The 111,890-nt window shown below is 55.3% G+C and carries 123 protein-coding genes, 1 pseudogene and 1 riboswitch (1 of these 125 running past the window's edge); of the genes and pseudogenes, 78 read left to right on the forward strand and 46 right to left on the reverse strand.

All coding sequences use genetic code 11. From position 1 onward, the window contains the following. The 34 genes from CU041_RS17940 to CU041_RS18105 form a co-directional block, all read left to right on the forward strand. On the forward strand, nt 1–304 hold a 304-nt coding region (locus CU041_RS17940), incomplete at its 5' end, for an elongation factor Tu (RefSeq protein ID WP_456154839.1). 120 nt (nt 305–424) lie between these two features. Beyond that, the gene (gene rpsJ / locus CU041_RS17945) at nt 425–733 is read left to right on the forward strand and encodes a 30S ribosomal protein S10 (protein ID WP_007091508.1); all 309 of its coding nucleotides are present in this window, start codon (nt 425–427) and stop codon (nt 731–733) included. Between the two features lie 16 nt (nt 734–749). Beyond that, on the forward strand, nt 750–1,466 hold the full coding sequence (gene rplC, locus CU041_RS17950) for a 50S ribosomal protein L3 (protein WP_101247949.1): 717 nt from the start codon (nt 750–752) through the stop codon (nt 1,464–1,466). Between the two features lie 5 nt (nt 1,467–1,471). Next, a complete protein-coding gene (gene rplD / locus CU041_RS17955; protein ID WP_068518271.1) occupies nt 1,472–2,092 on the forward strand; it encodes a 50S ribosomal protein L4 in 621 nt (206 codons plus the stop codon). Continuing rightward, the gene (locus CU041_RS17960; RefSeq protein ID WP_068518270.1) at nt 2,089–2,391 is read left to right on the forward strand and encodes a 50S ribosomal protein L23; all 303 of its coding nucleotides are present in this window, start codon (nt 2,089–2,091) and stop codon (nt 2,389–2,391) included. Before rplD ends, CU041_RS17960 begins: the two co-directional genes overlap by 4 nt. Nucleotides 2,392–2,395: 4 nt before the next feature. Then, the gene (gene rplB / locus CU041_RS17965) at nt 2,396–3,223 is read left to right on the forward strand and encodes a 50S ribosomal protein L2 (protein WP_068518269.1); all 828 of its coding nucleotides are present in this window, start codon (nt 2,396–2,398) and stop codon (nt 3,221–3,223) included. A gap of 16 nt (nt 3,224–3,239) precedes the next feature. Further along, on the forward strand, nt 3,240–3,518 hold the full coding sequence (rpsS, locus tag CU041_RS17970) for a 30S ribosomal protein S19 (protein WP_008892178.1): 279 nt from the start codon (nt 3,240–3,242) through the stop codon (nt 3,516–3,518). A 2-nt stretch (nt 3,519–3,520) separates the two neighbouring features. Further along, nucleotides 3,521–3,901 carry a 50S ribosomal protein L22 gene (rplV, locus tag CU041_RS17975; RefSeq protein ID WP_068518268.1) on the forward strand — a complete coding sequence of 127 codons (381 nt, stop codon included), beginning with the start codon at nt 3,521–3,523 and terminating at the stop codon, nt 3,899–3,901. Further along, the gene (gene rpsC / locus CU041_RS17980) at nt 3,901–4,587 is read left to right on the forward strand and encodes a 30S ribosomal protein S3 (RefSeq protein WP_068518267.1); all 687 of its coding nucleotides are present in this window, start codon (nt 3,901–3,903) and stop codon (nt 4,585–4,587) included. Before rplV ends, rpsC begins: the two co-directional genes overlap by 1 nt. Nucleotides 4,588–4,599: 12 nt before the next feature. Then, nucleotides 4,600–5,019 carry a 50S ribosomal protein L16 gene (gene rplP / locus CU041_RS17985; RefSeq protein ID WP_068518266.1) on the forward strand — a complete coding sequence of 140 codons (420 nt, stop codon included), beginning with the start codon at nt 4,600–4,602 and terminating at the stop codon, nt 5,017–5,019. 6 nt (nt 5,020–5,025) lie between these two features. Further along, complete coding sequence (gene rpmC, locus CU041_RS17990) at nt 5,026–5,226, forward strand: 50S ribosomal protein L29 (protein WP_008892182.1); 201 nt, start codon at nt 5,026–5,028, stop codon at nt 5,224–5,226. Nucleotides 5,227–5,253: 27 nt separating this feature from the next. Continuing rightward, nucleotides 5,254–5,487, forward strand: a complete 234-nt coding sequence (gene rpsQ, locus CU041_RS17995; RefSeq protein WP_008892183.1) for a 30S ribosomal protein S17 — start codon at nt 5,254–5,256, stop codon at nt 5,485–5,487. A gap of 34 nt (nt 5,488–5,521) precedes the next feature. Further along, nucleotides 5,522–5,890, forward strand: a complete 369-nt coding sequence (rplN, locus tag CU041_RS18000; RefSeq protein ID WP_033067181.1) for a 50S ribosomal protein L14 — start codon at nt 5,522–5,524, stop codon at nt 5,888–5,890. Continuing rightward, entirely contained in the window at nt 5,890–6,207 is a 318-nt protein-coding gene (gene rplX, locus CU041_RS18005; protein WP_068518265.1) for a 50S ribosomal protein L24, read from the forward strand. The genes rplN and rplX overlap by 1 nt, the downstream gene beginning before the upstream one ends. A gap of 11 nt (nt 6,208–6,218) precedes the next feature. Beyond that, entirely contained in the window at nt 6,219–6,758 is a 540-nt protein-coding gene (rplE, locus tag CU041_RS18010; protein WP_068518264.1) for a 50S ribosomal protein L5, read from the forward strand. Between the two features lie 13 nt (nt 6,759–6,771). Continuing rightward, nucleotides 6,772–7,077: a 30S ribosomal protein S14 gene (gene rpsN / locus CU041_RS18015; protein WP_068518263.1), complete on the forward strand. Its 306-nt coding sequence runs from the start codon at nt 6,772–6,774 to the stop codon at nt 7,075–7,077. Nucleotides 7,078–7,089: 12 nt separating this feature from the next. Further along, nucleotides 7,090–7,488: a 30S ribosomal protein S8 gene (rpsH, locus tag CU041_RS18020; protein ID WP_068518262.1), complete on the forward strand. Its 399-nt coding sequence runs from the start codon at nt 7,090–7,092 to the stop codon at nt 7,486–7,488. Nucleotides 7,489–7,500: 12 nt separating this feature from the next. Next, nucleotides 7,501–8,034 (forward strand): 50S ribosomal protein L6, encoded by a 534-nt coding sequence (rplF, locus tag CU041_RS18025; protein WP_068518261.1) that lies wholly within the window; start codon nt 7,501–7,503, stop codon nt 8,032–8,034. Between the two features lie 11 nt (nt 8,035–8,045). Then, entirely contained in the window at nt 8,046–8,399 is a 354-nt protein-coding gene (gene rplR / locus CU041_RS18030) for a 50S ribosomal protein L18 (RefSeq protein ID WP_068518260.1), read from the forward strand. An 11-nt stretch (nt 8,400–8,410) separates the two neighbouring features. Beyond that, on the forward strand, nt 8,411–8,986 hold the full coding sequence (gene rpsE, locus CU041_RS18035; RefSeq protein ID WP_008892191.1) for a 30S ribosomal protein S5: 576 nt from the start codon (nt 8,411–8,413) through the stop codon (nt 8,984–8,986). A gap of 6 nt (nt 8,987–8,992) precedes the next feature. Further along, the gene (gene rpmD / locus CU041_RS18040) at nt 8,993–9,187 is read left to right on the forward strand and encodes a 50S ribosomal protein L30 (protein ID WP_007091489.1); all 195 of its coding nucleotides are present in this window, start codon (nt 8,993–8,995) and stop codon (nt 9,185–9,187) included. A 29-nt stretch (nt 9,188–9,216) separates the two neighbouring features. Then, nucleotides 9,217–9,699 carry a 50S ribosomal protein L15 gene (rplO, locus tag CU041_RS18045; protein ID WP_101247950.1) on the forward strand — a complete coding sequence of 161 codons (483 nt, stop codon included), beginning with the start codon at nt 9,217–9,219 and terminating at the stop codon, nt 9,697–9,699. Between the two features lie 82 nt (nt 9,700–9,781). Further along, nucleotides 9,782–11,128: a preprotein translocase subunit SecY gene (gene secY / locus CU041_RS18050; protein ID WP_068518258.1), complete on the forward strand. Its 1,347-nt coding sequence runs from the start codon at nt 9,782–9,784 to the stop codon at nt 11,126–11,128. Between the two features lie 29 nt (nt 11,129–11,157). Then, the gene (locus tag CU041_RS18055) at nt 11,158–11,802 is read left to right on the forward strand and encodes an adenylate kinase (protein ID WP_068518257.1); all 645 of its coding nucleotides are present in this window, start codon (nt 11,158–11,160) and stop codon (nt 11,800–11,802) included. A 119-nt stretch (nt 11,803–11,921) separates the two neighbouring features. Further along, entirely contained in the window at nt 11,922–12,290 is a 369-nt protein-coding gene (rpsM, locus tag CU041_RS18060) for a 30S ribosomal protein S13 (protein ID WP_068518256.1), read from the forward strand. Nucleotides 12,291–12,305: 15 nt separating this feature from the next. Beyond that, a complete protein-coding gene (gene rpsK, locus CU041_RS18065; RefSeq protein WP_044828432.1) occupies nt 12,306–12,698 on the forward strand; it encodes a 30S ribosomal protein S11 in 393 nt (130 codons plus the stop codon). Nucleotides 12,699–12,820: 122 nt separating this feature from the next. Next, on the forward strand, nt 12,821–13,837 hold the full coding sequence (locus tag CU041_RS18070) for a DNA-directed RNA polymerase subunit alpha (RefSeq protein WP_068518255.1): 1,017 nt from the start codon (nt 12,821–12,823) through the stop codon (nt 13,835–13,837). Between the two features lie 196 nt (nt 13,838–14,033). Then, the gene (gene rplQ / locus CU041_RS18075; RefSeq protein ID WP_101247951.1) at nt 14,034–14,465 is read left to right on the forward strand and encodes a 50S ribosomal protein L17; all 432 of its coding nucleotides are present in this window, start codon (nt 14,034–14,036) and stop codon (nt 14,463–14,465) included. A 235-nt stretch (nt 14,466–14,700) separates the two neighbouring features. After that, nucleotides 14,701–16,158 (forward strand): DegQ family serine endoprotease, encoded by a 1,458-nt coding sequence (locus CU041_RS18080; protein WP_101247952.1) that lies wholly within the window; start codon nt 14,701–14,703, stop codon nt 16,156–16,158. Nucleotides 16,159–16,185: 27 nt separating this feature from the next. Then, the gene (locus CU041_RS18085; RefSeq protein ID WP_101247953.1) at nt 16,186–17,505 is read left to right on the forward strand and encodes a replication-associated recombination protein A; all 1,320 of its coding nucleotides are present in this window, start codon (nt 16,186–16,188) and stop codon (nt 17,503–17,505) included. A 112-nt stretch (nt 17,506–17,617) separates the two neighbouring features. Further along, entirely contained in the window at nt 17,618–18,223 is a 606-nt protein-coding gene (locus CU041_RS18090; RefSeq protein ID WP_101247954.1) for an FMN-dependent NADH-azoreductase, read from the forward strand. A gap of 225 nt (nt 18,224–18,448) precedes the next feature. Continuing rightward, on the forward strand, nt 18,449–18,958 hold the full coding sequence (locus CU041_RS18095; RefSeq protein ID WP_101247955.1) for a DUF1499 domain-containing protein: 510 nt from the start codon (nt 18,449–18,451) through the stop codon (nt 18,956–18,958). 167 nt (nt 18,959–19,125) lie between these two features. Then, nucleotides 19,126–19,518, forward strand: coding sequence for a fluoride efflux transporter CrcB (gene crcB, locus CU041_RS18100; protein ID WP_068518249.1), 393 nt, complete (start codon nt 19,126–19,128; stop codon nt 19,516–19,518). Beyond that, nucleotides 19,515–20,615, forward strand: coding sequence for an RluA family pseudouridine synthase (locus tag CU041_RS18105; protein ID WP_101247956.1), 1,101 nt, complete (start codon nt 19,515–19,517; stop codon nt 20,613–20,615). The genes crcB and CU041_RS18105 overlap by 4 nt, the downstream gene beginning before the upstream one ends. A gap of 121 nt (nt 20,616–20,736) precedes the next feature. Here CU041_RS18105 and CU041_RS18110 read toward each other — a convergent pair whose 3' ends face one another. After that, complete coding sequence (locus tag CU041_RS18110; RefSeq protein ID WP_101247957.1) at nt 20,737–20,997, reverse strand: hypothetical protein; 261 nt, start codon at nt 20,995–20,997, stop codon at nt 20,737–20,739. Between the two features lie 203 nt (nt 20,998–21,200). Here CU041_RS18110 and CU041_RS18115 point away from each other — a divergent pair, with 203 nt between their 5' ends. Beyond that, on the forward strand, nt 21,201–21,899 hold the full coding sequence (locus tag CU041_RS18115; RefSeq protein WP_101247958.1) for an HAD-IA family hydrolase: 699 nt from the start codon (nt 21,201–21,203) through the stop codon (nt 21,897–21,899). After that, nucleotides 21,886–22,362 (forward strand): SRPBCC family protein, encoded by a 477-nt coding sequence (locus CU041_RS18120; RefSeq protein WP_068518245.1) that lies wholly within the window; start codon nt 21,886–21,888, stop codon nt 22,360–22,362. The genes CU041_RS18115 and CU041_RS18120 overlap by 14 nt, the downstream gene beginning before the upstream one ends. Nucleotides 22,363–22,463: 101 nt before the next feature. Here the strand turns inward: CU041_RS18120 and CU041_RS18125 are convergent, their stop codons facing one another. Then, nucleotides 22,464–23,078: an HAD family hydrolase gene (locus CU041_RS18125; RefSeq protein WP_068518244.1), complete on the reverse strand. Its 615-nt coding sequence runs from the start codon at nt 23,076–23,078 to the stop codon at nt 22,464–22,466. A gap of 286 nt (nt 23,079–23,364) precedes the next feature. Between CU041_RS18125 and CU041_RS18130 the strand changes: the two genes are divergently transcribed. Further along, entirely contained in the window at nt 23,365–24,189 is an 825-nt protein-coding gene (locus tag CU041_RS18130) for a dienelactone hydrolase family protein (RefSeq protein WP_101247959.1), read from the forward strand. A 71-nt stretch (nt 24,190–24,260) separates the two neighbouring features. On the opposite strand, the gene CU041_RS18135 is transcribed toward CU041_RS18130, so the two are convergent. The 3 genes from CU041_RS18135 to CU041_RS18145 all read right to left on the reverse strand — a co-directional run bounded on the left by CU041_RS18135 (nt 24,261) and on the right by CU041_RS18145 (nt 26,960). Next, nucleotides 24,261–25,031 (reverse strand): ABC transporter permease, encoded by a 771-nt coding sequence (locus CU041_RS18135; RefSeq protein ID WP_068518242.1) that lies wholly within the window; start codon nt 25,029–25,031, stop codon nt 24,261–24,263. An 18-nt stretch (nt 25,032–25,049) separates the two neighbouring features. Next, the gene (locus tag CU041_RS18140; protein ID WP_101248061.1) at nt 25,050–25,835 is read right to left on the reverse strand and encodes an ABC transporter ATP-binding protein; all 786 of its coding nucleotides are present in this window, start codon (nt 25,833–25,835) and stop codon (nt 25,050–25,052) included. Nucleotides 25,836–25,937: 102 nt separating this feature from the next. Then, entirely contained in the window at nt 25,938–26,960 is a 1,023-nt protein-coding gene (locus tag CU041_RS18145; protein WP_101247960.1) for an ABC transporter substrate-binding protein, read from the reverse strand. 282 nt (nt 26,961–27,242) lie between these two features. On the opposite strand from CU041_RS18145, the gene CU041_RS18150 reads away from it, so the two are divergent. Continuing rightward, a complete protein-coding gene (locus CU041_RS18150; protein ID WP_233433169.1) occupies nt 27,243–27,962 on the forward strand; it encodes an ATP12 family chaperone protein in 720 nt (239 codons plus the stop codon). 160 nt (nt 27,963–28,122) lie between these two features. Here the strand turns inward: CU041_RS18150 and CU041_RS18155 are convergent, their stop codons facing one another. After that, complete coding sequence (locus CU041_RS18155; protein WP_101248062.1) at nt 28,123–29,094, reverse strand: ABC transporter ATP-binding protein; 972 nt, start codon at nt 29,092–29,094, stop codon at nt 28,123–28,125. 316 nt (nt 29,095–29,410) lie between these two features. On the opposite strand from CU041_RS18155, the gene CU041_RS18160 reads away from it, so the two are divergent. The 6 genes from CU041_RS18160 to CU041_RS18185 all read left to right on the forward strand — a co-directional run bounded on the left by CU041_RS18160 (nt 29,411) and on the right by CU041_RS18185 (nt 35,691). Continuing rightward, nucleotides 29,411–30,943 carry an acyl-CoA carboxylase subunit beta gene (locus CU041_RS18160; protein ID WP_068518238.1) on the forward strand — a complete coding sequence of 511 codons (1,533 nt, stop codon included), beginning with the start codon at nt 29,411–29,413 and terminating at the stop codon, nt 30,941–30,943. 30 nt (nt 30,944–30,973) lie between these two features. Continuing rightward, on the forward strand, nt 30,974–32,974 hold the full coding sequence (gene accC, locus CU041_RS18165; RefSeq protein WP_101247962.1) for an acetyl-CoA carboxylase biotin carboxylase subunit: 2,001 nt from the start codon (nt 30,974–30,976) through the stop codon (nt 32,972–32,974). A 236-nt stretch (nt 32,975–33,210) separates the two neighbouring features. Then, complete coding sequence (locus tag CU041_RS18170) at nt 33,211–33,945, forward strand: HAD family hydrolase (protein WP_068518236.1); 735 nt, start codon at nt 33,211–33,213, stop codon at nt 33,943–33,945. Beyond that, complete coding sequence (locus CU041_RS18175) at nt 33,938–34,321, forward strand: DUF1244 domain-containing protein (protein ID WP_197460795.1); 384 nt, start codon at nt 33,938–33,940, stop codon at nt 34,319–34,321. Before CU041_RS18170 ends, CU041_RS18175 begins: the two co-directional genes overlap by 8 nt. A gap of 27 nt (nt 34,322–34,348) precedes the next feature. Continuing rightward, complete coding sequence (locus CU041_RS18180; RefSeq protein WP_101247963.1) at nt 34,349–34,663, forward strand: acylphosphatase; 315 nt, start codon at nt 34,349–34,351, stop codon at nt 34,661–34,663. Between the two features lie 173 nt (nt 34,664–34,836). After that, the gene (locus tag CU041_RS18185) at nt 34,837–35,691 is read left to right on the forward strand and encodes a 5'-nucleotidase, lipoprotein e(P4) family (RefSeq protein ID WP_068518234.1); all 855 of its coding nucleotides are present in this window, start codon (nt 34,837–34,839) and stop codon (nt 35,689–35,691) included. 97 nt (nt 35,692–35,788) lie between these two features. Here CU041_RS18185 and CU041_RS18190 read toward each other — a convergent pair whose 3' ends face one another. The 5 genes from CU041_RS18190 to amrB form a co-directional block, all read right to left on the reverse strand. Continuing rightward, a complete protein-coding gene (locus tag CU041_RS18190; protein ID WP_101247964.1) occupies nt 35,789–37,201 on the reverse strand; it encodes an FAD-binding oxidoreductase in 1,413 nt (470 codons plus the stop codon). 20 nt (nt 37,202–37,221) lie between these two features. Beyond that, complete coding sequence (locus CU041_RS18195; RefSeq protein WP_101247965.1) at nt 37,222–38,217, reverse strand: L-threonylcarbamoyladenylate synthase; 996 nt, start codon at nt 38,215–38,217, stop codon at nt 37,222–37,224. A 438-nt stretch (nt 38,218–38,655) separates the two neighbouring features. After that, nucleotides 38,656–39,471 (reverse strand): 3'(2'),5'-bisphosphate nucleotidase CysQ, encoded by an 816-nt coding sequence (cysQ, locus tag CU041_RS18200; RefSeq protein ID WP_101247966.1) that lies wholly within the window; start codon nt 39,469–39,471, stop codon nt 38,656–38,658. A 97-nt stretch (nt 39,472–39,568) separates the two neighbouring features. Beyond that, nucleotides 39,569–39,946 (reverse strand): DUF2750 domain-containing protein, encoded by a 378-nt coding sequence (locus tag CU041_RS18205; protein WP_170310299.1) that lies wholly within the window; start codon nt 39,944–39,946, stop codon nt 39,569–39,571. A gap of 1 nt (nt 39,947) precedes the next feature. Continuing rightward, the gene (amrB, locus tag CU041_RS18210) at nt 39,948–41,417 is read right to left on the reverse strand and encodes an AmmeMemoRadiSam system protein B (RefSeq protein ID WP_101247968.1); all 1,470 of its coding nucleotides are present in this window, start codon (nt 41,415–41,417) and stop codon (nt 39,948–39,950) included. A gap of 96 nt (nt 41,418–41,513) precedes the next feature. Between amrB and CU041_RS18215 the strand changes: the two genes are divergently transcribed. The 4 genes from CU041_RS18215 to CU041_RS18230 all read left to right on the forward strand — a co-directional run bounded on the left by CU041_RS18215 (nt 41,514) and on the right by CU041_RS18230 (nt 44,250). Further along, on the forward strand, nt 41,514–42,173 hold the full coding sequence (locus CU041_RS18215) for a hypothetical protein (RefSeq protein ID WP_101247969.1): 660 nt from the start codon (nt 41,514–41,516) through the stop codon (nt 42,171–42,173). Between the two features lie 21 nt (nt 42,174–42,194). Further along, nucleotides 42,195–43,274, forward strand: a complete 1,080-nt coding sequence (gene amrS / locus CU041_RS18220) for an AmmeMemoRadiSam system radical SAM enzyme (protein WP_233433170.1) — start codon at nt 42,195–42,197, stop codon at nt 43,272–43,274. A 22-nt stretch (nt 43,275–43,296) separates the two neighbouring features. After that, nucleotides 43,297–43,701 (forward strand): (R)-mandelonitrile lyase, encoded by a 405-nt coding sequence (locus CU041_RS18225; protein WP_101247971.1) that lies wholly within the window; start codon nt 43,297–43,299, stop codon nt 43,699–43,701. 78 nt (nt 43,702–43,779) lie between these two features. Next, a complete protein-coding gene (locus CU041_RS18230) occupies nt 43,780–44,250 on the forward strand; it encodes a GNAT family N-acetyltransferase (protein WP_101247972.1) in 471 nt (156 codons plus the stop codon). A gap of 11 nt (nt 44,251–44,261) precedes the next feature. Here CU041_RS18230 and CU041_RS18235 read toward each other — a convergent pair whose 3' ends face one another. After that, nucleotides 44,262–45,494: an NnrS family protein gene (locus tag CU041_RS18235; RefSeq protein ID WP_101247973.1), complete on the reverse strand. Its 1,233-nt coding sequence runs from the start codon at nt 45,492–45,494 to the stop codon at nt 44,262–44,264. A 243-nt stretch (nt 45,495–45,737) separates the two neighbouring features. Here CU041_RS18235 and CU041_RS18240 point away from each other — a divergent pair, with 243 nt between their 5' ends. Further along, on the forward strand, nt 45,738–47,207 hold the full coding sequence (locus tag CU041_RS18240) for a leucyl aminopeptidase (RefSeq protein WP_068518304.1): 1,470 nt from the start codon (nt 45,738–45,740) through the stop codon (nt 47,205–47,207). 82 nt (nt 47,208–47,289) lie between these two features. Further along, a complete protein-coding gene (locus tag CU041_RS18245; protein ID WP_101247974.1) occupies nt 47,290–47,745 on the forward strand; it encodes a DNA polymerase III subunit chi in 456 nt (151 codons plus the stop codon). Between the two features lie 41 nt (nt 47,746–47,786). Here CU041_RS18245 and CU041_RS18250 read toward each other — a convergent pair whose 3' ends face one another. Genes CU041_RS18250 through CU041_RS20845 form a run of 3 tightly spaced genes read right to left on the reverse strand, consistent with a single transcriptional unit; the run spans nt 47,787 to nt 51,887 of the window. Further along, nucleotides 47,787–48,407 carry a hypothetical protein gene (locus CU041_RS18250; RefSeq protein WP_101247975.1) on the reverse strand — a complete coding sequence of 207 codons (621 nt, stop codon included), beginning with the start codon at nt 48,405–48,407 and terminating at the stop codon, nt 47,787–47,789. Nucleotides 48,408–48,446: 39 nt separating this feature from the next. Continuing rightward, a complete protein-coding gene (locus CU041_RS18255) occupies nt 48,447–50,960 on the reverse strand; it encodes a protein-arginine deiminase family protein (RefSeq protein WP_101247976.1) in 2,514 nt (837 codons plus the stop codon). A gap of 45 nt (nt 50,961–51,005) precedes the next feature. Continuing rightward, complete coding sequence (locus CU041_RS20845) at nt 51,006–51,887, reverse strand: hypothetical protein (protein WP_101247977.1); 882 nt, start codon at nt 51,885–51,887, stop codon at nt 51,006–51,008. Between the two features lie 180 nt (nt 51,888–52,067). After that, nucleotides 52,068–52,145, forward strand: a riboswitch (SAM riboswitch). Nucleotides 52,146–52,210: 65 nt separating this feature from the next. Between CU041_RS20845 and CU041_RS18265 the strand changes: the two are divergent. The 3 genes and pseudogenes from CU041_RS18265 to CU041_RS18275 all read left to right on the forward strand — a co-directional run. Further along, nucleotides 52,211–52,939: pseudogene (locus CU041_RS18265) on the forward strand (methionine ABC transporter ATP-binding protein); the annotation flags it as partial. 80 nt (nt 52,940–53,019) lie between these two features. Next, complete coding sequence (locus CU041_RS18270) at nt 53,020–53,679, forward strand: methionine ABC transporter permease (protein WP_068518220.1); 660 nt, start codon at nt 53,020–53,022, stop codon at nt 53,677–53,679. A 57-nt stretch (nt 53,680–53,736) separates the two neighbouring features. Continuing rightward, complete coding sequence (locus tag CU041_RS18275; protein WP_101247979.1) at nt 53,737–54,537, forward strand: MetQ/NlpA family ABC transporter substrate-binding protein; 801 nt, start codon at nt 53,737–53,739, stop codon at nt 54,535–54,537. Nucleotides 54,538–55,008: 471 nt separating this feature from the next. Here CU041_RS18275 and CU041_RS18280 read toward each other — a convergent pair whose 3' ends face one another. Beyond that, nucleotides 55,009–55,665 carry a LysE family translocator gene (locus CU041_RS18280; RefSeq protein WP_233433171.1) on the reverse strand — a complete coding sequence of 219 codons (657 nt, stop codon included), beginning with the start codon at nt 55,663–55,665 and terminating at the stop codon, nt 55,009–55,011. A gap of 288 nt (nt 55,666–55,953) precedes the next feature. On the opposite strand from CU041_RS18280, the gene CU041_RS18285 reads away from it, so the two are divergent. After that, nucleotides 55,954–57,915 (forward strand): diguanylate cyclase domain-containing protein, encoded by a 1,962-nt coding sequence (locus CU041_RS18285; RefSeq protein WP_068518218.1) that lies wholly within the window; start codon nt 55,954–55,956, stop codon nt 57,913–57,915. Between the two features lie 95 nt (nt 57,916–58,010). Here the strand turns inward: CU041_RS18285 and CU041_RS18290 are convergent, their stop codons facing one another. Beyond that, entirely contained in the window at nt 58,011–59,912 is a 1,902-nt protein-coding gene (locus CU041_RS18290) for an ABC-F family ATP-binding cassette domain-containing protein (protein ID WP_101247981.1), read from the reverse strand. 425 nt (nt 59,913–60,337) lie between these two features. On the opposite strand from CU041_RS18290, the gene ndk reads away from it, so the two are divergent. Both ndk and CU041_RS18300 read left to right on the forward strand, forming a co-directional pair. Further along, entirely contained in the window at nt 60,338–60,760 is a 423-nt protein-coding gene (gene ndk, locus CU041_RS18295; RefSeq protein WP_068518216.1) for a nucleoside-diphosphate kinase, read from the forward strand. 672 nt (nt 60,761–61,432) lie between these two features. Further along, on the forward strand, nt 61,433–61,906 hold the full coding sequence (locus tag CU041_RS18300) for an AAA family ATPase (protein ID WP_233433172.1): 474 nt from the start codon (nt 61,433–61,435) through the stop codon (nt 61,904–61,906). A 72-nt stretch (nt 61,907–61,978) separates the two neighbouring features. Here CU041_RS18300 and CU041_RS18305 read toward each other — a convergent pair whose 3' ends face one another. From CU041_RS18305 to purM, 4 genes are all read right to left on the reverse strand, one after another. Continuing rightward, nucleotides 61,979–62,107: an aa3-type cytochrome c oxidase subunit IV gene (locus tag CU041_RS18305; RefSeq protein WP_101247983.1), complete on the reverse strand. Its 129-nt coding sequence runs from the start codon at nt 62,105–62,107 to the stop codon at nt 61,979–61,981. Between the two features lie 132 nt (nt 62,108–62,239). Beyond that, the gene (locus tag CU041_RS18310; RefSeq protein WP_101247984.1) at nt 62,240–62,596 is read right to left on the reverse strand and encodes a hypothetical protein; all 357 of its coding nucleotides are present in this window, start codon (nt 62,594–62,596) and stop codon (nt 62,240–62,242) included. Nucleotides 62,597–62,741: 145 nt separating this feature from the next. Beyond that, nucleotides 62,742–63,416 carry a phosphoribosylglycinamide formyltransferase gene (gene purN, locus CU041_RS18315; protein ID WP_101247985.1) on the reverse strand — a complete coding sequence of 225 codons (675 nt, stop codon included), beginning with the start codon at nt 63,414–63,416 and terminating at the stop codon, nt 62,742–62,744. Beyond that, nucleotides 63,404–64,477 carry a phosphoribosylformylglycinamidine cyclo-ligase gene (gene purM, locus CU041_RS18320; protein ID WP_101247986.1) on the reverse strand — a complete coding sequence of 358 codons (1,074 nt, stop codon included), beginning with the start codon at nt 64,475–64,477 and terminating at the stop codon, nt 63,404–63,406. The genes purN and purM overlap by 13 nt, the downstream gene beginning before the upstream one ends. 363 nt (nt 64,478–64,840) lie before the next feature. Between purM and CU041_RS18325 the strand changes: the two genes are divergently transcribed. The 7 genes from CU041_RS18325 to rnd all read left to right on the forward strand — a co-directional run bounded on the left by CU041_RS18325 (nt 64,841) and on the right by rnd (nt 71,978). Beyond that, nucleotides 64,841–65,965: a DUF2066 domain-containing protein gene (locus tag CU041_RS18325; protein WP_228195827.1), complete on the forward strand. Its 1,125-nt coding sequence runs from the start codon at nt 64,841–64,843 to the stop codon at nt 65,963–65,965. 138 nt (nt 65,966–66,103) lie between these two features. After that, the gene (locus CU041_RS18330) at nt 66,104–67,201 is read left to right on the forward strand and encodes an AI-2E family transporter (protein ID WP_068518211.1); all 1,098 of its coding nucleotides are present in this window, start codon (nt 66,104–66,106) and stop codon (nt 67,199–67,201) included. A gap of 7 nt (nt 67,202–67,208) precedes the next feature. Beyond that, a complete protein-coding gene (locus CU041_RS18335; RefSeq protein ID WP_318271641.1) occupies nt 67,209–67,997 on the forward strand; it encodes an HdaA/DnaA family protein in 789 nt (262 codons plus the stop codon). A gap of 83 nt (nt 67,998–68,080) precedes the next feature. Then, a complete protein-coding gene (locus CU041_RS18340; protein ID WP_101247987.1) occupies nt 68,081–68,581 on the forward strand; it encodes an ATP-dependent zinc protease family protein in 501 nt (166 codons plus the stop codon). A gap of 136 nt (nt 68,582–68,717) precedes the next feature. Beyond that, complete coding sequence (gene rimK / locus CU041_RS18345) at nt 68,718–69,623, forward strand: 30S ribosomal protein S6--L-glutamate ligase (RefSeq protein WP_068518209.1); 906 nt, start codon at nt 68,718–68,720, stop codon at nt 69,621–69,623. A 4-nt stretch (nt 69,624–69,627) separates the two neighbouring features. Beyond that, entirely contained in the window at nt 69,628–70,716 is a 1,089-nt protein-coding gene (locus CU041_RS18350; RefSeq protein WP_170310300.1) for a succinylglutamate desuccinylase/aspartoacylase family protein, read from the forward strand. Between the two features lie 98 nt (nt 70,717–70,814). Then, complete coding sequence (gene rnd, locus CU041_RS18355; RefSeq protein ID WP_068518208.1) at nt 70,815–71,978, forward strand: ribonuclease D; 1,164 nt, start codon at nt 70,815–70,817, stop codon at nt 71,976–71,978. Between the two features lie 94 nt (nt 71,979–72,072). Here the strand turns inward: rnd and CU041_RS18360 are convergent, their stop codons facing one another. Then, a complete protein-coding gene (locus tag CU041_RS18360) occupies nt 72,073–72,651 on the reverse strand; it encodes a TetR/AcrR family transcriptional regulator (RefSeq protein ID WP_101247988.1) in 579 nt (192 codons plus the stop codon). A gap of 173 nt (nt 72,652–72,824) precedes the next feature. Between CU041_RS18360 and CU041_RS18365 the strand changes: the two genes are divergently transcribed. Together CU041_RS18365 and CU041_RS18370 are read left to right on the forward strand one after the other, a co-directional pair. Continuing rightward, nucleotides 72,825–73,373, forward strand: coding sequence for a carboxymuconolactone decarboxylase family protein (locus CU041_RS18365; protein ID WP_101247989.1), 549 nt, complete (start codon nt 72,825–72,827; stop codon nt 73,371–73,373). 106 nt (nt 73,374–73,479) lie between these two features. Beyond that, the gene (locus CU041_RS18370) at nt 73,480–73,944 is read left to right on the forward strand and encodes a nuclear transport factor 2 family protein (RefSeq protein ID WP_101247990.1); all 465 of its coding nucleotides are present in this window, start codon (nt 73,480–73,482) and stop codon (nt 73,942–73,944) included. A gap of 383 nt (nt 73,945–74,327) precedes the next feature. Here CU041_RS18370 and CU041_RS18380 read toward each other — a convergent pair whose 3' ends face one another. Continuing rightward, nucleotides 74,328–75,194, reverse strand: a complete 867-nt coding sequence (locus CU041_RS18380; RefSeq protein WP_101247992.1) for an SDR family oxidoreductase — start codon at nt 75,192–75,194, stop codon at nt 74,328–74,330. A gap of 100 nt (nt 75,195–75,294) precedes the next feature. Between CU041_RS18380 and CU041_RS18385 the strand changes: the two genes are divergently transcribed. Continuing rightward, nucleotides 75,295–76,209, forward strand: a complete 915-nt coding sequence (locus CU041_RS18385) for a LysR family transcriptional regulator (protein WP_101247993.1) — start codon at nt 75,295–75,297, stop codon at nt 76,207–76,209. Between the two features lie 30 nt (nt 76,210–76,239). Here the strand turns inward: CU041_RS18385 and CU041_RS18390 are convergent, their stop codons facing one another. The 10 genes from CU041_RS18390 to CU041_RS18435 all read right to left on the reverse strand — a co-directional run bounded on the left by CU041_RS18390 (nt 76,240) and on the right by CU041_RS18435 (nt 87,513). Next, nucleotides 76,240–76,821: a CatB-related O-acetyltransferase gene (locus tag CU041_RS18390; RefSeq protein WP_101247994.1), complete on the reverse strand. Its 582-nt coding sequence runs from the start codon at nt 76,819–76,821 to the stop codon at nt 76,240–76,242. Then, nucleotides 76,811–77,704 (reverse strand): NAD-dependent epimerase/dehydratase family protein, encoded by an 894-nt coding sequence (locus CU041_RS18395; RefSeq protein ID WP_101247995.1) that lies wholly within the window; start codon nt 77,702–77,704, stop codon nt 76,811–76,813. Before CU041_RS18395 ends, CU041_RS18390 begins: the two co-directional genes overlap by 11 nt. Beyond that, on the reverse strand, nt 77,701–78,237 hold the full coding sequence (rfbC, locus tag CU041_RS18400; protein ID WP_101247996.1) for a dTDP-4-dehydrorhamnose 3,5-epimerase: 537 nt from the start codon (nt 78,235–78,237) through the stop codon (nt 77,701–77,703). The genes CU041_RS18395 and rfbC overlap by 4 nt, the downstream gene beginning before the upstream one ends. After that, nucleotides 78,234–79,466 carry a class I SAM-dependent methyltransferase gene (locus CU041_RS18405; RefSeq protein WP_101247997.1) on the reverse strand — a complete coding sequence of 411 codons (1,233 nt, stop codon included), beginning with the start codon at nt 79,464–79,466 and terminating at the stop codon, nt 78,234–78,236. The genes rfbC and CU041_RS18405 overlap by 4 nt, the downstream gene beginning before the upstream one ends. Beyond that, a complete protein-coding gene (gene rfbG, locus CU041_RS18410; protein WP_101247998.1) occupies nt 79,463–80,548 on the reverse strand; it encodes a CDP-glucose 4,6-dehydratase in 1,086 nt (361 codons plus the stop codon). The genes CU041_RS18405 and rfbG overlap by 4 nt, the downstream gene beginning before the upstream one ends. 5 nt (nt 80,549–80,553) lie before the next feature. Further along, on the reverse strand, nt 80,554–81,324 hold the full coding sequence (gene rfbF, locus CU041_RS18415) for a glucose-1-phosphate cytidylyltransferase (RefSeq protein WP_101247999.1): 771 nt from the start codon (nt 81,322–81,324) through the stop codon (nt 80,554–80,556). 55 nt (nt 81,325–81,379) lie between these two features. After that, nucleotides 81,380–82,261, reverse strand: a complete 882-nt coding sequence (locus CU041_RS18420) for a glycosyltransferase family 2 protein (RefSeq protein ID WP_170310301.1) — start codon at nt 82,259–82,261, stop codon at nt 81,380–81,382. 116 nt (nt 82,262–82,377) lie between these two features. Continuing rightward, on the reverse strand, nt 82,378–83,685 hold the full coding sequence (locus CU041_RS18425) for a DUF1835 domain-containing protein (RefSeq protein ID WP_101248001.1): 1,308 nt from the start codon (nt 83,683–83,685) through the stop codon (nt 82,378–82,380). Nucleotides 83,686–83,841: 156 nt separating this feature from the next. After that, on the reverse strand, nt 83,842–85,320 hold the full coding sequence (locus CU041_RS18430; RefSeq protein ID WP_101248002.1) for a Ppx/GppA family phosphatase: 1,479 nt from the start codon (nt 85,318–85,320) through the stop codon (nt 83,842–83,844). A gap of 45 nt (nt 85,321–85,365) precedes the next feature. Continuing rightward, the gene (locus tag CU041_RS18435; RefSeq protein WP_068518200.1) at nt 85,366–87,513 is read right to left on the reverse strand and encodes an RNA degradosome polyphosphate kinase; all 2,148 of its coding nucleotides are present in this window, start codon (nt 87,511–87,513) and stop codon (nt 85,366–85,368) included. Nucleotides 87,514–87,691: 178 nt separating this feature from the next. Here CU041_RS18435 and CU041_RS18440 point away from each other — a divergent pair, with 178 nt between their 5' ends. The 4 genes from CU041_RS18440 to CU041_RS18455 all read left to right on the forward strand — a co-directional run bounded on the left by CU041_RS18440 (nt 87,692) and on the right by CU041_RS18455 (nt 92,291). Further along, on the forward strand, nt 87,692–88,249 hold the full coding sequence (locus CU041_RS18440; protein ID WP_233433173.1) for a SixA phosphatase family protein: 558 nt from the start codon (nt 87,692–87,694) through the stop codon (nt 88,247–88,249). 226 nt (nt 88,250–88,475) lie between these two features. Beyond that, the gene (gene aspS, locus CU041_RS18445; protein ID WP_101248067.1) at nt 88,476–90,263 is read left to right on the forward strand and encodes an aspartate--tRNA ligase; all 1,788 of its coding nucleotides are present in this window, start codon (nt 88,476–88,478) and stop codon (nt 90,261–90,263) included. 181 nt (nt 90,264–90,444) lie between these two features. Continuing rightward, nucleotides 90,445–91,443, forward strand: a complete 999-nt coding sequence (locus CU041_RS18450; RefSeq protein ID WP_101248003.1) for an SPOR domain-containing protein — start codon at nt 90,445–90,447, stop codon at nt 91,441–91,443. Then, a complete protein-coding gene (locus CU041_RS18455) occupies nt 91,440–92,291 on the forward strand; it encodes an EipB family protein (protein ID WP_233433174.1) in 852 nt (283 codons plus the stop codon). Before CU041_RS18450 ends, CU041_RS18455 begins: the two co-directional genes overlap by 4 nt. 94 nt (nt 92,292–92,385) lie before the next feature. Here the strand turns inward: CU041_RS18455 and CU041_RS18460 are convergent, their stop codons facing one another. Beyond that, entirely contained in the window at nt 92,386–92,703 is a 318-nt protein-coding gene (locus CU041_RS18460) for an ArsR/SmtB family transcription factor (RefSeq protein WP_068518198.1), read from the reverse strand. 680 nt (nt 92,704–93,383) lie between these two features. On the opposite strand from CU041_RS18460, the gene CU041_RS18465 reads away from it, so the two are divergent. The 5 genes from CU041_RS18465 (at nt 93,384) to dxs (ending at nt 98,611) form a co-directional block, all read left to right on the forward strand. Further along, nucleotides 93,384–94,313: a histone deacetylase family protein gene (locus CU041_RS18465; RefSeq protein ID WP_068518197.1), complete on the forward strand. Its 930-nt coding sequence runs from the start codon at nt 93,384–93,386 to the stop codon at nt 94,311–94,313. Nucleotides 94,314–94,425: 112 nt separating this feature from the next. Continuing rightward, complete coding sequence (locus CU041_RS18470; protein ID WP_068518196.1) at nt 94,426–94,689, forward strand: exodeoxyribonuclease VII small subunit; 264 nt, start codon at nt 94,426–94,428, stop codon at nt 94,687–94,689. A 9-nt stretch (nt 94,690–94,698) separates the two neighbouring features. Further along, nucleotides 94,699–95,595, forward strand: a complete 897-nt coding sequence (locus tag CU041_RS18475; protein WP_068518195.1) for a polyprenyl synthetase family protein — start codon at nt 94,699–94,701, stop codon at nt 95,593–95,595. Nucleotides 95,596–95,621: 26 nt separating this feature from the next. After that, entirely contained in the window at nt 95,622–96,590 is a 969-nt protein-coding gene (locus CU041_RS18480; RefSeq protein WP_101248004.1) for an alpha/beta hydrolase family protein, read from the forward strand. 101 nt (nt 96,591–96,691) lie between these two features. Next, nucleotides 96,692–98,611 (forward strand): 1-deoxy-D-xylulose-5-phosphate synthase, encoded by a 1,920-nt coding sequence (dxs, locus tag CU041_RS18485; protein ID WP_101248005.1) that lies wholly within the window; start codon nt 96,692–96,694, stop codon nt 98,609–98,611. 91 nt (nt 98,612–98,702) lie between these two features. Here dxs and CU041_RS18490 read toward each other — a convergent pair whose 3' ends face one another. From CU041_RS18490 to dctP, 7 genes are all read right to left on the reverse strand, one after another. Then, on the reverse strand, nt 98,703–99,485 hold the full coding sequence (locus tag CU041_RS18490; protein WP_101248006.1) for an SDR family oxidoreductase: 783 nt from the start codon (nt 99,483–99,485) through the stop codon (nt 98,703–98,705). Between the two features lie 123 nt (nt 99,486–99,608). After that, on the reverse strand, nt 99,609–100,310 hold the full coding sequence (locus tag CU041_RS18495) for a YkgJ family cysteine cluster protein (protein WP_101248007.1): 702 nt from the start codon (nt 100,308–100,310) through the stop codon (nt 99,609–99,611). A gap of 282 nt (nt 100,311–100,592) precedes the next feature. After that, nucleotides 100,593–102,119, reverse strand: coding sequence for a malonate--CoA ligase (locus tag CU041_RS18500; RefSeq protein ID WP_170310302.1), 1,527 nt, complete (start codon nt 102,117–102,119; stop codon nt 100,593–100,595). Between the two features lie 12 nt (nt 102,120–102,131). After that, nucleotides 102,132–103,448, reverse strand: coding sequence for a malonyl-CoA decarboxylase (locus CU041_RS18505; protein ID WP_101248009.1), 1,317 nt, complete (start codon nt 103,446–103,448; stop codon nt 102,132–102,134). Next, the gene (locus CU041_RS18510; RefSeq protein WP_101248010.1) at nt 103,448–104,764 is read right to left on the reverse strand and encodes a TRAP transporter large permease; all 1,317 of its coding nucleotides are present in this window, start codon (nt 104,762–104,764) and stop codon (nt 103,448–103,450) included. The genes CU041_RS18505 and CU041_RS18510 overlap by 1 nt, the downstream gene beginning before the upstream one ends. A gap of 12 nt (nt 104,765–104,776) precedes the next feature. Further along, entirely contained in the window at nt 104,777–105,466 is a 690-nt protein-coding gene (locus tag CU041_RS18515; protein ID WP_101248011.1) for a TRAP transporter small permease, read from the reverse strand. A gap of 103 nt (nt 105,467–105,569) precedes the next feature. Next, nucleotides 105,570–106,577 carry a TRAP transporter substrate-binding protein DctP gene (dctP, locus tag CU041_RS18520; RefSeq protein ID WP_068518292.1) on the reverse strand — a complete coding sequence of 336 codons (1,008 nt, stop codon included), beginning with the start codon at nt 106,575–106,577 and terminating at the stop codon, nt 105,570–105,572. Between the two features lie 39 nt (nt 106,578–106,616). On the opposite strand from dctP, the gene CU041_RS20750 reads away from it, so the two are divergent. The 3 genes from CU041_RS20750 (at nt 106,617) to CU041_RS18530 (ending at nt 108,410) form a co-directional block, all read left to right on the forward strand. Next, a complete protein-coding gene (locus CU041_RS20750; RefSeq protein WP_170310303.1) occupies nt 106,617–106,841 on the forward strand; it encodes a hypothetical protein in 225 nt (74 codons plus the stop codon). 54 nt (nt 106,842–106,895) lie between these two features. Then, complete coding sequence (locus CU041_RS18525) at nt 106,896–107,573, forward strand: GntR family transcriptional regulator (protein WP_068518189.1); 678 nt, start codon at nt 106,896–106,898, stop codon at nt 107,571–107,573. A 96-nt stretch (nt 107,574–107,669) separates the two neighbouring features. Further along, on the forward strand, nt 107,670–108,410 hold the full coding sequence (locus tag CU041_RS18530; RefSeq protein ID WP_101248012.1) for a TlyA family RNA methyltransferase: 741 nt from the start codon (nt 107,670–107,672) through the stop codon (nt 108,408–108,410). Between the two features lie 33 nt (nt 108,411–108,443). Here CU041_RS18530 and CU041_RS18535 read toward each other — a convergent pair whose 3' ends face one another. From CU041_RS18535 to CU041_RS18555, 5 genes are all read right to left on the reverse strand, one after another. Beyond that, nucleotides 108,444–108,872 carry a GlcG/HbpS family heme-binding protein gene (locus CU041_RS18535; RefSeq protein ID WP_008891292.1) on the reverse strand — a complete coding sequence of 143 codons (429 nt, stop codon included), beginning with the start codon at nt 108,870–108,872 and terminating at the stop codon, nt 108,444–108,446. Nucleotides 108,873–108,976: 104 nt separating this feature from the next. Further along, nucleotides 108,977–109,258 (reverse strand): hypothetical protein, encoded by a 282-nt coding sequence (locus CU041_RS18540; protein WP_101248013.1) that lies wholly within the window; start codon nt 109,256–109,258, stop codon nt 108,977–108,979. A 21-nt stretch (nt 109,259–109,279) separates the two neighbouring features. After that, the gene (locus CU041_RS18545; protein ID WP_101248014.1) at nt 109,280–109,747 is read right to left on the reverse strand and encodes a DUF2269 family protein; all 468 of its coding nucleotides are present in this window, start codon (nt 109,745–109,747) and stop codon (nt 109,280–109,282) included. Between the two features lie 38 nt (nt 109,748–109,785). Then, nucleotides 109,786–110,391 carry a TetR/AcrR family transcriptional regulator gene (locus CU041_RS18550; RefSeq protein WP_101248015.1) on the reverse strand — a complete coding sequence of 202 codons (606 nt, stop codon included), beginning with the start codon at nt 110,389–110,391 and terminating at the stop codon, nt 109,786–109,788. A gap of 191 nt (nt 110,392–110,582) precedes the next feature. After that, a protein-coding gene (locus tag CU041_RS18555) for a hypothetical protein (RefSeq protein ID WP_101248016.1) crosses the window boundary here: on the reverse strand, nt 110,583–111,890 show its 3' portion. It continues 9 nt past the right edge of the window; 1,308 of the gene's 1,317 nt are visible here — the last part of the coding sequence; the start codon falls outside the window, past its right edge; its stop codon occupies nt 110,583–110,585.

The raw sequence follows: 111,890 nt of genomic DNA on the forward strand, positions 1-111,890 counted from the left end.
CCATGTTGGCTCGATCACCCCGCACACCAAGTTTGAAGCAGAAGCTTACATCCTGACCAAGGATGAAGGTGGCCGTCACACGCCGTTCTTCTCGAACTACCGTCCGCAGTTCTACTTCCGTACGACTGACGTTACCGGTTCGATCGAGCTGCCGGCTGGCACCGAAATGGTTATGCCGGGCGACAACGTCCAGATGACCGCGACCCTCATTGCACCGATCGCAATGGACGAAGGTCTGCGTTTCGCAATCCGTGAAGGCGGTCGTACCGTCGGCGCGGGCGTTGTTGCCAAGATCATCGAGTAATTTTTTCTCTTGATCTTTGTGAAGCGGGCGGCTATGTAAGCCGCCCGCAACACTTTTGCGGCAATCGTCAACTCCAGTTGAGGGGCCGGTGTCCTTTTGAGGGCTCCGGTACATAATTACATGGATAGTCAGAACATTCGCATTCGCCTGAAGGCGTTTGACCATCGCGTGCTGGATCAGTCCACGCGCGAGATCGTCAATACGGCGAAGCGCACTGGCGCAGAGGTCCGCGGCCCGATTCCGCTGCCGACCCGCATTGAAAAATACACTGTTCTGCGGTCTCCGCACATCGATAAGAAATCGCGTGAACAGTTCGAAATCCGTACGCACAAGCGTCTTCTCGACATTGTCGACCCGACCCCGCAGACCGTCGATGCTTTGATGAAGCTCGATCTGGCTGCCGGCGTCGACGTCGAGATCAAACTTTAATCGGGAGTAAGCCGCAATGCGTAGTGGACTTATTACCCAGAAGGTTGGCATGACCCGCGTCTTCAAAGACGATGGTTCCCACCTTCCTGTAACCGTTCTGAAGGTCGAAGATCTTCAGGTTGTCGCCAACCGTACCAACGACACCGACGGCTACGTCGCTGTTCAGCTTGGTTATGGCAAAGCGAAAGTGAAAAACGTATCCAAGCCGATGCGTGGCCACTTCGCCAAAGCCAAGGTTGAGCCGAAAGCCAAACTTGCTGAATTCCGCGTTAGCGAAGATGGCCTGATTGAAGTTGGTGCAGAACTTTCTGCCGCTCACTTCGTTGAAGGCCAGTACGTTGACGTAATCGGCACTTCCATCGGTAAAGGTTTTGCCGGTGCGATGAAGCGTCATAACTTCGGTGGTCTGCGTGCGTCGCACGGTGTGTCGATTTCGCACCGTTCGCATGGTTCCACCGGTCAGTGCCAGGATCCGGGCCGCGTCTTCAAAGGTAAGAAGATGGCTGGTCACCTCGGTGCCGCACGTGTGACTGTTCAGTCCCTTAAGGTTGTCGCTTCTGACGCCGACAAAGGCCTGATCCTGATCCATGGTGCAGTCCCGGGTCACAAGGGCGCCTACGTCCTTGTCAAGGATGCCGTGAAGCGTGCTGCACCGGAAGGTCTTCCGTTCCCGGCCGCGCTCAAGGGTGCTGCCCCGGCTGCTGAAGAAGCTGTCGCCGAGGATAAGGAATAAGCATCATGAAGCTCGACATTCTCAAACTTGACGCTTCCAAGGCAGGCAACATCGATCTCGCAGAAGAGATCTTTGGTCTGGAAGTACGTCGTGACGTCCTGCATCGCATGGTGAACTGGCAGCTGGCAAAACGCCGCGCCGGTACCCACAAGGTGAAGGAAAAGTCGGAAGTTTCCGCAACCACGAAAAAATTCGTGCGTCAGAAGGGTAGTGGCGGTGCGCGTCACGGTTCCCGTAAGGCTGCACAGTTCCGTGGTGGTGGTACCGTGCACGGTCCGCGCGTTCGCGACCACGCACACGATCTGACCAAGAAGTTCCGTAAACTCGCGCTTAAAACCGCTCTGTCGGCTAAAGCAAAGGACGGCAAGCTTATCGTTCTTGATAACGCGGAATTCTCGGACGCCAAAACCAAGAATCTGGTCGCAGCTTTTGGTAAGCTCGGCTGGAAATCTGCACTGATCATCGATGGTGCGCAGGTCAACGAAGGTTTTGCACGCGCAGCGCGCAACATCCCGCAGATTGACGTGCTCCCGGAGATCGGTGCTAACGTCTATGACATCCTGCGCCGTGACACCCTGGTGCTGACCAAGGGTGCGGTCGAAGCGTTGGAGGCACGTCTCAAATGACGATCATCAGCAAAGAGCGGATGTACGAAGTCATCCGCGCCCCGCATATCACTGAAAAGTCGACGCTGATTTCTGAACACAACGCAGTTGCGTTCAAAGTTGCGATCGACGCCACCAAGCCGGAGATCAAGGCTGCTGTGGAAGGTCTGTTCGGGGTGAAGGTCAAGGCGGTCAATACCTCTGTGGTAAAAGGAAAGACCAAGCGTTTTCGCGGTGTTTCCGGTCGTCGGAGTGATTTCAAGAAAGCGATGGTAACCCTCGAAGAGGGTCAGTCCATCGACGTGACTACGGGAATCTAAGACAATGGCTTTGAAGAAGTTTAAACCAACCTCTCCTGGTCGCCGTCAGCTGGTTCTCGTGGATCGTTCCGATCTCCACAAGGGCAAGCCGATCAAAGCGTTGACCGAAGGTCTTCGCAAGAAAGGTGGCCGTAACAACACTGGTCGTATCACCGCCCGCCGTATTGGTGGTGGTCACAAACGTCGTTACCGTCTCATCGACTTCAAACGTACCAAGTTTGACGTCGTCGGTACCGTCGAGCGTTTGGAATATGATCCGAACCGTACTGCGTTTATCGCACTGGTTCGTTATTCCGACGACGAGCTGGCCTACATCCTCGCACCGCAGCGTCTCGCTGTCGGCGACAACGTTGTTGCCGCTGAACGCGTAGACATTAAGCCGGGTAACGCCGCACCGCTGAAGAACATTCCGGTCGGTACCATTGTCCATAACGTCGAACTGAAAGCCGGTAAAGGTGGTCAGATCGCACGTTCAGCAGGTGCATACGTGCAGCTCGTTGGTAAGGACCAGGGTTACGCCCAGCTTAAGCTGTCCTCCGGTGAGGTACGTTTGGTACGTGGTGAATGCATGGCAACCATCGGTGCCGTGTCCAACCCGGACCATCAGAACACTAACCTTGGTAAAGCCGGCCGTAATCGCTGGCTCGGCAAGCGTCCTTCGGTTCGTGGTGTTGCCATGAACCCGATCGATCACCCGCATGGTGGTGGTGAAGGTCGTACTTCGGGTGGTCGTCACCCGGTTACGCCGTGGGGCAAGCCTACCAAGGGCAAACGTACCCGCTCGAACAAGAAGACCGACGCGCTCATCATGCGCCGTCGTCACAAGAGCTAACGGAGGAGGCTAGACTATGGCGCGTTCCGTTTGGAAGGGTCCGTTTGTTGACGGATACCTTCTTAAGAAAGCCGATACTGTCCGTGCCTCAGGCCGGAATGAGGTAATTAAGACCTGGTCGCGGCGTTCGACGATTCTGCCGCAATTCGTAGGCCTCACCTTTGGGGTTTACAATGGCCAGAAATTCTTGCCGGTGCTGGTGACCGAAGACATGATTGGTCACAAGTTCGGTGAATTCTCGCCGACCCGTACCTACTATGGTCACGCGGCCGACAAAAAGGCGAAGAGGAAGTAACGATGGGTAAGAAAGCTGACATCCGTCGGCTGGCGGATAACGAGGCTGCGGCTTCGCTCCGGGCAGTACGCATTTCCCCGCGTAAGCTCAACCTCGTCGCCGAGTCGATCCGTGGTTTGAAGGCAGAAGCTGCTTTGGCAGAACTGACCTTCTCCAACAAACGTATTTCGCAGGACGTCAAAAAGCTGCTGGAATCGGCAATTGCTAACGCCGAAAACAACCATCAGCTCGATGTCGACCGTCTCTATGTTAAAGAGGCATCTGTTGGTAAGGCCTTCGTGATGAAACGTTGGCGCGCCCGTGCACGCGGTCGTGTTGGCAAGATCCTGAAGCCGTTCTCCAACATGCGCATCGTCGTTTGCGAACGTGAGGAGGCCGAGTAATGGGTCAGAAAGTAAATCCGATCGGTCTGCGCGTTGGCATTAACCGTACCTGGGATTCCCGCTGGTACGCCAACAAGTCCGATTTCGCTGGTCTTCTTCATGAAGATCTTGCGATCCGTAAATTCATCTTCGACCGCCTCAAGCAGGCTGGTGTTTCGAAGGTGATTATCGAACGTCCGGCGAAGAAAGCCCGCATTTCGATCCACACCGCTCGTCCGGGCGTTGTGATCGGGAAAAAAGGCCAGGACATCGAGAAGCTCAAGAACGATCTGCAGAAGCTGGCAAATGCCGAAGTGCAGGTTAACATCATCGAAATCCGCAAGCCGGAAATCGATGCCAAGCTGGTCGCTGACAACATCGCCCAGCAGCTTGAGCGCCGTGTTTCGTTCCGTCGCGCTATGAAGCGCTCGGTTCAGAACGCAATGCGTCTCGGTGCCGGTGGCATTCGTATTAATGCTGCTGGTCGTCTTGGTGGCGCAGAAATCGCCCGTACCGAATGGTATCGTGAAGGTCGCGTTCCGCTGCACACGCTGCGTGCGGACGTGGATTACGGAACTTCGGAAGCACACACCACCTATGGTGTTTGCGGTCTGAAGGTCTGGATCTTCAAGGGCGAAATCATGGCACATGATCCGCTGGCATCGGAGCGTAAAGCTCTCGAGTCGGCTGGTTCCAGCCGTAAGTAAGGAGATCCAGATATGCTTTCTCCGAAACGTACAAAGTTCCGTAAAGCCCACAAAGGCCGCCTTAAAGGTGAAGCCAAGGGTGGTACGGATCTTAATTTCGGCGCTTATGGCTTGAAAGCCTTGGAGCCTGAGCGTATAACGGCGCGTCAGATCGAAGCGGCTCGCCGCGCGATCACCCGCCACATCCGCCGTCAGGGTCGTGTGTGGATTCGCGTTTTCCCGGATCTCCCGGTCTCGCAGAAGCCTGCCGAAGTCCGTCAGGGTAAAGGTAAAGGCTCGCCTGAATATTGGGCGGCACGCGTTAAACCGGGTCGGATCATGTTTGAACTCGACGGTGTTCCGTTGGATCTTGCACGCCGCGCTTTCGAGCTGGCATCGGCAAAACTGCCGATCAAGACCAAGTTTGTCACCCGTCTTGGTGAAGGGGAGTAATTAGTGATGAAAATTGCTGATCTCCGCGCTAAAAGCGCTGACGAACTGAAACAGCTGCTGCTGGACCTGCGTAAAGAATCGTTCAACATGCGATTCCAGCAGGCTTCCGGTCAGTTTGAGAACACTGCGCGGGTCCGCCAGGTCCGTCGTGATATCGCCCGCATCAAAACCCTTCTCGGTAACGAGAAGGGTGCGACCGCGGCCTAAACTGGACACGCAGAGGAGTAAACACACATGCCGAGGCGTGTATTGCAGGGGACAGTCGTTTCGACCAAAAACGACAAGACCGTGGTGGTCCGTGTGGAACGCCAGGTCATGCACCCGCTGTATAAAAAGTACGTGCGTAAGTCGAAGAAATTCCACGCGCACGATGAAGAGAACCGCTTCAAAACGGGTGACGTAGTTCGCATTCGCGAATGCAAGCCGATCTCGAAGTTGAAGTCTTGGGAAGTAGTGGTCGAGGAGTGAGTCCTCAGCCCAATCATAGTCAAGGGGTAAACCCATGATCCAGATGCAGTCCAATCTGGACGTCGCCGACAACAGCGGCGCTCGCCGCGTCCAGTGCATCAAGGTGCTGGGCGGCTCGAAGCGCAAAACCGCTCACGTTGGTGATGTTATCGTGGTTTCCGTCAAGGAAGCCATCCCGCGCGGTCGCGTAAAGAAGGGTGCAGTTCACAAAGCTGTCATCGTTCGCACCGCAAAGGAAATCCGTCGTGCCGATGGCTCGGCGATCCGCTTTGACCGCAACGCTGCCGTTCTCATTAATGCGAACGGCGAGCCGATCGGCACGCGTATTTTTGGCCCGGTAACCCGCGAACTTCGTTCCAAAGGTTACATGAAGATCATTTCGCTCGCTCCGGAGGTGCTGTAATGGCTGCCAAGATTAAAAAGGGCGACCGCGTCATTGTTCTGACGGGTAAAGACAAAGGGAAGACCGGCGAGGTTCTCGCCGCTTTCCCGGCCGAGAACAAGGTTCTGGTATCGGGCATCAATCTGGTGAAACGTCACCAGCGCCCGACCGGTGCTGATGCCGGTGGCATCGTCGAGAAGGAAGCAAAAATTGCTGTTTCCAACATCGCGATTGTCGACCCGAAAGAAAACAAGCCGACCCGCGTCGGTTTCAAGACCCTCGATGACGGTCGCAAGGTTCGCTTCGCGAAGCTCAGCGGCGAAGTCATCGACAACTGAGGGACGGAAAAATGACGCGCCTGCGCGAACATTACAAAGAAGTGGTGCGTGACGCACTCCAGAAGGAGTTCTCCTACGAGAACACCATGGAGATTCCGCGCCTCGAAAAGATCGTGATCAACATGGGTGTCGGCGACGCCACCCAGGATCGCAAAAAGCTGGAAGGTGCTGCTGCGGATCTCGCTGCCATCACCGGTCAGAAGCCTGTCTTCACCAAAGCGAAAAAGTCGGTTGCGGCTTTCAAGCTGCGTGAAGGTATGAACATCGGTTGTAAAGTGACCCTGCGTCGCGACCGTATGTTTGAGTTCTTGGACCGCCTGGTCACCATCGCGCTTCCGCGCGTTCGTGACTTCCGCGGCCTGAACAAAAAATCCTTTGATGGCCGTGGCAACTTTGCCATGGGCTTGAAGGAACAGTTCGTCTTTCCTGAAGTAGAGTATGACAAAGTCGACTCTGTCCGCGGGATGGACATTATCATTTGTACCACGGCTAAGTCCGACGCCGAAGCTCTTGCCCTTCTTAAGGGTTTTGATCTTCCGTTCGGAAACTAACGGAGGTTGGCCCATGGCCAAGAAAAGCTCAGTAGAGCGTGAACTCAAACGTGAACGCCTGGCAAAGCGCTATGCTGCCAAGCGTGCCGCCCTCAAAGCGGTTATCGCAAATCGCGAGACGTCCCCTGAGGATCGTATCGTGGCTGTGATGAAACTCGCCCAGCTGCCGCGTAACTCGGCTCGTATCCGTCAGCGTATTCGCTGCCAGGTATCCGGTCGTCCGCGCGGTGTCTATCGCAAATTCCGCCTGTCCCGTATCGCCCTTCGTGAACTTGCTTCGCGTGGTCAGATTCCGGGCATGGTGAAGTCGAGCTGGTAAGGAGGACATCACATGTCGATGACTGATCCAGTCGGTGATATGCTCACGCGTATCCGTAACGGTCAGCGCGTTGGTAAATCCAGCGTTGTCTCGCCGGCTTCGAAACTGCGTACCGGTGTGCTGGATGTTCTCCAGCGCGAAGGTTACATCCGCGGTTATAACGTTAATGAAATTCGCAAGGGCGTCAGCGAAATCACCATCGAACTCAAATATTTTGAGGGCGATGCAGTGATCAAGCAGATCGACCGCGTCTCGACCCCGGGCCGTCGCGTATACTCGAAGATCAAAGATCTTCCGAAAGTATACAACGGTCTCGGCATCGCAGTCCTGTCCACTCCGAAAGGGGTTCTCTCGGATCAGGAAGCTCGCGAGCAGAATGTCGGCGGCGAAATCCTCTGCAAAGTATTCTAAGGGGAGCCAACGATGTCGCGAGTAGGAAAAAATCCGGTGGTCGTGCCTAGCGGCGTTACCATCACCTTGACCGAAGAGCAGATCAGTGCAAAGGGCAAGCTCGGTGAGCTTAACCTGCCTCTGACCTCGGACGTATCCGTCACCCAGGAAGATAACCAGATCTTCGTGAAACCGAACAACGATAGCAAGCGCGCCCGTGCCCTTTGGGGTACCACCCGTGCGAACATCGCCAACCTCGTCACCGGGGTTTCGGAAGGGTTCACCAAGAAACTGGAAATCACCGGTGTTGGTTACCGTGCGCAGGTACAGGGCAAGAACCTGGTTCTGCAGCTTGGCTTCTCACACGACGTTGAAATGGAGATCCCTGCGGGTCTGAACGTCGTTGCTGAAAAGCCGACCCTTATCGCCATCTCTGGCGCAGATAAACAGCTTGTCGGTCAGTTCGCTGCAAATGCACGCGGCTGGCGCGGTCCGGAGCCTTACAAAGGCAAAGGTGTCCGCTACGAAGGCGAGTATATCTTGCGCAAAGAAGGCAAGAAGAAGTAAGGACTGGCACGATGAAAAACGTGAGAAGCCTTTTCGAACGCCGCAAGCGTCGCGTTCGTTTTGCGATCCGCCAGAAAGCGGCCGGTCGCCCGCGCCTCAGCGTGCACCGTTCGAACGCTCACATCTATGCACAGATCATCGACGACGTCGCTGGTACCACCCTGGTAGCAGCTTCGACCGCCGAAAAAGATCTGAAGGCGAAAGGCAGCAATGCCGAAGCCGCTGCTCTGGTTGGCAAAGCCATTGCCGAGCGCGCAGTGAAAGCTGGTGTGAAAACGGTCGTTTTCGATCGTGGCGGGTATCTGTTCCATGGCCGGGTGAAAGCTCTGGCCGATGCCGCCCGTGAGGGCGGTCTGGACTTCTAAGGAGCACGACCATGGCACGTAACCAGAATCAACAGCAGCAGGCACCGAAAGCCCGTGAAGAAAACGAACTCGTCGACAAGCTGGTTGGTATCAACCGCGTCGCGAAAGTCGTTAAGGGCGGTCGTCGCTTTGCTTTCTCCGCAATGGTAGTTGTCGGTGACCAGCGCGGTCGCGTCGGATACGGCACGGGTAAAGCCCGTGAAGTTCCGGAAGCGATCCGCAAGGCTACCGAAGCTGCTAAACGCAACATGATCCGCGTTCCGCTTCGTGAAGGTCGTACCCTTCACCATGATACGCAGGGCCATTTCGGTGCAGGCAAGGTTATCCTTCGCTCGGCTCCGGCTGGTACCGGTATCATCGCCGGCGGTGCGATGCGTGCGGTCTTCGAAACCATGGGCGTTCAGGACGTTGTGTCCAAATGTACCGGTTCGAACAACCCGCATAACGTGATCCGCGCAACCCTTGACGCTCTGGTCAACGGTGCATCCCCGCGTCAGGTCGCTGCAAAGCGTGGCCTGAAAGTCGGTGACGTCGTTGCCCGTCGCGATAGCGGTTCGGCTGCTGCCGCCGTTCTCGAAAAGGAGTAATTCGATATGGCTGCTAAGAAAAAAGCGACCGTTCGCGTTACCCAGACGGGTTCGCCGATCGGACGTCCGGCTGATCAGCGCCAGACCCTTGTTGGTCTTGGCCTGAACAAACTGCACCGGACTCGTGAGCTGGAAGATACCCCAGCTGTTCGCGGTATGATCGCAAAGGTCAAGCACCTCGTCCGTGTGGACGAGGCTTGATTGACCCCAGATCGAAAAGGTGTTGAACGATGAAACTCAACGAACTTGCCGATAACCCGGGTGCCCGCAAGGCGCGCACCCGTGTCGGTCGCGGCATCGGTTCGGGCAAAGGCAAAACTTCTGGCGCAGGTCAGAAGGGTCAGAAGTCCCGTTCAGGTGTAGCCATCAATGGCTTCGAAGGCGGGCAGATGCCGGTCTATCGCCGTCTTCCGAAACGCGGCTTCAAAAACCCGTTCAAGAAACAGTTCGGTGTTGTGAACCTTGGTACCCTTCAGACTGCCGTTGATAACGGTGTTCTTGAAGAAGGTGCAAATGTCACCATCGCTGTTCTTGCGGAAAAAGGTCTTGCCCGTCCGCAGAAAGACGGTCTGCGCCTTCTGGCTAAAGGCGAACTGAAAGCGAAACTGAACATCGAGATCTCCGGTGCTTCCAAAGCAGCTGTCGAAGCTGTTGAGAAAGTCGGTGGCTCGGTCAAGGTTCTTGCTCCGGTCGCTGCAGATAACGCAGAATAAGCTAGAATGACTTCGTGAGGGTCCGGTTCCATTAATTTACGGGACCGGACCCTCCAGTTTATGTGTATTGGGAGATGAGTGCATGGCATCCGCCGCCGAGCAGCTTGCCGCGAACCTGAATTGGTCTGCTTTTTCAAAGTCGACCGAGCTTAAAAAGCGTATCTGGTTCACTTTGGGCGCGCTTATTGTTTACCGTCTTGGAACCTATATTCCGGTTCCTGGTGTTGACCCGTCCATTCTTGCTGACATTTTCCGTCAGAATGCGGGCGGCGTTCTGGGCATGTTTGACATGTTCGCCGGTGGTGCGCTGGGTCGTATGACGATCTTTGCGCTGAATATCATGCCGTATATCTCGGCCTCCATTATCATTCAGTTGATGACGACTGTTTCGCCGTCTCTTGAGCAGCTCAAGAAAGAAGGCGAGCAGGGTCGTAAAAAGATTAATCAATATACCCGCTATCTGACGGTGCTGATCGCAACGGTTCAGGCATGGGGCATTGCTGTTGGTCTTGAAAGCATGACCGGTTCGACCGGTGCTGCTGTTCATGATCCGGGCATGTTCTTCCGCTTTACCGCTGTTGTGACGCTGGTCGGTGGCACCATGTTCCTGATGTGGCTCGGTGAACAGATCACCCAGCGCGGCATCGGTAACGGCATTTCGCTGATCATCTTTACCGGTATTGTCGCCGGTCTGCCCAGCGCGATTGCCGGCACCCTGGAACTGGGCCGTACCGGCGCGATTTCCGCTCTGGTGATTGTTGCAATCATCATTCTGGCGGTTGCTGTTATTGCCTTCATCGTCTTTGTTGAACGTGCGCAGCGCCGTGTTCTGATCCAGTACCCGAAACGCCAGGTCGGCATGAAGGTCATGGAAGGTCAGAGCTCGCACCTGCCGCTCAAGATCAACACCGCCGGTGTTATCCCGCCGATCTTTGCAAGCTCGCTTCTGCTGATGCCGCTGTCGGTTGCACAGTTCACCGCCGGTGGCAACGCGCCGGAATGGCTGACGACCGCGACCGCATTGCTTGGCCGTGGCCAGCCGCTCTATATCGCGCTTTATATCGGTCTGATCGTCTTCTTTGCCTTCTTCTACACCGCGGTTGTGTTCAATCCGGAAGATACGGCAGACAACCTGAAGAAACACGGTGGCTTTATTCCGGGCATCCGTCCGGGTAAAAATACCGCGAACTATCTTGATTTCATCCTGACCCGCCTGACGGTGATCGGTGCAGCGTATCTCGCATTCGTCTGTATCCTGCCGGAACTGCTGATCGCGGAATGGTCTGTACCCTTCTACTTTGGTGGGACTAGCCTCCTGATCGTAGTCACGGTAACCATGGATACCGTTGCTCAGATCCAGTCTCATATGCTGGCGCATCAGTATGAAGGCCTGATCAAGAAATCCAAACTGCGTGGTCGCCGCCGATAAGAGCGGCCACGGAATTCAGGGGGACGACAATGAACATTATCCTTCTTGGCCCTCCCGGTGCAGGGAAAGGCACCCAGGCCAAGCGTCTCGAAACGGGACGCGGCATGATCCAGCTTTCGACTGGTGACATGCTCCGCGCGGCAGTTTCTGCCGGAACGGAACTGGGATTGAAGGCAAAGGAAGTCATGGATGCGGGGCAGCTCGTATCCGACGATCTGATGATCGGTCTGATTTCCGAACGACTTGACCAGGATGATACCAAAGGCGGTTTCATTCTGGACGGTTTCCCGCGCACGACTGCCCAGGCAGAAGCCCTGGACATCATGCTGGAAGCCAAAGGTCTGGCACTTGACTATGTGATTGAACTGCGCGTCGATGACGCAGCACTGGTGGCCCGCATTGTCGGCCGCTATACCTGTGCAAAATGCGGGCAGGGCTATCACGACGAGTTCCAGAAACCCGCTGAAGAAGGTGTCTGCGACGTATGTGGCGGCACTGAATTCAAACGCCGTGCGGATGACAACGCCGAGACGGTCACATCGCGACTGGAAGCTTATCACAAGCAGACAGCACCGATCATTCCTTACTATGAAAAGGTCGGTAAGCTGAAAACAGTTGACGGGATGGCCGAAATCGACGAAGTTACGCGCGAGATTGAAGCCATCCTGGGGTAATTTCCCGGGCAGGGCGCTTTTTGCTTGCGGGTTGGCAGTGATGCTGGCCCGCTTTTGCAACGCTCTACCCTACCGGATCTGCCCTTGGGTTTGTTAACAGGAAACAGGAGTCTCACACAGTGGCTCGTATTGCTGGCGTAAATATCCCGACCGCGAAGCGCGTCGTGATTGCGCTTACCTACATCACCGGCATTGGCCCGGCGAAAGCTAAAGAAATTTGCGAAAAGGTCGGAATCGAAGCAGCAACCCGCGTTCATCAGCTTTCTGATGACCAGGTTCTCAAGGTTCGTGAAGTCATCGACGCTGATTACACCGTTGAAGGCGACCTTCGTCGTGAAACCGCAATGAACATTAAACGTCTGATGGATCTGGGCTGCTACCGCGGTCTCCGTCATCGTCGCGGTCTCCCGGTACGCGGTCAGCGTACCCACACCAACGCTCGCACCCGTAAGGGCCCGGCTAAGCCGATTGCTGGCAAGAAGAAGTAAGGTAGGGGAACGACAATGGCGAAAGCTCCTCAGACTCGCGTCCGTCGCCGCGAGCGCAAGAACATTACGAATGGTATCGCGCACGTAAACGCGACCTTCAACAACACCATGATCACCATCACCGACGTTCAGGGTAACACCATTTCCTGGTCGACCGCTGGTGGTATGGGTTTCCGCGGTTCGCGTAAATCGACTCCGTATGCTGCACAGATGGCTGCCGAGGACGCAGGTAAAAAAGCTGCTGAACACGGCATGAAAACCCTCGAAGTACAGGTTAAAGGCCCGGGTTCGGGACGTGAATCTGCACTGCGTGCGCTTCAGGCTGTCGGTTTCACCATTACGTCGATCAAAGACGTAACGCCGATTCCGCACAACGGTTGCCGTCCGCGTAAACGTCGTCGCGTCTAATCGCGTCGATCTTTGCGGACGACCCCGCGTTTGGGCCCGGATACGCCGGGCCCCTTCGCGTTTCTCGCGAGGGCAGATTTTTGTCCTCCTTACCATAGGCTCCAGTTGCGAAGGTGGGTCTCGTGATTCAAAAGAACTGGCAGGAACTGATTAAGCCGACGAAGCTTGATGTTACTCCGGGTACAGATGCCAGCCGCATCGGTACGATCGTGGCGGAACCGCTGGAGCGCGGTTTTGGTCAGACTCTGGGTAACGCGCTGCGTCGCATTCTGCTGTCGTCGCTCCAGGGTTCGGCGGTGACTGCGATCCAGATCGACGGTGTATTGCACGAATTTTCGTCGATTCCGGGTGTGCGTGAAGATGTTACCGACATCATCCTGAACATCAAGACCATGGGCGTGCGTATGCATGCAGAAGGTCCGAAGAAAATGACCTTGAAGGCGACCGGCCCGGGTGCCGTCACCGCAGGTCAGATCGAAACCGGCGCTGATATCGAAATCCTTAACCCGGATCTCGAACTTTGCCATCTTGACGATGGTGCTACGCTCAACATCGAATTTACCGTTGATAACGGTAAAGGCTATGTCGCAGCCAGCGCACACAGCTCTTCGGATGCGCCGATCGGTCTTATTCCGATCGATGCGATCTTCAGCCCGATCCGTAAAGTGGCCTACAAGGTGGAAAACACCCGTGTTGGTCAGGATACCGATTTTGACAAGCTGTCGCTGACCGTTGAAACCAACGGCGCACTGACCCCGGAAGATTCGGTTGCACTTGCTGCCCGTATCCTTCAGGACCAGCTGTCTCTGTTCGTCAACTTCGAAGAGCCGGAAGCGGTTGTCGAAGAGAAGAAAGAAGACGAACTGCCGTTCAACCGTAACCTTCTTCGTAAGGTTGACGAGCTTGAACTGTCGGTACGTTCGGCAAACTGCCTGAAGAACGACAATATCATCTATATCGGTGATCTTGTTCAGAAGACCGAAGCAGAAATGCTGCGTACGCCGAACTTCGGCCGTAAGTCGCTGAACGAAATCAAAGACGTGCTGGCTCAGATGGGCCTGCATCTCGGTATGGAAGTCGGCGGTTGGCCGCCGGAAAACATCGAAGAACTTGCTCGCAAGTTCGAAGATCCGTTCTAAGAACGGGTCTTCGGCCTTCGGGCCGTTATCGGAACATCCCTGTTCCAAACCGGATAACCCAGTTGTTTGGGCATCCGGCGGGCGAGTTGCCCACACCGCACGTGCATGACCTGGCCTTTGCATAAAGTGATCAGGGTGGCGGCGCGGTTTTACAATCGGTTTCGTGAGCGAAGCCAGGCTATTTAGGAGAGTTACCATGCGTCACGGTATGCAAGGCCGTAAGCTTAATCGTACTTCGTCCCATCGTAAGGCGATGTTTGCCAACATGGCAGTTTCGCTGCTCACCCACGAGCAGATCAAAACCACTCTTCCGAAGGCCAAGGATCTTCGCCCGTATGTCGAAAAACTGATTACGCTGGGCAAGCGGGGCGACCTGCATGCACGCCGTCAGGCTATTTCGATCCTGCGTGACGATAAAGTCGTTGCCAAGCTGTTCGGCGAAATCGCTGACCGCTACAAAGAGCGTTCCGGTGGTTACACCCGCGTTCTCAAGGCTGGCTTCCGTTACGGCGATGCGGCTCCGGTGGCTGTGATCGAACTTGTCGATCGCAACGTCGAAGCAAAAGGCGCGGCTGACCGCGCTCGCCTCGAAGCAGAGGGCGAAGGCGAAGAAGCAGCTGCTGAATAAGCAACGCTTCGGCCTTTAAGAAACAGAAACGGGCGATGCCATACGGTGTCGCCCGTTTTCTTTTGGCGCTTTGCAATCCCTCGATGGCCCGGTCACTGGGCAATCTCGCAAGGCTGTGACATTGTTCATATTTCTGCCAAGGTTGCGCGGCAGTCCTTGTTTTCCTAATTGAGCATTTGCTACGCGGAATGCGGTCGCATCCCCGAACTGTTTGACGAAAAAGAGAGAGTGTGTCGTGCAGGCAAGATGGATTCCCACCATTTTCACAATCGCCGTTCTGGCCCTTGGTTCGGTTGCCGGTTCCCTGAACCCGGCACATGCCCAGAACAACATCCAGAATGACGACAGGCGCCTGCCCACCAGCCAGGCCGAGATCAAGATGTCTTTCTCGCCACTGGTCAAACAGACGGCCCCGGCAGTGGTCAATATCTATACCAAAAAGGTGGTCGAGCAGCGCCAGCGCACCCCGTTCTTCAATGATCCGTTCTTCAAGCAGTTCTTTGGCGAACGGTTTGGCGGTGCTTTCGGGGCACCGCGCCAGCGGGTTGAACGTTCGCTCGGATCCGGGGTGATTGTTTCCGGTGACGGGACGATTGTGACCAACCATCATGTGATTGATGGTGCCAGCGAAATTCGTGTTGTGTTGCATGACAACCGCGAATTTGATGCCGATCTTGTCGGGTCGGATGAACGTACCGATCTGGCGGTTCTGAAATTGCGCGGGGTTGAAACCGCACTGCCAGCGATCAGTTTCGGGGATTCCGATGCGGTCGAAGTCGGTGATCTTGTTCTTGCCATCGGTAACCCGTTCGGGGTTGGCCAGACGGTGACCAGCGGGATTGTCTCGGCCCTTGCACGCGCCGGTGTGACCGGACAGGATTATCAGTCCTTTATCCAGACCGATGCCGCGATCAACCCGGGCAACTCGGGCGGGGCGCTGATTGATATTGATGGCAAGCTGATCGGGGTCAATTCGGCGATCTTTACCAAATCGGGCGGATCAAACGGCATCGGGTTTGCCGTGCCGGTCAATATGGTCAAGGTCGTGATGCGTGGCCTGATCAGTGGCGATTTGCGCCGTCCGTGGATCGGGGCCACCGGTCAGGCAGTGACGGCCGATCTTGCAACTTCGCTTGAACTTGATCGTCCGCATGGTGTTTTGATCAGTGCGATCCGTGATGGCAGCCCGGCCCAGCGTGGCGGTCTGCTGGCCGGGGATGTGGTTGTGGCGGTCAATGGACTTCCGGTCGACAATCCCAATGAACTCAAATTCCGGATCGCGACACTGGAACTTGATGGCAGTGCCAAGCTGACGGTGCTGCGCCGTGGCAAGGAAACCATCCTGTCGATGCCGCTTGAAGTCGCCCCGGAAGAACCGGCGCGCGATGAAAGCGTGATCGAAGGCACCAATCCGTTCAGCGGCGCAAAGGTTGCCAATATGAACCCGGCACTGGCCGATGAGCTTGGCGTTGATACGCTGAGCGAAGGGGTAGTGATCCTTGGCATTGCCCGTGACAGTCTGGCGCGGCGTGCACGGCTTCAGGCCGGGGATTATATTGTTGAAATCAATGGTCAGAAGATTGACTCGGTCGCCCGCCTGAAGGAAGTTGTCAAAGCAGGCCAGCGCGGTCGGGACTGGAAAATCGCGGTCAAACGCGATGGCAAGGTTTTGACAGGCGAGTTTACCCTGTAACCGCCACCCGTAACGAGAAGACCGTTCATGCCATCCCTGTTTGAAAGTCAGGTAACCCGGCCCTTGGCCGACAGACTGCGCCCCGCCAAGCTTGACGAGGTGGTCGGGCAGGGGCATCTGTTTGGCGATGACGGTCCGATCACGCGCATGATCAAAACCGGGCGGGTGCCCTCGGTCATTCTGTGGGGGCCGCCCGGCTGCGGCAAAACGACATTGGCGCGTCTGATGGCCGATGTTGCCGACATGGCGTTTGAACCGCTTTCGGCGATCTTTTCGGGGGTGTCGGACCTGCGCAAGGTGTTCGAACGCGCCCGCGGCCGCCGGTCAACCGGTGGTGCAACCCTGTTGTTCATTGATGAAATCCATCGTTTCAACAAGGCCCAGCAGGACAGTTTCCTGCCCTATGTCGAAGATGGCACCATCACCCTGATCGGTGCGACGACCGAAAATCCGTCATTCGAGCTGAATGCCGCCCTGTTGTCGCGCTGTCAGGTGCTTGTCCTTAAGCGTCTGGATGATCAGGGGCTTGAAGAACTTCTGGTGCGGTCCGAAAAGGAAATGGGTTTTGATCTTCCGGTAACGCCCGAGGCCCGCGAAACCTTGCGCGCCATGGCCGACGGGGACGGGCGCTATTTGCTGAACCTTGCCGAAGAACTGTTTTCCATGCCGCCCAGTGACACCAGCGATGATGGCCCGCTGGGTGTGGCCGAACTGGCCCGCACCGTGCAAAAGCGCATGCCGATCTATGACAAGGGCGATGACAGTCATTACAACCTGATCAGTGCATTGCATAAATCCATTCGCGGTTCGGACCCGGATGCGGCCCTTTACTGGTTCAATCGCATGCTGGCCGGGGGTGAAGACCCGAAATTCGTTGCCCGTCGTCTGACCCGCATGGCGGTCGAGGATATCGGCCTTGCCGACCCGCAGGCCCAGCAATTCTGCATCGGTGCCTGGGAATCCTATGAACGGCTCGGCAGCCCGGAAGGCGAGCTAGCCCTGGCGCAGGCGGTGATTTATCTGGCACTGGCGCCGAAATCGAATGCCGGATATTCGGCCTATAAGAAATCGCTCAAGATTGCGCGTGAAACAGGGTCTCTGATGCCGCCGGCCCATATCTTGAATGCGCCGACCAAACTGATGAAAGATATCGGTTACGGGACCGGATATGCCTATGACCATGATCAGGAAGACGGCTTTTCCGGGCAGAACTATTTCCCCGAAGGCATGCGCCGGCAGAATTTCTATGAGCCGGTCGAACGCGGTTTTGAACGCGATCTGAAAAAACGGGTCGAGTATTTCGATCGATTGCGTCAGGAACGGCAACAAAAGCGGGACAAGAACTGATGCTGCATGGCGTCATTTTGGAAACAATCTGGTGACCAGTATCGGGATAAACACCGAACAGGGAACAGGTTAGGTTCAGGTCAACAAATGAACACGCTTTTGGAGACCTCAAATGACCAATATTCTGCACGTGAATGCATCTGTGAATGGTGAGAATTCCAACTCCCGCCAGATCGCATCCAAACTGATCGCGCGCATTGTCGCTGCTGATCCGTCCGCCAAAGTCGTTGAGCGTGATGCCAATGACACGGAAATCACTGCACTGACCGGTGAAACCGTTGGCGCTTTCTACACCCCCGAAGAGTCCCGTTCCGACGCACAGAAGGACGTGATTGCCGTTTCCGACAAAATGGTTGCCGAAGTTCAGGCCGCCGACGTTATCGTCATCGGCGCGCCGATGTATAACTTCAGCGTGCCTTCGACCCTTAAGGCCTGGGTTGACCTGATTGCACGTGTTGGCGTGACCTTCCAATACACCGAAAACGGCCCGGTTGGCCTGCTGAGCGGCAAGAAAGCCTATCTGGTGGTTGCCACCGGCGGCGTGCCGGTCAACAGCCCGGCTGACTTCGCAACCCCGTATCTCAAGCAGGTTCTTGCTTTTGTCGGTATCTCCGATGTTGAAGTGATCGACGCGTCGGGCTTTGCAGTAAATGCCGAAGAAGCCATGGAACGTGCGATTGCCAATGTCGAAGCAGTGGCCTTGCCTTCAGTTGCCTGATGTCAACGCACTGATCTGACGATCCATGCCAACCCGGTGATCGGCGAAAGCAACTTCCCCCCCCGTTCGCTGATTGCCGTGTTTGCATCCTGTGATGCCCGACTGTTCCCCAGTCGGGCATTTTGATTCCGGATCAATCCGTATTATTGTGGTGCCGTGTCCGCGTGTGTTGTCTGCCGCCAACAGCACGTTAACAGACAGGTGGTGCCATTGAGACGACTGGTTATGTTTGCTGTTTGGGGTTTGATCGTCCTTGCCGGGATATTTGTGGTTATCCGCTTTACCGGCCTGATTGACCATATGTTGCCGGCTGGTGATCCGCCCAACTTCACCTTTGCACCGGAAACACCGGTGCCACAGGCCCGCAATTTCTTTATTGCCTGTCCGCCCGGACGATCCCCGCGCACCGACCGCGCGATGCCAAGCCCGTCATTTGATGCGACGGCTGCCACATTGGCCGATGTGATGATCGAAACCGCACCGGCACATGGCATGCAATTGATGAGCGGCGTTCCCGGGGGCAAACCGGGCCGGCTTTACTTCCTTGCCAGAACACCGGTCTTTCATTTCCCGGACTGGGTCGAAGTCGAATTCATCCTGCCCGAACAGGGCGGCGATATCACATTCTGTCTGTTCGCCCAGTCGGTGTACGGACTTGATGATATCCAGCAAAACGAAAAACGCACCCGCGCCTGGTTGGCGGATATTGTCGGAAGGATGGGGCCGTCCGGGTGATGCCTGATTTGTTCTGATTCTGAAAGATTGAAAATACGCGCGCTCTGGGGTCTGATGACCTTTCAGGGCGTGCTTCGTTACGGTGTGAAAAAGGGTTCAGATATTGCCATGGCCCCATGCCGTTTTCACACGTGACTTTTGATGTTTGAAAGAATAGGTTCCGCGCCATGCAATTTTCACCGTTGTTAATCGCTTCCATTGCCTTTGGGGGTGCTGTTGGTGCGGTCGCACGTCACAGTGTGTCTGTCATGATGGGCTCGATGCTGGGCAATGGATTTCCCTGGGGGACGCTTACGGTCAATATCGTGGGGTCTTTCCTGATGGGGGCGCTGATCGAACTTTCGGCCCTGAAACTTTCGATGGGACCGGAAATGCGCGCGCTTCTTGTGACCGGTTTTCTGGGGGCGTTTACAACCTTTTCGACTTTTTCGCTGGATGTCGCGACCCTATATGAACGAAACAATCTTGGCCTGTCGGCCTTGTATGTCATTGTTTCGGTTGTGGTCGGTATTTCGGCATTGTTCGGCGCGATGGCGCTGGTAAGGGGTATTCTGCAATGAGTGGTGTCACTCTGCGCAAGGTCAAAGCTGACGAAGCCGATATCCGGCTTGATCGTTGGTTCAAGCGCAACTGCCCGGAATTCACATTCGGGCAGGTTCAAAAGTTTCTGCGTGGTGGCCAGATCCGTGTGGATGGCAAACGTGCCAAGGCCAACCAGCGGGTTGAGCCGGGACAGGAAATCCGCATCCCGCCGGTGCCGGTAATGTCAGGTGGCGGTTCGGAACCATGGGCCCAAGAAGGTGCCTATAACCCCGCCGAAGTCCAGCAGCGCAAACAGGCCGGTCCGTCAAAATCCGATGCCAGCGAGGCAGAGCTTCAGGCCCTGCGCGATTCCGTCATTTTCTATGACGAAATGGTGCTGGCGATCAATAAACCCGCAGGTCTGGCGGTGCAGGGCGGGACCAATACCAGTCTGCATGTTGACGGGATGCTCGATGCCCTGAAACTCGATAGCAAGGAACGCCCGAAACTGGTGCATCGTCTTGACAAGGACACCAGCGGTGTTTTGCTGCTGGCCCGTTCGGCGTCTGCGGCCCATGCCCTGACCAAGGCGTTCAAGGACAAATCCACCCGCAAACTTTACTGGGCGATTGTCACCGGCGCACCGGCGGAACGCGAAGGCCTGATTGACGCACCGCTTGCCAAGCTGGCCGGCAAGGGCGGGGAAAAGATGGTCATTGACGAAAAGCTCGGCAAATCGGCGCAAAGCGTGTTCCGGCAGCTTCATCGCGCCGGGCGCAAGGCCGCCTGGCTTGCGCTGTCGCCGCTGACCGGTCGTACCCATCAGCTGCGCGTTCATTGCGAGGCAATCGAATGCCCGATCCTGGGGGATGGCAAATATGGCGGGGCCAAAGCATTCATCGATAGTCTGTCCAACCAGATGCATCTGCATGCGCGCGCGATTGATTTCCCGCATCCTGTGACCGGTCATCGCGTGGTGATCGAGGCACCGGTGCCGCCGCATTTTGCCGAAACGCTGAAAAAGCTGAATTTTGATCCGAAAACGCCGACCAAATTCCTGACTCCGGAAATTCACCGTGAAAAGGAAGAAAAGCCGAAACCCAAGGCCAAACCGTCGCGTTCGCGCAAGAAATAACGCCCGATCAAATGACCCGATAACGCGAAAAGCCGACGCAATGCGTCGGCTTTTTCGTCCCTGTCTGAAGTCAAAACCAAAAGGCGTTGAATGACATTCGAGCTTATTATCAAGCGGTATGTTAGTTTTTGCCGAAACGTTTTATGAAGGCATCATACACCCGGTTCAGATGCTGGGCATGAACCGTATTTCCCATGCATTCGCACATTTCAGCCTGACCTTTGATCATGAACGCAATGCGCTTGCGGCCTTGCGTCGTGTGAACCATGCTCTCGCCTTCCTCGAGTGCGGTCACAATCGGGATTTGCTCACACTCGGCAATCGCGAGAATTTCTTCCTCCTTAAGGTCGCTGAAATCTATACAGTCCCGTAGCGTGAGCATCGCCTGCCTCCGCTGTCATAAAGGTCAGAACCACAGTATAGCGCGCCTTTTGGGTGATCAGAAGAAGTTCAAATTTCACCATTGGTTTCCGGTGCTTCGGGCAAAGCAAAAAATGGTTCTTGGTTGCAGATGTCAGGGACTCGATCTTTGATCGGCTTTGGATTAGGTTCTGCCTTTCCGTTAGACAGGATGAAAGACCCCACATGACCACAGATCCGCTCAGACTTGTCGTATTTGATTGTGACGGCACGCTAGTCGACAGCCAGCATGCGATCGCCCATTGCATGGACCATGCCTTTGCGCAAAACGGGCTGGATTGCCCGGGGCTTGAAAATACCCGCACGATCATCGGTCTGAGTCTGCCCGAAGCCATCACCAAGCTGGCCGCCCCCAACCGTATTGACGATGCCCTGATTGATGCGATCACCGTGGCCTACAAGACGGCATTCTTTACCCTGCGCCAGACCCCTGATTTCCACGAACCGCTGTTTCCCGGTGTGCGCGAAGTTCTGGCCGAGCTTGACCGTCGCCAATGGCTGAGCGGTGTTGCCACCGGCAAGGCCCGCCGTGGTCTCGATGCCGTACTGGCCCGGAATGAACTTGAAGGCCGGTTCGTAACGCTTCAGACCTGTGACAATCACCCGTCAAAGCCCAATCCGGCGATGCTGATGGCTGCCCTTGAGGAAACCGGTGTGGATGCGCCCAATGCGGTCATTGTTGGCGATACCAGCTATGATATCGAAATGGGCCGTGCCGCGGGCATGATCGCCATTGGTGTCGACTGGGGCTATCATGATGTCGATACGCTTCATAAATCCGGCGCACATGCCGTGATCAGCCATTTTGATGATTTGCCTGTGGTTCTTGACAGAATATGGGAAAGTGACCGTGACGCCGCTTAAAAACCCGGATCTGGCACCGATCCGTTTTGAATTGACGATGGCAATCGATCCCGAGGATGCCTTTGATGCCTTTACCAAAGGCTTCGGGGACTGGTGGCCGACCGACAGCCATTCCATTTCCAAAAAGGATTGCCTGGCGATTGTCCTTGATCCGGCGGCCGGGGGTGAAATTGTCGAACATGTCAAAGGCAAGGACGACATTCCGTGGGGCCGGATCGATATCTGGCAGCCGGGTGAACGGATTGCCTTTACCTGGCACCCGGGATGGGATGCTGGCGATTTTACCCGGATTGATGTGCGGTTTGGCCTGAATGATTTCGGGCGTTGCGTCATTCGTCTTGAGCACGGGGCATGGGAAAATGTCGGTGATATCGCACCGGCATTGCGGGACGGATATTTGTCGGGCTGGGAATTCGTGTTTGGCGAATGTTTCGCCAATTACCTGCGAACAGCGCGCCGCTAAGCCCGAACTCAGACCATAAATCTCGGGTCTTTGGACTGAAATGCAAAAGGGCACCCTGTGGTGCCCTTTGTCATGTCGATTTGATGTGGGGTGATGTGGGGTTAAAAGACCCGGTCTTCGATCAGTTCACGGTGCAGTTTGACCGGATCGCGGAACCAGTGGGTCATGAAGCCCATTTCGCGGGCCTGCTGGATGTTCTTTTCGCTGTCATCGATAAACAGGGTTTCGCGCGGGTTAAGTTTGAAACGCGCACAGACCAGTTCGAAAATTTGCGGGTCGGGTTTGGCAAGCTTTTCCTGCCCCGATACCAGAATGCCTTCAAAGTGATTTAGGAAATCAAACCGTGCCAGCGCATGTGGCCATGTTTCTGCCGACCAGTTGGTCAGGGCAAACAGGCGGACTTTCTTGCGCGCTTTGAGGTCTTCCAGAATGCCGACTGTGCGTTCGATCGGGCCTTTCATCATTTCGGGCCAGCGTTCGTTCCATGCCGCAATTTCGTCATGATAATGCGGATAGCGATGCTGAAGATCGGGGATCGAATTGGCAAAGCTCAGCGCGCCCTTGTCATGCAAAAAGTTCCAGTGCGGATGGCAGACTTCGGTCAGGAATTTTTCCATTTCCGCGGGGTCGTTGAAAATCTTGCGATACAGGTGACGCGGATCCCAGTCGACAAGAACCCCACCAAGATCAAACAGGACAGTTTCGATATCGCGCATGATGTTTCCCTATGTCTCCCCGGGGCAATGGATTGCGTGTTACGGGTTGGTTAAACCAGTTGGCACGCGCAATCGCAAGCTGCAGTTTCTTGAAAGATTGCAGATGCGCTATGATCTTGCCGGGGAACGGGAACGTAATAAGGGGCATTCCAGATGACCGGTGTGCCAACATGCCCCGCCAGGCGGTTGGTCTTGCCGGTCGATGACATGATTGTCATTTGCCAAAACCCGGTGTGGTTGCAAATGATAAACGTTCTGCAAAACAAGAATCAGAGGAGGCCTGAACATGTGTACGCTTGATGGATGTGGTTCTCACGAACATCTTGGTCCGCCGCCCAAGGCGACCGACGAAGACCGTCGACTGTTTCTCAAAGGTGCTGTTGCCCTGCCGCTTGCTGTAATTCTTGCCGATCCGATGCTTGCCCATGCGGCTGGGTCGACGCTTGAAAAAGTCACGATTACGACCCCCGAAGGCGACGCCATGATGGCCGAAATCGCCATGCCGGCAACGCTTCCGGCACCGACGGTCATTCTGATCCACGAATGGTGGGGGCTGAATGACCAGATCCGCGCGGTTGCCGCGGAATATGCCAAACAGGGCTATATCGCGCTTGCGGTTGATCTGTATGGCGAGCCACCTGCAACCACGCCTGACGGGGCCAAGGCACTGATGGCCGGGCTTGATCCAGTTGCCGCAACCCGCAAGTTGCAGTCATCGGTCGCGTTCCTTCGAAATCACAAGGACTCAACGGGCAAGGTCGGCTCGGTCGGCTGGTGCTTTGGCGGCGGATGGTCGCTTAATACTGCCCTTGCCACTGATATCGATGCTGCTGTGGTCTATTACGGCAATGTCAAAAAGACCCCGGAACAGGTCGCAACCCTCAATGCGCCGTTGATGGGGCATTTCGGCACCCTTGATAAAAGCATCAACAAGGAAATGGTCGAAGGTTTCGAGGAATCCCTGCGCATTGCCGGCAAGTCGGACTATCAGTTCTACTGGTATGATGCCGATCACGCCTTTGCCAATCCAAGTGGCGGTCGCTATGACAGCGAAGACGCCATGCTGGCCTGGGAACGCACCATGGCGTTCTTTGATCAGCATCTGGGATAGTCCCCGGACGCAATTGTATGATGGAAAAAAGGCCGGGATGACCCGGCCTTTTTATTGGTCTGATGATTGGATCAGGTGGTCTGGTTGCCGCGGTTCGCCCATTTGGTCGAGCGGCGTTCAATGACGTTGAAGATCTCATACATCGCAATGCCCATCACCGCGATCACCAGCAGTCCGGCAAAGACCAGCGGCATGTTGAATTTCGACGATGCTGACAGCATCAGATATCCGACACCGACATTCGATGCCACGGTCTCGGAAATCACCGATCCGACAAAGGCCAGCGTGATCGCAACCTTGAGCGATGCAAAGAAATAGGGCATGGCACGCGGGAAGCCGACCTTGACCAGAATGTCGGTGCGCGTAGCACCAAGAGAGCGCAACACATCGCGCAATTCCGGTTCCAGTGTGGCAAGCCCGGTGGCGACATTGACCACGATCGGAAAGAACGAAATCAGAAACGCGGTGATGATGGCCGGCACGGTGCCGATGCCAAACCACATGACCAGTACCGGTACAAGGGCCACTTTCGGGACCGAGTTGAACCCGACCAGAAGCGGGTTGGCCGCATCATAAATCGCCCGGCTGGACCCCACCAGCGCGCCCAGGATCACCCCGAACACCACGGCAATGGCAAAGCCCGCAAGGGTCGTATAAAGCGTGTGAACCGCATGCATCCAGATCGCTTCATGGAATTGCCAGCCGACAATGATGCTTTCGGACGGGGTTGGCAGGACATAGGGCGGAATATTGAAGATCCGCACGATCAGTTCCCACAGAACAAAAAGACCGATCGCACTAAGCCACGGGGCTGCTTTGGAAAGATTGGGTTTCTTTTTCATGATAATTGCCCGCCCTTCTTAGGATTCTCGCACGTCACGGATGTGACTGCGCAGTTCATGGACAAGGTCGGTGAATGGCTGGGTAAAGGTGGCTTCCTGATCGCGCGGGCGGGGTAGGGGATTTTCACGCTCTACCAGAATTTTGCCAGGCCGCTTGGACATCACATAAATGGTGTCGGCCAAATAAGCCGCTTCGCGCAGGTCATGGGTAACCAGAATGACCGTAAAGGGACGCACCATCCAAAGGTTTTGCAAGATGTCCCAAAGCTCTTCACGGGTAAAGGCATCAAGTGCGCCAAACGGTTCATCAAGCATCAGAAGATCCGGTTCATGGATCAGGGACCGGCACAGTGATGCGCGCTGCTGCATGCCGCCGGACAATTCCCAGGGATATTTGTCTTCGTGGCCCTCAAGGCCGACACTGGCCAGAAGCTTGCGCGCGCGTTCTTCGTATTCGGCCCGGTTTTTGCGCAACCGGTTGCGATGCGGTTTGACGATTTCCATGGGCAGCAACACGTTATCAAGTGTCGTCCGCCATGGCAGAAGGGTCGGGTTCTGGAATGCCATGCCGACAATCTTAAGCGGTCCGGCGACTTCCTTGTTATCGACAATGACGGTCCCCTCGGACGGGGGCATCAGGCCGGATACAAGTTTCAGCAACGAAGATTTGCCGCAGCCCGACGGTCCGACAACAGCAATGAACTCGCCCTTGCCGATCTTCATATTGGTGGTTTCAAGTGCCAGATCATCGCCTTCGCTATAGCGCAGCCTGACGTTGTTGAGTTCGACAAAGCTCTTCGACACTGCAGTTAGTCCCCCTGCCTGGTCTTGGTCGTTCTTTTTTGTGAAATCGGATGTGGTCAAAAGGAAACCGGGGCGGAAAACCGCCCCGGAATGCATTGTGACTTATTTGATTTTGCGGTCTTCGGCACCGGGCATGAAGATATCGGTAAAGACATCGCCAACTGTCGGCTTGTTTTCAAAGCCAAAAGCAAGTGCGACCTGATCAATCGCCTTTGCCATACGGTCGGTTTTGACCAGACCCATGCCGTTTTCAAGCGTATCGGGGGTGACGACGTTTTCATCAATCGCCATCTGAAGACGCTGCAATTCCAAGGCCGGGTCAATCAGCGGATCGACTTCCTTAAGGGCTTCGATCGCCGATGCCGGATCGGCGATTGCCGCACGCCAGCCTTTGACAACACCGCGCAGGAAGCCGCGCAGTTCTTCTGCATGGTTTTCCATCATGTCAGGCGACGCCAAAAGGCCGTTGCCATAAAAGTCCATGCCGAAATCCTTGTACTGGAAAACGGTCAGATCATCCTTGGTCACACCCTGTGCCTGAAGATTGAGGATCGAGGTGAAGTAATGGCCGGAAATGGCATCAACATCACCGCGCACCAGCATCGGTTCACGCAGCGGCGGATCCATGCTTTCCCAGGTCACATCATCAAGTTTAAGCCCGGTTGCCGATGCAAATGCCGGATAAAGCTTGCGCGACGCGTCAAAGACCGGGGCGCCAAGGGTTTTGCCGACCAGGTCTTCGGGTTTGGTGATGCCCGATTTCTTGAGCATGAACAGCGAAAATGGAGGGCGGTCATAGACCATGAAGATCGATTTCATGGCGCGATCGGGGTTCGATGCGTTGAATTCGACCAGCGAGTTGATATCGGCAAGTGATACGTCATAGGCGCCGCTGGCAACGCGGGTAATCGCGCCAACCGAACCGTTGCCGGAGTCAATCGTGACATCCAGGCCTTCTTCGTCAAAATAGCCGTTCTTCTTGGCCAGAAGGTACGGGGCTGCCGGACCTTCGAATTTCCAGTCGAGCGAAAACTTGATCGCCATTTGCGCCATTGCCGAATGCGCGCCCAAAGCAACCGCCGCCCCAAGTGCTGCACCCAAAAGTCGGTTTGTAAAAGTCGTCATTTGTTAAGAAGCCTCCTGTTTCGGGCCGATAATGCCGACCCTGCAACCGAATAATCCCCTGATGACACAGCAATTCACATGCCATGTCGCGAATGCACCCGCTTTGCCGCGGATTTGTAATCTTCACGAAACAGAGTAGAGTTGTTTATTATTTGGTCAATGGGGCAAATTGATCAAAAATTATACAGAATTTCTTGATAATCGCCCAATCAGCGTTCTGTTCACGGCCAATCGCGATTAAAAGGCCTTGCGCAGCGCGCTGCTTTTAGGCATATGGCGATCATGCTTACAAAAACGATCAATCGCTTCTACAAAAAAGCCGAAGCTGTCGCAGATGACAGCGGTTCGGGTTGGCGCGTGCATCTTGACGGCCGCGCAGTGAAATCGCCGGCAAAGGCAGAATTCCTGCTGCCGTCAGAAGTTCTGGCGCGCGAAATTGCCGCGGAATGGGATGCGCAGGGGGAAAAAGTTCAACCCGCGACCATGCCGATCATGCAGCGCGCGGCAACCGCCATCGATCGGGTGGCGCCAAACCGTGCTGCTGTGATTGCCGAACTGACCGGATACGGGCGGTCTGACCTGTTATGTTATCGTGCAACCTTCCCCGAAGATCTGATCGAACGTCAGGCCAAGGCATGGCAGCCGTTGCTTGACTGGGCAAAGGACGGCCTTGGTGTCGCGCTTGCCGTGACCGAAGGCGTGATGCCGATCGGCCAGGATGATGCATCGCTTCTGCGGTTGCAGGATCATGTCGAAAGCTTTGATGACTATCACCTGACCGCATTGCACAGCCTGACCACGGTGTCGGGGTCAGTGATTATCGGTCTTGCCGTGATGAACCGTCAGATCGACGCCCAGCGGGCCTTTGAATGCGCCATGGTTGACGAAGAATACGCGATCGAACAATGGGGCGAAGACGCCGAAGCTGTCGCACGCCGCGACCGTCATCAGGCGGAATTGCTGGCAACCGGTCGTTATCTTGATCTTCTTGCCGGTCGCTAGGCACCGGGCAGTGTCGCCAGCCATCTGATGGCTGGTTTGATATCCCTTGATCTGTAAATGTCGGGTTTCACAGGGTCCGGGTTTCTGTCGGCGGGCCGTGTGTTGGGTGCGTCGTTGTCTGGGTACGCCGTGGTTTGAGTGCCTGAATGTGTGTGGTGTCTTAGTGCATCCAGCGGGCAATCAGCTTGTGCTGAACGGCGGCCTGTGCCGCCACTCGGTAATAGGACAGCAATTCGCGCATTGGCGATGACATCCGGTCAAACCCGGATATGAATGCAACGATAATGCCGACCGACGTCGCGCCTTCAAGCACCAGATAACCCCCGACAAACAGCACGCAAATCGGTGCCAGCGCATTCAGAAAATTGATCAGCGCCTTCATGCCGAATTTCAGAAAGAACAGCCGCATCCGATTGTCAAATATGTCATCAATCCCGCGATTGATGGTTGTCAGCCGGTCACGGTTTTCCGCACCGGGTGACAGTTCGGACAATTCGTCACTGACAGATCGCATCTTGTTGACCCGATCTTCGATCAGGGCGTTGATGCGTTTCTGAATAACCGGCACCAGCGCGACTTGCGGGATCAGGGCGACCAGCCCGATCACGCCAATCACCGGCTCGACACTGATCATATAGCCTAGCCCGAATATCAGCATCCCGCTATTGACGACGGGTTGTGACAGCCCGTCACCGACAAAGCCGCCCAGCTTTTCGATTTCCGATCCGATGATCGAGACTGCGCGTCCGTTACCTTCATCTTCGTCACCGGTCTGATTGTCGGCATGAAGCCGCGACAGATGTTGTCTGTTGTAACGGATGGCACTTTCACTCAGCCAGCCTTCATACATGCGCAGCGCCAGCTTGATCAGGCCATGCACGATGATGATCGCCAGATAGATTGACGCCAGTATGGTCAGAAGTTGGTAATTCTCCTGCGTGATCGCATCATCGACAATCCGCCGTTGCAGCTCGATCGGTGCGATGCCAAGCGCAGCAACACTGACCGCCATCAGGCAAGCCGCCACCTGGTGCCAGCCGCTCATGCGCCAGACATAACGCCACAATGACGGGGCAGGGCGGTCATCGCCGGTACGTTCGGGCGCGCGCGGAGAAAAATGAAATCTGGGCATACAGCTTAACTCATATGTTTGGGCAGAATTTCCGGTGGGCGGCTTGGCTGCAAGAAGCATGTCGCCGCCAACGCCCAAGGGCAAGAACTGTCTGTAATGCCGGGCATATCCGGCCAGTTGCCTAGACTTTAGTCCAGCCCATCCTGATATATCGCAATGACGTTAGGGAAATCAGGCATTTGCGGCTATTTTTGTTGTCGTTCGATCGTGTGAAAAATAATTGGCATTCCAGTACCGAATAATGCTATTTCATTTCACAGGACGCGCACATTGGGCGAAATGTGCAAAACGCCTGATCACAGCAAGGAAAACACAAATGCAAGATATCGTCGCCAAGCTCGAAGCGAAACGCGCCGAAGCCGCCATGGGCGGTGGCCAGCGCCGCATTGATAATCAGCACGCCAAAGGCAAGCTCACCGCGCGTGAACGTCTTGATGTGCTGCTTGACGAAGGTTCCTTCGAAGAATGGGATATGTTTGTCGAACATGATTGTGTGGATTTCGGCATGACCGAAAACCGCATCCCGGGCGATGGTGTTGTGACCGGGCATGGCACGATCAATGGTCGTCTTGTGTTTGTGTTTTCACAGGATTTCACCGTGTTTGGCGGGGCGCTTTCGGGCGCGCATGCACGCAAGATCGGCAAGATCATGGATCAGGCAATGAAGGTCGGTGCACCGGTCATCGGCCTGAATGATTCGGGCGGTGCCCGTATTCAGGAAGGGGTCGAAAGTCTTGCCGGTTATGCCGATGTGTTTCAGCGCAATGTCGAGGCATCGGGCGTCATCCCGCAGATTTCGCTGATCATGGGGCCATGCGCCGGTGGGGCGGTTTACAGCCCGGCCATGACCGACTTTATCTTCATGGTCAAGGACAGCTCCTATATGTTCGTGACCGGGCCTGACGTGGTCAAAACCGTGACCCACGAAGAAGTCACCCATGAACAGCTGGGTGGGGCATCGACCCATACCCAGATTTCCGGTGTTGCCGATCTGGCCTTTGACAACGATGTGGACCTGCTGTTGCAGACCCGTCGTTTCATGGATTTCCTGCCGCTTTGTAACAAGGAAGACCCGCCCGCCCATCTGTGCGAGGACCCGATCACGCGTGATGATTTCTCGCTTGATACGCTTGTGCCTGAAAACCCCAACATGCCCTATGACATGAAGGAGCTGATTACAAAGATCGTCGATGAAGGCGACTTCTTTGAAATTCAGCCTGACTACGCCAAAAACATCATCATCGGCATGGCGCGCATGGATGGCCGCACAGTTGGCGTGGTCGCCAACCAGCCGATGGTTCTGGCCGGGTGCCTTGATATCGATAGTTCGAAAAAGGCCGCGCGCTTTGTCCGGTTCTGCGATGCCTATAACATTCCGATTGTCACCCTTGTTGATGTTCCGGGCTTCATGCCGGGCACCGCACAGGAATATGGCGGGATCATCAAACATGGCGCCAAACTTCTTTATGCCTATGCCGAGGCAACGGTGCCCAAAGTCACCGTGATCACGCGCAAGGCCTATGGCGGGGCTTATGACGTTATGGCGTCCAAGCATCTGCGCGGTGATGTCAACTATGCCTGGCCAACCGCCGAAATCGCGGTGATGGGGCCAAAGGGTGCTGTGGAAATCATTTTCCGGTCCGACATGAACGACCCGGCCAAGATCGAAGCCCGCACCGAAGAATATCGCGAAAAATTTGCCAACCCGTTTGTCGCTGGTCGCAAGGGGTTCATTGACGATGTCATCATGCCGCACGGGACCCGTCGCCGTGTGTGCAAGGCGCTTGGCATGTTGCGCAACAAGGACATCAAGAACCCGGAAAAGAAACACGGCAACATTCCGTTGTAAGCCGCCAAGACAAATTGGGAGACAGAAAGAATGTTTAGCAAAATCCTGATTGCCAACCGCGGTGAAATTGCCTGCCGTGTGATCAAATCAGCCCGCAAAATGGGCATCAAAACCGTTGCGGTTTATTCCGATGCGGATAAAGCCGCCCTGCATGTGCAGATGGCCGACGAGGCCGTGCATATCGGCCCGGCACCGAGCAACCAGTCCTATCTGATCATTGATAAGATCATCGAGGCCTGCAAATCCACCGGGGCCGAGGCCGTTCATCCGGGCTATGGCTTCCTGTCGGAAAACCAGGCCTTTGCCAAGGCGCTTGATGCCGCCGATATCGCCTTTATCGGCCCGCCGAACGGCGCGATTGCCGCCATGGGTGACAAGATTACCTCCAAGAAAATCGCTGCGGACGCCGGGGTTTCGACCGTTCCGGGCTATATGGGTGTCATCAAGGACACTGATGAAGCGATCAAAATCGCCAATGAAATCGGCTATCCGGTGATGCTGAAAGCATCGGCGGGCGGTGGCGGAAAGGGCATGCGCATTGCGCGCAATGACGCCGAATGCCGCGAAGGGTTCGAACGTGCAACGTCGGAAGCCGCAAGCTCGTTTGGCGATGACCGCGTTTTCGTTGAAAAATTCGTCGAAGAACCGCGCCATATCGAAATTCAGGTGCTGGCCGACAAGCACGGCAATGCGATCTATCTTGGCGAACGTGAATGTTCCATTCAGCGCCGCCATCAGAAAGTCGTCGAAGAAGCGCCGTCACCCTTTATCGATCCGGCAACCCGCAAGGCCATGGGCGAACAGGCCGTGGCTCTGGCGCGCGCGGTGGATTATTGCTCGGCCGGGACGGTGGAATTCATTGTCGATAAGGACAAGAATTTCTACTTCCTTGAAATGAACACCCGTCTTCAGGTCGAACATCCGGTGACCGAACTTGTCACCGGGCAGGATCTTGTCGAATGGATGATCAGGATCGCCGATGGTCAGGAACTCACCCTTAAACAGGATGACGTAACATTGACCGGCTGGGCGATGGAAACCCGCGTCTATGCTGAAGACCCGTTCCGTGAATTCCTGCCCTCTACCGGGCGTCTGGTGAAATATCAGCCGCCCGCCGAAAGTGCGACGGTGCGTGTTGATACCGGCGTCTATGAAGGCGGCGAAATTTCGATGTATTACGACCCGATGGTCGCCAAGCTGATCACCTATGGCGAAACCCGTGATCAGGCGATTGGGGAAATGCGCGCCGCCCTTGATGCCTATTACATTCGCGGCATTTCGCACAATATCCCGTTCCTGGCTGCTGTGATGGCCAACAAACGCTTCCAGGATGGCAATATCACCACCAACTTCATTGCCGAAGAATATCCGGACGGCTTTTCGGCCGATGATCTTCCCAATGAAGACCCGGCAATGCTTGTTGTTGTCGCGGCATACCTTAATCAGCGTTATGCCGAACGCAATTCCGGCATTACCGGACAGGTCAGCGACCATCCGATCAAGGTCGCCGAAAGCTGGGTCGCGGTAAGTGGCGATGAACACACCCCGTTTGATATCGAGTTTGATGGTGTTAACGGCGATTACATCGTCGCCATCGGCGATCGCAGCTATGGCGTGGTGTCGGACTGGAAAATCGGTGATCCGATGTTTGTCGGTGAAATCGACGGCGCGCCGGTTTGTGTGCAGATCGATATCGAAGGTGTTGGCTTCCGACTGTCATCAAACGGGGTGCAGCGCAGCTTCAAGGTTCTTCTGCCCCGGGTGGCAGAACTTCAGAAACTGATGCCGTTCAAAGCCCCGCCAGACATGTCGAACTTCCTGCAATCACCGATGCCGGGACTTCTGGTCAAGGTCTCCGTAACCGAAGGCCAAACCGTTCAGCCGGGCGAGGAACTTTGCATCCTTGAAGCCATGAAAATGGAAAACGTGCTGAAAGCCGAAAGCAAAGGTGTGGTCAAAAAAATCCATGCCGAACAGGGCGCAAACCTGTCGGTCGATGCCATCATCATCGAGTTCGAAAAAGACGAATAGATCGCCCGATCCCTCAAGGGTGATATCCGCACAAGGCGCTGGCGATCAAATCGCTGGCGCCTTTTCTTTTAACCTGTACAACCGCTTGCTTTTTCAACCCCTTTCGCAAGGCGATCACGCATATTAAATACAGACAACGGGGCTTTACGCCGGGTTTGCACTGCCATATGGTCGCAAATCGAGGCTGTACTTCCCGATGAATACGGCCATCCAATAACAAGAAACGAGGCGTGAATATGTACAAACTGATTGCTTTTGATGGCGACGATACCCTGTGGCACAACGAGCCACTTTTCCGCGAAGCCCATGTGCAGCTGCGCGAAATGCTAAGCCATTATGTCCCGGCCGATCAGGTTGATGACCGGCTCTATCAGGCCGAGTTGGCCAATCTTTCAATCTATGGCTATGGCGTTACCGGCTTTACCCTGTCGATGATCGAAACCGCGATCGAACTTTCCGACCGCAAGATCAGTGCCGAAGACATCCACAAGCTGGCCGAAATCGGCAAATCCATGCTGCGTGCACCGACCCGCATCATTGATGGCGCTGAAGATGTGCTTAAACGCTATGCCCATGATCCGAAATACAAGGTGGTCCTGATCACCAAGGGGGATCTGATCGCCCAGCAGCTCAAGATCGACCGGTCCGGGTTCGAAGACCTGTTTGACGGGATCGAGATTGTCTCGGAAAAGGACCCGCTGACCTATCGCAATATCTTTGGCCGCTATGGCGTGGAGCCCGAAGACGCGATCATGATCGGCAATTCGATGAAATCCGATATCCTGCCGGTGCTTGCGTGTGGCGGGTCTGCGATCCACATTCCCTATGAAATCACCTGGGTTCATGAAATGGTCGATCAGACCGAAATTGAAAACCAGAATGTCGTGACCGCCGAAAGCATTGCTGATGTTCCGGCCATGATTGAACAACTTGAACAACACCGCACTGCTGGGAGCATGGAACATGTCTGATTGCGCCGGTTCTGAAATGTCGACGGCGGCCGTTCTGGCCAATGGCCCGGCAGCCGATCTTGATCCGCAAACCAAACTGGAACTCGAAGCCGCGGCCTTTCGCGGGCTTGTGAAGCATCTTCAGGACCGCAAGGACGTTCAGAATATCGATCTGATGAACCTTGCCGGGTTCTGCCGCAACTGCCTGTCGAAATGGTATCTTGCCGCGGCCCGTGAACGCGGTGTGGCGATGGATTATGACGGTGCGCGCGAAGTCGTCTATGGCATGACCTATGACGAATGGAAAGATAACCATCAGGCCCCGGCAACCGACGAACAGAAACAGAAATTCGTCGATACCGCCCATCTGCATGCCAAAATCCCCGGTGCAAAGTAACCTGCGTCCGGGGGAAGGAGTGCGACCATGACCGACACACGCCCCGATCCAGCCACCGGCAAAGGCAACATATCCGTTCACGCCCGGATCGAAGGCCGGGTGCAGGGGGTATGGTATCGGGCCTGGACCGTTGAAGAAGCCCGCAAGCGCGACCTGACCGGCTGGGTGCGCAATCGCACCGATGGCACGGTCGAGGCGGTCTTTTGCGGGCCGGTGGACCGCGTGCAATCGATGATTGGGGCCTGTCACGAAGGGCCGCTTCATGCCCGTGTTGACCGCATTCACGAAGAACCCGCCCTGGAAGACGGTTTCACCGGTTTTGAAAAACGCCCAACCGCCTGACACCGCATCGCCACGCGGTCATGTGGCGCTATTGTCAAAATAACTTAATCAGCCTTTTTCGGTGCAATCGCCGAAAAAGGCTTTTTCTTTGATGCAGTGCGATGGCATTCTAGCGGCATCCTGTCTGTATGGTCAGCATCCATTTGGTCGGGAAATCAACAGGGAGAATACAAATGACCTTTATCGCGAAATCATTCGGTGTGGCTGCCATTGTTGCGACCACCGCCTTTTGCGCGGTTGGCGCGCAGGCGCAGGAACCGGCACAGAATGACGGTTTGAACGGAACGCTTTGGCTTCAGACCTCGGTCGAATACAAAACGACCGCCATGTCGGTCTATGCCGGTGCGACCCGTCTGCTGGACGCTGCTATTGGCGATCACAGCTGGACCGCCGCCCTTGAGCAGGACGGCAACTATATGGCCAAACCGCCGGCCGTGATCCTTGACGTTGATGAAACGGTTCTGGACAACTCGAAATATCAGGCATGGGTTGTAACGGAAAACACCTATTACAGCTCCAAGACCTGGGCGAAATTCGTTCATGACATGGTTTCAACCCCGACCCCGGGAGCACTGGAATTCACCAAGGCGGCTGCTGCCAAGGGTGTTGAAGTCTTCTATGTGTCAAACCGCAAGGCACCGGAAGAAGCCCCGACCATCGAAAACCTCAAGAAATACGGTTTCCCCTATGCCGATGAAAAACACGTGATGCTGCGCGGCGAGATCGAAACCTGGGGTTCGGCCAAGGCACCGCGCCGTCAGGCAGTTGCCGATGATTACCGTGTCATCATGATGTTTGGCGACAACTTTGGTGATTTCACCGACGATATCGATGGCACCATTGATGAACGTCTTGCCGTCATGGACAAATACGCGACCTATTGGGGGGAACGCTGGTTCATGCTGCCAAATCCGAGCTACGGTTCGTGGGAATCGGCGGCCTTTGGTGGTGACTGGGGTAAATCCGGTGGCGAACGCCGTCAGGACAAGCTCAATGCCATGGATCCGTGGGCAGGCCCGGGCGAATAAGCCCATATCAGCTTGACTAAAATGAAAGGGCGCCTGATCGGGCGCCCTTTTTGCATGGCCGGCCATGGGGCCGGTTGGATGGGGGGAAGAAGACCGCTCAGACGATCTTGCCGGGGTTCAGGCGATGATCCGGATCGATCGCATCCTTGATCGCATGCAGCAGTTTCATTTTCTCGGCACTGGCATAGCGCGCAAGCTCGTCACGTTTAAGTTGTCCGATGCCGTGTTCGGCGCTGATCGATCCGCCAAGATCGGCAACGATGTCATGAATGACGCTGTTGAGGCTTTCCCACCTGGCCAGATAGTCGGATTTCTCCATCTGGACGGGCTGGCTGAAATTGAAATGGATATTGCCATCGCCGACATGCCCGAACGGGCAGGGGCGAATGCCCGGGATCAATGCCGATGCGGCTGTGATACCGCGATCGAGAAGATCAGGCACCTTTGACACCGGAACCGACACATCATGCTTGATCGATCCGCCTTCAAACCCCTGTGCCTCGGGGATGCCTTCGCGGATGGCCCACAAATTGGCCCGCTGCTTTTCCGACTGGGCGATGGTGGCGTCTGTTGCCAGACCGATTTCAACCGCATTGCTTAAAAGATCAACCAGAAGCGTCTGCAAATCATCATTGGGGCGCGATGACGTCAGTTCAATCAGAACATGCCAGTCGGTTTGCGTGGCAAGCGGACGTGTCAGCCCCTTAAGGTAAGTGACCGACATATCATGGGCAAAGCCGCTGATCAGCTCGAACGCGGCAATGCCGTCGCCAGTATGGCGGCGTGCCAGTGCCAAAAGATCAATCGCGCAGGCCGGTGACGGTACGGCAAGCCAGGCGGTGGCAACATGTTGCGGCTGCGCAAACAGCTTTAATGTTGCCTTGGTAATGATCCCAAGCGTGCCTTCCGCCCCGATAAACAGATCACGCAGGTCATACCCGGTATTGTCCTTGCGCAATTTGGAAAGCCCGTTCCAGATGCTGCCATCGGGCAGAACAACCTCAAGCCCAAGACACAATTCGCGCGCATTGCCATACCGGATGACATTCAAACCACCGGCATTGGTCGCAAGGTTGCCGCCAATCTGGCAGGTGCCCTCCGCCCCAAGAGACAGCGGGAAAAGAAGATCATGTTTGGCACAGGCGTCCTGAATGGTTTGCAGGATCGCACCGGCTTCGACCGTCGCGGTGAAATCGCGATCATCAATTTCAATGATCCGGTTCATGCGTTTGAGATTAAGCAAAACCTGTCGCGGGCCGGCAACTGCCCCGCCACAGCGCCCGGTATTGCCGCCTTGCGGCACAATGGCGATATCATGTGCCGCACAGATCGCAACGGATTTTGCGACTTCTTCGGTGCTGGCCGGAAACAGGATGATTTCGGCCTTGCCTTCAAATTTGCCCCGGGCCTCGGCATTGTGGGATGCTAGAATGTCGGCGTCCGTGCTGATCCCCTTGGGACCCAGCAGGGTTTGCAATTCATCAATCACGCCGTCTGGCAGATGGGACATGGCAGCTTTCAGCTTTCCGGTCAGGGGGATGGATGGGGGGTGCGCGGGGCCGCTGCGCGTTTCATCCGGTCATTGATCGCAAGTCCAAGCCCGGTTTCGGGGATCGGCGCAATCGCAATGCCGTCAAAACGCGGCTGATCGGCTTCATGCAGCTTGGCAAACAGATTGGCCGCAGCTTCGCGGTCATCCCCGCTTTTCGAAAGCCACAAAACCGCATCAAATCCTTTGGTGTTGCAATCACCATATGCCAGCAGGATTTCATTGCCATATTTGGCGGGATTGGCGGTGGTGGCATCCAGACGCACCGGAAGGCCCGGCGCATAATGGCTGGTCAGCATGCCGGGGCTTTTGGGTGCTGTATCATCGGTTTCGGCCATCACGACGTCACAGCCAAGAATTTCCGCAACCTGTTCCCTGGTAATTCCGCCGGGACGCAACATCACCACCCGGTCCGTGGTCAGATCAATGACCGTGCTTTCAAGTCCGACCCCGCATGGCCCGCCATCAAGGATCATACCAATCGCGTTCCCCAGCGAATGGGCAACATGACCGGCCGTGGTCGGGCTGATGCGCCCGGACCGGTTGGCAGACGGGGCGGCAATCGGGCGGCCGACCGCGCGCAACAACTGACGTGCCATCGGGTGGGCGGGAACGCGCACCGCAATGCTGGGCAGGCCCGCCGTTACCAGCTCGCACACATCACTATCAGTCTGGCGCGGCAAAACAAGTGTCAGCGCGCCGGGCCAGAATGTTTCGGCCAGCTTGTCGGCACGGTCATCAAAGACGGCATGTTTGGCGGCGGCATCCCGGTCGGGGAAATGACTGATCAGGGGATTGAAGCTTGGCCGTTGCTTGGCGGCATAGATACCGGCAACCGCATCGGCATTTGTGGCATCGGCACCCAGCCCATAGACCGTCTCGGTCGGAAAGGCCACCAGTTCGCCCGCGCGCAGTTTCGCGGCAGCCTGGCTAAGGGCACCTTCGGAATAGGGTCGAATGGTCAATGCGGGTGACATGCAAGTATCCGTGAAAAGACAATCTACTCAGATACCTAGCTACGATCATGGCCAATGACAAGGAAGAACGCCCCGTTACCGTGCGATGACAGCCAAAAAAGAACTGCATATCAAGGATGAATTTGGCCCTAAACTTGGCCCCAAACAGCGCAGAGCCGCCATGAAATGGCGGCTCCAATTTACGCTCTAGCCCAATTTCGCCCCGCGGTGGTGAAACTGGACCGCGTCGCCGTGATTCCGGCGGCTATTTACGTCACCTACACTCTGTGTGGCGATAAATTCTGTATACTGCGAAATGGCGCAAAAGTCAACAAAACTGCGGGACAGGGGTGGTTTTGAACTGTTCAAAATCAAAGCGGCCTGTCACGGGTGCAATGCACAAATGACAAGCCGCTGATCATACGAATGAATTCGCAAATATCTGTGCTGCGCAGTAAATCAGTCCTGGTATTTTACCGGTACTGACGGGCTGCGGGCGATGAAGAACGGGTTGCGAAATTCGCCTTTTCCGTAAAGGAATCGGGAACCGTCCATATTTTCAACAACCCCGCCGGCCGCCGCCAGAACTGCATGACCGGCACCGATATCCCATTCCATGGTCGGGCCCAGGCGCGGATAAAGATCGGCTTCGCCCGCCGCAACCAGACAAAGTTTAAGCGAACTACCCGCCGGGCGCAGTTCCTTGACCGGAAGATCACCCAAAAATGCCTTCATGGCTTCGGGATCGCCATGCGAACGCGACCCGACGACAACCACGCCGTCCTCGGGCATGTCGCGCACGGTGATATTGGTCGTGACCGGGGCGGCATCGCCTTCGATCAGTTTCGCGCCATCCGGGCCACCGTAATACAGCTTTTCAATCGCCGGGGCATAGACCACGCCCAGAACCGGCTGGCCCTTGGCGATCAGCGCGACATTGACCGTAAACTCGCCATTACGCTTGATGAATTCCTTGGTGCCATCAAGCGGATCAACCAGCCAGAAAAAATCGGTCTCGCCATTCACATCGGGAACATCGCCCTTGGCCGCAGATTCTTCGGACACGATTTTGACATCCGGGGTAAGGGCGCGCAGCCCCGGCAGGATCACGGCCTCGGCGGCTTCGTCGGCTTCGGTGACCGGGGATGCATCATCCTTGGAACGGACTTCGAAATCGGTTTTATAGATTTCCATCATCGCCGCACCGGCTTTGCGCGCGATCTCGATCAATCCGTTTTCAAGCGCATCTGCGCTGGCAGGCAGGGCAATGGTCATTGCTGTCTCGTTCGTTGGCGTGAAAATGATGTTTGATGGGGATAGGGAATTTTACGCCCAAGGTCCAGCCCGCGTTTGGCATGCCTGGCAATTTAACCTATGTCCGGCCAAACTGTTTGGTCATCGCTGTCTTGAGCGCGCCGAGCAAATCCGCGCTCAGATCACCCGGCGCGACCAAAACCGGCGCAAGGGCGGGCGTGGGCGAAACACCGGCCATAATTCCGTTTTCTCGCCAATCGGGTACGATATGTTCAATGGCATCAATCAGGGTGATGGGCACGGGAATATGATTTGTCTGGATGCTGGCCCCCCAGCTTTGTGCATCCTCGCGGTTGGCAAAGACCGGGCAGAATGTTTGCCCATCACTGGTATGAAGCAACCAGCCATGATGATAAAGGCCCCAGAAGCCTTCCCATTTCGCCGCAAGTTCCAGAAAGTCGTCATATCTTGGATCGGGTGCCTGGTTGCTCGACATATCAGGCATCGCGCCAGAAACCGCTTGGTGTCACGTCACGGCCTGCGATGCCGCGCGTGATAAACCGCTGGGCTTGCATGGTGTTTGACCAGTAATCCATCGGCAATCCGGCCTTGCGTTTAAGATGGGCGACAAAGTCCCCGGGATCGGGCAACTGATCCCAAACCTGTGGCAGGAACAGGCCACGCCGATTGCCATCCGACAGGATGATGCCGTCTTCAAACGGGGTCAGTCTGGCAATCAGATCATCCTGGCTTTTGAACGGGAACGGGTGGGGCGGCGACAGGACCGAGATCGAAAGCTCAAGATCATCATTGATCTCGTCCTGTGTCAGACCGGCAAAGCGCGGATCACGAAACGCTGCCTTGAACGCGTTCTCACACAGATCGGTGGCAAGATCGGTGTGTGCAATGATCGACCCGATGCAGCCACGCAATTGCCCGGATTTCTTCAGCGTCACAAAACATACCCCCGGTGCGGCAAGGGCCGGTGCGACTTCGCCCGGCGATACATGCAATGGTGCGCCGGTTTCAAGCCCGTGCAGGATCGATTTGCGGCACAGATCAAGCATGGCCGGGCCATGGGCCTTGATCAGATCCTCGGTCGCCTTGGCGAAATTGTCTTCGGTGTTGTCTGGTGTGATCATCGGCTGGCTGCTTTCTTCATAAAGTGCCCAGGCGCCATAGCCGACGACGCGGGATTTATCCCCCGTGACATCACCGGAATTGCGCATGCCCAATGTTTCGATCCGCATTTTGCGCATTCGTGCCGACAGCAACATCCCCGCCACCGGAAGCGCGCCACAGGCATCATCGCTTCCGATATTTTCCGCATCGAAATTCTCGATCATGTTGCGCGTATTGCCATCCATGCGCCGGGCGGTGTCATAATCATGGAAATGTGACAGGTCCGATGAAATGACAATCAGGGTTTCCGGTCCACCCCACAGCTTTTCAATCACTTCATTGACCTGGCGCGGGCTGCACCGGCTGACCAGAAGCGGCACAATCCCGATATCTGTATTTTCGCCAAACAGGCGCTGGATAAACGGCAACTCGATCTCAAGCCCGTGTTCAAGCTTGTGCGCGTCATCTAGCATCTGAACTTGTGGCAGCGACAGGGCGGTTTGCAGGGCTAAAAGATCACAACGCATGGTGCCAAGCGGGGTGGCAAAACCATCGGCCTTGGCCAGTGCAATGCCCTGAAACGCCATGCGATGCGCCGGACCAATGATCAGAATGCGCTTTATCTGCCCCTTAAGGGCACGCACCGTGGCAAAGCCAAGGGCGGCAAGACTTCCTGAAAACATCAAACCGGCATGCGGAACAATGATCGCCTTGGGAATGGCCGTATTCTGCGCGGCATCGGCATGCAAGGCCGCACCCATCAGCCCGTCAATCTCGCTGCGCAAGAGATCGGCATCGGCCGGATAAAACGTCCCGGCAACAGCAGGCGGGCGGATGATGGTCATGGAGAATCTCGACTATGTTTCGGTTGTTCTCTCAATAATAAGAATATATAATATAGCGATATTTTTCCAGTTTATTGATTGTTTTGTCGAGGTTTTATGGAGAAGAAGCAAAAGGATCTGTCGTTTGATTTGGATGGCGCCGTTTTATTTTTCGACGATATAGATAAAATCTACAAAATATTTCAAACAGTTTCTGGTGATGTAGGTATAGAGACTGACGACTACAAATTTAAAAGTATTGAAGACCTGTATATAAACTTTAAGGGTCTGTCGGGCATGGACGCATTGGTCATAAGGTGCGGGTCGATTGATGATTTCTGTAGGATTCGAATATCAAAATACGGTGTTAGTTTTACTTGTGATCAGAAAAAAGGTGACCAATATTTAAAGGTAACAAATATTTTACGTCATAGTGTGCCGAAGTTAGATTTTCTCCGTAGATGGTATTTTTTTCAACCGGCTAATTTTATTTTTGTATTGTTCGCTCTGTTTCTTGAGCAGATAATTGATATTTTCGGTGTGACCAATGAAAAATACAGAGAGGTTTTGTTTTTTTCTGGTGTTTTTCTGGTTGCTATTTTTTGGATTCTGGCTTGCTACTGTTTTCTGTTTAGAAAGCCTGTGAAGATTAATCCTACTTGGCGATCAAAGAGGGAAAGTTTCTTTACTAGAAACAAGGATCAAATAGTTGTTCAAACTTTGACTGCTATTGTTGCTGCTTCATTAGGTTCGGTTTTTACTTACTTCTTGAAATGATTTAGTGGGAGAACGTGTGTGTTGACCGACACCGTCCCCGGCCGCTACTGGCATCTTCTTGAGGATGGCCGTATTCAGTGCGATGTCTGTCCGCGCTTTTGCAAGCTAAACGACGGGCAGCGGGGCTTGTGTTTTGTCCGGGCCCGCCTTGACGATCAGATGGTGCTGACGACGTGGGGCCGATCCTCGGGCTTTTGCATTGATCCGATCGAGAAGAAGCCGCTCAATCATTTCATGCCCGGCACCCCGATCCTGTCATTCGGCACGGCGGGCTGTAACCTGACCTGCAAGTTCTGCCAGAATTACGAAATCTCCAAGGCGCGCGAGATGGATAAGCTTTCCTCGCTCGCGACCCCGGAAATGATCGCCAAAACCGCCAAGGCCCATGGCTGCTCATCCGTCGCCTTTACCTATAATGATCCGGTGATCTTTCTTGAATATGCCGTCGATGTCGCCATTGCCTGCCGTGAAATGGGCTTGCGCACCGTGGCGGTGACGGCGGGCTATATTGGCGATGAGGCGCGTGTGGAATTCTTCCGACACATGGATGCCGCCAATGTCGATTTGAAGGGTTTTACGGATCGCTTTTATCATCAGCTGTGCTCGGCGCATCTGGATGACGTGCTGGAAACCCTTAAATATCTCCGCCATGAAACCGGTGTGTGGGTAGAGCTGACCAATCTTGTGATCCCGGGCGAGAATGATGGCGACGCCGAATTCCATGAAATGACGTCATGGGTCCATGATGAACTGGGTCCTGATGTGCCGATGCATTTTTCGGCCTTTCATCCCGACTGGAAAATGATGGATACCCCACGCACCCCGGCCGAAACACTGGTGCGTGCGCGCAGGATCGCCATGCAAAACGGCATCCGCTACGCCTATGTCGGCAACGTCCATGACAAAACCCATAGCAGCACCTTTTGCCATGGCTGTGGCGATATCCTGATCGGGCGGGACTGGTATCAGTTATCAGACTGGAACCTTGATACCCACGGGGCCTGCAAGACTTGCGGCACCCATTGCGCCGGCGTGTTTCAGGCCAACCCGGGAACCTGGGGGCCAAAGCGCCAGCCGGTGAAACTTCTTTCAAAAACGTGATAGGCAAAAAGGCAGGAACGTCATGGATATCAAGCGCGCAGGATCGCAAGCCTCGACCACCGGATCGCCGGAATATTTCACCGGCCGGGTGCGGATCGAACCGATCATAAGTGCTGCCGATCCGGCACGGGTGGCAGCGGCCAATGTGACGTTTGAACCCGGCGCACGCACCACATGGCACACCCATCCGCTCGGCCAGACCATCATTGTTACGGCCGGGGTTGGCCGGGCACAGCGCGAAGGCGGCCCGGTCGAGGAAATTCGCCCCGGTGATATCGTCTGGTTCGAGCCCGGCGAAAAGCATTGGCATGGTGCCGGGCCCGAAACGGCCATGACCCATATTGCCATTCAGGAAAAACTGAACGGATCGCCGGTTGACTGGCTGGAGCCGGTCAGTGACGAAGATTACCTTGGCACCGGCGCCTGACAATCATGACGTTTTTAGTAGCGTAATTCGTCGGCTTGGCTAAAGTGCGCGCGGTTTTAACGCATCTGGAAGCGCTGCATGGCTGGCATCAAAATTCGAAAAGCACGGTTGGGTGATGTCGGCGCCATTTTTGCCATTCGAAGCCGTGTACGCGAAAACCATCTTTCCGCGACCGAGCTTGCCGAACGCGGCGTCACCAAGGCGGCTTTTGGCAAATGGCTTGCCGACGGGTATGGCATCTGGATTGCCGATCTGGATGGATCAGCAGCCGGTTTTGCCATCGCCATCCCAAGCGAGGCGACGCTTTGGGCGCTGTTTGTTGATCCCGATTTCGAAGGGCGCGGTGTTGGTGCGGCCTTGCTGCGCACGGCCGAGGAATGGCTGTTTGCAAAGGGATGCAATGACATTTCACTGACCACCGGGGCAGACCCGAAAAACCGTGCGCACGGTTTTTATGAAATGCATGGCTGGCACAGCACGGGTGATATCGATAACGGCGATGTGGAATATATCAAATCCAACCCGTCGTTATCGCTGTTTGATTTTTAGGCGGCGATTGTTTAGCGCACCGGAATGCCGCCTGTTTTCTTTTGCGACGGTCCCAGCAGAACCGGACCATAGCCGATCAGGAAAGCCAGCCATCCGCCAACCCACATCAGGGTCGCAATGGCAAGAATGGTGACATAATGCGCATTGCTTTGCCCGGCCACTATCCGAAACACGGTAGAAAACCAGATCAGGCCAAAGGCGGCATTAAGCATCATGCTGGCGCGTAATTCGCGGCCCGTATGGCCAAGGGCGGCCCGCCCGGCAATCGCAATGATCATGCAGGCCATCGCCCCGCCGGTAAGTCCGTGCAAGGCATCGCGCGATCCGATGGCATCGGGCCAAATCATCGATGCCCCCAAAAGTCCCAATCCGACCGGCACCCAGAAATAGCCAAGATGCAGCATGGCAACAATCGGTTCGCGCCAAGTGTGAACCCCGCGCCAGCGCATCAGGCGCGCGCCATGAAGCACGCCTGCCATCAGCAACACATAACCGGGCAGGGCCGGATCGGGCGTGATGATCACGGTGATGATGGCAAGTGCGATACTTGCCAGACACACCATGTCAAACCGGCCAAACAGGACGGGCAGGGGCGCCGGAATCTGTTCGCGTTGCATCCAGTTGCGCGTAAAGGCCGGGATCACCCGCCCGCCAATCAGCGCGATCAGCAAAATGATCGTCAGGATCGCCGTTTGATAAAGCATCACCGGATCAAGGGCGATGACATCAAGGCAGGATGCAACAAACAGCCCGTCAAACAGCGCGATGATGCCAATCACCGCCAGAACCCGCATGTTCTTAAGGTTACGCGCCGCCATCAGCTCACGCGCCCCCAACGTAATCAGAAACACGAAATAGGCCAATGCTCCGACAATCACGGCAAGCGGCGGCAGGTTTTCGGCAAAGCCAATAGCAAAACGCCCCAAAATCCATGTTGATGTAAGGGCCATTAACATCGACCCGGCAACGGGTGGTCGTCCCGTCCAGTTGGCAATCGCGGTCAATAAAAAACCGCCAATTGCCGCCCCGCCAAATCCGAATATCATTTCATGGGCATGCCAGAAGGATGGCGTGCCAAGGCTTGGCACCGTAATTCCGTGGACATAGCCCGCCACCCACCAGGCGACGGCAACAAGCGCGAGGATCCCGGCCAACAGAAAAAGCGGGCGAAACGCCCCGCTCCAGAACGGATGGGAACGGGCGGCCGGTTCGGTGATCGAAATCGGGGCGGGCTTGGCGGGCATGATCGGCCTCCTGCAAGTTATGAGGCGATCATAGCGGTGTTTGAAATGCTGTCTTTGACGTTGCGCAATTTTGACGCATGCCAAATCACGGGGGCAACAGGTTGCTCTTACGTGAAAACCCTGTGTTTTTCGATGATAAGGCTTTTCAAGCGCGTTATTCACGCTAGATTAGGGGCAGAATTTCAACGCGGCTGCTTTTGAAAGGGCCGCGCGCCCCGAAACATGACAGGAGTCCTGTTCACCATGAAGATCACGTTTTCCGATCTCGCCATTCCGTCCAGCGGTGCCGTTATTGCCTTTGCGACTGAGGGGGCTGATCTGATGCCAAGTGCGGTTGCGCTTGATGAAGCAACCGGTGGATCGATCACCAAGGCGATCAAGTCGTCGACCTTCAAGGGCAAGTCGGGGCAAAGCCTCCAGATCCTTGCTCCGGCAAATGTCGATCTGTCGCGCGTGATCATTTTCGGGATTGGCAAGGAAGCCGAATTTGACGTGATCGCCGCTCAGAAGCTTGGCGGCTCAGTCACGGCGCGCGCCCTGGCGACCGGGGAAAAGGAACTTACCGTTCTGTTCGATATGGAAAACCTGGCTTGTGATTTTGCAACCGGTGCCATGCTGCGTGATTATCGCTTCGATAAATACCGCACCACCGAAACCAAGGAAGACAAGCCGGTTCTTAAGGCGTTCGATATCGCCACCCGCGACCACAAGGACGCCAAGAAACAGTTCGACAGCGCCAAAAAGGTCGTCGAAGGCGTGTTCTTCACCCGTGATCTTGTGTCTGAGCCGGCCAACGTTCTTTATCCGGAGACCTTTGCCAAGGAAGTCTCCGCACTGGAAAAGCTCGGTGTCGAAATTGACGTCCTTGATGAAAAGGAAATGAAAAAGCTCGGCATGGGCGCGCTTCTGGGCGTTGCCATGGGATCGGCCAAAAAACCGGCGATGGTTGTCATGCGCTGGAACGGTGGCAAGAAAAAAGACGCTCCGATTGCCTTTGTCGGCAAGGGCGTGACCTTTGATACCGGCGGTATTTCGCTTAAACCGGCGGCGGGCATGGAAGACATGAAATGGGACATGGGCGGTGCCGGTGTCGTTTCCGGTCTGATGAAGGCCCTGGCTGGTCGCAAGGCGAAATGCAACGTGGTTGCGGTTCTGGGTCTGGTTGAAAATATGCCGTCTTCGACCGCGCAGCGTCCGGGTGATGTTGTGACCTCGATGTCGGGTCAGACGATTGAAGTCATCAATACCGATGCCGAAGGCCGTCTGGTTCTGTGTGATGCGCTGACCTATGTTCAGGAAAAATACGATCCGCGTCTGATCGTTGATCTGGCGACCCTGACCGGGGCGGTGATCATTGCCCTTGGTCATGAAAATGCCGGTCTGTTTTCCAATAATGACGATCTGGCTGCCCAGATCACAACGGCCGGTCTTGCCGTTGATGAAGGTGTGTGGCGTCTGCCGCTGTCACCGGCCTATGACAAGCAGCTTAAATCCGACATTGCCGATATGAAAAACGTTGGCGGTCGCCCGGCCGGGTCGATCACCGCGGCCCAGTTCCTCAAACGCTTTATCACCAAGGACCGCCCGTGGGCGCATCTTGATATCGCGGCAATGGCATGGTCGACCGCTGACAAGGAAGTCGTACCCAAAGGCGGTACCGGCTTTGGCGTGCGTCTGCTGGATCGCTTTGTTGCCGATAATTACGAAAACTGATTTCGGTTTCGATAAGCCGTAATTTGCGGGGCAGGGTGTGGATCACCTTGCCCCGTTTTCATGTTCGGGCTAAAACCGCTTTATGGCTGATATCTGGTTTTATCATCTCACCAGCATGCCGCTGGAACGTGCATTGCCGACCCTGCTGTCCAAAACATTGGAGCGGGAAAAACGTGCTGTGGTGATGACGGGGAATGAACAGCGGATTGAGGCAATCAATACATTGCTTTGGACTTATGATCCGGCAAGCTGGTTGCCACACGGGTCCAAATCCGATGGCGATCCGGAAATGCAGCCGGTCTGGCTGACATCCGAGGATGAAAATCCCAACAGTGCCCAGTTCCTGTTTCTGACCGACCGGGCGATGAGTGACAAGGTCGCCGATTACGAACGCGTCATCATGCTGTTTGATGACCGTGACCACGACGCGGTGGCCGAGGCCCGTACCCGCTGGAAAGACTGGAAAGACGCCGGGCACAAGCTTTCCTACTGGCAGCAATCCCCGCAAGGCGCGTGGGAGAAGAAGGCTGAAAGCTGATATTCCTGTGCGTTTGACCTGATCTGTAGCCGAGATACCAGTTACGGTGTGGTTCCCGGAGGGGTTAGAAATTCTGCAAACAGAATTTCGATCAATGCCTTGGTGACATCATCTTCGCTTAATTTTCCCAACGCCAGTTCATTAATGGCCGGAAAGCTGTCTGCGGACAGCTTGAACAGGTCCGACTGGATGGCGGATGCGCGAACCGGCCAATCGGGATCAAGTTGCGCAAGGGCCAAAAGCATTGCACGCGCCATTTTGTCCGTGTCGCCAGAAGAAATGGCATCTGAAACGGATTTCAGTTTGCGGGCCTCGGAAACAGCAACATCAAGTGTCGCCAGCAAATCGGCCAGTTCCTTTGCCTGTTGCTTGATCTGATCGACTGGATAGTCCTTTTCGATGTCGCGTAACGGACTGACGGCCGCCGATGTGCCATAGGTCGACAGATATTGAAGCATGCCGTTCAGTTGCCAGCTCTCAAGCTTCTTCCAGCTTCCCGATTTGAGGTCATCAATCATCGGGGCGGCAATGCTTCCCTTATACTGCCGAAATATCTGGTTCGTATCGTTGGGGGAGGGACGGCCTGTAATCCGGCGAGATTCCCATTGGGCAAGCTTTCCGACTTCCTGCAAGGCTGTCTGATAGTCTGATTGTGCGGTCATGACATCGCTCCAAGCTTTTGTCTGGTGGGTCTTGCTGTTCTAAGCATTGACTGCAGTCCACCAGTTCGCATATCGGGCATTTCCAAAGGCGGCCTGTCCGTTGAATTGCGCGCGCAACTCGTTTGTACCGCAATGAATTTCGCCGCTGACAACATGATAATCGTACCAGTCATCAATAAAGATGCATCTCAGATTGATACCGGCCTGCTGAAGTTTGGTGACCAGATCACGTTCGAACAGGTCATACCCGTTATTGTCCTCGTTGGTTTTGTTCGGGTCATTGTCATGTCCGGGGGCTTCAACCCAGGGGCCGAATGGCTTTGGAATAATCAAACGGTCATTGCCAACAAACATATTGGGCATGTCTGCTGTAAGGGCCCCACATTGGAAACCACCCTGTTTACCCGGGAAGACGTTAAAGCCTTCGTTGCGTCCAGGCGTCCAGGGGGAAATTTTATCGCCAAATGTGAAATTGCCGCGCAGGAAACCATCAGGATAAAAAATTACGGGAACGCGGATGATATCCTGCTCCGACAGATCAAACGCGTTTTTCAGCTTGGTGATATTGCGTTCAATGACGGTTTCAACACCATTGAGATTCCAGTTTCGAAGATCCTGATACGTGTAACGGATGACCTGCTGTTTATCGCGGCGCGGATTGTGCAACGGGGCCTGACCATTACCCAGGAAATCGGCAATGGTTGCGTTGACTGCAACGCCGACCTCTTCGCGTTGTCCGGCAATTGCATTCCATTGCGAGTTTGCGAGATTGAGATTGGTATAGTTGAAGGTATTTCCAACAACATTCCAGGCTGGTCTTTGCAGCATTCTTGCATTGCCATGGGCCTGATTGTTTGCGGTTAGAATGTCATAGGCAGCTTTGGGACTTGCAACCAGAAGCTTCCATTTCTTGAATTGGTCGGCCTGACCTTCATCAGGGACGAAGGTCATCATCTCGTCGACATGTCCGACCACAAGCCAGTCCGTATCAAGGTGAATTGGCGCCTGAATGTTCTGAGCGGACAGGAACTCCCGGCTGCTTGGGTCCACTTGATGCGAGTTCTGGTGTGCGGTGCTATGGCCATAGTAAATCCGGCCATACAGATAATTGGTGGTGGCACCATTGACCGTTTTTTGTACCGGTGGCGTCACACCGAAATTGCCGCCGGAATTGGCCGAAACCGGATCGTCCGGATCACTGGCAGCCGGGTAATAGACACCAACTTTCGGGTGGGGCGGGTTGCCCGGATTCACAAGAGCAGGTAGGTCAAGTAACGTCCGATACACCCAGTTTTGCAGTGGCCTGCAACGATGTGTCTTCATAAACACATTTTGAAGTTCAGCCGCACCTGCCGCGCCAGGCCATTTGCTGAATCCGGAAATCATTGTATCGCGGAGCCATCGATCATCATACCGGTCTTCCGGGGCATAGTTGACCCAGTTATTCCCCTGAAGGAAATAGTTGCGGGTCGCGGCAGTATGGACGGGATCGGCGGTATTGACCTGGATGACGGGATTGTCCGCAGCCGCCGCATTTCCGAGTGCAGTTCTAAAAGCGTTATTGGTCGCATTGGCTCCCAAATTGGTCCAGAAATTTGCAATATTCGGATCCGGGTCCGGGTTGTCCGGGTTTGCAGGATCGGGTGTAACATTCGGAGCATCAGCAACGTAAAGCCATGACACGGCCTGACGGTGATGGCTGCCGATCCAGCGGGCAACGGCAAGTCGTTCGCTATAGAAATAAGTCGGGTTACCTGCGCCGGTTACTTCTGGCTGAATAGTGAAAAGTGTTAGCACAGCTTGGCCAGAGGGAAAGTTGTGGCCGGCAAACCGGATGGCCTCAATGCCCAGTGTACGTGCATTTCCGACACTGTTGGTCGTGACGGCGACTTCCTGAACGGTTTGCGGTCCGATGAGTTCGGCACTGTTATGCGCAACGCCGTCAAAAATCCGGAAATGTCGAACCGCGTCGTCGTCGTCATCCGTGGCCTTGTCGAGTTTCAGTCTCAGACCCCAGTTTCCGGGAACACCGGCCGGCGGACCAACAATGTTCCTTCGAATTTCGATCTGGGCCACATCATGCGCAAGATCAATATTTCCGTTGATATTCTGGTCCTGATTGTCGGTGTAGCCAATACCGGCATTGTTACCCTGACGGTTGCAGTTAACGGGAATTATCGCCCCGCGCCCCTGTGTGCCAAAGCTTATTGCATTGGGGGTTTTCTGGTTGAGTTGTCCCGGCCCGTCAAGATTTCCATCGCGATCCCTGTCGGTATGCAAGGTGTAGTATAGCACCGTCAGGTTTTGCGCGTTCACTGCATTGGCGTTCACATTGATGTTTTGCTGATCAATCGGAACAAAACCCCGGCCAGATACGCGCAGCCGCCAAATGCCGTTTGCAATATTGAAAACATGCTGCTGCACAAGGGCGTTGGGTTGAAACCGCAAGTCGCAGTTTTGCTGTGGCTGGCCTGCGCAAAACAGGGAAACAGTTACCAAGCTGAACGGATAGTTGCCTGCCGGTGCAGTGAGCTGGACTGTGTATTGTGGCATGGCGACCTCAATCGTTTTTAAGATTCTGACAAAAGACAGGGACGGCTAGATCGAAAGAACCAGGTCCATTTCTTTGCGCACTTCGGCGGCATTGCGCAGGATCGCAGCCTGGTCATCAACCGTACCAAGTGTGCTGTCTTTGAGAATGGCCTCGGCCCAATCCTGCTTTTGCAAGTCGCCCTTGCTGAGAGCCGATGCGACGATGAAATCCATAACACCGTCGCTCGTCTTCACGCCCAGTTTGATCGCTTGCTTCCCTGTGGCAGAGCACCAGTCGGCAAGCTGGTCAGTATCGTAACCGCTTACGGTGTCCGGATAGTTCGCCTGCAAGTAACCGGGCATTGCGCCAATCACGTCGTTCAGGGACGGTACGGGTACGGGCTCCGGCTGTGGAGAAGGTGAGGGGCCGGGTGTCGGTGTTGGCGTCGGTTCCGGCTTTGGTGCCGGCGTCGGCTCTGGGGTTGGCTGGGGTTTTGGATCGGGCTGCGGTGTAGGAGCTGGCTTGGTGCCACTTTCCAATTTCGCGACCGCCTGTGCTTCCTGTGTCAGCAGGCTGTTGACTTCATCGGCAAAGCGTTTCTCTGCCTGATAGCGTGACGTGGCGCTGGCATCGAATTTCTGTTTGCTGAAGATGCTCATGGATTTCAGGCGTTCTGCATCCTGTGCGCCAAAGGCAGACAGGGTGGCGGTGATTTGACCGGCGCCGGATTGCAGGCGCGATGACAGGTTGGCGGCATCCGGGCATTTGCCACTGGCAAGGGCAGCGTCCCCTTCGGCGGCGAGCTTTTGCAGCGACGCTGTTTCCGAGGACAGAGTTGAAAGCTGCGCCTTGGTGCGTACATCAACCTTGTTGCCCGTTACCGTTACCACGGTCGGGTATTGCGCCAGGGTTCTGGCAAGGTCACTGATCCGGTCGGCATAGGCCATCTGTCCAATCCCGCATTGATGTTGACCAAAACTAGACGGGGGAAGCAGCCATTTGTGACGCTGTGGCGGCGAGGTGGTTTAAACAAAATTTTAGTGTTGTATATTTGCCGATCATAAAAGCCATGCGTAAAATGCATGATCATTGCCATTGATGAACTGCGTTCAGTGGGGTACACAGGTTACATCGAACGCGCCGATTTGCTCCTCAGCTTGCGGGCGCGATAAAAATGCGGCTAAAGCGAGAGGGCGTATATGCTCCGTATGTACGACCGCCTCGGTGAAGCCGCGGCGGTTTTTTTGTATCTACGGAAAGGTTGAGGTCCATGATCAGGCTCTCGAACGTCCAGAAGACTTATCCTGCACGACGTGGCAGTGACGAACATACGGCGCTGCGCGGTATCGATCTTGATATCGCAGCCGGCGAGATTGTTGGTGTCATTGGCCGTTCCGGTGCCGGGAAATCCACCCTGATCCGTTGCATCAACCTGCTTGAAACGCCGACTTCGGGTTCGGTGATTGTTGATGGCACCGACGTTACCAAGCTTTCCAACCGTGACCTGCCGCTGTTTCGGCGTCAGCTGGGCATGGTGTTTCAGCACTTCAATCTTCTGTCGTCGCGCACGGTCTATGACAATATCGCATTGCCGCTTGAACTGGCCGGTGCCAGCAAGGCCGAGATTGCCGCAGCCGTCGATCCGTTGTTGCCGCTGGTCGGGCTTGAGGAAAAGCGTGACCGCTACCCGGCCGAACTGTCCGGTGGCCAGAAACAGCGCGTCGGCATTGCACGTGCGCTGTCATCAAGCCCGAAGGTTTTGCTGTGTGACGAGGTCACCTCGGCCCTTGATCCGGAAACCACCCGTCAGATCCTTAATCTGCTTAAAGACATCAACAAACGCCTTGGTCTGACCATGGTGGTGATCACCCATGAAATGGCGGTGGTCAAGGCGCTCTGTGATCGTGTGGCGGTGATGGATGGCGGGGTGATTGTCGAAGAAGGGCTGGTTGACGGCATCTTTGCCAACCCGGTCCATGACACCACCAAATCGCTTCTGGCCGATGAATTCGTCGAATTTCGCGCCGGTCAGGATAGTGCGCAATCCCGGGACCAATCCAGCGGGCAGGAGGGTTAATCATGTTTTCAACACTCGCACCGATCTTGCTTCAGGCAACCGGAGAAACCCTTTATATGGTGGCGGCTGCCTTGGCGCTTGGCACCTCGATGGGGTTGCCGCTTGGCGTGCTTCTGGCGACGTCGGGCCGGGGGGAGCTGTTTGAAGCCCTTTGGTTCCAGCGCATCTTTGGTCCGATCGTCAATGCGACCCGTTCCGTACCCTTCATCATTCTGGCCGTTGCGATCATTCCGTTCACCCGGTTTGTCGTCGGTACCTCGATCGGCACATCTGCGGCAATTGTCCCGCTGACCGTCGCGGCGATCCCGTTCATCGCACGCATCATCGAAGGCGCCATTCGCGAAGTCGATAGCGGCCTGATCGAAGCTGCCCAGGCCATGGGCGCCCGGCCGGTTCAGGTCGTGACCAAGGTGCTTCTGCCCGAAGCCTTGCCCGGCATTATTCATGGTCTGACCCTGACCGCCGTCACGCTGATCGGCTATTCGGCGATGGTCGGTGCGGTTGGTGCCGGCGGTCTTGGTGATCTTGGCATTCGGTACGGCTATCAGCGGTTCCGCCCCGATGTGATGGCGGCTGTGGTGATTACCCTGATTGTGGTTGTGCAGGCGGTTCAGAGCTCCGGCGACTGGATGGCGCGCAAAGCCGACAAACGGAATATATGAGCAACCCTCATATTTTGAAATTCCCGCAAAAAACAGCGAAAACAAGGAGTTTTTACAATGCGGTTTCTGCTTAAACTGACGGCTGCGGCCGTTCTGGCATCGGCCCTGACCGGTCAGGCACTTGCCAACGAAAAAATCAAAATCGGCGTTACCCCGGGTGCGCATGAAGAAGTCATGGAAGAAGTCGTCAAGGTTGCGGCGACCAAGGGCCTTGATATCGAAATCGTCAGCTTCTCGGATTATGTCATTCCGAACCAGGCGCTTGATGATGGTGACCTTCAAGCCAACAGCTTCCAGCACAAGCCGTATCTGGACAACCAGATCAAGGATCGTGGCTATGACCTGGCGGTTGTCGGTTACAACATCCTGACCCCGATGGGCATTTATTCCGACAAGATCAAAAGCCTGGACGAGCTTGAAGACGGTGCCGAAATCGGTATCCCGAACGACCCGACCAATGGCGGTCGTGCGCTTCTGGTGCTTCAGGCACAGGGCCTGATCAAGGTTGATCCGTCTGTCGGTCTGGTTGTCAGCCCGCTTGACGTGATTGAAAACCCGAAAAACATTCGTTTTGTCGAACTGGACGCTGCACAGCTGCCGCGTTCGCTGGCGGATCTCGATGCCTCGGCGATCAACACCAACTACGCGCTTGAAGCCGGTCTGAACCCGATCAAGGATTCGATCGCGATCGAAGGCAATGACAGCCCGTATGCCAACGTGATCGTCACCCGCACCCAGGACAAGGACGCACCGTGGGTCAAAACCCTGGTTGAATCCTATCACGATGATGCGATCCGTCAGTTCATCGAAACCAAATACGAAGGTTCGGTGCTTCCGGTCTTTAAAATTTCCGAATAATCGGCCTGATTATTAAATCTGGCTGAATAGTCAAAACACCCGCGAGCCAATCCGGTTCGCGGGTGTTTTACGTTCAAGCCATCCGCGTGATCCGGACCGGATCGCGTCGTCCGGTCTGCATGTCATTTGACATCATCCTGTCTTATCTCTGATCAGGATGACTTAAGACAGATCACGGCTGGATCGGCCGGGGAAGGGCAGGGACGGTGATTTGGAGTGCGGCGTCAGGCGTTCGGCCAGTTTGGGGTGTTTATATCCATTTCTGCCCATTTAAGCGTGCTTCAGCTCTCTTCAGTCCGATCCCAGCCTGACCCGCACTCGGACACGGACTCGGATCGGCCCGATGCCCTTCAGTTCAGCCTGCAAGCTGGGATGTCCGGACCGGCACGGCTTGGTTCAGTCCAGTCCAGTCCAGTCCAGCCCAGTCCAGCCCAGCCCAGTTCAGTTCAGTTCAGTTCAGTTCAGTTCAGTTCAGTTCAGGGTCCTTGCGCCCTGCCAGGCGGTCAGAAGGGCGACGCCGATGAATAATGCCCCGGCGGCACGGCCAATAAAGATGGTTGCGGTCGGGTTGCCGGTGATCAGGGTGCGGCTTGTGCCCGCCGCAAGTGCGAGTGCGCCATAGACCGCAAGCTGGACCGCCGCCGTCATGATCCCCATCACCAGTGCCTGTGACCAAAGTGGTCCATATTGCGGCCGGATGAATTGCGGGTAGACGGCGAAAATAAACAAATAGGCCTTGGGATTGAGCATGCAGGTAATCATGCCTTGGCGAAAGGCGATCCAGAGTGAGGACGGTCTGGCTGCCCGGATGGCCCCGACCGTGATTGCACTTTTGATCAAAGTCACGCCAATCCAGATCATATAGGCCGCACCGGCAAACAGCATGACATTCAAAAGCCATGGCGCAATTGCCAGAAGGGCGCTGATGCCAATCGCGCCAAGCAGGGTATGATAAACACCGCCCAGCATGATGCCGGCGGTGGCCGAAAGCCCGGCACGCCGCCCGCCGGTCAGCGCATTGGCAATGACAAAAAACATGTCCATGCCAGGCACGATAATGATGCCCGACAGCAGAACGAAAAAGAGCCAGAGGTTTTCAACATAAGTCATGGGTGTCATGAGTGTCATGAGGGGACCTTGCCAGATGAATAACGGTTGTGATGGGCGCAAGGTAGCAGGGGGCTGCTGACAGGATCATGTCAGGATGATTTGCCAATGCGCGGCATCGTCATTGCGCGATTGTGGCATCTGGTTGCCGGGGCATGGAGACAATATCGCGTGATCAGCCCGACAAGCGGTATGCGAATGCCGGTTGATGCGTTATGATTTGTTGAAATCATTGTTATGAATAGGGTTTCCATAACGGTGCCAGCCAGAAACGGCTTGGAACATGGTTCATCAAACAGCGGGAAAGCGATGATCAGATTCGGTCATGTGAAGTCATTTCTGGTGTGTTTCGCACCGCTGAGTGCCGTGTTCCTGGCTGTGGTCGGGTTGCTGTCATGGGAAGGCAGTGCCGTGCGCGAAAAGGTCATTTCCGATGACCAGCGTTATGCACTGGAAAAATCGATATCGGTATTGCGCGAACGCATCGATATCGTGGTTTCCGATCTTTTGATCCTGTCAGAAAGCCAGCAGATCGACGCGGTAATCGCCGGGACGGCCAGTCTTGATCAGGTGGCGGACGAGTTTGCGGTCTTTTCGCTGCGGCGGGGGATTTATGACCAGATCAGGCTGCTTGACAATGATGGCATGGAAATCGTGCGCGTCAATTACGGCAGCGGCATTCCGTTTTCCGTGCCCAGACGCGAACTTCAGAACAAAAGCGAGCGACCCTATTTCCAGCTGGCCCGCAATGCGCCGCGCGGGACGATCTATATATCGGGTGTCGATCTGAACGAGGAATTTGGCCAGATCGAAAAGCCGATCAAGCCGGTTATCCGGCTGTCGGCGCCGGTCTTTGACCGGTTCGGGGAACGCCATGGCGTTGTGGTCTTGAACCTTCGGGCGGCATCGACACTTGAAGAAGTGGTCAAGTCGCTGAAACTTGACGGGGCAGAGCCGTTTGTTCTGGATGGTGATGGCGGCTGGATGCTGGGCGGCAAGCCGGGCGAAAACTGGTCCGAGGAACTGACAGGAATGCCCGCGGTGATCGGTGACCGTTACCCGAAGGCCTGGGAAAGCATGCAACTGGGATTGCAAAGTTTCCGGGTTGATAGCGGTTTCTATTCGGTCCAGCGGCTTGATGTTTCCGATCTTCTTCTGGCGCGCAATTCCAACCGGTCCCTGTCGGTGATCTTTGGCAGTGATCAGGAAAAAAGCAGCCGGCTGAACCTGTATGTCGGGGCGCGGTTGCCCAATGATGTGCTTGAACAGTTGCTGTCGCCCGAACGTGACACGCTGACGATTGTTTCGACCGCGTTCATTTTCCTGATTGCGATCGGCAGTGCGGCCTATGCCTGGACCCGTCAGAACCAGATCGTTGCAAGCTTTGACGCGCGCTTATCCGAACAGGTTCTGCGGGCATCAAAAAACAGTGTGGTTGTCGCCGATGACACGGGTACGATCCTTAAGGTCAATCCGGGCTTTACCGCGATGACCGGATATTTGCCAAACGAGGCAATTGGAAAGCCGTTATCATTCCTGCGTGCCCAGCGCGAAAATGCCGAGGCACTCGACGAGATCCTGATGGCGGCGCGTGCCAATGGCACCTGGGAAGGCGAAGTGCGCAACCGCCGCAAAAGCGGGGATTTCTTTTATTCCAATGTCGTGGTCAGCGCGATTACCGATCCGACAACATCGGATGTCAATTTCGTCGAGATGGGTTTTGACATTTCACGCCACATGGAAAACGCACAGGAATTGTGGCGTCAGGCCAATCATGATGCCCTGACCGGGTTGCCCAACCGGTTGCTGTTTGAAGACCGGCTTGAAGTTGCCTGTGGTCATGCGGAAAACGAAGGCCATTCGATCGGGCTTCTTTATATTGATCTGGACGGTTTCAAACCGGTCAATGACCGTTATGGTCACGAAATCGGCGATCAGGTCCTGCGCAAGGTCGGTGAACGCATCAAGAATACCGTGCGTCAGGGCGATACGGTTGCCCGACTGGGCGGGGATGAGTTTGCCGTGATTGCCGATGCGGTGAACGGACGCGATGAAGCCGAATGGGTGGCCCAGAAAATCGCGGCATCGATCCAGCGCCCGATTGAGATTGATGCCCTTAGCATCACGGTCGGGGCCAGCATCGGGATTGCTGTCTATCCCGGGGATTGCAACGAAACGATCGCGCTGATCGGATTTGCCGATGAAAAAATGTATCAGCAAAAGCGCGTGCGCAAGGCAAAGGGCAGTGACGCAGCAAGGGCACTGCATTAAACCACCAGCGGACAATGCCGGGATTAAAAAAAAGACAGGCTGAACGAGCCTGCCTTTTTTGATTTGGTCTGGGATGTGAGGGTGACCGGCAAAGGTTACGCAACAAGCGTTTCGTATTCTTCCTGCTTTTCCAACCACTGCATTTCGATGTCGCCAAGCTGGCTTTCGATCTTGCCCAGTTCCATTTGAAGGTCGCCGAGTTTCTGGCCATTGGCGGCCTCATAAAGTTTGGGATCGGCCATTTCGGTTTCGATTGCGGCCTTGCGCGCGGACAATTTTTCCATCTGGGATTCGAGCTTTTCAATTGCGCGTTTGACCGGGGCGGCGGCCTTGCGTTTTTCGGCAGCCTGCTGACGTTCGGCTTTGCGGTCGCGTTTGGCGTCCTTGCCATTGGCATCGTCCTCGCCGGCCTTGTTGGCCCGGCGTTCGGCACGCGCACGATCGAGAAGATACTGTCGATATTCCGATACGTCGCCGTCAAAGGCGGTTACCGTGCCATCGGCCACCAGAACCAGACGATCGGCACAGGCTTCGATCAGATAGGGATCGTGGCTGATGATGATTACGGCACCTTCATAGGCGTTAAGCGCATGGTTCAGCGCATCGCGGCTGTCGATATCAAGATGGTTGGTCGGTTCATCAAGGATCAGCATATGCGGTGCATCAAGGGTCATCAGCGCAAACAGCAAACGCGCCTTTTCGCCCCCCGAAAGGTCTTTGACCTTGGTGTCGCCCTTGTCCCCTTCGAAGGCAAAGCGGCCAAGTTGCGCGCGCACCTTGCTTTCGATCGCATCGGACATCAGGGCCGCCATATGCTGATAGGGGGTCTGTTCACCGATCAGTTCGTCGGTCTGATGCTGGGCAAAATAGCCGATACGCAGTTTGCTTGAGGCGGTCTTTTCACCGGCCATCAGTTCAAGCCGGTCCGAGAGCAATTTCGCCAGGGTCGATTTACCGTTGCCGTTGGCGCCCAGAAGGGCAATGCGGTCATCCATATCAATGCGCAGGCTGATATTGCGCAATACCGGTTTGCCCGGTTCATAGCCGACTTCGCCATTATGGATATTGATCAGGGGCGGTGGCAGTTCCTTGGGACTTGGGAAGTCAAAGGTAATGCCGCGGTCTTCGACCACCGGGATCGCAGGCCCCATTTTTTCAAGCATCTTGACACGGCTTTGCGCCTGTTTGGCCTTGCTGGCCTTCGCACGGAAGCGGTCGATGAAGGATTGCAGATGCTTTTGCTGGGCGATCTGCTTTTCATATTGCTTGGAAGCGAGTTCCATCTGTTCGCGCCGGGTCTTGGCAAACTTGTCATAGTTGCCGCCATACAGCGTGACGGTGCCGTCATGTAGATGGGCAATCGATTTGACCGCGCGGTTCAAAAGATCACGATCATGGCTGATCAGGATGATCGTGCCGGGATAGTTGATCAGATAGTTTTCAAGCCAGATGGTGGCTTCGAGATCAAGGTGGTTGGTCGGTTCATCAAGCAGCAGCAGATCCGGGCGCAGGAACAGGGTCGCGGCAAGTGCGACACGCATCCGCCAGCCGCCGGAAAAATCATCGCACGGGCGTTGCTGGGCATCGGCATCAAAGCCCAGACCCGAAAGGATCGATGCCGCGCGCGCCTCGGCGGTGTGGGCATCAATATCGGCAAGGCGGGTGTGGACTTCGGCGATGCGATGGGGGTCGGTGGTTGTTTCGGCTTCTTCAAGCAGGCTGGCGCGTTCGGTATCCGCAGCCAGAACAGTTTCAATCAGCGAACGGCTGCCTGCCGGGGCTTCCTGGGAGACAACCCCCATGCGCGCCCGCTTGGACAGGCGAATGTCGCCGCCATCGGTGGCCAGTTCACCGGAAATCAGTTTCAAAAGAGTGGATTTACCCGCCCCGTTGCGACCAATCAGGCCGACCTTGTGGCCATCGGGAATGGTCAGGGAAACCTGGTCAAGAATGACACGGCCACCAATACGATAGGTGAGATCGGTAATTTGCAGCATTTTATCGGTCGTTCTCTTGATCTTGGGTATCGGGTTTCCCGGTCTTTCCCGCCTTGATCCGGGGGAATCGCAAGGATTTCTGTGCTTTCAATAGGGCAGAGTGCGATTTGAAGCAAGGTTTCTTGAAACTGTAACCGGCGGGAATTGGCGGCCGGGGGGGACAAAGTAACCGTCGGGAAAATCGCAGTTTTATGCGTTTTTGCGCATTTTCGTGATGGTTTTGAGGTCAATGCAGCTACTGCAAGTCTGTATTGCGCGGGCAGAACTATCTGTTGCGTTGCGCTTCAACCCCGTTTATATAGCGCCAACCTTTGGGTCTGTGGATGATAAGGGAGTGCTTATGTATGGCTCCTTTATGTTCCGCAGGCCCTTTTGGAAGCCCTCTTGGGGGGTAACGAAATTTTTAAAGTAGCTAGGTGAAACCAATGGCTGTCGAACGCACTCTTTCGATCATCAAGCCGGACGCAACGCGCCGCAACCTGACCGGCAAAATCAACGCCGTCATCGAAGAAGCTGGCCTGCGCATTGTCGCACAGAAGCGCGTCGCTCTGACCCGCGCTCAGGCTGAAGGTTTCTATGCAGTTCACAAAGAACGTTCGTTCTTCGGTGAACTGGTAGACTTCATGGTCTCCGGCCCGGTCGTCGTCCAGGTTCTGGAAGGCGAAAACGCTGTCGCGACCTACCGCGAAGTTATGGGTGCAACCAACCCGGCAAACGCCGAGGAAGGCACCATCCGTAAGCAGTTTGCAGAATCCATCGAAGCGAACTCGGTCCATGGTTCGGACTCGCTCGAAAACGCTGCAATCGAAATTGCTTACTTCTTCGCTCAGACCGAAATCGTCGGCTAAGCTTAGAATACAGAATTCCGGTTCATCCGGCATCAAAACGCCCCGCAGATTGCGGGGCGTTTTTTTGTGTCTGTGTGACAGAACGGCGCGGTTAATCGATCAGGAAAGCTGCCATTAATAGCAGCAAAACAGAGATGGAGATAATGCTCCACAAAACGAACTTGGTCCAATGGTGCCAGCCTGCTTCGTGGATTTTGACCAGTTCGACGTCGTAGTCGCTTCCTTGCATTGTTTCCTCCCCAATTGCGGGTCCGATTGTTTCGGATTTCAGGGTTGTGGTGCTGTGGGCGTTCGGATCGCCCTTTGCATCCGGTGCGGTCCGGATCCATATCAGGACAACAGATTGATCTTACCGATATTTAACCTATGGGTGAATAGGTTTTATCTTTGTATCCTTTTGTGCGACGCAGTGTGCTGGACAGCATTGCGCGACCATGCCATGATCAGGCCATGGAAAATGTCGTAACCAGTTCTGCACGAATTTTTACCGCCATTCACAGGATGGCGGGGTTGTGACATTTTGACCAAATGAAACCACCCGCCGCGTGAGGCGGGTTTTTTTTGTGTCTGTCTCCCGGCATTTCCGACAGGGAGATCGCAATGTCATTATCCACATCAGATCAAGATCGAAGGTCACCGGCCCATGCATTGGTGGGGCAACCGGTGCTGCATATGTTATGCGGTAAAATTGCATCGGGGAAATCGACTCTTGCCGCCGAACTGGCGCGCAAACCGGGAATGGTTCTGATTGCCGAAGATGAATGGTTATCCGTTCTGTTTGGCGATCAGATGCACACAGTGTCGGATTATGTCCATGCGTCGCGAAAACTGCGTGACGTCATGGGGCCGCATGTCAGCATGTTGCTGATGTCTGGTGTTTCTGTGGTGCTGGATTTCCCGGCCAACACGCGCGTGTTACGTGGCTGGATGCGCGACATTTATGAAGAGGTCGGGGCAGGGCACAAATTGCACTTCCTTGATCTGGAAGAAGACATCTGCAAACAGCGCCTGCATGCCCGCAATCAGGCGGGCGAACATCAATTTTCTGCCAGTGACGCTCAGTTCCATCAAATCTGTGCGGCGTTTCAGCCACCAATTGCGGCAGAGGGATTTGACGTCATCACCTATGACACCGATACGATTTAAGCGCCTTAACAAACAAAAAAAGCTGCCGGTCAACGGCAGCTTTTTACATTTCCGGTTCTGCCATTTGGCAGATCACAGCAGGAAGATCGCCATCAGGATCAGAATGGCAATAACCGAAATGGTCGACCATTTGACAAAGCTGGTGAAGCCTTCATAGATGGCAACATGGGTTTCGGTCAGTTCGTAATCGTTACCCTGCAAATCTACCTCCTGGGTTTTGGGATTTTTCCAATGTATATCCGCAAGGTAGAGCGCGGGCAAGGGTAAGATTAACCGGGGATATCATCCCTTTGGCCAAGGGTGTGGACAGGATCACATTGTCCTATCTGCGTCCTATCTGCCGGTTTCCTTGCAGGCAAAGGGCAGAAACGATCCGGTGGCCCCTTCGTTCATCATCACGACAGACATCAGATTGGCATATTCGAGTTCGGCCCGGTTTTGCGGGCAGACATAGGCGCGTGCCGTGCAGCCCGATGCGACAAAGGCGTCTTCCTGATCGTCAAAGGCAGTGCTGGTGGCGTTTGCGGGCATTTGTGCCCGGATATCATCCCGATGGGTTTGATAAAGTGCGCATTTGGTTGCACGCCAGTTTGCGTTCTGGGCGTGGCTTTCAGTGATCGCCAGACCGATTGGCGCGATAAAGGTTGTAAGCATGACGCCAAGGACGATGTTGCGGATGGTTTTGTTCATGATGGGCCTTTGGACCAGGGGAAACGGATGGAAAACCGTTTGCGTAATCTGGTCTGAAACCGGTCGGGCGCAAGATGCCGCCATGAAAAAAGGGCGGATCAAACCGCCCTTAAATCAGCCTGCGCAATCTGCGCCAAAGGTTCTTTCAAGCCGGTTCAATCGCCGGATTGATTTCCGCAAACTCGGCAGGTTTGGCATCGGCAACCGTTACGATGCCCTTGTCATCAACCGAAACGCGGCCTTCGGCGATCCAACGGATGACCTGCGGATAGATGCGGTGTTCCTGTTTGAGGATACGCTGGGCCAGCTTACCTGCATCATCCCCCGGAAGCACCGGGACAACGGCCTGGGCAATGATCGGGCCGCTATCGACTTCGGGGACGACATAATGCACGGTGCAACCGGCAAATTTGACCCCGGCATCCAGGGCTGCCTGATGCACATGCAGGCCCTTGAAGCTTGGCAGAAGCGACGGGTGAATATTTATCAGCTTGTCTTTCCAGCGGGTGACAAAGCTTTCACTGACCAGTCGCAAGTAGCCGGCCAGCACCACAAGATCCGCACCGCTTTCTTCGATCAGGGCACTGACGGCGGTGTCATAGGCTTCGCGTCCGCCCGGATAGCCTTTGTGCGAGATGGCCTCGGACCGGATACCGGCCTTACGCCCGCGTTCCAGCCCGCCTGCATCAAGCTGGTTTGAGAAAACCAGAACGATTTCGGCCGGGTAGTCGGGCGTATTGCAGGCATCAATGATGGCTTGCAGGTTGGACCCGCCGCCTGAGACCAGAACGGCGAGTTTCAATTTGCTTACTTTTCCCATGCAGGGCCCATGTTCTTGATGACGACCTGCGGGCCATCACCGGCGCGCGGGCCGATAACACCGATCTGGCTGACGGTTTCACCATGTTCACGCAGCAATGCTTCGGCCGCATCCGCCTTGTCAGCCGGAACCACGACGCACATGCCGATGCCACAGTTAAAGGTCCGCGCCATTTCGACGGCCGGAATGCCGCCCTCGGCTGCGAGCCATTTGAAGATCGGCAGGAATTCCCAGGTGCTGGCATCAAAGACAGCGGTCAGGTTTTCGGGAAGAACACGCGGAACGTTTTCGGTCAGGCCGCCACCGGTAATGTGGGCAAGGGCCTTGACCATCCCGGCCTTGTGCGCCGCCAGACAGCTTTTGACATAAACCTTGGTCGGTTCAAGCAGGGCCTCGCCAACGGTTTTGCCCGGTGCGAACGGGGCTTCGTCGGAATAGCCAAGGCCTGCCTTGTCGACAACCTTGCGGACCAGCGAATAGCCGTTGGAATGAACACCGCTTGATGCCAGACCAAGGATCACGTCGCCTTCGGCAACGTTGCTGCCATCAAGAAGTTCACCACGTTCGGCCGCACCGACGGCAAAACCGGCAAGGTCATATTCGCCATCCGAATACATGCCCGGCATTTCGGCGGTTTCCCCGCCAATCAGCGCACAGCCAGCCTGTTTGCAGCCCTCGGCAATGCCGGCAACCACATCGGCGGCATTGTCGACCGACAGTTTGCCGGTTGCAAAGTAATCGAGGAACAGAAGCGGCTCGGCACCCTGAACGACCAGGTCATTGACGCTCATGGCGACCAGATCGATGCCAACCGTGTCATGTTTGTCGGCGAGGAAGGCGACTTTGAGCTTGGTGCCGACACCATCGGTGCAGGAAACCAGAACCGGATCGTTGTAGCCGGCCGCTTTGAGGTCAAAAAGGGCACCAAAACCGCCAAGCCCGCCGGAAACACCGGACCGCGAGGTTGCTTTTGCAAGCGGTTTGATTCGATCGACAAGGGCATTTCCGGCATCAATATCGACACCGGAGTCCTTATAGGTAAGGCCTTTGGAGGCGGTCATTTTGGTGATCCTTGGCTTCGCGCATGCATGAAAAAACAGCGGGGCAACCCGCGTTTTTCATCAATACGTACCGACTTCCAAGCGACGTTCACTGGGCATTTGCGGGCCGGGCCGCAGCAAATATGCTGCTGTTTGACCAATCCGCCTTACTGACGCCTTTAATCAGTTGCAGGAATGTCCGCCAGTCCTACTGATAAAAAACGCGGGCTTGATAATTTCCGCTGGGGCGAAAATACTCAAACGCGGACAATATGCAATGATCACCTGCGCATGACAGAGTTTTCTTTCCAGAATGCGTGCAACATGCCACAAGGGCGATTGCAAAATAATTCGACAAGACACGATTAGGGCAACGAGGCATACGTGCTTACTTCATTGAAAAACATCAAGATGTTGGCTGGCGCTGTTACGGTTTCTGCGCTGATGGCTTTTCCGGCTTTTGCGCAGGACATTTTCACCGTGACCGGTGTTCACGTTGATGAAAGTGCGGAAACAGCCGCCGCCGCCCGTGAAAAGGCACTCGAGATCGGCCAGCGCAAGGCATTCGAAGAAGTGATTGCGCGTTTGACCCTGCCGGAAGATCGCGCCGGATTGCAGATGCCGGCGGGCTCGGAAATTACCAATATGGTGCGTGATTTCGGGGTGTCGAATGAAAAGACGTCATCGGTTCGCTATATCGCGGACATGACCGTGCGGTTCAAGGATGACGAGTTGCGGCGCTTTTTGCGGTTCCGCGACATTTCCTTTGCCGAACTGCAATCCAAGCCGGTGATGATTGTGCCGGTTTACCGGACATCGGGCTATGTCACCTTGTGGGATGATCCCAACCCGTGGCGCGATGTCTGGGCACGCAATGTTGCCACATCCGGTCTGGTGCCGATCAAGGCACCGATTGGTGATCTGACCGATATCGGGACCGTGTCCGCCGAACAGGCCGAAAACGGATCGATGGAACGTCTGGCGGCATTGGCAAAACGCTATGGTGCGGATGTTGCCGTTGTCGCCAGTGCCGATGTCAGTGGGGCGACGGGGGCGGAAACCGTTGATGTGACGGTCACCCGCTATGATCCCAATAGCGGCCCGCAGGTATTTGGTGTTCAGGAAAACACGCTGCCTGACGAGACGCTTAATGAAACGCTGGTCCGTGCGGCCAAGGCGGTTCAGGATCAGCTTGCCGATGGCTGGAAACGCGCCAACCTGATCAATTACAGCACGGGCGGCAGCCTGATGGTGTTTATTCCGATTACCGGGCTTCAGGACTGGGCCAAGATCGAAGACAAGCTGATCGGTCTTCCGGTGGTGCGCAATTCGCGCGTTGTCGCGATGTCGCGCCGTGAAGTGCAACTGTCACTCGACTTTGTCGGGTCAACCAGTCAGCTTCAGACTGCACTTAACCAGCAGAACCTGAACCTGACGCGGATGGGTGAATTGTGGTTCATCCAGCCGACCGGATCGGACCGCTTGCAGGGCTTGTCGATCGGCGGCTAGTCATAAACCCGTGACACCGGCCAGTCCGCGATATCGACTGTCCGCGAATTGGCGGTCCGCGATATTGATCGTCAGTGGCCGGTTTCGGGCGTCTTATCGGCGTCCTTCGGGAGTCTGGCAACAAAGGGGAACCCGGACATGACATTACGGCAACAGGCACGTTTCTGGCTTATTTTCATTGTCGGATTCTTCTTTCTGGTGTGGCTGTTTTCAAGCATCCTTCTGCCGTTTGTTGCCGGGATGGCGATTGCCTATTTCCTGGATCCGCTGGCAGACAAGCTTGAGGCGCGCGGTGCCAGCCGCACGGTCGCGACCAGCATCATCACGGTGCTGTTTTTCCTGGTTTTCATTCTGGTGCTGTTGCTGATTGTTCCGATGATCGGAAGCCAGCTTGCCGGGTTCCTTGAACGGTTGCCGGGATATGTCGATGCGTTGCGCACCAATGTTGCGCCCTATCTTCAGCATGTGCTGGACCGGGTGGCCCCCGAGACCCTGCAAAGTGTGTCTGATGCGGTCAAGGGACAAAGCGCCAATGCGCTGAAATGGATCGGCAATGTGCTGACCAATGTGCTGTCGGGCGGGCTGGCGCTTTTGAACTTTATCAGTTTGCTGTTCATCACACCGGTTGTGTCGTTCTATTTGCTGCGGGACTGGGACAAGATTGTTGCCAAGGTCGACAGTTATCTGCCCCGGCATTCCGCCACCGATATCCGCCAGTGCGCGCGTGAAATTGATGACACCCTGGCGGGCTTTGTGCGCGGGCAGGCATCGGTTTGTGTGTTGCTGGGCCTGTTTTACGGGCTTGGCCTGACGCTGGTCGGGCTTGAATTCGGTTTTGTCATCGGGTTGATGACCGGTCTTGTTTCCTTTGTGCCCTATTTCGGGATGTTCGCCGGGTTTGCGGTAGGCATGGGGGTCGCGATTGCCCAGTTCGGGTTCGGTCTTGATCTTGGTCTGGTGGCGCTGGTCTTCGGGATCGGCCAGATTCTTGAAGGCAATTTCCTGACGCCGAAGCTTGTTGGTGACAAGGTCGGGCTGCATGCGGTGTGGGTGATGTTTGCCTTACTGGCCGGTGGTGCGGTGTTCGGGTTGCTTGGTGTGATGCTGGCCGTTCCGGTGGCTGCGGTGATCGGCGTACTTGTGCGTTACGGTTTAAGGCAGTATCTCAGTAGTCGTTTATATGATCATGGACCGGATCACCCGCGCGGTGATGCGATCGAAGACGGCGAGAATTGAGACCACAGTGACCCCGGCGAAACACAATCCGGCCCATCACACGGACAAACCGGTGCCCGAGGCAGAACTTGCAGCCGAGCGCGACAGTGTCGCGCCCGATGTCGGCCCGCAGCAATTGCCCCTTGCACTTGAATTGCGTCCGGCTTTGGGGCGCGATGATTTCATGGTCGCGCAATGCAATCGTGATGCGGTGGCCTGGATTGATCTGTGGCCGAAATGGCCGGTGCCGGCCTTGTGTCTTTATGGGCCCAGGGGCTGTGGCAAAAGTCATCTGGCAGAGGTCTGGCGCGCCCGGTCTGCTGCACTGAGTGTTGCCGCAATCGATCTTGCCGGTTGTGATCCCGACGCGCTGCTGGGCGATGCCAGGGGGCTTGTGATCGAAGATGCCGATGGCGGCATTGATGAAACCGCCTGTTTCCATCTTTATAACATGCTCAAGGAACGGGACGGGCATTTGTTGCTTACCGCGACACAGCCGCCGGCGCGCTGGAATGTCGGGCTGCCGGATCTCAAATCCCGTCTTGGTGCGGCCCTGGTCTGCGAGATTTCCCCGCCCGATGACGATTTGATGGTCGGTCTTCTTCTTAAACTGTTTGCTGATCGGCAAATTCAGGCCGGGCCGCAAACCGTGAGCTATATTTTGCCCCGGATCGAGCGATCCTTTGTCGCACTGACCGATCTGGTCGCAGCGATTGATCGCCGTGCCCTTGCCGAAAAGCGGGCGGTGACCTTGCCGCTTGTACGCAGTGTGATGGAAGAAATGCAGGTGGCATCGGGAACCGATCGCGCCGACTAATTTCGCCCGCACTGTTAAAATCATAGGCCGATCAGCCTTTTGCAGGCTATATTCAAGGCACTTTCAATTACCGGATTGTGCATGTGAGCCCACAACGACTTAAAGTAAAACCGTCATTCAAATCCCATACCGATGCCCTGGTGGCGGGGGGGCATGTTCTTGGCTGGCGTGAATGGATCGGACTTCCTGATCTTGACGTTCCGCTGATCAAGGCCAAGGTTGATACAGGGGCGCGGACATCGTCGCTTCATGCACTTAATCCCAAACAGGTAACCCGGGACGGACAGGATTACGTCCAGTTCGTGTTGCCCCATTATCGCGGAGATGGGCATGGACGCATTCAATGCCTGGCCCCGCTGGTCGAGCTTCGCGAGATTCGGTCTTCGAACGGAAATGCCGAAGAACGGTTCATTATATCGACCCATATCGTTGTCGGGCATCACAGATTGAAAGTTGAAGTGTCGCTCGCCAACCGGTCAATCATGGGGTTTCCCATGCTTTTGGGGCGTACAGCGATGAAGGCAGGAAGATTTTTGGTGCAACCATCGAAATCTTATCTTGCAGGGAAGCCCGAACAGAGTTAGATGCGCAGAAGAACGATCATGTGGCGGAACAAATTCCCGACAGGATCGTTTTTTCTTTCTGACAATATTCCAAGACCGGGCATGCGACATCTGATCGTCTGCACGGCCATTGTGACCGACCACGGGAGTTCATTTTATGAAAATCGCGATGCTTGCGCGTAACCCAAATCTTTACTCCCACAAACGGTTGGTCGAGGCTGCCGAAGCGCGTGGGCACGAGATCGAAATCATCAACACCTTGCGGGTGACGATGAACATTACCTCGCTCAAGCCGGAAATCTATTACGGAGGCAAGAAACTTCTGGGCTATGACGCAGTCATTCCGCGTATCGGTGTGTCGGTGACGTCATTCGGACTAGCGGTATTGCGCCAGTTCGAAATGATGGGGGTTTATCCGCTTAATGAGTCGGTTGCGATCGGTCGTTCGCGTGACAAGTTGCGGTCGCTTCAGATTCTGTCGCGTCGCGGTGTCGGCCTTCCGGTGACGGCCTTTGCCCATGATCCCAAGAAAACCGACGAGGTTTTGCAGATCGTGGGTGGCGCGCCTGTGGTGATCAAGCTTCTGGAAGGAACCCAGGGCATTGGTGTGGTTCTGGGTGAAACCGAGAAATCCGCCAAATCGGTTATCGAGGCATTCCGTGGCGCCAGCGTCGACATCATGGTTCAGGAATTCATCAAGGAAGCCGGCAATACCGACATCCGCTGTTTCGTGATCGGCGGCAAGGTCATCGCCAGCATGGAACGCAAAGGTGCCGAAGGCGATTTCCGGTCAAACATCCATCGCGGTGGATCGGCCCGTTCGGTCCGCATTACCCCCCAGGAACGTGCAACGGCAGTTGAAGCCGCCAAGGCAATGGGGCTAAATGTTTGTGGTGTTGATATTTTGCGCTCGAACCACGGGCCGGTTGTGATGGAAGTCAATTCATCGCCGGGCCTTGAAGGCATCGAAGGCGCAACCGGCAAGGATATCGCCGGGATGATTATCGAATTCCTTGAAAAAGATTACCGTCCGGGAAAAGTCCGGACCAAAGGCAAAGGATAACGGCATGAGCGAAACCGGATCGACCAAGGGAAAAGAAAAAACTCCCAAGGCCCCCAAAACACCTGATTTTGAAATTGGCGGGAAAAAGGTTGCTCCGGGGACGCGCAAGATTGTCGATATTCCGATCTCGCTTCTGTCCAACCACACGCCGGTCAATCTGACCGTCAATGTCGTGCATGGCAAACGGCCGGGGCCGGTTCTGTTTGTCAGCGGGGCTGTGCATGGTGACGAGATTGTCGGGGTCGAAGTGATCCGCCGTGTCTTGAAATCCCCGGCATTGAAGGGGATGCGTGGTACATTGCTTGCCGTGCCGCTGGTCAATGCATTCGGCTTTTTGAACCACACCCGATATCTGCCCGACCGTCGCGATCTTAACCGCAGTTTCCCGGGCCATGCGCGCGGATCGCTTGCCGCGCAGCTTGCGCATCTTTTCCTGCATGAAATTGTCGAACGGTCCGATTTCGGGATTGATTTGCATTCGGCCGCGGTTAACCGCGTTAACTTGCCCCAGATCAGGGTCAATGAAGACGACCCGCAAATCATGGAATATGCCGAGGCCTTTGGCGCGCCGATCATTCTGACCAGTCCGCTGCGCGAAGGGTCACTGCGCCAGGCCGCGCGCGAAATCGGGGTGCCGATCCTGCTGTATGAAGCAGGCGAGGGGCTTCGTTTTGATGAAATGTCGATCCGGGCTGGTGTGTCAGGTGTGCTGCGTGTGATGCGCAAACTGGGTATGACGTCGGAACGCACCGTGCGGACACCGCGCGTGCCATCGTTCAAATCGTCCAACAGTCACTGGCTGCGTGCGCCGGTTGGCGGGATTTTGCGGACCTTCAAGCTGGCAGGTGAATTCGTGCATGCCGGTGATGTTGTCGCAGCGGTGGCCGATCCGTTCGGGCAAACCGACGAAGAAGTCCTGGCGCGCGAGGATGGCCTGATTATCGGGCGGACCAATTTGCCGATCGTCAATCAGGGCGATGCGCTGTTTCATGTCGCATCAATCAAACGCCCGGCAGAAGTCCAGGAACGCATGGACGCCATCGAAACCCACCTGCAATCCGATCCGCTGCTTGATGAGGATGAAATCATCTAGGGCGGGGCTTTTGGCGATCAGCCATTCCGTCCATGCGGTGGTCTGACCTGCGTCTAAGCCACTGGCGAATTGTTCCGGGCAATGTTATAGCAATCGACATGGAACCTATTACAACTACAGAAGAACTGCGAAGCTTGTGCGATAGCTTGCGCAAGTTCGATTACGTTACAGTCGATACCGAATTCATGCGGGACTCGACATATTGGCCGCAACTGTGTCTTGTGCAGCTTGCGAGTCCGGAACATTCGGACAACGGTGCGGCGGTTGACCCGCTTGCCGAAGGCATTGACCTGTCGCCGCTGTTTGAGCTGATGCAGGATGAAAGCGTGATCAAGGTGTTTCACGCGGCCCGTCAGGATATCGAAATTTTCGTACATTTGTCGGGCAAGGTGCCCCATCCGGTGTTTGATACCCAGGTGGCGGCCATGGTGCTTGGCTATGGTGACCAGGTCGGATACGAGACACTGGTCAACAAGGTCGCGCGCAAAAGCATCGACAAATCCATGCGGTTTACCGACTGGTCACGTCGTCCGTTATCTTCGAAACAGATCAATTATGCGCTTTCGGATGTGACGCATCTGCGCGTGATCTATGAAGATTTCCACGAACGGCTTGAGGCCAATGGCCGGGCGGTCTGGCTTTTCGAAGAAATGGAACGTCTGACCGATCCGTCGATCTATTCGATTGATCCGGCAGATGCCTGGTTGCGTCTCAAGACCCGGTCAAACAGCCCGAAGTTTCTGGCCGTTGCTCGCGCGCTTGGCGAATGGCGCGAGACAGAGGCCCAGCGCAAGAACCTGCCGCGCAATCGCATTTTGCGTGATGACACGTTGCTTGATATCGCCGCGCGTCAGCCAATGACCGAAGCCGATCTGGACAAGACCCGCGGTGTTGGCCGCAATTTCGGAAGCTCCAAGCCCGGTCAGGCAATCATCGAAGCAATCAAGGCGGCTTTGGCCTTGCCACAGGATCAGTGGCCCAAACCAAAACAGCGCATTGAATTGCCAGCCGGCATCGGCCCGACGGTCGAGCTTCTTAAGGTGTTGCTCAAGCTGTGCGCCGAGGAAAAGGGTGTGGCCCAGCGACTGGTGGCATCCGGCGATGATTTGCAAAATATTGCCGCAGACGACAATGCCGATGTTCCGGCCATGCATGGTTGGCGTCGCGAATTGTTCGGGCAATATGCCTTGCGTCTCAAACACGGTCAGCTTGGTCTCAAGCTGAAAAACGGTGAAGTCGTTCTGGTCGATCTTGACGCCTGACGACTTACGCATTGCCGATCAAAAAGACGGAGCCGGATGGCTCCGTTTTTTGTTGGGTTTTTGTTGGGCGCACGAATCAAGGCAGGTTGCTGCCTTATGCCGGAATGGCCGCATCGAGAAGGCCGGTGGCAATTGATTTGGCAATCTGGGCCGCATCAGACAGGCCGCGCACCTGTGCGGTTACAATCGCCCCTTCCTTAAGCAGGGCAAGCTGTTCGGCAAGTCCGACCGGATCAGCTGCACCCGCCGCGCTGCAAAGTTCGACAAGATAGTCGAGGATCTTTTTCTTGTGATCGGCGGCAATGCGGTGGGCAGGGTGGTCGAGTTTTGAAAATTCGCCCGATGCATTGATAAACGCACAGCCGGCAAAACCGAGCCCCTTGAAGGCGCGCCCGGTAAACCAGATTTCAAGCGCATCATACATGGCAAGCAGTTTGGCGCGCGGTTCGGACGATGCCTTTTCCATTTCACCGGTCAGCCAGTCCCTGAACTGTTCATCGCGACGTTCAAGGGCGGCAACAATCAGGTCGTCCTTTGATTTGAAATGTTTGTACATCGTCATTTTGGCGACGCCGGACTCGGCAAGAATCTTGTCAATGCCGGTGGCGTTGAAGCCCTGTGTGTAGAACAGGCGCAGCGCCGTATCGATCAGATCGTCGCGTTTTGATCTCAATTTTTTTCTCCAATAGTCAGACCGGTCTGTCTTCTTGTGCCGCGAAGGGCGCAGAAATGCAAGCACTGCGCGTTTCAGAACGACCAGTCCAAAAAATATTTGACAAGTAGACAGACCTGTCTGTATATATCGTTCATCAGCTGATGACGCAAAATCTTTTAAGGAGAAAGTCCATGACCCGAATTACGCTTCCTGCATCCATTGATGCCGCACCGGCAAATGCCCAGCCGCTTCTTGAAGGCGTGAAAAAACTGCTCGGATCGGTGCCGAACCTGTTTCGTTTGACGGCCAACAGCCCGGCAGCCCTTGAAGGCTATCTTGGTCTTAACGGTGCCTTGGCCAAAGGCGCGCTTGATCCCCAGACCCGTGAACGCATCGCCCTTGCGGTTGCCCAGCTTAATGGCTGTGACTATTGCCTGTCGGCGCATACCTATCTTGGCAAGAACCTTGCGAAACTTGACGATGCGGAAATTGCCGCCAATCGCAACGGTGCGTCGACCGACCCGAAGGCCAATGCCGCCGTGCGCTTTGCCGTGGCACTGGTTCATAACCGCGGCCAGGTTTCTGCTGCTGATGTTTCGGCTGTCAAGGAAGCCGGATTTAGCGAGGCCGAACTGGTCGAGATCGTGGCACATGTCGCGCTGAATACCCTGACCAATTACCTGAATGAGGCGTTCGATACGCCGATTGATTTCCCGGTCGTGACGGCATCTGCCGCCTAAGGGCAGGCCTGCTTCCGGCAAGGCCCCGGTCGGTGGTCCCCCCTCCGCATATCGCTCCGAACCGACCGGGGTTCCTTTTTCAAACCAGCATCAAAGGACAAGATCGATGTCACGGCCGCCGCTTCCTCCCTTTAATATCGAGACCGCGAAACAAAAAGTCCGCCTGGCGGAAGACGGCTGGAACAGCCGTGATCCGCAAAAGGTTTCCCTGGCCTACACGCCAGACAGCCAGTGGCGAAACCGTTCGGAAATGTTTGCCGGTCGCGAAAACATTGTCGCTTTTCTGACCCGCAAATGGGTCAGGGAGATGGAATACCGCCTGATCAAGGAGCTGTGGGCGTTTCATGAAAACCGGATCGCCGTGCGCTTTGCCTATGAATATCGCGATGACAGCGGCAACTGGTTCCGTGCCTATGGCAACGAGAATTGGGAATTTGATGAAGATGGCCTGATGCGTCATCGCGTTGCATCGATCAATGACAAACCGATCACGGAACAGGAACGCTTGTTCCATTGGCCGCAAGGACGCCGTCCCGATGATCATCCCGGATTGTCCGATCTTGGGCTTTGATGCCTGACCGCCATGTTCCGTGTCGCGAAGCGGACAGGAAATCCCGGCGGAAAACATTCGTCTCCCGGCAGGCAAGGTGGCACGTCCCCGGTGCTGTCTTGTCTGTCACCCCCGCCCGCAAAGGACCCTGAACATGATTGTCAAATATGTTGTCTTTTCGATCACATCGACCGCCGTGCTTTTCGTTTCGACGTTGCTCAGTTTTGCACCGTAATGCAGGGCGACGAGATCACCGGAATTGTCCCTTGTTCCGATGCCTCCCTGAAACTTGCCGGGCCCCGTTTGGGGTCCGTTTTTTTTGGCGCTGATCTGTTGTGCATGTTGGAAACAAGAACAGCCGCCCGGAATGCCGGGCGGCTGTTTTGTTTGGCAGCAAGGTTGGCTTAGTTCGTCAGGGCAATGCGAATGAAATCTTCGACAGATTGCGGCTTGCGGCCAACCAGCGTTTCGAAATCATCACTGACGGTTTCGTAATCGCCCTTTTTCGCGCCGACATAAAGACCGGCAAGGGCTTCGACCAGATGGCCCGGAAGGCCGATGCTGTTAAGGATCCCGACGTGGACGTCAGCCGGCAGGTCGGCAAAGGTAATGTCCTTGCCAGTCGCCTTGGCGATGTAGCTGGCAATTTCGGTATGGGTCACGGCTTTCGCACCGGTCAGATCATAAGTCGCATTGATGTGGTTTTTGGGATTGGCAAGAACCACTGCGGCGGCCTCGGCCAAATCATTGCGCGGGATATAGGTGATTTTGGCATCGCCCGCCGGTGCGCCATAAGCCCCGGTTTCAAGTGCATGGGGAACACCGGCAAGCAGAAGGTCGGCATAGAAACTGTTGCGCAGGAAGGTGTAGTTCAGGCCGCTTTCCTTGATGTAATTTTCGGTATCAAGGTGAATGGCGGAATAGGTGAAATCGGCATCAGCGCGCGGGTCAATGATACTGGTGTAAACCAGATGTTTGACTCCCGCGGCCTTGGCGGCATCAACCGCTGTGCGGTGCTGGGCAATGCGGGTTGCATTGTCGGCTTCTGCTGAAATGATCAGGACGGTTTCGATGCCCTTGAAGGCCGTGGTCATCAGGGCAAGGTCATCAAAATCACCATGCCGAACATCAACGCCAAGTGCTGCAAGATTTTCGGCCTTGGCCGAGGTGCGGACACTTACCGCAATTTCGCTGACCGGAAGGCGATCAAGCAGGTGTTTCACAACGAGGGTGCCGAGCTGACCGGTTGCGCCGGTAATCAGTGTTGTCATTTGAATTCTCCAGTTTGGGGCAGGCATCGCCTGTTCATGACGGAGAATGTGATCTTTAAAACCTATAGGGTCAATTCGATGGGTATGATAATAAGTATGCATGAATGTCGATGAATTTGATCTTGATTATCGGTTGTTGCGTCTGTTCCTGACCATCTATGACGAAGGATCGGTGACGGCTGCGGCACATCGCCTTGGTGTTGGCCAGCCCACCGTCAGTCACGGGCTTGACCGGTTGCGCCAGATTATCGGCGATCCGCTTTTTGTACGGTCGGGGCGATCGGTTGCGCCAACCGCACATGCCGATGAAATCGCGCCGCAGATCCGGGCTTTGTTACAAGGGATGCGTGATCTGACCAGGGTTGTGACGTTTGATCCGGATGATCCGTCTCATAGCGCGCATTTTACGATTGGGTGTAATGACTATGAAGTCAGCGTCGTCTTGCCGGCATTGATGCAACGATTGCAGTCCTGCAAGGCAGATATTCGTCTCAAGGTCTTGTCGATCAGCGGCGAGGATCATTTTGTCGGCTTGCTGCGCAGTGGCAAGATTGACCATGCCATCAGCATCCAGTCGGCGGGCAAGCATGCCGATATCGCAATGCAGGCGCTGTTCCGTGAACAGATGCGTTGCTTTTATGATCCGGGTTTTCATGATGCTGCGCCCGATACCCTTGATCGGTACTGTGCGGCGGATCATGCGCGTGTGATCATCGGGGCGAATGATGTGTCGGCGATTGACGATTTGCTGCGTGCAACAGGCCGATCACGCCGCACGGCGTTGCAGGTTTCAACCTTTGCCAGCATTCCAAACCTGATCCGCGGCACCAAGGTCATCGCGACATTGCCGTCGCGATTGGCGGAAAACGTGATGGACGGCTTTGCGACCTGTGACTTTCCGCTGGAATTTCCCGAATATGGTTTCGCCCAATACTGGCACGTCCGGAACGCCGCAAACGCAGCCCACAAATGGCTGCGCGCCGAGATTTTCAGGATTGCACGTGGCCTGGGCTAACACGCAAAGCCTTGGGCATCAGTGGTCAGATCAGTCGCGCTGAAGGGCTTTTATGAAATCTTCCGGCTGACCGTAAAGCTCTGGCTGCAGGGCTTTGAGCTTGGATTCTTCCAATTCCCACCAGCGCGTTTCAAGAAGTTGCTCGATCATCGCATCATCAAAGCGTTTCCGAATGATCCGCCCCGGATTGCCGCCAACAATAGCATAGGGCGGGACATCTTTGGTCACAACAGCCCCGGCTGCGATAACGGCACCTGTGCCAATGGTTACACCGGAAAGAATGATGGCACGTGCGCCGATCCAGACATCATGCCCAAGAGTGATTGCGCCCTTGGTAATCGCATCCTGGTTGCCCTGTTCGGTTTCCCATAGTAGCGTTTTGAATGGATACGTACTGACATGGTGAAGTGCATGATCCACTTTGCAAAGAAATTGAACGTCAGGCCCGATAGAACAATAAGTCCCCACAGACAAAGGTGCATCTGCCGATGCACCGGCAACCATGTTCTTGTGCAGTCCGTATGAATGTTTTCCAACGGTTACATGGGCCGGAAGCTTCGCTTTTTTGGGGGGCAAACCGACGAGTTTGCGCAAGCGGTCCTTAAGCTTCATGACTGCGCCACCATTCAATGCAACTTTTCAATGCCGAGATCAGATTGTACTTCGACTCAAACCCGATTGTATCATGAAGGATCGACGTATCGGCAACGAGGTAAGGGGGATCGTCAGGGCGATCGGGCAGGGTGCCGGCTGATACCTGTCCACGTCCGACCAATTGTTGCACGCTGTTTGCGACCGATAGCAGCGAATGCGCCTCGCCACTTGCAACATTCAAAATGCCTTTGAATGTGCTTTCAAAGACTGACGCAAATGCAGTTCCGGCATCCGCAACATGCATGAAGTCACGGACCTGTTTCCCCGAACTCATTTTTGCAGTTTCCCCGGCAAGAAGGGCCTTGGTTACTGCCGGGACGAAACGTGCCGGATATTCACCCGGTCCGCATAGAAGGAACAATCGTCCCCATGCAATTGAACTGCCCTGATCAATCAGGTTCTGACAGTGTCGGGCCAGTTTCAGTTTTTCCTGCCCATAAAGGGTGCCGGGTACACAAGCATCCGTTTCGCAGGTTTTCTTGCCAATTTCCGATATGGTCCAGTCATATTCTGCGCAACTGCCGGCCAGAACCGCGCGGGTTCCACCAATCTCGAGAAAGCGATCAAGCAGATCAATGGAGGCGACACGCCAGTCGGCATTGTCCGGTGCGTTCCAGAAATAACCATGCTTGGTTTGCCATGCCAGATGGATCAGACCATCGGGGCGCTCGTCCCGCATGATCCGGGATCGGAAATCCGGGTCAAGCAAGTCACCAACTTGATGGCTTGATGATTGGGAACCGGATCGACCGCAGGTCAGAACATCATACCCGGATGCTAGTAATGCCCGGCAGGTATGAGACCCGATAAGGCCGTTGGCACCGGTTACAAGGACTTTCATTCTTGGCGCTCATAATCGGGATAGTTCGCGTCACGATCATTGATCAGGGATGGCGTGATCGGCCAGTCAATCGCGAATGCCGGATCGTTCCAGCGAACTCCGGCTGCAAGATTTGCCTCAAACGGGGCTCCCATCAGATACATCACCTCGGAATTGTCGTCGAGCGTGATGAAACCATGTGCGCAGCCTTCGGGAATGATGAAAGATTTGCGGTTTTGGGCTGAAAGTTCCGCACCGGTCCACTGGCAATAGGTTGGTGATCCTGCGCGCAGATCAATTACCACATCAAAAATCCGTCCGGCGATACAGCGGACAATTTTCGGATCCCCAACCGGGGCTGCCTGATAATGCATTCCCCGCAAGGTGCCTGCGTGGTGGTTGAAAGACAGGTTCGCCTGATGGACCGCGAAGTCATGGCCATTATCGCCAAGTTCATCAACGCAAAATGACCGTGCAAAGAAACCACGGTTATCTTCGTGTGTTTCCAGTTCGATCAGGTCGACACCCGCGATATTTGTCTTTGTAAACTTCATCGCAGAACGGTGACTTCCGGCACAGCGACAAGGAACTGTCCACCCCAGTCTCGAATATAACCGACACTTTCCATGATCTCGTTCTGCAGGTTCCAGGGCAGGATCAGGACATAGTCCGGTTTGCGTTCCTTAAGCATATCAGGTGCATGAACCGGAATACGGCTTCCGGGAAGAAAGGTGTTTTGCTTGTGCGGGTTGGCATCGACAACGAAATCAATCAGATCTGTTCCGACCCCACAATAATTCAAAAGGGTATTGCCCTTGGCCGCAGCACCATAACCCGCAACGGTTTTACCATCGAGCTTGGCCTTTTTCAGGAAGGCAAGCAGGCTGTCACGAATGGCTTGAACCTTGGTTTCAAACCCTTCGTAGCAGGAGAGGGTAGCAATACCTGCATCGGATTCCTTGGCGCGGACGGCATTCAGGCGGTCCGTTTCGGGACGGGTGCCAACTGTTTTTTGCGCCCAGACACGCAGACTTCCGCCATGGGTGGGCAGTTCTTCGACGTCAAAGACCTTAAGCCCGTTCGCAGCAAAGCATTTCTCAACCGCATAAAGCGACAGGTAGGAGAAGTGTTCGTGATAGATCGTATCGAACTGGGTCTTTTCCAAAAGGTTCAAAAGATGTGGGAACTCGAATGTTGAAACGCCAACGTCTTTGAGGATCGCGGCAAAGCCTGAGACAAAATCATTGATGTCAGGTACATGTGCCAGAACGTTGTTGGCCGCCGTCAGATCGGCATGGCCGTGTTCGGCGACAATGTTTTCTGCCGTTTCCTTGCCAAAGAACGCCACCAGACTGCGAACGCCTTTTTTCTCGGCTTCGGCGGCGACATTGGCCGCGGGCTCAACACCAAGAACAGGAACGCTGTTGGCAACAAAATGCTGCAACAGATAACCGTCGTTGGAGGCCACTTCGACAACGAATGACTTATCGTTCAGGCCAAGCCGTTCGGTCGCGCTTGCGCAGTATTTGCGAGCATGTTCGACCCAGCTGCTCGAATAGCTTGAGAAATAGGCATAGTGGCTAAAGATATCGGATGGCGGGACAACGTCATCAACCTGAACCAGAAAACACTGGTCACATACACGGGCGTGGAGCGGATAAGCCGGGTCGGTATCAGACTTGTGAACAAGCGGAACATAGGAGTTCGCAAGCGGGCTAAGGCCAAGATCAACAAGGGTATGTTCAAGGTTGGTGCCGCAAGCACGGCAAGTTGGCGTTGTCATTCTTTATCCATCATCGCTTCAAACGAAGTAATCTGCGTTTCGGTCAGGTCCAGCATGTTCTGTCCTGCCAGATGTGCTTTATGCCATTCGACAATCCAGTTTACACATTCGGGCAGTGTAAGGCGTGGTTGCCACGCCAAAGTCGTCGTTGCAAGGCTTGAGTCCAGTGCAAGGGTAAGGGCTTCCTTGCTGGCGGCCGACACATCCTGTTGTGTGGTTCCGGCATCGCACCCCCAAGCATCCAGGACCAGATCGGTCACATGCGCAACGGTATGGGACTCTTTCGGGCCAAAGTTCAGTGCGGATACCGATGCCTTTTTCTCGACCACAGCCTGAAGATACATCAAATATCCTGCCACCGGTTCAATCACATGCTGCCAGGGGCGGGTGGTGCCGGGATTGCGAAGTTCGACCGCCTTGTTGTTCGCGGCCGCGCGAATGATATCGGTCATCAGACGATCTTCGGACCAGTCGCCGCCGCCAACGACGTTGCCTGCACGGGCCGTGACAAGCGCGATACCCTTGGCGCGGAAATAGCTTTGTTCAAAGCTGCGCGCGACAATTTCCTGACAGCCCTTGGACGCGCTATAGGGGTCACGCCCGCCCAGTGCATCGCTCTCGCGGAAGATAATCTCGCCATGGGCCTGATCATAGCTGTCATTGTCATAGGCCTTGTCGCTGGTGACGACCAGAATGCCCTTGACGCTTTCACAGTCGCGCAGCGCATCAAGAAGATGTGCGGTGCCCATGATATTGGTTGCCATGGTCTCGACCGGTTCGCGGTAACCGCGACGCACCAAGGGCTGTGCCGCCATATGTAAAACCAGATCGGGCCGGACCTTATGGACCATCTTTTGCACGTCTGCACGATCGCGAAGATCGGCAATCATTTCCGAGGCATAGTCAAGATCAAGCAGGTCATGCAGATTGGGATCGGTTTCCGGAGCAAGGGCAAAGCCGTGAACCTCAGCCCCCATCTTGATCAACCATGCTGCTGCCCAACTGCCTTTAAAGCCGGTGTGACCGGTCAAAAGGACCCGTTTGCCAGACCAGAAAGAACGAAGGTTTTCACTTGGACGCATCGTTTTTACCAGACCTTCCAGGGGGCGTTTCCACCTTCCCACAGGCCTTCAAGCATCTGCTTTTCGCGCAGTGTGTCCATCGGTTGCCAGAAGCCGTCATGGCGCCATGCCGAAAGCTCGTTGCTTTCTGACAGGTTGCGCAGCGGTTCTGCTTCCCAGACGGTTTGATCACCCTTGATTTCGGCAAGGACGGATTTTTCGCACACAAAGAATCCGGCATTGATGCGCGCGCCGTCACCAAGCGGCTTTTCCTGAAACGCCGTTACCTGGTTGCCATCAAGAACAGTTGCACCAAAACGGCCAGGAGGCGAGACAACCGTCATGGTTGCCTTGCGGCCCTGTTTTCTGTGGAATTCGATGCTTGCCGTAATATCGACATCGCCAAGACCGTCGCCATAGGTCAGGCAGAACGGTTTGTCATCATCAAGATAATCACCAACCCGCTTGATACGGCCGCCGGTCATGCTGTTGGTGCCGGTATCGACAAGGGTGATCTTCCAGGGCTCGGCATTGGCGTTGTGATACTCAAGCTGATTGGATGCCATATCGATGGTGACATCAGCGTGATGCAGGAAGTAATTGGCAAAATATTCTTTGATCACATAGCCCTTGTAGCCAAGGCAGATGACAAATTCATTCACGCCGTGTGCTGAGTAGATTTTCATCAGGTGCCACAGGATCGGTTTGCCGCCGATTTCGACCATCGGTTTTGGTTTGACCGAGGTTTCTTCACTCAGTCGGCTGCCATACCCGCCAGCAAGAATTACTGCCTTCATCAGAATAGGTACCCATTCATCCAGTTTGATGCGTCAGTTCGTCAGAACTCAAGTGTCAGCGCGGAAGTTTCGAGGCCCTGACACCGAATACGGCGGCCAAGGACCCCGCCGAACGGGCAAGATCACGCCAGCCTTTTGCCCGTTTCATCGCGATGCCATGCACCAGTGCCTTGCCGGCATACCGCAATGCGTATTTTATGCCAAGGCAGCTTCCGGCCAGACGGCCTTTGTATTTGGTTTCAAAGTATATTCTGGACCATGCAATGTTCCAGAACTTTTCCCAGTAATATGCCCGATTTGGACGGACAGAGCCGCCATTCAGATGCGTGACCACGGATGCAGCAACAAGAATAAGTCCATATCCGGCCTGTCGGAAGCGCATGCACATGTCGTCGTCTTCGAAATAAAGGTAAATTTCGGGATCATAAAACCCGACTTCCTTCATCGCGTTCATTCGCACAAGGTTCACTGCGCCAGACAAGAATTCAACGCATATCGGACCCTCAGGCGTAATTTCGTATGCCTGTTTTCCGAAAATGCCGCGCTTCCATAATTCGACGTCGTGGCTGGGTTCTATATTTCCGTTGCCATCCTTATGGAGCGGTCCAAACATTGCCGCTTCTGGATATTGATCGGCCGCTTGAACAAGGGCATCAATAGCATCCTGCGTCATCAAAGCGTCAGGATTTGCAAGCAGGGCAAATTCGGTTGAGACTTCTGAAAGCCCCTGACTGGCAGCAGCGCCATAGCCCAAGCCAACTGGGTTTCGAATGATTTTCGCATCGGGACGCAAGGACGTAACGATATCAAGGGTATCGTCCTTTGATGCGTTATCAACAACGATCAAGGGAAGATCAGCAGGCAGCGATTTCAAAAGGCCACCAATAACCAGCCCACCATTGTGGGTAATCGTGATTACAGTTGTTCTTGCTGCCATTAAAATATCCTGCAGAATTGATGCTGTCCCGTTGCCGGTGAACATATTCAATCCCGTCACAATGTCCAACGACAGTTTCGCCTTTTGTCAAAAAAGGCGAAACCCGTCCAACAAAGTTATTCACTCAGGCGTTCTGAATAGAAAACTCCGACTGTTTCCGGCGTTATTTCGGTCCCGCCGACCCAGCGGGTGGTGGTGAAATTGTCGAGGAAGTTTTGGTTGCCTGCCAATGTGTCTGATCCGGTCGCGGTTATGGTCAGGATGCGGGTTGGCCAGTGCTGGTCCGGATTGTCTGACAGGGTAAATAGCGGCGATTTGCAGTGCATCATGGTCTGGATTTCAGACCAGAACATCAGATCGGCAAGATAGGGAAGCGGATCGTAGCTTCGCATGAGATGGGCATAGATTTTGCCAACCGGAAGCGGGCCGTGATCGCGTGCTATCTGAAGGACAAGTTTCTGCGTCAGGCCAAGCCCCGACTGCGGGTCCGGCAATTCGGCGATGTGGCGTTCAAGAGCCGGGATCAGATGGGGCAGGGCGCTGGTTCCGGTTTGGATGAATTTTTCCAGTGCGTCGGGCATTGCGGAGCGAATGGCCTTCCACGCCGTGCGACCGGTTTCAAGCATGGCGTCAGTCACCGGTACCCGATGATTTTCCCAGCACCAGATCAGCAGTTCCGGGGATAATTGCCCAAGACCGATAAAACGCTCCACACCGGGGATTGCGCCGACCGATATCAATTCGATCCTTGTCGCGGGCCGTGCGGTGGCGATGAAGTCCATCAGGAAGGCCAGAATAAGCTGGTCGTAGCCGTCATGTTCGAACCACAAAACCACATGATCATATTGATCCAGGCGGTTCAGCGCAGCATATTCGCGTTTGCTTCTGGCCAATGCATCCTTTGGGGTGATGTGATAACCGCTTGCGATGAAATCGGCGCGAACTGAAATGAATTCATCAAGTGGCAGATCCGGCACCGGCCCCTGACAGAACGGATCGGCAAATTCCAGAAAATCACCGACAAAGCCGGCAATGCCAAGTCCGTTCCGAATGTCTGATCCGCAACGCAGATGCAGGGTGCGTTTGGTATCAAGCACGGGTTGATTTCCGCTGGAAATCTGACGGTTCTGTTCGGTGATGCGGTCGATATGGTTTTTCAGTTTGGGCCAACTGGCAAAGCCGTTTTCCCGTGCAATCACCAACTGGGCGTTAGCAAGCCGGATATCGGCAAATCCCGCAGCCCCGATCGGATGATTTGCATCGACAAAGCGTTGTTGCGCGGTTCGGTTCCCGGCACGCAGGGCGCGCAAAAGATCCTTGGCGCGCTTTCGTTGCTGTTCAAGGTTCAGGCGCCCGTCAAAGAAGATACGGTTTGGGCGCGAAGATTTGGCTTTATCGGATTTCGTTGTGCGTGATGCAGACATACGATTCCCCTGATCATAACGCCTGTGTCCGCCAGACAGGCAAGGAAACCGTGTGTTTCATATGTGTTAAACCGGGCGCAGCCCTTTCCGCGGACGGGGTGCTTGGAAGCATCCCCAACATAGCGGCTTTCGGTGCGAAAGCAAACCGTTCCTGATTTACACCAGACGGACTTCACTTTCGCGGTTCATGAGCTTGGCCAGTTTGGAAAGCCTTTGTTCGACTACTTCGCCGTAAAGTGCGGCGACCTGCTTGTCGAATTCGAGGATCAATTTATCGGCTTCGAGGACGAGACGGGTTTTGGGCAATATCCCCTCAACCCCGCCTGAAAGCGTATGGCCAAGACGGATGGCATGGCCAAACAGTCGGCCAGTCAGACGGTCATCCTCGTCAAGGATGCGTTCGCTTGACTCATCACCCTTGAAGTTGCCGGTATAGCGCGACCCGATGGTATAGGCGAGAAACACCCGGTCATGGTGATTGAGATCAAGATAGGGGTGGCGCAAAATCCGGTTATAGCTTTGGATTGCCCGGTAGTCGGGGTGCTCGTTCCATCCGATATCGCCGATGATGCAGGCCGCCAGACGCAGCCGTTCGATATTGACCGGAAGTGCGGTAAAGATCGGCGCGCACCAGTGGGCAAGTTCTTCGCCATGCTGATGGAAGCGTTCGCCGTCTTCGGCGAAGCTCAGACAGGCATCAAGTACCGGATCGCGCTGACGCAAGTCTTCGGGCAGGACTTCATACATCCAGCCTTCGCGCAATCCGTGCCCGGAAAAGACCACTTCGCTTGGGCGCATGCGGGCCATCAACATATTCATGACAAGGGCGGCATGGGGCAGGCTGTCGATACGGCGTTTCGAAACACCGCCAACCTTTTCAAGCGAGATGCGACTTTGCTGGGAAATGATATGGGTCAGTTCATCCATTTCCGAACGCGGCATTGCCAGGTTATGGACAACCGAAATCGGGTAGTTTTCCTGGGCGATGAACAGTTTTGCGATCGAGCGCCATGATCCGCCAACCGCAAAAAGTTGCTGCCCGGCGGCCTCTGCCAGCCAGTCGACACTGTCGAGATGGCGGGTGATTTCACTGGTCAGGCGGGCGCGATCGGACCCGAATACCGCATGAAGGCGCATTGCCCCCAAGGGCAGGCTGACACGTTTTTTGATTTCGCCCTGATCAAGAAGAACCAGTTCGAGCGACCCGCCACCAATATCGCCCATGATGCCAGTCGCAACCGGATCGCCGGAAATAATGCCAAGTGCCGAAAGTCTTGCTTCTTCAAGGCCGTCAATCACCTTGACGGTCAATCCGGTTTCCTTGGCGATGCGATCGCAAAACAGCTGGCCGTCACTGGCCGCACGGACCGCCGCGGTTGCAAGCACATCGACATGGGTAACTTTCATCGCCCGCAGAAGCGTTGCAAACCGGTGCATGGCGACCACGGCAAGCTCGACCCCTTCGGGATTGAGCTTGCCGGTATCTTCCGGATCACGCCCCAGTCCGCACATGACTTTCTCGTTGAAAATCGGGATCGGGGCACGCGTCATGCCGTCGAAAATCACAAGGCGCACAGAGTTGGAGCCAACATCAATGATCGCGATGCGGTTGGAAGCCCGTTGGTCAGTTAGCATACTGTTGGTGGCACCTGTTGGTCGTGTGTCTGCATTTTGACGGCATCAGTCATCAAGTTGCAGAACGGGGACATTCGGGTCCTCTTCATTCAGGGCGCTGCCGCGACCTGACAGGGACGGGTTGGTCATGAAATACTGATGGGATGAAAATGCCTTTTGATCAGCTTCACAACGTTCGTAAGAGCCATCTGGCTGAAGATACCAGGCCTGTGCAGTGTCCTTGAGATTGGCAATCATGATCTGTTCAACAATCTGGCGCTGACAGGTCGGGTTTTCAACCGGAACAAGGGTTTCAACACGGCGGTTCAAATTGCGTGGCATCCAGTCGGCAGAGGAGATGAATGCCTTGGCCTTGCGCGACGGAAGCTTGGCCCCGTTGGCAAAGACCACAATGCGCGAATGTTCAAGGAACCGGCCGACAATCGATTTGACGCGAATGTTTTCCGAAAGCCCCGGCACACCCGGGCGCAAACAGCAAATCCCGCGCACCACCAGTTCGACATGAACACCGGCCTGGCTTGCACGATAAAGTGCATCGATTACCACCGGATCGACAAGACTGTTCATCTTGGCCCAGATGCCGGACGGCTTGCCGGCCTTGCAGTTTTCGATTTCCTGATCGATGTGGGTCAGAAGGGTCGGGCGCAAGGTATGCGGAGCAATCGCGATCTTTTCCAAAGAACGCGGCGTGGCATAGCCGGTCATGAAATTAAAGATGCTTGCCGCATCACGCCCCAGGGCCGGATCGCACGAGAAGAAGGAAATATCGGTATAGAATTTGGCCGTGATCGGATGATAGTTGCCGGTCCCGAAATGGACATAGGTTTTAAGGCCGTGGGTTTCACGGCGGACAACCAGTGACACCTTGGCGTGGGTTTTCCAGTCAAGGAAGCCATAGACCACCTGACAACCCGCACGTTCAAGGTCGGCCGCCCAGCGCAGGTTGGCTTCCTCGTCAAAGCGGGCTTTGAGCTCGACCATGGCGGTAACGGATTTTCCGGCCTCGGCCGCGGCGATCAGGGCCTTGACGATCGGGCTGTTTTCCGACGTACGGTAAAGCGTCTGTTTGATGGTGACGACATCGGGATCGCGCGCTGCCTGAAGCAGGAACTGCACCACCACGTCGAAATCTTCGAACGGGTGGTGAACCACAAGGTCCTTTTTGCTGATCGCGGCAAAGCAATCGCCACCAAAATCGCGCACCCGTTCCGGATAGCGCGCGGCATAGGGCGCAAACAGCAAATCATGATGCAGATCGGAATCGATCAACTGTTTGACATCGACAACACCCAAAAGACCATCAACCTTGACGACTTCTTCGAGCGCGACATCAAGTTCGTCGATCACAAAGTCCAGAAGGTCTTCGGGCATGCCGGCATTGACCTTAAGGCGGATGATGCTGCCGCGACGGCGGCGTTTAAGGGCGGTTTTGAAAACGCGCACCAGGTCTTCTGCTTCTTCTTCGATCTCGACATCCGAGTCACGGATGACGCGGAAGAAACCATGTTCGATCATATCGAAGCCCGGGAACAGCTTGCCGAGATACAGCAAGATCGCCTGTTCGACCGGAAGATAGCGTTCGGTCCGGCCGGGCAGGCGCAGGAACCGGCCGATCTTTTGCGGGACCGGGATCAGACCACGCATATTGTGACCATCCGCCGGGTCAAACAGCTGCATCACAATGGCAAAGCCAAGGTTGGGAATGAACGGGAACGGGTGTGACGGGTCAATCGCAAGCGGGGTCAGGGTCGGGAAGATTTCCCGCATGAAATAGCCATCCAGCCATTTGCGATCGGTCTGGGTCAGATCGGACTGATCAATGACCGAGATGCCCTGTTGTTCCATTTCACGGCTGAGCTGACGCCAGATGCGCTGCTGATCCTGCATCAACTGGTTGGCATCAAAGGTAATGGCGCGCAGCTGTTCGGACGGGCTCATGCCATCCTGGCTGACTTTGGTCATGCCGGCACGAAGTTGCCCGACAAGGCCCGCGACGCGGACCATGTAGAATTCATCAAGGTTGCTGGCCGAGATCGACAGAAAGCGCAAACGTTCAAGCAGCGGGTGCCCGCTGTTCTGGGCTTCTTCAAGAACACGATTGTTGAAAGCCAGCCACGAAAGTTCGCGATTGATAAAGCGGCTTTCCGAATCAATGGTGATCGCGCTTGATTGAACTGCAGCGGCGTGAGTCACGCTATGCCTCCTGCGGATTGAGGGAATGTCTTTGAATTTATGCGACAGGTCCCGGTTGCAAATGGAGTATAGGATAACTGTTTGCGCCCGTGCAATTTTCTTAAATTTATGTGTCAGTTTTTCTGATGGCATCGCGGGCGTTGATATGGCATGGAAGAACACCGTTTGATCATCCTTCATGGCCGTAAAGACCAAAGACATGAAAACGTTGCTGTTGCTCAGACATGCCAAATCAAGCTGGGCCGATCCCGGTCGGGCCGACCATGATCGGGAATTGAACCGCCGTGGCGAGAAGGCAGCCCCCTTTATGGGGCGTTACTTGCGCGAGCAGGCTCTTATCCCTGATCTGGTGTGGTGTTCGACAGCCGCCCGTGCGGTTCAGACGCTTGGCCTTCTTGGGCGTGATTTTGCCAGCAATGCGGACGTTATCTATAGCGAAGATCTTTATATGGCGGGGGAAAGGGTGCTGCTTGAAAGTTTGCATCACACCCACGAGGACGCAAATTCCGTGATGTTCATCGGCCATAATCCGGGGATGGAACAATTCGCCCAGGCACTGTTTGGCGGCGGGGACGAGGTCGCGCGCGACGCTATGGCGCGAAAATTCCCGACATGTGCGTTGGCGCATTTTGAATTTGATGTTGAAAACTGGACCGATATTGCATTTGGCACCGGCAGGCTGATCGTCTTTACCAAGGTCAAGGAATTGCAGGCTGTCAAAATCGGATCGGAATGATTTGACCGTCTCTGGTGACAGTACTTGACGCGCAGCCCCCGAGAGCGTTTTATACCGCTGAAATTTTGACGCCGCGTCTGAACGGCAACCGACACATCACAGCAAAACGTCCCGAATTGTTCGGGACGGGCATGTTGTGGTGCGTTTTTTGTTTGACAGCGCGGGTCTGGCATGCACCTTTGCGGCCAAATTTGCGGCCCAAAATATAAAGCAACCTGGAATGACAATGCATCCTTATCGCTCACACAATTGTAATGCGCTGCGCGCGACTGACGCAGATGCGGAAGTTCGTCTGTCTGGCTGGATTCACCGTAAGCGTGACCACGGCAACCTTCTGTTTGTTGACCTGCGCGACCATTACGGCATCACCCAGGTCGTGATCGACATTTCCAGCCCGCTGTTTGAAACGCTTGATAAAGCGCGCGCCGAAAGCGTGATCACGGTGGATGGCAAGGTTGTCAAACGTACCGCAGAAACCATCAACCCGAATCTGCCGACCGGCGAAATCGAAGTTTACGCATCGAATGTCGAAGTTCAGTCTTCGGCCGAAGTGTTGCCGATGCCGGTCTTTGGCGATGTCGAATATGGCGAGGAAATCCGCCTGCGTCACCGTTATCTCGACCTGCGTCGTGAAAGCGTGCATTCCAACATCGTTCTGCGTTCCAAAGTCATTTCGGCGATGCGCCAGAAAATGACCGCACAGGGCTTCCTGGAAATCCAGACCCCGATCCTGACGGCAAGTTCGCCGGAAGGCGCGCGTGACTTCCTGGTGCCGTCGCGCATGCATCCGGGCAAGTTCTATGCCCTGCCGCAGGCCCCGCAGCAGTTCAAACAGCTTCTGATGGTTTCGGGCTTTGACCGTTACTTCCAGATCGCACCGTGCTTCCGTGATGAAGACGCCCGTGCCGACCGTTCGCCGGGCGAGTTTTATCAGCTCGACTTCGAGATGGCCTTTGCCACTCAGGAAGACGTGTTTGCCGCGATTGAGCCGGTTCTGTACGAAATCTTTGTCGAGTTCGGCGGTGGCCGCGATGTGACCCCGTTCCCGTTCCCGCGTATTCCGTTTGATGAATCGATGGCAAAATACGGTTCGGACAAGCCGGACCTGCGCAACCCGCTGATCATTTCCGATGTGACCGAGCCGTTCCGTGGTTCGAGCTTTGGCATCTTTGCGTCGAACATCGAAAAAGGTTCGGTCGTTCGTGCCATTCCGGCAACCGGTGCCGCAGCACGACCACGCAGCTTCTTTGACAAGCTCAATTCCTGGGCACGTGATGAAGGTGCGGCAGGTCTTGGCTACATCGTTTATGGCGAAGACGGCGAAGCAAAAGGCCCGATTGCCAAGAACCTTGATGCTGACCGGATCGCCCAGATCAAGGAAATCACCGGTGTTGCCAATGGCGACGCGGTCTTCTTTGTCTGTGACAAGGCACTGGCAGCCGCCAAATTCGCCGGCAAGGTCCGTGACAAGGTCTGTGACGAACTTGAACTGCGTGAAGAAGGCATGTTCAAATTCTGCTGGATCGTTGATTTCCCGATGTATGAGGAAGACGACGACGGCAAGATCGAATTCAGCCACAACCCGTTCTCGATGCCGCAGGGTGGTCTTGAAGCACTTGAGACCATGAACCCGCTCGATATCAAGGCGTGGCAGTATGACATCGTCTGTAACGGCATCGAGCTGTCGTCGGGTGCCATTCGTAACCATCGCCCGGACATCATGTATCGTGCGTTCGAAATCGCCGGTTACGGCAAGGATGTTGTCGAAGAACAGTTCGGTGGCATGCTTAACGCATTCAAATTCGGCGCCCCGCCGCACGGTGGTTCCGCACCGGGTGTTGACCGTATCGTCATGCTGCTGGCAGACGAGCCGAACATTCGTGAAGTCATTGCCTTCCCGCTGAACCAGCAGGCGCAGGACCTTATGATGAATGCGCCGTCGAATGTCGAAGACAAGCAGCTCAAGGAATTGCATCTGCGTGTCCAGATGCCGCCGAAGGCGAAAAAAGACTGATTGAAAGACCGGTCATCCGACCCGGATTTCAAACGAAAAGAGCGGCCCGGTTTTCCGGGCCGTTTTTCGTTGAACTTGTGCCCCACCGGATGATGCGGGCAGGTTTTGGTTACCTAATATTAACCGCCAATGCGTCAAAGTGCCCGCAAGAGAACAAATTTGATCCTGCGGGGGACGGGCTGTGAAAAAGATACTAGTTGTGGCGGCACCTTTGGCGCTGGGCGCATGTGGCGGGCCGATCGAACTTACCGTCGCCAAACTGGCAGGTGACCTGATCAGTTATGTCACAACCGGCAAAAGTACCACCGATCACGCCGTTTCAATCGTCGCCGCGCAGGATTGCGCCTTGCACCGTCCGCTGTTTGATCAGGATGTTTGCAAGGATGAGGACACCATCCTTGAAGAAGAGGCTGCCGCCCTTGCGGTGATGGGCGAGCCCGAAATCAAACGTGAAATTCGCGCCGCCCGTCCGGAAATCTATGCGGTCAATGCACCGGCTGAAAACTGGTCGCGCCCGATCGAGATGACGGCAACCCCGATCATCAAAACCGATCTTCCGCCGCGCGCAAGCGTGAGCGAAGCCGCACTTGATGCACCTGTCGCACCAGTCGATGAAGTGCCGGCCGATCAAGTGGCAACCAATGACGGGCTTGGCGATGCACAGCCGGTTGAAGTCGCATCTGCGAGCGAGCAACTCGATCTTGGTGATGTGAATTCATATGGCCGCGAGGGGAATGTTCTTGATCCCCAGGCCGAGGCCGATGCGGCAATTGCCGGATATGTCCCCGATGCAAAACCGGCGGAGCCGGCCCTGAGCGGAACCGTGACGGCCGCCCTGGTCGATACCACCGTTATGACCGATGATGGCACAACGGTTTCCGCACCGATTGATGTGACCAAAGACGGCCAGGGATTGGCCGGTGATGTACTTGCAGCGCCGCTGCCCGGTGATTATGTCATTTTGGCAAGTTTTACCGACAAGCTGCGTGCCCAGAAGGCGCTTGAGATTTATCACGAATATCAGCCGCGACTTTTGAATGCACTTGTCAGTGGCCGCACCTATATGCGGGTCGCTGTCGGGCCGCTTTCGGCAGAACATGCAAATGATTTACGCCTTCTTGCTGCCAAAAAGGGTGTTAAAGATCCCTGGATTGTCGGGATTGGCGCCACCGGAGAGTGATTTTGTCGGTTTTGTTTTCGAAGTTTGAAGTCAATCGGCGTTCCTTTGCAGGAACGCTGATCTTGTGTTCGGGCCTTGCCGGATGTGCCGCACAGGCGGGGAATATTTCCGCCATGGAAAGCACGATGGTGCCCCATGTTGCAGAATATCATTTCAAGATGACCCGGTCCGAGCAGGGCAGTTCGGTGGTCGATGCGTCCGGTGTTCTGGGCTATCGCTTTGAAAAAATGTGCGATGGCTGGGTCACAGAGATGCAGCAGATCATGATCCTGCAAGGGGCCGAGGGGGCGTCAATCAATTCCGCCTATTCGATGACCCAGTGGGAAAACTTCGCCGGGACACAATATCGGTTCAGAATGCGGGATTATCTGGATGGCACCAAGGTCGACGAAATCGTTGGCAAGGCCGTGCGTGAAAGCGACGGGGTGACGGTCACCTATGAAATCCCGGTCGAAGTTACCGAAGAACTTCCAGCTGATACCATGTTCCCGACCCAGCATTCGGTGGAACTGTTAAAACGGGCGGCTGCCGGCGAGAAATTTGGCAATGATCTGGTCTTTGATGGCAGCGGTGAAACCCCGACCAATCGGATTGCGGTGGTGATTTCCGGTGAAAAGAAACCGGAACACAAGGCCGATGACCCCGACGGGATCGCCGATACGCCGTTTCACCGCATGAGCCTGGCATTCTATCCACTGGGCGAGGCGGAAAACGGACCTTCGACCGAAATGGCGGTTGATTTCGGGGAAAACGGTGTGGCCCATGCCATGCGGTTTGATTATGGCGAGTTCGAAGTGTTCGGCACTTTGGACAAGATATCGAAGTTGCCGCAACCCGATTGCGGATGACGCCTGTGAACGATCGGGTGATGCGTGCATCAACCCACAAAAAAAGCCTGCCACATTGGCAGGCTTTTTTTGTGGGGGAGTACCCTGGTCATCTTCACGCAGCAGCGGCATTGCTACTGGTATCGCAGTAAAGCCCATAAAGTGTTTTGATAACACGCAGTGCTTCATCACCATGCAACGAATAGAAGATGGTCTGTGCTTCGCGACGCGTTTTTACAAGTTTGTCACGACGCAGGCGTGCAAGATGCTGCGACAGGGCGGACTGGCTGAGCCCGACGATACGTTCGAGTTCGCCAACGGACTTTTCGCCTTCGTTAAGTTGGCAAAGGATTAGCAGTCTGCTCTGATTGCTCATGGCCTTCAACAGGGTGCTCGCCTGCTGGGCCTTTTGTTCTAGATGGTTTAGTTCCATTTGGCTTCCTTATAAGCCTGACCGTAAGCGGCCATTGTCCCAATGAAAATCCGTATTTTTTTGTCATTTGATTCCGACAATTTTGACGGGATCATGTGACCGGATTTTCCATTCCTTTTACAACCTTTGAGGCTGTTGCTCTTGAACCAGCCAAACACTAATGTTTGGTTCGTTCTTATTCTCAAGTATATGCAGTTTCTGTCAAGATGGTGTTTGTTCTCAACAGTGCCTCTGCGGGATGTGAACCGGTTGGAAAACTTCGTGTCACTCCGGATTTTCGCCCAAATATCAGAAATTTATCCGATAAGCTCATGTTCAAATTACCCTGACTTGTCGCAGGGTTTAAAGGCAAAATTGCGCCGATTTACGGGCAATTTGTCATCGAACCTCGATTGTTATTCTGTGCACAACAATGGATCCGATTTCAAGAATATAACACTAAAAAAAGGGCAAAACTGTGAACGCTTTTACAGGTTTGGCACTGTTATATAACCAAAGAGTCCGGAATCCGGGACCAAAGGACTTGCAGCGCCCATGCCCGATATGCTGATTTAGAACAAAGCGGGACGTCACGTATCGCGATTATAATATCAAAATCACGCATAAAAGCGGGACATGTCGGCCATGAACCCGCAAGACCGATCAGACAACTGATCCAATCAGGAAGGCGACCCAGACAGATGGCGACTTTGTTCGTTACCCATCACGATTGCATTGAACATGATACCGGCCCCGGACATCCGGAGTCCGCGGATCGGCTGCGCGTGATCCAGCGCGTATTCGAGGCCGAGGAATTCATGTTCCTGCACCGCGAGGAAGCCCCGCTTGCCGATATCGATCTGATCAAGGCGGTGCACGATCCGGCCTATGTGGACAAGGTGATGGCAACGATTCCCGAAACCGGGATCAGGTCGCTTGACGGGGATACCTATGTTTCGGCGAAGTCTGGCAAGGCGGCCTTGCGCGCAGCAGGCGGCGCATGCGTTGCGGTTGATGCGGTTGTTGACGGGCATGAAAGTAACGCCTTTGTCGCAACCAGGCCCCCCGGGCATCATGCGGAATATGACCGGGCAATGGGGTTCTGTTTGTTCAACAATGCGGCGGTTGCCGCCCATCACGCACGGAAACGCTATGGGCTTAAACGCATTGCGGTGATGGATTTCGATGTGCATCACGGCAACGGCACCCAGGATCTTTTTTATAATGATCCGGACCTGTTTTACTGTTCGACCCATCAGTGGCCGCTTTATCCCGGAACCGGGGCCGAGACCGAACGCGGCTGTGCCAACAATATCCTGAATGTCGGATTGACCGCCGGGGCGGGTACTGCGGAAATGCAGGCTGCTTTTAACCAGACCGTCTTGCCCGGAATTTCCGCCTTCAAGCCGGAACTTCTGATCATCTCGGCCGGGTTCGATGCCCACAAGAATGATCCGCTTGCCGGGCTGTGTTTCGAGACCGACGATTTTGTCTGGATGACGCGGCAATTGATGGCGCTTGCCGATGCGCAATGTCAGGGGCGGCTGGTCTCGTTGCTGGAGGGCGGATATGATTTGCCGTCCCTTGCCGACAGTGTTTTGCAACATGTCCGGACCCTGATGACCGGATAGGGCGATCTGTGTTGCACAGGAATATTTCGGCGTGACGAAATTCCATTCTGTCTGGTTGCCCTGATCCGGACTTGCGCGTAAACTCCGCGCCAATCAAAGAAATGGAGCTTACATGTCCGAGGCTACTTCATCTTCCGCCATTCCCGAGGATATCGCAAAACTCAGCTTCGAAGAGGCGCTGGGCCAGCTTGAGACTCTTGTTCGTCAGCTCGAACAGGGACAGGTCGGGCTTGATGACGCAATCGCATCCTATGAGCGTGGTGCGGCCCTGAAACGGCATTGTGCGGACAAATTGCGTGCAGCCGAAGAACGCATCGAAAAAATCACCCTGAATGCGGATGGCCGCCCGTCGGCAACCCCGACTGAAATCGAGTAATCGGAGGCCATGGTGAGTTACGACCTGCTTGCCGGACTGAGTGCTGCGTCTGCTGATCTTGGCGAGACGCTGGATAATATTTTGCCGCGTGCCAATGGCCAGATCGAGCAACGCCTGTTTCAGGCGATGCGTTATTCCACCTTGGGCGAAGGCAAACGTCTGCGCCCGTTTCTGGTGTTGAGTTCTGCGTCATTGTTCAAGGTATCGCGCCAGTCCGCCCTTCGGGTTGCGGCGGCGGTCGAGATGGTCCACAGCTATTCGCTGATCCATGATGATTTGCCTGCGATGGATGACGATGATCTGCGTCGCGGAAAGCCGAGCTGCCACAAGCAGTTTGACGAGGCAACCGCGATCCTTGCCGGGGATGCGCTTTTGACCCAGGCGTTTGAAGTTCTGGCCGACGAGGATACCCATCCCGATCCGCGCGTTTGCACCGATCTTGTCCGCGCCCTTGCCCGTGCGGCTGGTCCGCATGGCATGGTTGGCGGGCAGATGATTGATCTGGCGGGCGAAGGCCAGTCCTTTGATCAGGCACAGGTCACGCATCTTCATTTGCTGAAAACCGGGCGCATGTTTGCCTTTGCCTGTGAAGCCGGGGCGATCCTTGGCAAGGCACCCAAAAGCATTCGCATGGCGCTGCGATCCTATGCCCATGACATGGGACTGGCGTTCCAGATCAAGGATGATCTGCTTGATGTCGAAGCAAGTTCCGAGGAGCTCGGCAAGACAGCGGGCAAGGACCTTGATCAGGACAAGTCGACCTTTGTCAAATTGCTGGGCCTTGATCAGGCGCGTGATCAGGCCGCCATGCTGTGTGATCAGGCAATCAACCATCTGAGCTGCTTTGACGGCGAGGCCGAACCGCTGCGCGCGGTGGCGCGTTTCGTTGTCGAACGCGGCCGTTAAGCCCGATATCGTCAAAGCGCCCCACAATGACTGAACAGCCCAAATACACAGCCGGTTTTCGCGACAGGCTGTTTGACAAGGATCCATTTCCGCTGGCGATCTGGTATCCCGCATCCGCGCCGGAAAGTTCGGTGCGTCATATGGGCGTGGCATCAAATGCCGCGCGCAATGCGGCCTTTGCCACGGATGGTCCGTTTCCGATCGTGATGTTTTCGCACGGTTCGGAAGGCCATCGTTTCAATCAGTTCTGGCTGGCGGAATATCTGGCACGGCGGGGCTATATTGTTGCAGCCCCGCAGCATGAGGGTGACAACTACCTTGATGCATCCGATGCCCGCCAGATCACGATCATTGAACGTCGTCCGCGTGAAATGCGGCTGGCGCTTGATCTGTTGCTTGATCACGATGACATCGCCGAGCAGATTGATCATGACAGGATCTATGCGCTTGGCCATTCGGCGGGCGGTGCCACGGTGCTTAAACTGGCAGGATGGGATTTTGATGCCCGGGCCTGGCAAAGTTACTGCACCGTGAATGGCGAAACCGACAAGGTCATTTGCCAGCATGCCCCGACAGATGATCATATTGATCGTCTGCATCAAACCTATGGCGGGCCGGTGGTTTCGGAATACGATCCCCGGATATCGGCCATTGTTGCGGTAACCCCGGCCTTTGGGGTGGCGGCAACCGATGACGGGTTGGCCGATGTGAAGGTGCCGATGTTGTTTGTCGAGGCCGATACAGACGAAATTTTGCATGACCATGTTAATGCCGCCCACTTTCGCAATCTGTTGCGCGGCCGGGCGAAATTCATCAAGGTCAAAGGGGCGGGACATTATTCATTTCTGCCGAAATGCACGCCCTATATTGCTGAAAACTTTAGCTATTTGTGCCGTGATTTCGGTCAGGATCGCGACACCATTCACCGCACTGTCGAACAGGTTGTTCACCGTTTCTTCGAGAAGGTGCAAAGCGGTGAAATTCAGGGTCGCTAAATCGGTTGAACCCCGCTATTTTACGCAGCTTGCAACATCGACCCGGAAACGTCACTCTGTTGTAATCTACGCCATATAAAAAATTGAAAATCGAGATCGGTATGAGCACGACCTCCAAGACACCGCTATTGGATACGATTAACACCCCAGACGAGCTGCGCAAATTGCAGCCTGCCCAGATGAAGCAGGTCGCAGATGAATTGCGCGCCGAGGTGATTGATGCGGTATCTGTCACAGGCGGGCATCTTGGTGCCGGTCTTGGTGTGGTCGAACTGACCGTTGCGATCCATTACCTGTTTGATACGCCCGATGACCGGGTGATCTGGGATGTCGGGCATCAGTGCTATCCCCATAAAATCCTGACCGGGCGTCGGGATCGTATTCGCACGCTCCGTCAGGGCGGCGGGCTTTCGGGGTTCACCAAACGGTCTGAATCCGAATATGACCCGTTCGGAGCCGGGCACAGCTCGACCTCGATCTCGGCCGGCTTGGGCATGGCGGTTGCCAATCAGCTTTCGAATGACAAGCGCAAGAACGTGATTGCGGTCATTGGCGACGGTTCGATGAGTGCGGGCATGGCCTATGAAGCCATGAACAATGCCGCGGCCACCGATCAGCGTTTGATTGTGATCCTGAATGATAATGACATGTCGATCGCTCCGCCGGTGGGCTCCATGTCGGGGTATCTGTCGCGTCTGATTTCGGGCAAAGGGTATCAGGGCCTGCGCAATGCGGCCAAGGGGCTGACCAAACATCTGCCGCGCCAGATCGAAGAAGCGGCGCGCAAGCTTGAAGAATATACCCGTGGCATGGTCACGGGCGGCACCCTGTTTGAAGAAATGGGCTTTTTCTATGTCGGGCCGATTGATGGTCACAACATGGATCATCTGTTGCCGGTTCTGAAAAACGTCCGCGATGCCGATGTCGATGGACCGATCCTGATCCATGCGGTGACCCAAAAGGGCAAGGGCTATGGCCCGGCGGAAAATGCCGCCGACAAATATCACGGCGTTGCGAAGTTTGACGTTGTGACCGGCAAACAGGCCAAGCCGACCCCGAATGCGCCGAGTTACACCAAGGTGTATGGCGAAACGCTGGTCAAGATTGCCGAAAAGGATGAAAAGGTCACGGCGATTACGGCTGCCATGCCATCGGGCACGGGGGTAAACATCTTTGCCGATCGTTTCCCGGATCGTGCGTTTGACGTCGGTATTGCCGAACAGCATGCGGTGACTTTTGCCGCCGGTATGGCGTGCGAAGGCTACAAACCGTTTTGCACGCTTTATTCGACCTTCCTTCAGCGCGGCTATGACCAGGTTGTCCATGATGTGGCGATCCAGAACCTTCCGGTGCGTTTCGCCATGGACCGTGCCGGACTGGTGGGCGCGGACGGGGCAACCCATGCCGGGGCCTATGATATTGCCTATCTTGGGTGTCTTCCGAACTTTGTCCTGATGGCGGCTGCCGATGAGGCGGAACTGGTCCATATGACCACGACGGCCTGGGCGATTGATGACCGGCCCAGTGCTTTCCGCTATCCGCGGGGCGAGGGCGTTGGTGTTGAAATGCCGACCGAAGGACAGGTTCTTGAAATTGGCAAGGGCCGTATCCTGCGCGAAGGAAGCAAGATCGCCATTCTGTCTTATGGCACCCGTTTGGCCGAGGCGCTTTTGGCCGCAGAAGACCTTGCCGCACGCGGCCTTCCGGCGACGGTTGCCGATGCCCGCTTTGCCAAGCCGCTTGATCATCAGTTGATTGCCGACCTTGCGCGCAATCACGAAGTGCTGATCACCATCGAAGAAGGATCGATCAATGGCTTTGGCGCCATGGTTCTTCAGCATATGGCCGGGCAGGGATTGCTTGATAACGGGCTCAAGATCCGCACCATGGCATTGCCCGATGCACTGATTGACCATGACAAGCCGGAAATCCAGTATCAGAAAGCCGGTCTTGATGCGCAAAGCATCGTCAAGACAGCCCTTGGCGCCCTTGGCCTTAGCGAAAGCAAGGCGCGCGCCTGATCGAATTTGGCCGAAATACCAGCCCGCAGCATTAAAACAGAACGCCGCCCTCGGGGCGGCGTTTTGCATTGTCAGTTGGTGTCAGTCGGTGTCAGTCGGCATAAATCATCTTGTGGGTCATCCCGCCGTCAATGCGGATGGTTTCCCCGGTCATGAAGCCGGATTTGGTGCGGTCCAGAAGGAAGCTTACCGCCTGTGCGATGTCTTCTGGTGTGCCGACACGCCCGACCGGATGTTGCGATTTGTCGATATCACTATGGGATGGTGTGGTGCGCTTGTCCGATTTCTGCCAGTCACCGACTTCGATCCAGCCCGGGGCAATTGCATTGACCCGCACATCGCCGCCAAGACTGACCGCAAGCGCATGGGTAAGTGCAACAATGCCCCCCTTTGACGCGGCATAGGATTCTGTATTGGCTTCTGATTGAAACGCGCGGGTCGAGGCGATATTGACAATCGCCCCTTTGACCGGGCGCAGATGTTGAACCGCGTGTTTGGCCGCAAGGAAAGCACCGCCAAGATTGACATTGATCACCCGCTGCCAGCGATCCCATTCAAGGTCTTCGATACTGCCCGAATGGGGATCGGCAATGCCCGCATTATTGACCAGGCCATCAATCCGGCCAAACCGGTCAACGGTTTGCTGAATGGCAAGTTTGACGTCGGCTTCGTTGGCGACGTCACCGGCAATAAATAGCGCGCGATCCTTATGGGCGGGGGAAAGGCCATCGAATGCTTCCTGTCCGGCGTCGGCGTCCTGATCAAACAAGGTGACCCGCCAGCCCGCATCAAGAAGGTGTTTTGAAATGCCAAGACCCAAACCCTGTGCGGCACCGGTTACAAAAGCAACCGGTTGATCAGACGCGTTGTTCATATTTTCCCCGTATCTGTTGGATGAATTCAGGTAGCCGGATGGGCCGGAACGCGGAAAATGGGCATATTTTTCGTCAATTGCAATGCCATGCCCGCCGGATTGATCGATTGATCTCGGTCCAATTTACGTTGCGGCCGGGGACAGCTGATCAAGCAGGGCATGGACAAAGCCCTTCTGGCGCGGGTTCAGGTTACGCCGGGCCGCGGCCTGTTGCAGGGCGTCGGTTGCTTCGATATGCAAGCGGTAATGGCCCGGGTCCTGATCAATGGTGGTGGTGCGTTCTTCGGCTGTTCCGAACACCATCCTGTGGCATTTGCGCGCATCCGAGGATGTAAAGGCCCGACATGAAAGCGGGCGGATTTCATAAATCGTGCAGCGATTGTCATCCCCAAGAAGCGGGCAACGTACCCGTACTTCGGCCGTTGTGGTTGATTGTTCAATGGTTGCGGCGGCAGTTGCCAGCCGTTGCAAAAGATCAGCCTGTTGTTCGGGGGTGAATGTTTTGCGGATATGGTCGGCAATCAGGCTGGTGACGCCGGGCGGGACGCTGACAAACAGGTTGCAGCAGGCGCTGCATTGATCGCAGCAATCGCGATGTTGGGGATTGGGGAAGTTTGACTGGATGGCACGTGATGCGGTGTCAACCATCGACATTGCAACGCGCGCGGCATCCGTCATGGTTGGCTGCGCATCAAGGGCATCTTCAAGCACGCGACGAAATGTCTGGAACATCTCGTCATAGCGGCGCGATGCTTCAAATGTCAGCGCGCCGGTCTGGGCGATGCTGTCTGCTATTGTGTCTATGGCCTCATCAAGTTCTGCCATTGATCCCAGCGACTTCCTGATTGGCACATGAAAACGTGCCGACGTTATGGTTGTTGTTTGCTTGTCTAATTTAGCATCTTTGCGTTCCAATTCCTAACAAGCTGATAACAAAAGGAAACGATCAACCATGGATAGGGCCCGAGCGGGCCCAGGCGGGGTGGGGCTAATTGCATTTATGCAAAAAAAAATCCGGCCAGATCGGCTCTGACCGGAAGGAAGGTTGGGTCAAAGACCCTTTGGGTGCTGCCCGTCAGGACAGCGGGAGATACAGACTACATCGCATCATGCAGCTGGGGAGGTAAAGGTATCGGCATATTGCTTGCGCAGCTGGGCTTTCTGGATTTTGCCCATGGTGTTGCGCGGCAGTTCCTTGATCACCCAGATGCGCTTGGGAACCTTGAATTTCGCAAGCTTGTCCTGGGTGCGTTTGATGATTTCGTCGGTGTCGGCCTGACTGCCATTTGCAGCCACGATGACACCGGCAACGGCTTCGCCAAAGTCGGGATGGGGCAGGCCGAAGACTGCGACTTCTTCGACTTCGTCATATTCGGCGATGACTTCTTCGACTTCCTTCGGATAGACGTTGAAGCCACCCGAAATGATCAGGTCCTTGTCACGACCAACAATGGTGACATAGCCATCTTCGCCAATGGTGGCGAGGTCACCGGTGATAAAGAAGCCATCGGTGCGGAATTCGGATGCGGTTTTTTCCGGCATCTGCCAGTAGCCCTTGAACACATTCGGACCGCGTACTTCAAGAACGCCGATTTCACCGGCCCCAAGGACATTGCCATCCTTGTCGCATACACGGGCTTCGATCCCCGGCAGCGTCGGGCCAACCGCACCCGGACGACGTTCGCCATCCAGCGGGTTGGACGTGTTCATGCAGGTTTCGGTCATCCCGTAACGTTCAAGGATTTTGTGCCCGGTACGTTCAAAGAACGCGTCATGGGTTTCGGCCAGAAGCGGTGCGGAACCCGATACAAACAACCGCATGTTAGCGGTAACATCCTTGTCAAACTGCGGATGTGACAGAAGACGGGTATAGAAGGTCGGAACCCCCATCAGAACGGTTGATTGCGGCAAACGTTCGATCACATCATCGGCGTCGAATTTCGGAAGCAGGATGACCTTGCCACCATTCATCAGCATGATGTTGATGGCAACGAACAGGCCATGGGTATGGAACAGCGGCAAAGCATGCAGCAGCGTATCACCGGGCTTGAAGCCCCATGCCGCATGCAGGGTTTTGGCATTTGATCCCAGATTGTTGTGCGTCAGCATCGCGCCCTTGGATCGGCCGGTCGTGCCCGAGGTATAAAGGATTGCTGCAACATCATCCTTGTCGGCACTGACAATATCGGTGATCGGGGTGGCTGTTGCGGCCTCGTCATTCAGGCTGCCGTCACCGTTGGCACCAAGCGACAGAACCGCGCCGACATTGTTTTGCGCACCAAGGGTCCGGGCCGCATCGATATGTGCCGGGCGGCAGACAAAGACGCGCGGTGCGGCATCGCCAAGGAAATAGGCGATCTCGTCACCGGTATAGGCGGTATTGAGCGGCAGGTGAATGGCGCCAAGTTGCAGACAAGCAAGGTAAAGCGCGATCACGTCTGATGATTTGTCGACCTGTGCGGCAACGCGGTCACCTTTGACCACGCCATGGGATGCCAGCACCGCGGCATAACGACCGGTGCGGTCCAGCAACCAGGCGAAACTGCGTTCGGTGCCATCGCGTTCGATCAGGAACGTACGCGATTTGTCTGCCGGGAAGCGGTCGAGAAAGGTTTGAAAAAGATTATCGGACATGGTCATACCTACTTAAATGCCGGCAAGCTGTGCGACGGATTTCGATGTTGCGATTTTTCCGTCATTCATCAGCGCTTCGTGATTTTTCTCAATATCGTCAAGGTGGTAGGCATAATTGACCATCATGCCGCCCGCCTGGCGCAGGCCCTTGATTGATGTGTCGCCCAACCAGTTAAGCCGTTCGAGCTGTGCGCCATTGCCAAGATGGAACCGTGCGGTGGGATCGAGTGGCGATTTACCGCGTTTGCAGGTCGCAAGATAGGTCGCACACAGCGCAACAGTCGGTTTGCGCAGGGCTTCGACCTTTTCCGGATCGTCGATCCAGCCATCCTGACTAAGGCCTTCCAGAACCTGACCGGCAAGATCCGCATCGTCGGCCTTGCTTTTCTGGCGTGTCCGCAACCAGCCCATGAAGCCCGGAATGGGCGACAGGGTGGCAAATTGCTTGAGCTGCGGGAATTCACGTTTCAGTTCTTCGACAACCTGTTTGATCAGGAAGTTGCCAAATGAAATCCCCTTGAGCCCCGCCTGACAGTTGCTGATCGAATAGAAGATCGCGGTCTTGGCGGTTTCGGGCGCCTTTTCATCGATTTCCGGCGCCAGAAGAGCCTGAACACTGTCGGCCAGCCCATGGACAAGGGCGACCTCGACAAAGATCAGCGGATCATCGGGGATCGCCGGATGGAAGAAAGCAAAGCATTTGCGATCGGTTGCCAGACGACGACGCAGATCATCCCAGCCCTGAATTTCATGTACCGCTTCGTAACGGATCAGTTTTTCAAGGATGGCGGCCGATGTATCCCAATCAATATGACGCAGTTCAAGGAAACCACGGTTAAACCAACTGGTCAGCAGGTGCTGCATATCGGCATTCAGCGGTTCCAGATCGCGGTTGGTTTTCAAAAGACCGATCAGGGTTTCACGCATATCGACAATGGCGCGGGTGCCGCCCGGTGCCATATTGATGCGGCGCAGAAGTTCCTGACGTGCGGGTTCCGATGCCTGGGTCAGGGCCGCCAGATTGGTTTCTGACGGGTCCTTGGCAAAGGCGTCGGCCGCTTTTGAAACTTTGGTGCGGTCTGCGCTGAAGTCGTTCTGCATCATCTGGAAAAAGCGCAGATGATCTTCTTCTGGCAGGTTTTCCCAAAGCCGGACCACTTCGCGGGCAACGGCGGTGCCACGTGCTTCGCCTTTTTGCGAAACAAGGTCTTTGCACATGGCACCGAGTTGCGTGAAGGAATCCTGCGGGGGGGAAATTGGCAGATCAAGCAGTTCACGCCCACGGTCGGCGATGCTTGAAATCCAGCTTCTGACAGAGATGCCTGACATTAGCGTCCTCCGATTATCGTTTCTGGAAGCCAGGTGGCGATTTCAGGGAAGAAGCAAAGAATGATAATGGCCGCGATCATGCACATCACGTAAGGGAAGGCGCCCTTAAGGATGCTTTGCAGGCGGATGTCGGGTGCAATGCCGTTGATGACATACAGGTTCAGTCCGACCGGCGGGGTGATCAGGCCGATTTCCATGTTGATCGTAAGAATGACGGCGAACCAGTACGGGTCAAAACCGGCATTGATGATCACAGGTAGCAGGATCGGGGCGCTCATCAGGATCACGGCAACCGGCGGCAGGAAGAAACCACTGATCAGCAGGAACAGGTTGATGAAGCCCATCAGAACCCAGCGGTTGACCTCAAGTGCTGAAATCCACTGTGCAATCGACTGGGTAATGAACAGGGATGACAGCATATAGCTGAACAGACCCGCCGCCCCGATGATCAGAAGGATCATCACCGATTCTTTGGTGGTGTCGCGGAAGACATTCCAAAGCTGGCCGGGTTTCCACATCTTGTAAATGATCATCGCGGTGATCAGGCAGAACAATGCCCCGACACCAGCCGTCTCGGACGGGGTCGCAACACCGCCATACAGCGCAAACAGAACCGCACCGATGATCACAAGGAAGGGCAGAACACGCGGAAGGATTTCAAACTTTTCCTTCCAGCTGTATTTGACGACGCCAAGTGCCGCCTGGGCATTGCCCTGACGCCAGGTCGAATAAAGCGACCATGCCATGAACAGGGCGGTGACCAGAAGACCCGGCAAAAGACCGGCAAGGAAAAGACGACCAATCGAGGTTTCGGTCGAAATGCCATACACGATCATGGTGACACTTGGCGGGATCAGAATGCCAAGCGTACCGCCCGCTGCAATCGATCCGGCGGCAACTGTGTCAGGAAAGCCGCGTTCGCGCATTGCCGGAATGCCCATTTTCCCGATCGCAGCACAGGTCGCCGGGGAAGACCCCGACAGTGCAGAGAAAATCGCACATGCCCCCAGGTTGGAAATAACCAAACCCCCTGGCACACGCGTCAACCAGCGATCAAGAACGGAATAAAGGTCACCCCCGGCGCGTGAGGACGCAACAACCGCCCCCATCAGGATGAACATCGGGATGGCAAGAACTTCAAAGCTTTCAAGTTTGCCAAACAGGATTTCGGGCAAAAGCGGCAGCGAACCGGTGCCATCAAAGATGATGATGAAACCGACACTGACCAGAAGCAGGCCGATACCAACCGGAATACCGGAGAAAAGAACAACTGTGGTTGCGATGCCAACGATGGCCGCAAGAAGCAACGGATCCATGATGCGGCCTCCTTAAAGGGCGTCGTCACGCAGGTCGAACGGCGTCGACCGGCGGGTGATAAGGGTCAGGAAGTCGGCCAGGAACTGCAGGAACAGAAGACCGAAACCGATCGGCAATGCCGAATAGGGTTTCCACAGCGGAACCGCCCAGATGGTTTCAGACAGCCAGCCGCCGTCATAGGCTTCAAGCACGAGCTCAAGACCATAGAAGCCAAACAGTGCACTGATCGCCATGCCACACAACAAGGTCAGGACGGCAAGCGTCATGCGCGCGCCGCTTTTAAGATAGAGCGGCAGCAAATCCACATTCACATGCCCGCGCAGCAACTGCACATAAGGCAGGCCGATCAGAGTTGCGCCAATCATCAGGAAAATGACCGCCTCGGTCTGCCAGACAGTGGAGTCATTAAGCGCATAACGAATGAACACCAGCTGGCAAATGATCAGCATGGCAACCCCGAACATGGTTGCCGACGCGATGCCGCAGATCCGTGATGCGGTGTGAATCACCGCAACAAAGGCATCAAGCGGCCCCTTGGGCGGCATCGGGTGGCGGGCTGCCTTTGCGTGGTGGTCGTCGATCGGCTCGACATCAGGCGGGGGCGGCATATCGGACTTAACGGAATGCGACGCACTTTGGGTCTGCGCGAAATCATCGGGCAGATCAATCGGAAGTGGGTGCGGGGACATGGCGTTGGACACGCGCGTACTCCTCTGACGGAACCGTATTGTTCTGTTTATTTGTATTCTTTGGGAAATGGGGTGGTGCCGAACATGTCGGCACCACCAGCACATCAGCTATGGATCACTTTACAGCAAGTGCCATATCCAGAAGTTCCTGACCATTCGGGGTCTCTTCGACGAACTTTTTGTAGGAAGTTTCCATGGCCAGTTTCTGCCATGCTGCGAAATCTTCATCGCTGAGTTCGGCGATTTCAACACCGGCATCCTTGAAGACCTGGATGCTGTCCGAATCCTGCTTGCGGCCTTCGGTGGTGTAGTATTCTTCTGCTTTCTTCGCAGCAGCAGCCAGGGCTGCTTTCTGCGCGTCATTCAGCTTGTCATAGCTTTTCTTCGACATCAGAACCGGCTGATACATGAACCACAGCGCATTGCCGGCAGCCGGGGTGTAGCATTTGACCTGTTCGTAGATACGATAGGAAACGAAGCTCGACGAGCTGGTGTTGGTTGCGTCAAGAACGCCGGTCTGCATGGCCGGATAGATTTCCGAGCTCGGCATTGCAGCGATCGAGGCACCGGCACCTTCAAGCATCTGCTCGAACGATTTACCGGCAGCGCGGATCTGAAGGCCTTTTACGTCTTCAGGCTTGTGAATGCAGCCCTTGGTCGATGCAAAGCCGCCAGCAAGCCAGCCCTTGGCAACGGTGACAACACCGTCCTCGTTCAGGAGCTCTTCGATTTTAGCCATGAACGGGGATTCGTTGATGCGGTTTGCATGGTCATGGTTTTTGACCAGTGCCGGCATCAGGGTAAGGTTGGTTGCCGGAACACGACCACCGGCATACGCCAGCGGGTAAACAATCATGTCAAGCTGCCCGCGGGTCATCGGGGTCCACTGTTCCTTCGCCTTGAACAGGGAGCCGGACGGGAAGATCTGGATTTCCAGATCGACATTGGCCGCTTTGACTTCGTCGGCAACAATCTGTGCAACCTTGTGACGGATGTCGCTGGTCGACCACTGGTGCGACAGTTTCAGGGTTTCCGCATCAGCAGATGCGGACATGCCAAAAGCGGCAACAGACATGGTGATGGCGGCGACAGACGCCGAAAGGGTCTTTTTAAAAATCTTCATCTTTTCCTCCCGGATGAAGCATGCGTTTTTGGATGCATTGTGACGGCTTTTGCGCGTCTTTTTATTGATGCGGTTTTCGCATTGGAGGAAAGCGTTACAGATTTCTGGCATCCTGTCTATGCAATTTTGTATACCAGAGATGCGTTTTGCAGTGCCACAAACGCGCCTGTGAGTGTTTGCTTGAAAATCGCGGAAATTTCCCATTCAACTTTTGCAATGCAATATGAAAACCCTGCGCAGCAGCACAGAAAAGGCTTTGATTAGTACCATTTTATGTGTTCTGGTATACCAGTGGCCGATTGTAGAAAAGGGCGTTTTATGGCGCAAAACGGTAAGCTTGCCACCGATCTGGTGCAGAAACTTGAACGCGATATTGTGACCGGTGTTCTTAAACCCGGTGACAAGCTTGACGAACGTTCCCTGAGCGAACGGTTCGGTGTTTCACGCACCCCGGTTCGCGAAGCGCTCCAGACTTTGGCCGGATCCGGGCTTGTTGCCACCATGCCCCGTCGCGGAACCATTGTTGCGTCGATCACGGTTGCCGAACTGATTGAAATGTTCGAAGTCATGGCCGAACTCGAAGCCATGTGTGCCCGCCTTGCCGCGCGTCGGATGCCACGTGTCGATATCGATAACCTGATCGCACTGGCCGATGAATGCAGCGCGCTTCAGGAACATGCCGATGCTGATGCCTATTACGAGGCCAATGTGCGTTTCCACGAAGCGATCTATGCCGGGTGCCGCAACAGTTTCCTTGAACGCCAGACCAAGAATGTCCGCAACCGGCTGGCGCCGTATCGCCGTTTGCAGCTTCATCGCCCGGGGCGCGTTAAAAAATCCAACAACGAACATGCCGATATCCTGAGCGCCATTTCAAATGGCGAGGCCGATATTGCCGGTAAACTGATGCAACAGCATGTTGCGGTTCAGGGCGAGGCCCTGAACGATCTTCTGGCGATCGTCCCGCGCGGATATCTTGAGCCGCTGGCGAGCTGACGTCTTATTCACGACTTTCAAAAACTGCTGGTCCGGCGGGCAAACTTGCCTGTGATTGGGCGTGACCTTTTTGTCCGGTTGAGCTAAAACGCAGCCATGGCAAAGAAACGTTTAGATCAGTTGCTTGTGGAACGCGGATTGGTGGAAAGCCGGTCCAAGGCGCAGGCATTTATCATGGCAGGCAATGTCTTTAGCGGCGAGCAGCGGCTTGATAAGCCGGGCATGCAGTGCAAGGAAGACATGGCGATCACGCTGCGCGGGCAACCTCATCCGTGGGTTTCGCGCGGCGGGCTCAAGCTTGAAAAAGGCTTGGCTGAATTCGGGATTGATGTGACCGGTTTTATCGGCATTGATGTCGGGGCATCAACCGGTGGCTTTACCGATGTCTTGCTGCAAAACGGTGCGGCAAAGGTTTATGCCGTCGATGTCGGGCAAGGGCAGCTTGACTGGAAGCTGCGCAATGACGATCGCGTCGTGGTCATGGAAAAGACCAATGCCCGTCATCTTACCGATGAACAAATTCCCGATCTTGTTGATATCGTGGTGTGCGATGCCAGCTTCATCGGATTGCGGACCGTGCTTCCGGCAAGTATGGAACGCCTGAAACCCGGCGGGCATCTGATTGCGCTGATCAAACCGCAATTTGAAGTCGGCAAGGAACGCGTCGGCAAAAAAGGTGTCGTCCGCGAACCCGAACTGCATCAGGAAGTCTGTGACACCATTTCCGACTGGCTGGCAAACTTGCCGGGCTGGGAAGTATTGGGCATCACCAAAAGCCCGATCACCGGGCCGGAAGGCAATGTCGAGTTTTTGATTTGCGGGCGGAAATCGGCCTGAAGTCAGGCCAATTTCCAACCTGCGACCGTATCGTTATTTGCCGATTTTCTTCATGAAGAAATCAATGCCGGCCTGTGCGCAATCCTGATCCTGGGGCGGGGTGCCGGAACTGACGCCGATGCCGCCAACGCATTCACCATCAACAAATACCGGAAGACCACCGGCAACAATCGACAGGCGACCGCCGATTTCACTGTCAATGCCATAGGCCGGCTTGCCCGGCTGTGCGGCAGCGGCATATTCATGCGTGCCCTTGCGCGCGCCCGATGCGGTGAATGATTTGTCCTGGGCGATGGTGGTGCTGGTGACCTTGCCGCCATCCATGCGCTCAAAAGCGATAAGGACGCCGGATTCATCGGTGATGGCAATGCACATCGGAACGCCGATTTCGTTGGCGCGATTACGTGCACCTTCAATCAGGATATAGGCGTCTTCGATTGACAGGCGTTTGATGGTCAGCATGGAACGTCTCCGGGGATTTGAAATAAGCTGGCGCATCTTATGTGGTGGCGCAAAAGCCGATCAATCACATAAAACGTCTTTTCACATGGTGGAAGATTGCCTGGCTAATCCGGCCGGAATCGTTTCAAGGCAATGTCATCAGGCGACAAGGCAGCAATCGCACCAAGGCCCAATTCGCGTAGCACCGGATCGGCACGGTCGCGCCCCATCAGGCTAATATCAACCGATGGCAGGGGCGGTAATGCCGTGTCGGGCAGGTGATGAAGCCCGGTATGTGGCGCCATACGGCGCGGCATGGCGAAAATGGCGTGGCCGACGGTGATGACGGTAACAATCATGGTGTTGGCATCACCGCTGTGACGGATGCGATGGGCAATACTCGCCAAATGCCAGCATCTTGGCTCTGCCTAGCGGTAAATCATGAAATACAGGGTTGCCAGCGGCAAGATAACGGCAATCAGCCCGATGATATTCCATAGTTTGCGGCATTTTTCATAGGCCGGTGGCATGGTTTGATCGCCCGCCTGTACGGTCCGGCTGGCGATCTTTGACATGTAGATTTGCAAGGGGACCAACCCGGTCACCCACAGCATTGCGGCCATGCCAAACAGACTGATGCCGATTGTCAGATGGGGCGCATCCGAAATCGCAATTCCGGTCGCATGAAACAACCCGATCCCGCCAATGGTTATCAAGGCACCGCCCAATGCGGTAAAGGCCAGATCCGTCATATTCATCAGCCGACAGGCAAAGGCAATGATCACGGGATTGCCGGTTTTGTCGGCCTGTGTCTTCCACAGTGCCGATACAATGATGTTGCCAAGAAACAGTACAACGCCAAGAACATGAATGAATTTAACGGTGAAATATTCCATCGGTTGATCCGGTTTGATGGCGGTTGAAAAAGGCGGGGTTACAGATCGCTTGGGGCGGTGAGGTCTTCTGCAAGAAGGCCAAGGACAAAATCGCCAAGTTCCTGATCGGCTGGAGGCACGATCATGCCGTCAATCACCAGCATGGCAATGCCATGCGCACGGCTCCAAGCGGCAAGCGCACGGTTATAGGCCGTTGCGGCCTCGGTCAGGGTCATTTCGGCCTTGCGATCGACCGAGGTCACCGCGCGTTGCAACACATCAAAGGCATTATCCGCGGCATCACGTAATTCGGGATACTGATCAAGTGGCGGGCGTTCGCGGCCAAAGATCAGTCGGAAATGTTGCGGGTTTTCCACGGCAAAGCCGACATAGGCCGCGCCAAGCTTCATGATGCGTTCTTCGTGATGCGCAACATTTGCCGCCACAGATTCAAGCTGTTCGGCAAAGCGTTCAAACGCGGCAATTGCAACTGCCGCCAAAATGCCATCCTTTCCGTCAAAATGACGATAGGGTGCGGCTTCTGATACACCGGTCATGCGGGCCAGACGGCGCAATGACAGCCCGGTCGGGCCTTCTTCTGTCAGGATGGTTTCGGCTTTTTGCAAAAGAACATTACGGACGTCACCGTGATGGTATTTCCCCATTAGCTCGTATCTCGATTTTCTTATGTTAACTAAGTTAACATTAATGGGTGGAGACCCGTATTTCAAGGAAAAATCGACCTTTGATCGGTAAAAAAGGTGCCGGATTTCCGGGTTTCCCAGATCGCTTCCAAAACAAAAGCACCGTCCAAATCGGGACGGTGCAGTTTATACAGGGATATGTCGCAGGAACGTCAGACGGGGTTGGGCGTTTGTTCCGTGCTGTCCGCCGTTGGGGCGGTTTTGGGGTCTGGGGATACATCGGAATTGGTGGATCCATCTTGTGATGTATCGGGGGTATCTGTTGCAGGTTGCGGGGTGACTTCCGGGGTGCTCGTTGTGTCCGGTGTTGTTGGTGTCTCCGTGCCGGTCGCGGGGACGGGTGCTGGGCTGGTTTGCGTGTTGTTGCTGTCGGCGCTGGTTGCTGTGTCGGCCGACCGGGGTTCCTGGCTTTGTTCGTTGGAGCCGGGTGTAGCGGGTGTGCTGGATGCACCGGACGCACCGGATGCATCAGGTGTACTGTCTGGCTGTGCTGCCGGGGGCTGCTGTGCTTCTGGTGTTGCTGCTGTATCTGGTGTCGGCGTTACGGGGGGTGACTGAGTATCGGGCGTGGTCGTCGCCGTCGTCGGGGACGCTGCCGTAGTCGAGGTCGGGGTTGCATCCGCTGTTGCGCCGGGCGTTACGGGTTGCTGCGGTGCGTCGGGGGCCGGTTGGGGCGTCGTCGTGCTGTCGGTGCTGTCGCTTGATGGAGTGGGTGCCGCAGGCGTTGCTGGTGTCGCCGGTGTGGTCGGCGCTGAACCGTCCTTGGCCGCAGGTGCAGGGCTTTCGACCGGTTTTTGCGGATTGAGATCGACTGACGGGGTTGCGACTTTCCTGTCTTTTTCGGTTCTGTCCGGACGGATCAGGAATTTGTCAGCCAGGGTGTCCTGTCCGATCAGCAGTGGCTGTTCAAGGCCGCTCATTTCCAACAGGCCGATTTCAACATCGCGCATGATGCCGCCAATTTTCATCCGGGTGTGAATGACCGGGGCGCGTACACTTGCGCTGTTGCTGCTGGTCTGGATGTCGCGATATCCGGCAACCGGAAGGGCAAGCTTCCAGACAATGGTACAGGATTTCAGATTGCTTTCAGGTGCAGGATTGCATTTGAGCGTCAGGCTGAAAGAAACGATTTCGCCGGCGTCCTTGTCCTGATCATCGCTGCTGTCGTTTGTCGTTGATGCATTGTCGCTAGATGCCGTGTCGCTACTATGGGCATCGTCACTGGCGCCTGATATGTGCATATCACTGACAAACAGACAGGTCTGCGGTGCCGCGCCAAGGACCATGCCGGGCATTCCGGCAATTCCCCATTCGGGCAGGTCCAATGCCTCGTCCGGATAGAGGATCGTGCGGCCACGCAGTTGTGCATCATCACCAAGGGATCCGCTCTTGGCGGGCTTGTTGTTGGATGCAGCAAGTGAGATCAGGGTTTTGAGCAATACTGGGTTCATGCCATCAAG

This window comes from Thalassospira povalilytica (assembly GCF_002844235.1).
GTDB lineage: Bacteria > Pseudomonadota > Alphaproteobacteria > Rhodospirillales > Thalassospiraceae > Thalassospira > Thalassospira povalilytica.

Bases quoted from the DNA above. Each gene is read 5' to 3' on its own strand.
- rpsJ (WP_007091508.1), top strand. From the start codon at position 425: ATGGATAGTCAGAACATTCGCATTCGCCTGAAGGCGTTTGACCATCGC.
- rplC (WP_101247949.1), top strand. From the start codon at position 750: ATGCGTAGTGGACTTATTACCCAGAAGGTTGGCATGACCCGCGTCTTC.
- rplD (WP_068518271.1), top strand. From the start codon at position 1,472: ATGAAGCTCGACATTCTCAAACTTGACGCTTCCAAGGCAGGCAACATC.
- CU041_RS17960 (WP_068518270.1), top strand. From the start codon at position 2,089: ATGACGATCATCAGCAAAGAGCGGATGTACGAAGTCATCCGCGCCCCG.
- rplB (WP_068518269.1), top strand. From the start codon at position 2,396: ATGGCTTTGAAGAAGTTTAAACCAACCTCTCCTGGTCGCCGTCAGCTG.
- rpsS (WP_008892178.1), top strand. From the start codon at position 3,240: ATGGCGCGTTCCGTTTGGAAGGGTCCGTTTGTTGACGGATACCTTCTT.
- rplV (WP_068518268.1), top strand. From the start codon at position 3,521: ATGGGTAAGAAAGCTGACATCCGTCGGCTGGCGGATAACGAGGCTGCG.
- rpsC (WP_068518267.1), top strand. From the start codon at position 3,901: ATGGGTCAGAAAGTAAATCCGATCGGTCTGCGCGTTGGCATTAACCGT.
- rplP (WP_068518266.1), top strand. From the start codon at position 4,600: ATGCTTTCTCCGAAACGTACAAAGTTCCGTAAAGCCCACAAAGGCCGC.
- rpmC (WP_008892182.1), top strand. From the start codon at position 5,026: ATGAAAATTGCTGATCTCCGCGCTAAAAGCGCTGACGAACTGAAACAG.
- rpsQ (WP_008892183.1), top strand. From the start codon at position 5,254: ATGCCGAGGCGTGTATTGCAGGGGACAGTCGTTTCGACCAAAAACGAC.
- rplN (WP_033067181.1), top strand. From the start codon at position 5,522: ATGATCCAGATGCAGTCCAATCTGGACGTCGCCGACAACAGCGGCGCT.
- rplX (WP_068518265.1), top strand. From the start codon at position 5,890: ATGGCTGCCAAGATTAAAAAGGGCGACCGCGTCATTGTTCTGACGGGT.
- rplE (WP_068518264.1), top strand. From the start codon at position 6,219: ATGACGCGCCTGCGCGAACATTACAAAGAAGTGGTGCGTGACGCACTC.
- rpsN (WP_068518263.1), top strand. From the start codon at position 6,772: ATGGCCAAGAAAAGCTCAGTAGAGCGTGAACTCAAACGTGAACGCCTG.
- rpsH (WP_068518262.1), top strand. From the start codon at position 7,090: ATGTCGATGACTGATCCAGTCGGTGATATGCTCACGCGTATCCGTAAC.
- rplF (WP_068518261.1), top strand. From the start codon at position 7,501: ATGTCGCGAGTAGGAAAAAATCCGGTGGTCGTGCCTAGCGGCGTTACC.
- rplR (WP_068518260.1), top strand. From the start codon at position 8,046: ATGAAAAACGTGAGAAGCCTTTTCGAACGCCGCAAGCGTCGCGTTCGT.
- rpsE (WP_008892191.1), top strand. From the start codon at position 8,411: ATGGCACGTAACCAGAATCAACAGCAGCAGGCACCGAAAGCCCGTGAA.
- rpmD (WP_007091489.1), top strand. From the start codon at position 8,993: ATGGCTGCTAAGAAAAAAGCGACCGTTCGCGTTACCCAGACGGGTTCG.
- rplO (WP_101247950.1), top strand. From the start codon at position 9,217: ATGAAACTCAACGAACTTGCCGATAACCCGGGTGCCCGCAAGGCGCGC.
- secY (WP_068518258.1), top strand. From the start codon at position 9,782: ATGGCATCCGCCGCCGAGCAGCTTGCCGCGAACCTGAATTGGTCTGCT.
- CU041_RS18055 (WP_068518257.1), top strand. From the start codon at position 11,158: ATGAACATTATCCTTCTTGGCCCTCCCGGTGCAGGGAAAGGCACCCAG.
- rpsK (WP_044828432.1), top strand. From the start codon at position 12,306: ATGGCGAAAGCTCCTCAGACTCGCGTCCGTCGCCGCGAGCGCAAGAAC.
- rplQ (WP_101247951.1), top strand. From the start codon at position 14,034: ATGCGTCACGGTATGCAAGGCCGTAAGCTTAATCGTACTTCGTCCCAT.
- CU041_RS18085 (WP_101247953.1), top strand. From the start codon at position 16,186: ATGCCATCCCTGTTTGAAAGTCAGGTAACCCGGCCCTTGGCCGACAGA.
- CU041_RS18090 (WP_101247954.1), top strand. From the start codon at position 17,618: ATGACCAATATTCTGCACGTGAATGCATCTGTGAATGGTGAGAATTCC.
- CU041_RS18095 (WP_101247955.1), top strand. From the start codon at position 18,449: ATGTTTGCTGTTTGGGGTTTGATCGTCCTTGCCGGGATATTTGTGGTT.
- crcB (WP_068518249.1), top strand. From the start codon at position 19,126: ATGCAATTTTCACCGTTGTTAATCGCTTCCATTGCCTTTGGGGGTGCT.
- CU041_RS18105 (WP_101247956.1), top strand. From the start codon at position 19,515: ATGAGTGGTGTCACTCTGCGCAAGGTCAAAGCTGACGAAGCCGATATC.
- CU041_RS18110 (WP_101247957.1), bottom strand. From the start codon at position 20,997: ATGCTCACGCTACGGGACTGTATAGATTTCAGCGACCTTAAGGAGGAA.
- CU041_RS18115 (WP_101247958.1), top strand. From the start codon at position 21,201: ATGACCACAGATCCGCTCAGACTTGTCGTATTTGATTGTGACGGCACG.
- CU041_RS18125 (WP_068518244.1), bottom strand. From the start codon at position 23,078: ATGCGCGATATCGAAACTGTCCTGTTTGATCTTGGTGGGGTTCTTGTC.
- CU041_RS18130 (WP_101247959.1), top strand. From the start codon at position 23,365: ATGTGTACGCTTGATGGATGTGGTTCTCACGAACATCTTGGTCCGCCG.
- CU041_RS18135 (WP_068518242.1), bottom strand. From the start codon at position 25,031: ATGAAAAAGAAACCCAATCTTTCCAAAGCAGCCCCGTGGCTTAGTGCG.
- CU041_RS18145 (WP_101247960.1), bottom strand. From the start codon at position 26,960: ATGACGACTTTTACAAACCGACTTTTGGGTGCAGCACTTGGGGCGGCG.
- CU041_RS18150 (WP_233433169.1), top strand. From the start codon at position 27,243: ATGCTTACAAAAACGATCAATCGCTTCTACAAAAAAGCCGAAGCTGTC.
- CU041_RS18155 (WP_101248062.1), bottom strand. From the start codon at position 29,094: ATGCCCAGATTTCATTTTTCTCCGCGCGCGCCCGAACGTACCGGCGAT.
- CU041_RS18160 (WP_068518238.1), top strand. From the start codon at position 29,411: ATGCAAGATATCGTCGCCAAGCTCGAAGCGAAACGCGCCGAAGCCGCC.
- accC (WP_101247962.1), top strand. From the start codon at position 30,974: ATGTTTAGCAAAATCCTGATTGCCAACCGCGGTGAAATTGCCTGCCGT.
- CU041_RS18170 (WP_068518236.1), top strand. From the start codon at position 33,211: ATGTACAAACTGATTGCTTTTGATGGCGACGATACCCTGTGGCACAAC.
- CU041_RS18175 (WP_197460795.1), top strand. From the start codon at position 33,938: ATGTCTGATTGCGCCGGTTCTGAAATGTCGACGGCGGCCGTTCTGGCC.
- CU041_RS18180 (WP_101247963.1), top strand. From the start codon at position 34,349: ATGACCGACACACGCCCCGATCCAGCCACCGGCAAAGGCAACATATCC.
- CU041_RS18185 (WP_068518234.1), top strand. From the start codon at position 34,837: ATGACCTTTATCGCGAAATCATTCGGTGTGGCTGCCATTGTTGCGACC.
- CU041_RS18190 (WP_101247964.1), bottom strand. From the start codon at position 37,201: ATGTCCCATCTGCCAGACGGCGTGATTGATGAATTGCAAACCCTGCTG.
- CU041_RS18195 (WP_101247965.1), bottom strand. From the start codon at position 38,217: ATGTCACCCGCATTGACCATTCGACCCTATTCCGAAGGTGCCCTTAGC.
- cysQ (WP_101247966.1), bottom strand. From the start codon at position 39,471: ATGACCATTGCCCTGCCTGCCAGCGCAGATGCGCTTGAAAACGGATTG.
- CU041_RS18205 (WP_170310299.1), bottom strand. From the start codon at position 39,946: ATGTCGAGCAACCAGGCACCCGATCCAAGATATGACGACTTTCTGGAA.
- amrB (WP_101247968.1), bottom strand. From the start codon at position 41,417: ATGACCATCATCCGCCCGCCTGCTGTTGCCGGGACGTTTTATCCGGCC.
- CU041_RS18215 (WP_101247969.1), top strand. From the start codon at position 41,514: ATGGAGAAGAAGCAAAAGGATCTGTCGTTTGATTTGGATGGCGCCGTT.
- CU041_RS18225 (WP_101247971.1), top strand. From the start codon at position 43,297: ATGGATATCAAGCGCGCAGGATCGCAAGCCTCGACCACCGGATCGCCG.
- CU041_RS18230 (WP_101247972.1), top strand. From the start codon at position 43,780: ATGGCTGGCATCAAAATTCGAAAAGCACGGTTGGGTGATGTCGGCGCC.
- CU041_RS18235 (WP_101247973.1), bottom strand. From the start codon at position 45,494: ATGCCCGCCAAGCCCGCCCCGATTTCGATCACCGAACCGGCCGCCCGT.
- CU041_RS18240 (WP_068518304.1), top strand. From the start codon at position 45,738: ATGAAGATCACGTTTTCCGATCTCGCCATTCCGTCCAGCGGTGCCGTT.
- CU041_RS18245 (WP_101247974.1), top strand. From the start codon at position 47,290: ATGGCTGATATCTGGTTTTATCATCTCACCAGCATGCCGCTGGAACGT.
- CU041_RS18250 (WP_101247975.1), bottom strand. From the start codon at position 48,407: ATGACCGCACAATCAGACTATCAGACAGCCTTGCAGGAAGTCGGAAAG.
- CU041_RS18255 (WP_101247976.1), bottom strand. From the start codon at position 50,960: ATGCCACAATACACAGTCCAGCTCACTGCACCGGCAGGCAACTATCCG.
- CU041_RS20845 (WP_101247977.1), bottom strand. From the start codon at position 51,887: ATGGCCTATGCCGACCGGATCAGTGACCTTGCCAGAACCCTGGCGCAA.
- CU041_RS18270 (WP_068518220.1), top strand. From the start codon at position 53,020: ATGTTTTCAACACTCGCACCGATCTTGCTTCAGGCAACCGGAGAAACC.
- CU041_RS18275 (WP_101247979.1), top strand. From the start codon at position 53,737: ATGCGGTTTCTGCTTAAACTGACGGCTGCGGCCGTTCTGGCATCGGCC.
- CU041_RS18280 (WP_233433171.1), bottom strand. From the start codon at position 55,665: ATGACACTCATGACACCCATGACTTATGTTGAAAACCTCTGGCTCTTT.
- CU041_RS18285 (WP_068518218.1), top strand. From the start codon at position 55,954: ATGATCAGATTCGGTCATGTGAAGTCATTTCTGGTGTGTTTCGCACCG.
- CU041_RS18290 (WP_101247981.1), bottom strand. From the start codon at position 59,912: ATGCTGCAAATTACCGATCTCACCTATCGTATTGGTGGCCGTGTCATT.
- ndk (WP_068518216.1), top strand. From the start codon at position 60,338: ATGGCTGTCGAACGCACTCTTTCGATCATCAAGCCGGACGCAACGCGC.
- CU041_RS18300 (WP_233433172.1), top strand. From the start codon at position 61,433: ATGTTATGCGGTAAAATTGCATCGGGGAAATCGACTCTTGCCGCCGAA.
- CU041_RS18310 (WP_101247984.1), bottom strand. From the start codon at position 62,596: ATGAACAAAACCATCCGCAACATCGTCCTTGGCGTCATGCTTACAACC.
- purN (WP_101247985.1), bottom strand. From the start codon at position 63,416: ATGGGAAAAGTAAGCAAATTGAAACTCGCCGTTCTGGTCTCAGGCGGC.
- purM (WP_101247986.1), bottom strand. From the start codon at position 64,477: ATGACCGCCTCCAAAGGCCTTACCTATAAGGACTCCGGTGTCGATATT.
- CU041_RS18330 (WP_068518211.1), top strand. From the start codon at position 66,104: ATGACATTACGGCAACAGGCACGTTTCTGGCTTATTTTCATTGTCGGA.
- rimK (WP_068518209.1), top strand. From the start codon at position 68,718: ATGAAAATCGCGATGCTTGCGCGTAACCCAAATCTTTACTCCCACAAA.
- CU041_RS18350 (WP_170310300.1), top strand. From the start codon at position 69,628: ATGAGCGAAACCGGATCGACCAAGGGAAAAGAAAAAACTCCCAAGGCC.
- rnd (WP_068518208.1), top strand. From the start codon at position 70,815: ATGGAACCTATTACAACTACAGAAGAACTGCGAAGCTTGTGCGATAGC.
- CU041_RS18365 (WP_101247989.1), top strand. From the start codon at position 72,825: ATGACCCGAATTACGCTTCCTGCATCCATTGATGCCGCACCGGCAAAT.
- CU041_RS18370 (WP_101247990.1), top strand. From the start codon at position 73,480: ATGTCACGGCCGCCGCTTCCTCCCTTTAATATCGAGACCGCGAAACAA.
- CU041_RS18380 (WP_101247992.1), bottom strand. From the start codon at position 75,194: ATGACAACACTGATTACCGGCGCAACCGGTCAGCTCGGCACCCTCGTT.
- CU041_RS18385 (WP_101247993.1), top strand. From the start codon at position 75,295: ATGAATGTCGATGAATTTGATCTTGATTATCGGTTGTTGCGTCTGTTC.
- CU041_RS18390 (WP_101247994.1), bottom strand. From the start codon at position 76,821: ATGAAGCTTAAGGACCGCTTGCGCAAACTCGTCGGTTTGCCCCCCAAA.
- CU041_RS18395 (WP_101247995.1), bottom strand. From the start codon at position 77,704: ATGAAAGTCCTTGTAACCGGTGCCAACGGCCTTATCGGGTCTCATACC.
- rfbC (WP_101247996.1), bottom strand. From the start codon at position 78,237: ATGAAGTTTACAAAGACAAATATCGCGGGTGTCGACCTGATCGAACTG.
- CU041_RS18405 (WP_101247997.1), bottom strand. From the start codon at position 79,466: ATGACAACGCCAACTTGCCGTGCTTGCGGCACCAACCTTGAACATACC.
- rfbG (WP_101247998.1), bottom strand. From the start codon at position 80,548: ATGCGTCCAAGTGAAAACCTTCGTTCTTTCTGGTCTGGCAAACGGGTC.
- rfbF (WP_101247999.1), bottom strand. From the start codon at position 81,324: ATGAAGGCAGTAATTCTTGCTGGCGGGTATGGCAGCCGACTGAGTGAA.
- CU041_RS18420 (WP_170310301.1), bottom strand. From the start codon at position 82,261: ATGGCAGCAAGAACAACTGTAATCACGATTACCCACAATGGTGGGCTG.
- CU041_RS18425 (WP_101248001.1), bottom strand. From the start codon at position 83,685: ATGTCTGCATCACGCACAACGAAATCCGATAAAGCCAAATCTTCGCGC.
- CU041_RS18430 (WP_101248002.1), bottom strand. From the start codon at position 85,320: ATGCTAACTGACCAACGGGCTTCCAACCGCATCGCGATCATTGATGTT.
- CU041_RS18440 (WP_233433173.1), top strand. From the start codon at position 87,692: ATGGCCGTAAAGACCAAAGACATGAAAACGTTGCTGTTGCTCAGACAT.
- aspS (WP_101248067.1), top strand. From the start codon at position 88,476: ATGCATCCTTATCGCTCACACAATTGTAATGCGCTGCGCGCGACTGAC.
- CU041_RS18460 (WP_068518198.1), bottom strand. From the start codon at position 92,703: ATGGAACTAAACCATCTAGAACAAAAGGCCCAGCAGGCGAGCACCCTG.
- CU041_RS18465 (WP_068518197.1), top strand. From the start codon at position 93,384: ATGGCGACTTTGTTCGTTACCCATCACGATTGCATTGAACATGATACC.
- CU041_RS18470 (WP_068518196.1), top strand. From the start codon at position 94,426: ATGTCCGAGGCTACTTCATCTTCCGCCATTCCCGAGGATATCGCAAAA.
- CU041_RS18475 (WP_068518195.1), top strand. From the start codon at position 94,699: ATGGTGAGTTACGACCTGCTTGCCGGACTGAGTGCTGCGTCTGCTGAT.
- CU041_RS18480 (WP_101248004.1), top strand. From the start codon at position 95,622: ATGACTGAACAGCCCAAATACACAGCCGGTTTTCGCGACAGGCTGTTT.
- dxs (WP_101248005.1), top strand. From the start codon at position 96,692: ATGAGCACGACCTCCAAGACACCGCTATTGGATACGATTAACACCCCA.
- CU041_RS18490 (WP_101248006.1), bottom strand. From the start codon at position 99,485: ATGAACAACGCGTCTGATCAACCGGTTGCTTTTGTAACCGGTGCCGCA.
- CU041_RS18495 (WP_101248007.1), bottom strand. From the start codon at position 100,310: ATGGCAGAACTTGATGAGGCCATAGACACAATAGCAGACAGCATCGCC.
- CU041_RS18500 (WP_170310302.1), bottom strand. From the start codon at position 102,119: ATGTCCGATAATCTTTTTCAAACCTTTCTCGACCGCTTCCCGGCAGAC.
- CU041_RS18505 (WP_101248009.1), bottom strand. From the start codon at position 103,448: ATGTCAGGCATCTCTGTCAGAAGCTGGATTTCAAGCATCGCCGACCGT.
- CU041_RS18510 (WP_101248010.1), bottom strand. From the start codon at position 104,764: ATGGATCCGTTGCTTCTTGCGGCCATCGTTGGCATCGCAACCACAGTT.
- dctP (WP_068518292.1), bottom strand. From the start codon at position 106,577: ATGAAGATTTTTAAAAAGACCCTTTCGGCGTCTGTCGCCGCCATCACC.
- CU041_RS18525 (WP_068518189.1), top strand. From the start codon at position 106,896: ATGGCGCAAAACGGTAAGCTTGCCACCGATCTGGTGCAGAAACTTGAA.
- CU041_RS18530 (WP_101248012.1), top strand. From the start codon at position 107,670: ATGGCAAAGAAACGTTTAGATCAGTTGCTTGTGGAACGCGGATTGGTG.
- CU041_RS18535 (WP_008891292.1), bottom strand. From the start codon at position 108,872: ATGCTGACCATCAAACGCCTGTCAATCGAAGACGCCTATATCCTGATT.
- CU041_RS18545 (WP_101248014.1), bottom strand. From the start codon at position 109,747: ATGGAATATTTCACCGTTAAATTCATTCATGTTCTTGGCGTTGTACTG.
- CU041_RS18550 (WP_101248015.1), bottom strand. From the start codon at position 110,391: ATGGGGAAATACCATCACGGTGACGTCCGTAATGTTCTTTTGCAAAAA.